Below are 89,657 nucleotides of genomic sequence, written 5' to 3' on the forward strand. Positions count from 1 at the left end.
TATTCATGCCCTATCTTTTAGTTGCTCTTTCTAATCGGTCATTTATAGTTCTTCCAAGACCTGTATCAGGAAATCGTTCCGCAATAATAATATCTAAATTATTTTTATCCAGTCGATGTAAAGCAGCATATAAATTTGCTGCTGCTTCTTTTAAATCTCCCGATTTTGACAGCACTTCCTGATGAATAATTTTTTTATCCCGTATTTCCCGGTTAAATAATAGCAATCCGATTTTTTTGTCAGAGAATGTTTTGATTAGTTCTTGTACATCATTGGTGAGAATTGTAGTTGTAACCGGAGCATAATGTTTTGAAAGCATTCCGGGAGCTTCTGGTTCTGTTTCATTTTTAGTAACAATCTTTACTTTGCCAGCCACAGTTTCTATTTCTTCCACCGAAATGGAACCAAGCCGATACAAGATTACCTCATTATTATTAAAACCAATGATGGTTGATTCTATACCTTTTTTACAAATCCCTCCATCTAAAATAATTTGTAGTTCATCTTTAAAATATCCGGCAACATGTTTAGCACTTGTAGGGCTAATACACCCAAAAGGATTTGCGCTTGGAGCTGCCAGTGGAAAATTAACAGATTCTAAAAGCGATAATGCAACAGGGTGATTCGGAATTCTTACTGCTACTGTACTTTTTCCTGCAGTTACTATATCAGGAACAGAAGGATGTTTATTCAAAACTAATGTTAAAGGACCTGGCCAAAAAGTTTTGGCAAGCTTTAATGCACTTTCTGAAACATCAACAGCAACTTTGTCCAGGTAAGCCAATGATTTTATATGAACTATAAGCGGATTAATTAAAGGCCTTTTTTTTATTTCGTAAATTTTATTAATCGCTTTTTCGCTATAAATATTCCCTGCTAATCCATAAACTGTTTCAGTTGGAATTCCGATAACATCTTCATTATTTAAAAATTCGGATGCTACATCAATGTCAGTAATTATCAATGACATGTTGTTCTTTTAAGGATTACAATAATCACAATACGTAGGGTCTTCGGTAATGTTTTTATGCGGATACATTTCTTCTTTTAGGAATGAACATTTCTGACAGGTATAGATATAGCTGAGGGTTGAACGGGTAGGAGACCCACACAGATTGCATGGCAAGCCGGGTTTGGCTTCGGTTATTCCAAAGCCCGGGGTGCTGCATTGCGGGCAACAGGATTTGATTTTATCAATCAATTTTTGGAGGGCTTTCTCAATTACCAGCATACGGCTTGGGTTATACATTGCCCGCATGTCCGTTTCAACATAAGCAACTCTATACTTTTTTAAAAACTGATTGAAGGTTGTGCTTAGTTGTTCCCAATTAGTAATGCCTTTTATTATTTCTGTAAAATCTTCTTTTGCTTTTCTGACTATTAAACCGTGTGATGGAAACTTAGCCCGTTTAGCAAAATCTTTTAATTGCTTTTCCGTTTTAATTTCTTCACCATTAAAGTTGGTATCGGTGCTTAATTCTCTTGCAATAATTTCTAAATCGTTTTTCTTATCAATGAAAAGTATTATTTCATCATCCGCATAAACAAAGAACATTGCAGGATGCGGACCAAAAGAACCTTCACTGGCAATTGCCATATCGCAATCATATAATTGCATTGCCAGAAGGCATTTATTTCTTGCGGTGGTTACAGGGTCATCCTTTCTTTCAACCTCTCCGGTAAAAGTTCCTAAAATATCAGTGTCAAAATTTTCCGGAACAATGCATTCTACTCCCAACCCTTTTTGTAACAAAGGAGCAATTACCTTTTCTTTTTGGTGTTTAGTTGCAATTAATAGTTTTCTTCCTTTAAACATTTTTTGAAATTTCGATTTCGGCATTGATATTAATTGCCTTGTCTTTTTGTTCGATATATTTTCTTGCTTCATACAAATCTTTTTGCAATTGTTTGATTTTCTTTTCACGCATTTTTATATCTTCTTCACTGCTGTTTTTGCTGATTTTATTTTCGTGAAATTTTATTTTTATGTGAATCATTTGTGTGATAATGTCAATCGCATCTTTTGCGTTGAATTGACCTTGTATGAGTTCTATGTTCATTGTGTTTTGTTTTTTATTGTCCCTGACCCAATGAAAATGCCGGCTTACCATCAAAGGCATACAGGTTTTCAGTTTTAATGGTATCCAGGTTTTCAGTTACAGCATTTGCCAACAATTCAATAATGTCTTTTTTAGTCATGTAGTTACCTTCGGTTGGTTTAAACCGGCAGCGCCAATGGTCTGTGCAAAATGTTTCTTCAAAACCATCGGGCCAAACCTTTATACCTCTGTTTGTTATCATTGAGAGTTTTACTTTATCGGTTTCGAGTTGATGAAGGCTTTTTGCTAATTCATCAGGATTTGTTCCGCTCCAATCTACAAACACATCCACTCCTACTAATTCTTTTTTAGCAGCTTTTTTTCTTTTATATTTTGGTAAGTTTAATGCCGAGTTTTTCGCATACGAAACAGCTTTTAACATGGCAGGTTTATTTCCGAGATTGGCTATTACCGCTTGAGCAAATTCTTTTGTTCCAACTTTTTGCACGCTGAATCCTTCTTTAAAGATATCGTAGGTATGAGTTCCATCTTCAATTGTTTTAAGCCAGGCATTTTGAACCTTTTCTGCAATCTCCGTTTGTCCAATATGGTTGAGCATCATTACTGCTCCTTGCAATAAACCTGATGGGTTAGCTAAATTTTGTCCCGCTCTGCGTGGTGCTGAACCATGTATGGCTTCAAACATGGCACACTTTTCACCAATATTTGCCGAACCTGCCAAACCCACCGAACCTGCAATTTGAGCCGCAACATCAGACAAAATATCGCCATATAAATTAGGCATTACAATTACATCAAATACTTCGGGTGTATCAGCCATTTTTGCTGCACCTATATCTACAATCCAATGCTCATTTTCAATCTCAGGATATTCTTTTGCAATTTCATCAAACACTTTATGAAACAAGCCATCGGTTTGTTTCATGATATTATCTTTGGTAAAGCAGGTTACTTTTTTTCTGTCATACTGTTTAGCATATTCAAAAGCATAACGAACTATTTTTTCGCAGCCCGGACGGCTGATTAATTTCAAGCATTGTACCACTTCATCCGTTTGCTGATGCTCAATTCCGGCATAAAGGTCTTCTTCGTTTTCTCTCACTATCACAATGTCCATGATGGGATGTTTGGTTCTAACAAACGGATGCAAGCTCATACAAGGACGAACATTGGAATAAAGCCCCAAAAATTTTCTGGTTGTTACATTTAAACTCTTATATCCACCTCCTTGAGGTGTTGTAATAGGGGCTTTTAGAAACACCTTATTTCTGCGAATAATGTCCCATGATTCTTTGGCAATGCCTGAGGTATTGCCTGCCAGGTAAACTTTTTCACCCACTTCGATTTCTTCAATGTCAATTTTGGCTCCTGCTGCCAAAATAATTTCAAGAGTGGCGTCCATTATTTCAGGACCTATTCCATCTCCTTTTGCTACGGTTATTTTTGTCATATTGCTTTGGTTTATTTTTTGATGGGGTAAAATTGAGAAAAATAAAACATATATTTCTATTTATTTTTGCAATGATTAACATAAATAATTTTTATGAATTATACCTTAAACCAATTGCAGATTTTTTTAAAGATTACTTAAACTCAAAGCATTACCAAAGCAGCCGAAGAACTCCATTTAACACAACCGGCTGTGTCTATTCAACTCAAAAACTTTCAAGACCAATTTGAAATCCCTTTGACAGAAATTGTTGGAAGAAAAATATTTATTACCCATTTTGGAAAAGAAATTGCGATTACTGCTGAAAACATTTTGAATCAAGTGTATGCCATCAATTACAAAACTTTGGCACACAAAGGACAATTGGCTGGTCGTTTAAAAATTTCGGTTGTTTCAACAGATAAATATGTAATGCCTTGCTTTTTATCCGATTTTTTAAAACAGCATCAGGGAATTATCGAATGGCTTGGATGACAAATGTATAAACACCTCATCATAAAAACTCGGGAAGATAGTGTTTTTTCTATTGCTTTTTTATTGAGCAGAACAGTAACTCTCCTGTTTTCCGCACTTTTTGAAATGATACTCTGAAATCCTTGCTACTATTGAGTTGGGTTTTGAAAATGAGTGTCCTACTGCTATATTTGTAGATGTTTTTAAGAAAAAAGAAAAATAAGTCCGGCAGTATTTCTATACAAATAATTTCTAAGCAAAGAGGGAAGTATAAGGTTGTTAAAACAATTGGCAATAGCGATAATGAACAGCAAATTCAAAAATTGGTTTTTCTTGGAAAGCAGGAAATAGAACGATTAAATGGTCAGTCAAAATTATTTGTTTGAGAAAATGATACAGTCATTGAACAGGTATTTGAAACCATTGGAAGCGCAAGTGACAGAGCCGTTGGGCCAGAAATTATTTTCGGTAAAATATATGAAAGTATTGGCTTTAATAAGATAAAGGAAGATTTATTTAGGCATCTTGTAATTGCGTGGCTGGCTTTTCCTTTAAGTAAATTAAAAACTATTGAATATTTATATCGCTTTCAAAGTGTCATGCTTAATATAGACACCATTTACCGTTTTTTAAACAAGCTCAATAACAATTTAAAAGGACAGGTAGAACAGATAGCTTTTGCTTATACATTAAAAATTTTAGACCAAAAATAAGTATTGCTTTTTATGATATGACAACGCTTTATTTTGAAGCAATTGATGAAGACGATTTGCGAAAAGCCGGGTTTAGCAAAGATGGCAAGCATCAGAATCCGAAATTTTTTTTAGGCTTACTTGTAGGATTGGGCGGTTATGCAATCGGCTATGATATCTTCGAAGGTAATATTTATGAAGGCCATACACTCACCCCTTTTATTGAAAAAATCACCGGTAAATTTAATCTTGGCAAACCGATCATCGTTGCTGATTCCGGATTGTTATCCAAGGACAATATTCTTGCTCTTGAGGAAAAGAATTATGGATATATCATTGGAGCCAGATTAATTAAAAAGTGAGCCTGAAAAAATTAAAAAAAAAATACTTGCGCACAAACTGATAGATGGTGGAATGATGGTAATAAAAAAATCATCTAACACACGCCTGATTGTAACTTATGCTAACAAAAGAGCTGCTAAAGATGAACATAACCGAAAAAGAGGATTACAGCGATTAGAGAAGCAAATAAAATCCGGTAAACTCACCAAATCAAGTATTAATAATAAGGGTTACAAAAAGTATTTAAAATTGGACGGTGAAATCTCAATTGAAATTGATTATGAAAAGTTCAAACAAGACAGTGCCTGGGATGGATTAAAAGGCTATATCACTAACACAAAATTATCGGATAAGGAAGTCGTTGAAAACTATAAAAACTTATGGCATATTGAAAAAGCTTTTCGAATGTCGAAAACCGACTTAAGGATAAGGCCAGTATATCACAGACTGCGCCATCGTATTGAAGCTCACATTTGTATTACTTTTACTGCGTATTGTATTTACAAGAAATTAGAACGGGTTCTTTATAAAGAGAAATCTAGGTTATCTCTAAGAAAGGTAGTTGAATCAACTCATAATATGTATGAAATAACATATACCATCCCTGAATCAAAACATACTAAATCAAAATTGCTAAAAATGAATGATGAACAAGCTGAAGTGTATCAAATTATTGGCAAATTTTTTTAGGGTGTCCCAAAGATGAAAACAGATGTGGTAAAAGAGCTTACAACACTTTTCTTTCTATCAACTCTTCCCAAACATATGGTCTAAATAATCTTCTTTAAACTCTAAAAACGTAGGGCTGCCGTTAATGGTATAATTGGGCGTTTCACAATGCAATAAATCGTGAATTAATTGCTGCATTTCTTTCTGCCCCAGTGCTTTTCCGGCTTTAATGGCCTGTTGGCGACACATACACCGTACTAGTTTTTCGCGTTTACTAAATTTAATATCGCTGCTAAAATGCTTAAACTGTTCAATCAGTAATTCAATGGCTCTTTTTTCATTGCCTTGTAATACATCGGCAGGGGTTCCCTGAATTACAAAAGTGTGGTTACCAAATGCCTCTAATTGAAAGCCTATTTTCGATAATTCGGGTAGTAAATCGGTTAGCAAAGCGGCATCGGCAGCCGATAATTCAACGGTGGAGGGAAATAAACTTTTTTGTGCGGCTACCGGTTTTACGTGTAGTGCGGCCTGATATTTTTCATACAAAATACGTTCATGCGCCAATTGTTGGTGTATGAGTACAAAACCGCTGGTAGTAGGGGCAATAATATAAGTTTGGTGTACTTGCAATAAGGGTGCATCGGGCAGTAAGGTAAATATTGTTTTCTTTTCTGCAGCCGGTTGCCAAAGTGGTGCGTCAATACCCAATATTTCTGATGAATTTGCTGCAGCGGGTTTTTCAAAAAATGAACGCCAGTTTTTTAATTCGGAACTATCATTTTTCTCAATAAAATGTGCCTGATGTTTTTGTGTAAAGGTTTGGTAAAGTTGTGAGGCTTGTGTTTGTTCTTTCTGAGTAGATGTCATAGGTCTACTAACGGCATCCAATTGCTGTATATCGGCATTCAGTGTAAAGTCTAATGACGGCGCAATACTAAACTGTGCCAGTGCATGTTTTACGGCTGCCTGTACAAAAGCATAAATAATTTTTTCGTCTTCAAATTTTATTTCCTGTTTGGTGGGGTGTACATTAATATCTATCTGCGAGGGGTCAACATCTATATACAAAACATAGGTTGGGAAACTGTCTTTTGCTATTAAACTATCAAATGCAGTGGTAACGGCATGGTTCAGGTAGGCGCTTTTAATAAAGCGGTCATTCACAAAAAAATATTGATCGCCTCTTGTTTTTTTTGCAATTTCCGGTTTCCCCACAAAGCCGTATACGTTCATGTAATCTGTTTCTTCTTTTACCGAAACCAATTTGGCATTGTATTGGTTACCCAAAACCTGTACAATTCTTTGTTTCAGCGATCCGGCTTCTAAATGAAAAACTTCCTGGCCATTGTGGCTCAGGCTAAAAAATATTTGCGGAAAAGCCATGGCTACCCTGGTAAATTCATCAATAATATGACGCATTTCAGCGGCATTGCTTTTCAAAAAATTTCTGCGGGCAGGCACATTAAAAAATAAATTCTTCATGCTGATGCTGGTACCCGGCGTACAGGCACAGGGCTCCTGCTGCAATACTTTACTGTTTTCAATCAGCAAATAAGTACCAAAATCATTTTCGGCCTGCCGGGTTTTTATTTCTACCTGAGCCACTGCAGCAATAGAGGCCAAAGCTTCGCCCCTAAAGCCCATGGTTTTAATGCGGAACAAATCATCAATCGCTTTTATTTTACTGGTGGCATGCCGTTCAAAAGCCATACGGGCATCAGTTTCGCTCATGCCACTGCCATTGTCAATTACCTGTATTAAACTTTTACCGGCATCATTTACAATTAATTGAATTTTGGTAGCGCCGGCATCTACCGCATTTTCCAACAATTCTTTTACGGCACTGCCCGGCCGTTGTATTACTTCGCCTGCTGCTATCTGGTTGGCTATATTATCGGGTAATAATTGTATACAATCGCTCACTGCACTGCTTTGTTTAGAAGCTGTAAAAATAAAGTTTATTCGGCTGCCTTGCTGCATCATTCTTGTACCTTTGTACCCCTTTTATGGGTAAACAGGCCATACCATTGACCGGAGCCATGATTTTTAGTGAAAATTAAAACGAATAACACATGCAGGAAACCATGATTTCAAATGCAAATATTGAGAAATTACCCCGTCATTTTTTACCGTCAGATTTTATCGTTACTACCTGGGAAGCATTAGAACCCTATTTTTTGAATTTGAAAGAAAGGCCTATTCATAGCGTGGGCGAGTTAGAAGACTGGTTGCGGGATATGAGTGAACTGGAAGCCATGGTGAGCGAAGATGCCTGCTGGAGGCAGATTAAAATGACCTGCGATACCACCAATCCGGCATTGGAAGAGGCTTATAATTTCTTTGTGATGGAAATTCAGCCTAAAATTCAGCCTTATGCCGATGCATTGAACAAAAAATTAGTGGCATCGCCTTATTTGAAGGAATTAGACCAGCATTTGTATTTTACCTATATCCGTTCTGTTAAAAAAAATATTGAATTGTTTCGCGAAGCCAATATTCCTATTCAGGCTGAATTAGGCGTATTGCAGCAACAATATGGCGTAATAGCCGGGAAAATGACGGTGGAAGTAGAGGGCAGGGAATATACCTTACAACAGGCGGCGCAGTTTTTAGAAAGTAGTGATAGGGCACTGCGCGAATCGGTTTATCGTAAAATGCAGGAAAGGCGTTTGCAGGATAAAGATGCTATGGATGCTTTGTATACCCGGCTTATTCAAAAACGCCATCAGGTGGCATTGAATGCGGGCTTTGCTAATTACCGCGATTATAAATTTGCAGAATTAGGCCGGTTTGATTATACCAAAGAAGATTGCTTTCAGTTTCAGGAAGCCGTTAAACTGCATGTATTACCCATTGTTAATAAAATTTATGAAAAGAAAAGGAAGAAATTAGGATTAGATACTCTGCGCCCCTGGGATACGGAAGCCGAACCGGCGGGAACAAGGCCCTTGCGCCCTTTTAAAACCGGCAAGGAATTGTTGGAAAAATCAGTGGCTTGTTTTCAACAAATGAACCCGTTTTTTGCGGATTGTTTGTTGAAGATGGAGGAACTGCATCATTTTGATTTAGAGAGCAGGAAGGGCAAAGCACCCGGTGGGTATAATTGCCCGTTAGCCGAAAGTGGCGCTCCTTTTATTTTTATGAATGCAGCCGGACAAATGAGTGATGTAACCACCATGGTACACGAAGGCGGACATGCCATTCATTCTTTTTTAGCGCACCATTTACCGCTTTCTGCCTTTAAAGAATACCCGATGGAGATAGCTGAAGTAGCCAGTATGAGTATGGAACTGTTTTCCATGAGCCATTGGGATACTTTCTTTAATAATGCTGCCGATTTAAAAAGAGCCAAAGAACATCAGTTAGAACGTACCATTACCATTTTTCCCTGGATTGCCATTATTGATAAATTTCAGCATTGGGTATATGAACATCCCAACCATACGGTGGCAGAACGTACCGAAAACTGGATGCTTATTTTAAAAGAATTTTCTACCAATACCGTTGATTATACCGGTTTAGATGCCTACCGTGCCATTGGCTGGCAAAGGCAATTGCATTTGTTTGAAGTGCCGTTTTATTATATTGAATATGGCATTGCACAATTGGGTGCTATTGGTTTATGGATGCAATACATTCAAAACCCACAACAAGCTTTACAAAATTATATGTGTGCTTTAAGTTTAGGTGGTACCAAAACCCTGCCCGAACTGTATGCGGCAGCAGGTTTACAATTTAATCTTTCACCGGCACACATTAAAACTTTAATGGAGTTTGTAGATGCTCAAATGGAGGCATTGTAAGCAAAAGCTGTTGCGTTGATTACAAAAATAAAAAAGAGGCAATGCCAAAGCGCTGCCTCTTTTTTGTGTAAATAAATAAACACATAGCCATCCTGGTATGTAAGTTTCTCACCGACTTATGGCATTAGTACGCAGCAGTATTAAAATATTATATATTTTAATACTTTATAAAATATTGACTAATAAAATTTTAGGATTAGGCAGAATAAACGCAAAGGGTTTTTAATTAATTGTAAGGATGAGGAATTTGATTCATTAATCTTACAACTACATCATTAAATAACCACTTGCGCACATTCCTTTTATTAAAACGATACTCATATTCATCAGTATAAGCAAACAGATATTCACTTGAACATTGATGATGTGTTCCCCTCAGCCAATTTTTAAACTGCATAATTTGTTTGTGCAGTTGTTCCATTGCACCTCCTTTCGCCGAATAACTGATTGTAATATTACTCATCTCTTTGCTTAGTTTTTTATATGAATGAAATGCATCTGTTTTTATTTGTGCCGTTTCTGATACATTGTCTTTGATCGCATACTTCAATTCATCAGACTTAAAGCTTTCAATATGCTGCAACGCAAGGTTGCCCGTTCTTCCATCAGGCAATATTTCTACTGCTACAAACATTGCATCTTTTGTTTCCGTACTTCTGCCTTTAGCTGAAGAATAGCCACCAATTAGGCTTTCATCCACTTCAACATCTCCATTGAGTTTATCATCTTTATCCTTCTTCATCACTGCCTGTACTTTTCTTTTAAATAGCCATGCTGTTTTTTGTTGAACACCCACTTCTGTTCCCAACTCAATGGTTGACATCCCCTTCTTCTTTGCCGTCAATCTAAAAACCATGTGAAAAGCCTTCAGTATTGGCATTTTAATTCCATGAAAAACTGTATTGGCAGTAACACTTGCATCATAACTGCAATCTCGGCATCTGCGATAATAATAAGTACGTCCTTTATAGCTTTCTTTACACCCACATCGACTACATTGATAATCCTTCCCCCACTTTATTTTCAACAAATAATTATAGCAATCCTCGTTTGTATTAAATCTTTTTGAAAATTCAATCGCATTGATCCCTTTGAACATAACTAAATATTTTAGACTCCAAATTACTAATATATTTAGTTATTCTCAATTCTTATCCCTTATTTGTGAATGTTCTACCTAATCCTATATTTTTATTTATTTTCGCTTTATCTATTTTAACTCCTGTCTCGTATAGTTTTAAATTCAGCCTGACGACCACGGTAAGACCTGTTTTAGTTGAAGTTTGCCAGATAAGTTTTTGAACTGTTGCATAATCGCTCAAAACAGCACCCTGCATGGCTTTGTGTACCTGACTAAACAGCCTGTGCTCAATGGGATTCCATTTAGAACAGTAAGGTGGGTAGTGGCATACAATGACCGACAAACCTGTTTCTGCCACAAAATCCATAAACTTATATTTGAATATATGGTGTCGGTAAGAATTGGCCTCTCCTGCATCGCACAACAGCAATATGTTTTTGGCATCGGGATAATCATGGATACCATATTCATACCACCACCAACGCAAATTGTCCATCACAAAATCAGCCGTTTCACTGCTGCTCCCAATACTGACATATCCTTTATTGGCCTGCAAATCATAGATGCCATGGGGTATTACTTTGCCCTCACCCAAATGCTCGTAATCATGGTCATGCACCTTCACGGCTTTGGTGCAATAACATTTGCCATATCCCTGTAAAGGATGCCCAGGCGTTCCTTCTTCTTGCAGTCAATGCTCAATACGGGGCTTTCCAAACTCATTACCACTATCAAAGAACAAATAATCCTAAACTGCTCATCCCTACGCCCGTAATCGCCTGTGGCCAACTGTTTGGACTGTTTGCGATATCCATATCCCAAGTCTTTGAGCAAGCGCTTCACCAGGCCGTGGCTGACCCTGATTTGATATTCTTCATAGAACAACTCTGCCAGTTGCCACGGCTTCACGCTCACCCAATATACGTTCTCCTCCGTGGGGCTTCCCGCCTTATGCTTTTCTATTAAAACTGTCAGCAGTTCAATGATTTCAGGATATTTTACCGTTTTTTTTCGCCCACCCCCTTGCCCGGCGCTGCCTTCCCGGGCTTGTCGGGCCATCTGTTATTTCACCGGTCAGTTCCCGCCGCCCCAGTAATATGGTATTTCTGTCCACCCCCAGCACCTTACTGATATAGCTTGTTCCTCTTCTGCCCAGTTTTAATGATTCTAAACCTGCCTATTGCCTGCGGTCTTTTTCTGACAAACGGCTGTAATGCAATTGCATCAACTGTTTAGTCTTTTCTGAAATTTCTTGTATCAAATTTCATGGATTTAGTTACCCAAATATATTATTTATTCTGATGAAGTTATTTTGTTTGTTTTACTTACCACCCAAACTCCGGTTGAAAAATAGTTTGTGAAGAAAACTCTTTTGTGTTAGTGACCGGCTTCATATAACCAAGGCCCAGCACCACATATTTGTTTAGCCTAAGCTTAACTCCGGCAACAGGATTGAGCATTGTCGTTCCATCGGACATGCGGGTTCCTAACATTTCTGCTACCAAAAATATTTTTTGAGTGACTTTAAAAACCACTGCAACGCTTCCATCCAACATATCCACCCGGGGATTATAATGGAGCACCTGATTGAATGATACCCTGGAACTGCTCAGTGCAGACGAAAAACCTACCAGCGTATTTATTCGCCTGACACCTTTGTTTGTAGGAACTTCAAATTCGATAAGGGTGGAAATGCCATTCATGCCGTTTTTACTTCTGAGCACAGCAAACTGAAACATGATTTCTGTAGAGGGGTTCATTAAAAAGCGATCATTCCTTATGTGTAAGCCCACAATTCTTGAAAGACCGGTTTCGAAGTGAAAAGCAAAATCGCCTTTTGTAGCGCCATCTGTTTGTTTTGTAAGCAATGCTGCCGTACGCAGGCTATAGGTGCCCACCGCCTCCGGCATACCCATGTGTGTAAAAAACGGATGGGGCAATTCTTCATCCATCTTAGTGGTTGTAGGCATTGTAGTGGTGTGGGTGATGGCCGAATCCATTTTCATGGGCATTTGCTGTGCAAAAAGAGACAGGCTGCCAAATAAAATTGCAAAGCAAACAGTTAAGAAAAATTTCTTTGTTATACGTAACTGATATAGTTCCCGTTTATCTGCTCCGGCAGTTTTGTTTATAGTTTTTTCTTTTAAGCCAATTTGGTTTAATGGATTCAATGCTTTCATACTTTTTTTGAATTTTGAAGATTTTATTTTGAATACTTTGTTTTCTATGCTTAAAAAATCTACTATTCAGGTTGAGGCTTTGATATACTTTAATGCCTCCTGAATATTCAGTTCACGTGTACCGTTGCCTGCCCTCACAAAAAAATGAGTGTTTTGCTGATGCTTTAGAAAAACAGGTTTTTTTGTGCTTTTTACTTTTATCATACATACTTCCTTATCATTACTTACTACAAACGAAACCTGTAGGTTTTTACAGTTCTCTATTCCCAGGCATAAAGAAACGGATTGCATAATGTATTGCTCAAACCCGTCCCTGCCACATTTTTTTAAGGACTTATAATCTTTGTCAAGACCTGTAAGGGAAGCATCATCAGCTACCCCGATCAATAAAGTTCCGTCGGCAGAATTCATAAAAGCTGCTATAGTTTTTAAGCTGGCAAATTCAATTTCTTTGCTTATTTTTTGTAAGCGGTAATCCCAGCGGAAAGAAGATTTAAACTCTATGGTGTCACATTCTCCTTTTATTAATAAATCTGCAATGGCAGGGTCTAAATTATTTTTATTCTTACTTGATTTCAGGCGGAATAATAAATACCCGAGTGTACCGCCTATAAAAAGAAACAAAACGAACAGAGAACCGCTAACAAAATCTATTTTCACTGCCTCACGGTAAAAATTAATTACTACCTGCATAAAAGGAAGTTGATGCTTACCAAAATGATATTCAAACAAGGTCAACAATAACGGGGCAAACACCAGTAGCCCGAAAAGTGATCCGGAAATAATCCATAACCATTGCTTACTGATCTTTACAATTTGCATACAAAAATCTTTCTAATGATGTAATTTATTGTCAGCTTTCTTTTCTGTTTTATGATCCATTCTTTCCATGTTATCCATTTCATTCATCTTTTGCATCATATTCATCAATTGCGGGTTACCTATGATGGTTTTACACATTGAGGCCATCATACTGGAGTCACTTTTACATGTTTCCATCATATCAGACAACATACATTGCGTCAGGCCTGGATTATCTTTCATGATTTTTATTATTGTTATGTGGTTTTCCAGCATCTTCTTTGCTATCTTTTCATTTTCCAGAATCAACATCTGGCCAATTTTATTATTCATCATTATTCTCATCACTTCTTTCGACATATTACTATTATTAGCAATTGTGTCCATAATTTCCTTTCTTGTATCCGATTTTGAAAGAACTTGTTTTATATCTGTACTGGTTTGGCAGGAGGCGAACAGAGTAATTAAAGCAATAACCAATGTAACTTTTTGTAGTACTTTCATGATCTAAATTTTTTGTTTAAGATAATAAATGATTTGTGTGTTAGTTTATGTACGCATTTATATACCGTTACCTCTCCTAAATCCCTGCCCGTCTGGCCAGGCGGCCTTCTTCACCGGAGAAGGGCAGTGATAAGGCATCATATATCTTTTATCTTTACGAATAATCAATTTAAATCTCCTGCGCAAAGTCCGAAGAGAAATAGAATCTCTTTATATCTTCTTCTCTGTTACAGTTGATTTAGCCTGTTTGCTTTGCCCCATCCTTTTCAAGAATTTTTTTCTTCTCCTGATATTCTTCGTTTGTAATTTGGCCTGAAGCAAATCGCTTTTGCAAAATGTCAAGAGGAGAATCTTTCTTCTTTCGCTGACCGGGAATATCATAAGGCGTAGCGAAAATCCAAAAAAGCAGTATTATCCAAATGAACCACCATATAAGGTGCATTCCCCAGAAGTGATAACCATCGTAAAACATAGTTTTTGATTTTAATTGTTAGAAAATATTATTTAAAATTTAATGTTGTCTGTCATAAGTTTAAAATTATTTACAACAATCTTTTTTTCTTATAAAAATTGCTTTAAAAAGCCTGATTAATATTTTTTTTATTTTATCCATTCACATTTTTTATCTTATTACGTCAATGCTATCTTTTGTATTTGCCACCCAATCAGTAATTAACTTTTTATTCTCTGGACTAAGTTTTGCATCTGTGTGTATAAAAGTATAGGATGGCAAAGGCATTGTACCATCTTTAACTCTCTTTCTAACTGACCTTAATTTATTGGCTTGTTTTCTTTTAGAATAAGTTCCAAACTCACTAAAATTCAGATTCTCTTTTCCGTTCTTTATATGCCTGGCCAACACCCATCCAAAGGGTTGTATGTTTACATACCAGGGATAACGGGTATTGTTGCTATGGCAATCATAACAGGAATTTTTTAAAACATCCAATACCTTATCAGGGATGTTTATTGTTTTTGTAATATCTGTTGGCAGCGCCTGCCCGCTGGTATTGCGGGCAGGCCGTATAAATTGTATTGCTATAAATACAATTAATATTATCAACAGAATTTTTTTGAACAGCTTCATAAATTTTCATTTAATTGGCAATACGCAATGTGCAATATGCAATAATAAACAAGCTGCCAATTGTTGATTGTTAGTTGCCCGTGGCCCATTGCCTATTGAATAATTGCCCACCTGCCTGCCGGCAGGCAGGTTGCCTATTGTTTAATTTCTTCTTTTACTTCACCACAGGTTGGCATTTTTTTACCGAGGTATGGGTTTTTAATATCTTTGGTTTCACTAAGCCATGTTGCTCCTTTTTTATTATTGTACATAGGGCAATAATCATTATACAATGTCTGTGTGGTACCAAATGCTTTTACCATATCATACATGTCTTTACTAAGCATATCAAAATGTTCCCGCTGATGCGCAATATCACCGGCATTCTTACCTATATGTTCCGCCATTTCTTTTGCATCGTCAGATATATCGTTCCATATTTTCTTTTTATCTGCAGACAAATTTGTTTTGTCCATTTTGCCCATTGATTCCACAAAAGCATTGCCTGCGGTTGCGGCATCATTTCCGTTATCATTGGCTAATGCATTTTTTATTTGCAGGTATTGGCTTACCATTTCCTGCATTGACCCGGCAACATTTGTATTTGTATTATTTGATGTTGCTGCTGAAGAATTATTAACCTGGTTTGTATCATTGCTCTTTATACTTTTATCTGAGGTATTATCGCTCCCGCTGTTACAGGATGCTGCTGTGATGGCTATTAATGCCATACTAATAATTATATTTTTCATTTATAAATTGTTTTATGTTAAAAATAGAGATGACCTCACTCAACCCTCTCCTTTGGAGAGGGGCGAGGAATTACTTTAATGTTTCAACAACCTTGCCGCATGTGGGCATGGCGCTTCCGAAATAAGGATTTTTAATTGCAGTCTCATTACTTAACCAATATGCTTTTTTCATAGGGCAATAGGTATAATAAACGGGCTGGTCTGTAAGCTTTACGGCTTTGGCTACGGCAAACATGTTGGTTGATAAATTGGCAAAATGCATCCGCTGGTCTTTTAAATCTTTGGCTGCTGAAATAGCTGTTGCATTTTTCAGCAAAGTATTGATGTTGCCTTCGGATATTATTTTGTAATCAATACCATTGGCGGTTTTTACAAAATCTTCTGCCTTTATGGAAGCATTGCCGGCGTTACCTGCTACCAAAGCATTTTTAATATCGTAGTATGAATGGAGAAGCTGTGATAGCTGAGTTTGTTGTGTACTGGTCTGTGCTAAAGTTTTTTGTGCAAATACAGTTGCGAAAATTGCAACTATAAAAAATATCTTTTTCATTTCTAAATTGATTTAATGTTTAACAAAATAATTACAGGTTCCGAAAGTTCGGAACATAAATAATTAAACATCAAATTATATCTGGAAACTCTGAATTGCTATACGAATGTCTGGTATGGGAGGATGATAACTTCGGACAAAGTATTTGATACTTGTATTAATATAAGAAGTATATGAAACATCAATACCATACCGGGAAGAAACGAATGCTGTAAGAAATATTGGAGAAATAGTTTTTAAAGGTTGGGGAACAGACTTATCAATCTGCGTAAATTTCATTACCTGGTCATTACAGCAATTATCTTTTCCGTTATTTGAAGTGTGATGGTCATTGTCATTGTGATGAATGTGCTTTTTACCGTCAGCGTGGACGTGCATAGTCGCTTCCATAGCGGCTTCATCATGATGATGCGAAGCATTAAATCCCATGTCTATACCAACAGCGCAGGCAAAACCAATAACTGTATTCAGGGAGAATACAATTATTAAAAAGGCAGCTTTTAACTGTATGGAACTGTTTATTTTCATTATTACAAATGCAAATGTAAATCTATTCTTATTGAAAATTAAATCATTCAGGTATTATACCAAAGTTAAAATCATAATCACAACACTGTTTAATTTAGGTGTGTTCTATCTTTCAATTAAACTAATTCAGCCTTATACCCTGCCTTCTCTACAGCCTTAATTACCTCGCTTTCATCAATATTACCGGTTGTAACAGTAAGTATTTTTTTAGGATTTTGTGTATCAACTTTCCAGTTTTTTTCTCCCACTGCTTCATTTAATGCAGGCGTTACTTTAGCTACACAGGAGCCGCACATAATATTTGTTTTCAATTCTATAGTTTTCATTTTCTTATTTTATTTATGGCTGTAAAATTACTTCAATGCCATACATAATTTGTTATACAATTATGGATTTGATTTATATAATTTATAGAAAAGGGTTATTGAATTTAGCAAGAGTAGATTGAGTAAATTTATAAATGCTAATTTTTATTATAGTAACGTTCAGGCACAAGTCAGGAGACCTGCGCCAGAGTTGATTTTCCAAAGGCGTTTACTTTTTTTAGTATAAAGTTCATTGCACATTTTTACACTGTGCAGAGTATAACAAAAACAGTACATTTGTTTCCTAAAAATCTCAACGCATGAAACAACGGTTGATAAAGACCTGTATTTGTGTATGCCTGGCGGCGGCCGCACATGCACAGGAAAGGATTTCTGCAGACCTCTATCTTAATCAAACCAGGTCTATCCTGATGTCTGTAAAATCAGGTGAATACAGCTGGTTCTGGAATGTGGTTAAAGACACTTTTATGAATTGCGTAAATAAGGACTTCTGGCAAACGATCAATCCTCAAAGTGAAACTCAACGGAAACCTGCAGTGTTTTCTCCGGATTTTAATTACCTGGTGATGAATTCGCCGGGGTATACCTACTGGAAAAGGATGAACGATAATGGCCGTACCAAAAAAATCACCTATGAGTGGGAAACCTATGTGGCCAACACACCGGTAACCAAAGGATATAATGTACCCCAGTACAGTAATACCAATCTCTCAGCCCGATATTTTGAAACCAATTATTCGCTTGCCATCACTTCAAATGGCAAGCTGCTTACCGGCAATGTTCGTTTTAAAGGAGATAAGCCGGTAAAGATAACCGGTATTTCGCTGGCAGATGGTTTGTTGGGTACTGTTGAGAAGCAAATCTTATCCAACAACGAAGTTATCTATGATGATAACAAAAACTTCACCTCAGCACTCTATGTCAATGATGGTATCCAATGTTATCTGAACAGCAGCTGTGATAAACTGGTTTGTTACAAGCGGTATTATGATTTCAAAAAAGAAGATAAGTTTGCTGTTGGATATAGCGAAAAAGGTACGGCTTAATATTTATGTTATAGATGCTATGGGAAGACGCATTCAAACAATCAGCAACAATAAATATTATCCCGAAGGCCTCTCCAACGAAAAGATTGACGTCCAAAACCTTCCCGGTGGCATTTATAATATTGTGATTGAGAACAGAAATAGCCGCATCGTAAAAAAGCTGATGGTGCAGCGGTAAACGGCCAGACTCTATTCGCAGAAAAACCTCTGAATTTTTTTTTAATGGTATAGTAGAACGACAAACCAACAACTGCCCGGGTAGCACAGGTTTTGTTTTTGTTATAAAGTATGTCAATCAAAGCAATAATGAAGATAGTTTATCTACGTTGACATTGCCAACGCAATTTAAGTTACCCGGCACCAAAATAAAATTTCAAATGCGCTATTTGAATGGTAAAGATGAAGCAATGTTTTGCAATGCTATGGTAATACCACCAACTCAGAAAGTTATTTACAACGTAAAATTACCATAATATAAAAAAAACGTTATTATGCCTCATCACCATAGTATTAGTATTTCTGTTTGCCAAAAAAGGACAAAGTCAATACCAATTAATATTTCAGTAACATTATTGTGAAATAACATAACAAAATATGAAATATTTTTTAATCATAATTATTTTTCCGGTACTCATCATTGCTTGTAGAAAAAATAAAATTCATTACAATATCACATGTAACAATCCGACAAATGATATAAACATTTCAAGGGAATTAATCATTGGCAAGTGGACATGGGTATCAGAACTTTATAGAGAACAATTAACAGGGCAATATATTTTAAAAACTCCTGCCACAGAAGGGTATACAAAGCAACGAACATTTGAAAAAAACCTTACTGGGGATTTTTTTAAAAATAATGTATCTGTAGGTTTATATCGCTATGAAATTGTCACAGAGAATACAATAACAAATTTCCCTGATGATACAACTAATGTCTTGGTGTTTAAGGATTATACGGCCAGCCAAAGAAGCAACTATGTTCACTATAAGATTTGTAATGATACATTAACATTAAACTTTCAAATCAGGTCAGATCTCGCTGGACAGGAAAAATGGGCTAAAAACTAATTTGTATGAAAAAAACAAAACTAATTATTGCGTTATTACTTTTTACCGTAACGACAGCAACCTTGCGAGGGCACACTTCAATATTTGGAGGAGACAAAAGACATAATACAACGGAAATGAAAATTAAAAAACATCAATTGCTAAGAGAACATGGCCTGCCTATCATGCAATGAATCTCTGATTTATGTTGTCATTCATTTATGCAGACCCGGGAATCTTCATATTGTATCTAAAATATTCACATGAAACAATCAAAAACTATGTTACTAATTTTTCCTGCACTGATGCTTCTTTTTGCCAGTTGCCATAAAGACACTATTAAACCAAATAAAGAAGCAACAGAATATTTTCCAAATACCGTTGGCAATTATTGGGAATATGAAGTCTATGATTCCAGCCAGATTAGAGACCATCCTAATTTCCCAAGACAATACAATGTCAAGATAAGAATAACTGGCATTACTAAACTCGTTGACAACAAAGATGCCACGGTTTGGAATTATGAATATCCATGGGGTAATGAAATAAACTACTATAGAATTGAAAATGATACTATTAAAGTTTATGACACAGTCCGTGCAGGAGGAGTAGCATACATACCATTCCCCAATATAGTATTTATTCAGCCATTTTTTAATGGACAAGAATGGAAGAGTAATGCGTTATGGACTGACAGTTTCTATGTAAAAAAAGATACCATAGAGCCTTTTAAAAATGTGTTTCAGATACGCAGGAAATATATAGGACAACAAACTTATTATCACACCATTTATTGGTTTTCTCCCCAGGTGGGTTTTGTAAAAATATACAGAGATGAAATTAATATGGGGATCCGAACCAGTGAAATATGGACTCTTAAATCTTATCAATTAAAATAATTTTTATGGGAAAAAGACTGCTTATGCTCGCGGCAATGCTGTTTGCTATGATGAACCTATACGCTCAAAACAACAAATATGATAGTTTTGCTGTACCTATTAGGGTAAAACCTGGTGCTCAATTATCAAAGCCGATCAGCTCCGGCATTTCAACAAACAGGCTTGTTACTTGTGAAAGACCTGATGTGCAAATTTTTCCTTCTAACATTCCACAGTCGGAAGTTCATATCAGTATAAATAAAGTGAACAATCAAAACTTGTTGGTTAGTTCAAACACATTTCCAATAGGGAATTCCTTTCAGGGCGCATATTGGAGCAATAATAGCGGCGGCACTTGGCAGGGAGCGGATATTTTACCCAATAACGCCTTTGGCAGAGGAGATCCTTCAACTGCCTATGATGCGCAAGGACGAGGTTATATTGCTACAATGGCGCCCAATGCAACTGACAATCCTAATGGTTATTTTATTCAGCGAACGGATAATAACGGCTTAACATGGCAGCCGCAGGTAAATGCAACGGGTGTAATTGCAGGTTTTGATAAAGAGATGATAGCTGCAGATGATGTGCCAACCAGCCCCTTTGCAAATAATTTATATTGTGCATGGACGGTTTTTGGAGCAACCACAACCGTTCAGTTTAACAGAAGCATAAATGCAGGTAATAACTTTACAAATCCTATTATTTTAAGAAATAGTTGGGGACAGGGTACAAATGTACAAACGGGGCCAAATGGAGAAGCATATGTTTGCTGGGCAGATTATACAAATGGTCAACTACCTGCTCAGGGATTAGGATTTACCCGTTCGCTGGACGGCGGAATAAATTTCAATGTTGCCAATATTGCTTTTAATTATGCGGGCATCAGGGTGGGCAACGGGGGAAATCCTGATTTCAACAACACCCGTATCAATGATTTTCCTGCAATGGCAGTTGATAAAAGCAATGGACCAAGAAGAGGAAGAATTTATGTTGTGTACGCAGAGAGGGAAGGCGGTAATGGACGAAGTATTATTCGAATAAGATGGTCAGACAACCGGGGCGATACATGGTCAGCCGCCACAACAGTTAGCATTCCAACAGCCAGGCAAAGCTGGATGCCATGGGTTAGTGTAGATGATACAAACGGAAATGTATTTGTAACTTATTTCTGTATGGAAAATCCAAACAACTTCAATACTAATACTTTTGTTGCCGCATCTGTTAATGGGTTTACTACTTTTCAAAACAGGGTTGTCAGTGACGTTGCTCATGTAACTGCACAAATACCTCAATTTTTTGGTGGATATGCCGGGGATTTGCGGCCTGGATGGATAACAGAAATGGCGTATGGCAAAATTATGTTTCAGAAGTAAGAGCGGCGGATATTGAACTTACCGGCAATAGCTCATTATGTGGGGCATCTAATACCTATACACTCATCGGAGTACCTGCTGGTTCGGCAATAAACTGGACATCACCAACTCCTTCTGGAATAGTAAATATTTCAACTAATGGGAATACCGCAACTCTAACACAAAATGGAGGTGCAAGTGGCGTAGTTACATTAAGTGCCGAAGTTATCGATGGAGGCTGTTCTTATGGATTATTTTCAATTCAAATAACTGTAGGCACACCTAAGCCGGGTCCCGTTAGCTGGACATGGAATGCCCCACCAAACAGAGTGATGCTTGATGTGGATGATGTTCCCGGGGCAACTTCTTATCAATGGTATTTGGATGGTGTTTTAAAAGGAATAACCGCAGCATCATATTATCATTTGCCAATGAAAGGCAATGTGAGTTGTGGTAATTTTTATTATTTTGGAGTTCGGGCAGTGAGTAGTTGCGGTACTTCACCTGAATCATACGTTGGAGCAGACATGCCACCTTGCGGCTTTGCTTACAAAGTATTTCCCAATCCAGGTCCAGGCAATATTCAAATAAAACCCAATGAAGATGAAACGGCAACATCAAATAATAAGAAAACAGCAGAAATTCAGGAAGTAGAGTTGTATGATAAAATGGGCGTTATCAGGCATAAACAAAAATTTGCCAAAGGGCAGACGACGGTAAACATTTCTGTTGGAACATTGCGCAATGATGTTTATATCCTGCGCATATTTGACGGAGAAACATGGCAATCATGTAAAATTATTATTCAACATTAAAATCACTTGCTGATTTTTAATGCTTCAATTGCAAATTCACAAGATAGCATTTGCATCAGAAATTAATTTGCCGTTAATTCAGCAAAATAATCCTGCCCGTTTTCAAAGAATTATGGCATTAGTACACAGTAGCAATAAAATATAACATATTTTAATACTTTATAAAATATTGACTAATAAAATTTTAAGTTTTTTTAAGTAGTAATAACCCCGTAAAATAACGGTATTTTAAAAAATAATTAAAAAAATTATAAATATATTGTATAAATTATTTAATATTGTGGAGTAACCGGATTGTTTTGCCAATTTACAGACAGGCATGTTGAAGGCAACTCTGATTGAAAACAGCCTGACAGCGGATGACAGTAAAAGCTAAAATAGCGGTTATGAAAAATAGTATGCTAACTAAAAATAGTATGCAATGAAAAAAATAAATTTAATTATTTTTTTCATACATACAATAATTGTAGTGGCGGGTTAAGTGGTCAATTGAATAGTAGTGCTTCTAATAAACATTTGTGCTGATTGACAGGTTCGTGCTTCTAAGTTCACCACTACGCCAATGCGGAGCCGTTGTAGGCAACCCTGAATTGGCAGTTTATGGACTCAACCTATATTTATATGACAAAAACCAATGCTTCGTTTACAGCACATTTGCAGGGAACACGATACCAACGCTTCAAAACTTACTTTGCAAAGGAATTGTAAACGACAAATGCACAATCAAGTTGACGTATGAGCATCTGCCATTGTTCAAAAAATAAGCAGTACAAAATAATTGAACATATTCAGTAGCTACGAATTGCGGGACATTAATCCTTAATTGACCCAAAATAAAAACAAAAAAGGACGTTGGTAGTTAACGTTACTACTTCGGGTTTAGACATTTACAGCCGAGTGCAAAACACAAATTGAAAACCGAGCCTTTCTGACAATCTCGAAAAAGCAGACGTTCAAAAATCAAGGACGAGAAGTTGGTTATATTATTAACAGTTAGAATTTTTTGCAAAAATGAAAAAGTTAGCAAGAAAAGAAATGCAAAACACCCAGGGTGGTTTTGTATGCCTGTTAGTTGGGATTGGAATTGGCCTTTTAACAGGCCCATGGGGTGGAATGGCAGCTGGCATGACATGTAATTTGCTTCTAATCCCCAAGAAAGCCTATTAAGTTTTCTTGTTGGTGGGGGTCCAACCCCACCATTTTTACTTTTTACATACTACATACTAATATGCTAAAATCGTTTAAAAGCTATTTAATAATACGTTTAAAGTCCTTTTATAGAGAATTAGGTCCTTATGCTTATTTTAAAATTGCTATTAGCGTAATTCTTATTTCATTGTTATTAAAAATTATTACATCAAATAGTTATTTTGGCCTGGAGTTTATTGCACTAATCAGTTTTTTACTAATAATAAACAACGATAAAAGACAAGACTGGCAACTCTTAAATTTTCTTTGGCTTAAAAAAATTCATAAAATACTTTTCGTAGAATATATGTTAATAATATTTCCTATAATAATATATTTAATTGTCTATCATCAGTATTACCTGCTTATCCTTTTATTTTGCTCAACCATTATTGCTTCGCAAAGATCTAAGGAAGAAATAACTACTTATGCAAATACATTTGATAACCTTTTGACCCCTCAAAAAGGAGATTTGCATTTAATATCAGGCCTCAGATTATATGAAAAAAAAATTATAGCCATTTTCTTATTTTATAGTCTTGCATTTTTCGTGTGGCTAATTAATCCACTTTTTGAAATACAATTTGTAGCTAGTATATATATTATAGCTCAATCAATAATATTTAGCTACATAATTTCTAAAGCTGAACCCCCATTTATTTATTTATTAAAAAAAGGAGAAGTATTTAGTGTTAAAAAGTTTTTTAAATTATTAGTATTAATAATTAAGCATTTTTTTGTTTTATTACTTCCACTGCTACTTACCTTAATTATTGGGAGAGTGGTCAGGGATTATAACATATCCTATATAGTATACGTTTCAATGCTTACCGTAATTTGTTTGATCAATCTTGTTCTGGTTTATTTAAATAAAAAGTTCACCCTCATTTATAAAAAAATTATTATTTCAGTTAACATTGGACTACTAACTATTTCAATAGTGAATCCTTTTTTTGTAATCCTTTACTTAATACTATTATTCTATTTATTCTTTGATTTTAAATTTACGAATGAACCTTTATGATAGAAATTAAGGCATTATATAAAAAATTTGGCAAGAATGTAATTTTTGAAAATCTACACCTGGTTTTAAATTTAGGAAAGATATATGGATTAGTAGGCAAAAATGGAATAGGTAAAACAACTCTTTTCAATTGCATGGCTGGTTTTGAAAAATACGAAGGAAATATAGTCATTAGCGAAGTAAATAAAGATAAGATTTCGTTTATGGGAGTTGATTTATATTCTTATCCAAGAATAAGGGGAATAGAATTTCTCATATCAGCATTAGAAATAAGAAATATTTCAACAACCAAAAATACCATCGAAAATATTTTTTTCTTACCATTAAATGAATATGCTGAAAATTATTCTACTGGCATGAAAAAGAAACTTTACCTGCAAATTATTCTTTTAATTGCTGATCAAATTATTTTGCTGGACGAGCCATTCGAAGGGCTTGATGCAGACTCTATTGATATATTAGTTGAAGCACTAAAAAAGATAAAAGAGAATAAACATATTATAATCTCTTCGCATCGATTGGATACACTAAATAAAATCAGCGATTCTATTATTAAGATTGAATCAAAGAATACAGTAAAAATACTTTAAAAATATTTGTAATGATCAAATTTGAAAAAACAGATTTCCAATTTAATAGTTATTATATAATGCTGATCTTCCTTATACTTTACTTGGTTTTAGCCTGGTTAATGTATTCAAGCATTATGACCGATTCTATATTTTATCAGACCTATGGCACACAAATTTCTTTTGACAGAATCGAAGAAATAATTTCCGCCAATAAAATAATTTCATGGATTTCCTATATTTTCATTGCAGTTTTTTTAATACTTAGGCTTCTAACAACCGCGGCAATTATTTATTTTGCAACATACCTATCTGATTTAAAAATTTCTTATAATCAATTGCTGAACATTATTTTAATTTCAGAAGTCGTTTTGTTATTAAGTGCCATAACGAAGTATGTTGGGTTGCTCACCTGGCACAATTATTCTACGATTTCCGATATTCAGAGTTTCATGCCTTTATCAGCCTTAAGTTTTGTAAAAAATCCTACTGAACTACCAGTTTTTATAAAATACACTTTGCAGTTGTTTAATTTATTTGAAATAACTTATTGGTTTATTATCTCATTTTTCTTAACAATTGTCACAAAAATAAAATTTCAAAAAAGTGTCTCATTAGTTTTCTCTTCCTATGTCATCAGTTTAATATTTTGGATAATATTAATTTCTTTTCTATCAACAACAATAATTAAAACATAACGAATGAAATGGAGCTTAAAAAACATTATCATTTTTATAATGATAGATCTTATTGTACTTTTTGGAATCATTATGTATTACACTACCTCTTATGACAATTCAAAAAAGGTAAGTCTGCAAAAAAGACCATCAATAATTTTTAATGATATCTCTTTTACAAAATCAATTAATCTTGATACTTCCACTAATACCCTCTTAATATTTGTAACACCATCATGTGATAATTGCATGCATGTACTTGAAGAAGTAAGCAATAACAAAATGAATTATTCGGGTATGAATATCGTTTTTATCATCCCTGGTAATATAAATGAAAGTCAATCTATAAAGTTAAATTATCCGGAAATTGTTAGGCTAAACAGCTATTTTGTTTCTGATAGTAACATGGTAATTAAGGAACGTTTTGAAGTCAAATCATACCCAACAACTTTCTTTTATAAGCATAACAAGCTTATAATTAAAATTAACGGAGAATTCAAATCAGGTTATTTAGATAAATATTTAAATTAAAATGAGAGTTGATAATTTTTTACAGCAATCAAATCAATTTGATTGCGGGCCGGTATGCCTTTATAACATATTGCTATATCATAATACCCAGGTTTCATTAGAAGAAGTTCGGGAAAAGTGCGGAACTACAAGCAAAGGAACTAATTTACTAGCTATGCATGATGCGGCTATTAGTTTTGGTTTAACTGCAGAGGGCGCAGAAGCCTCAGAAGTTGAAAATTTATATACTATAAACCTTCCCTGTATCTTACATGTGATTATTCAAGACAAACTCTTACATTTTGTTATTCTTTGCGAAATTGAAGGGAAAGAAACCGGAACAGTAAAATTTAAGGTATTTGATCCTGCTAAAGGTATTTCGATCCTTTCAAAAGAAGACCTATTGAAAATATGGCCTAACAAAAGGCTACTATTAATACAAGGTAAAAAACAGGATTATACTTCGACACATTTTTTACCTGAAAAAAAAGAATATTTAAACTTATGGCAACTCCTAAAAGAGTATAGGAGTATTTCTCTCCTAACTTCATTTTTAGGTATTGTGATAGCAACTTTAGGATTAAGCATCGCCATTTTTACACAGAGCCTGGTTGAAAATATTTTACCTTCCAAAAATGAAAGACTTTTATTACTATCAACATCATTTTTTCTTTTTGTTTTGATATTTAAAGTTTTAATTTCATTGTTAAAAAATTATTTACACATTAAAATATCAAAACAGGTAAATTCAAAGATAAGCAGTACTGTTTTTGAAAAAGTAGTCAATCAAAAGAAGTTTTTTTATGATAGCCGGCAAATAGGTGACGTTCTGTTGTATTTAAAAGATATTTCAATTATTGAAAATTCATTGATTGCACTTTTGAGTGAACCAATTATAAACTTATTTATAGTAATAATTTCAATGCTATTTTTATTTTTTCAGAATATTTATTTAGGGATTTCTTCCATGGTTGGTTTAACCTTAATGATAATTCTGGGAATAAGCATTAGAAAATTTATTGTATCATCCAATAAATCCCTGTTAATGCTTTATGGTAATTTAGAAAGCGAATATCTCTCAATTATCGAAAACATAGCATCAGTAAAAATATTTCTGAAAAACCATATATTTTCAAACAGCTTAAAAAATATCTTTTCACTTTATAACAATAAAACAAATGAAATTAATAAAACTAAAGTTAAGTTTCAATTGTTAATTGAGTTAATATCTACACTCTCAATTTTCATTATTTTTCTCATTGGTAGCTACACGATTTTTATAAATGAAAATTTACCAACCCAATTAATTTCAATTTCACAAATTAGCTATATCTTCATTCAAGCAAGTATAAGCCTTTCTTTATCATTTATTACTTTCTATGAATTTAAAGTATCAAAAAATCGTCTTGATAGCTTCTTTGAATTAAATGTTGAACCCCATGTTGACTCAATTTATCCTGATGAGGTGCAACTAATTTCTTTAAGCAATATAAATTTTAAATTTCCCGGAAGTGACTCATTATTTACAAATTTTTCTTTTACATCAGAAGTCGGAAAGTTTACTGTACTACAAGGTGATAATGGAACAGGGAAATCAACATTACTTCAATTATTAGGCGGTTTATACATGCCGGCATCTGGCACAATTAGAATAAACGGAGATATAGATTTTTTTGAGTTAAAACAAAAAAATACCTATGTTAAAATTGGTTATATGCCCCAGGAAATAAGGCTTTTTGATGCTACAATAATAGAAAATATTCTTTTCGAAAGGTTTTTAATTGATGATGTTGATATAAAAAATGATTTTCAGGAAAAAACGAATTTGGTAATGAAATTATTGCAAAGTTATAATCTTGATAAATATTTCGACACTTTCCCTAATGGATTGCTTACAGTCATTGGTGAAGGAGGTATAAATGTTTCAGGAGGGCAAAAGCAAATGATTGGATTTACCAGGGCAATTATTAATAAACCCAGTATTATTTTACTTGATGAACCAATAAGTTCTATGGATGAATTGTCTGCAAGTTTGCTCTGCGATGCAATAAAAATTATTAAAGCACATTCGATTGTTATTGCCGCAATACATAACGGAAGCTTATTAGCACTAGCAGATAAAATTGTGACATTACAAAAACCCGAGTTATTTTTTTGATATCATTATAAAAAAAAATAAAAATAACCTCGACCGTTATCAAAAAATAATGGCATTAGTACACAGTAGCATTAAAATATTAAATATTTTAATGCTTTATAAAATATTGACTAATAAAATTTTAAGTTTTTTTAAGTAGTAATAACTCCATAAAATAACGATATTTTAAAAAATAATTAAAAAGGTTATAAATATATTGTATAAATTATTTAATATTGTGGGAGGAATATGTAATTGATTGGCCGATTTTAATTATAAACTTGTTGAAAGCAACTTCGATTGAACACATCAAAATATTTAGAAGTGACAAAACAGACATAATGTAACGGAAATAAAAATTAAAAACCATGAATTATTGAGCGTATAAAGCCCCGCTTTGTACAACCTAAATACCAATTAATATTTCAGTAACATTATTGTGAAATAACATAACAAAATATGAAATATTTTTTAATCATAATCATTTTTCCGGTACTCATCATTGCTTGTAGAAAAAATAAAATTCATTACAATATCACATGTAACAATCCGACAAATGATATAAACATTTCAAGGGAATTAATCATTGGCAAGTGGACATGGGTATCAGAACTTTATAGAGAACAATTAACAGGGCAATTAATTTTAAAAACACCACAGTCTGAAGGATATACACGACAGATGTTTGCGAGTAATTCAGTTCTTGAATATTTCAAGAACTATACTTTTAAACAGAAGTATAGTTATGAATTTACTATTGAAAGAGCAATAACAAACTATCCTGATGATACGACAAATGTTTTGGTTTTTAAAGATTACAATACCGGCCAAAGAAGCAACTATGTTCACTATAAGATTTGTAATGATACATTAACATTAAACTTTCAGATATTATCAAGCTTTAAGGGTATAGAAAAATGGGCCAAAAACAAATAATATGAATTTTTTTAAACTTATAGGAGTATTTCTCCTTTTTAGTATGTTAGGCTTTAATGCATATAGCCAGACAACTTGTGCATCAGAAATTAATTTGCCGTTAATTCAGCAAAATAATCCTGCCCGTTACCAAAGAATAATGGCATTAGAACAGCATACTCAGAATTATATCAATTCTGTAAATAACGGCACTAACAATGCAAGATTAATCCAACCAAATTCTACGATTATAATTCCAGTAGTGGTGCACATACTTCACAGAGGGGAGCAGGTAGGAACGGGAAGAAATATTAGTGATGCGCAAATTCTATCTCAGATTGATGTCTTGAATGAGGATTTCCGAAGGCTAAATGCGGACAGAATTAATACTCCTTCAGCTTTTCAGCCAGTTGCCGGCGACCCAAATTTTGAATTTCGATTGGCTTGCATTGACCCTAATGGTAACCCCACAAATGGAATAACAAGAACATTTGCAGGCGTTAATCAATTTCAGCCGCTGAGTAGTTTAAATACAGATGATGGTAGTATAAATGAACTGGCTGCAAGAATTAAGTTTACAGCACAAGGTGGCAGAGATGCCTGGCCTACTGATAGATATCTCAATATTTGGGTTTGTGATATGGGAGGCGGTTTAATTGGCTATGGGCAATTCCCATTTGACTATTCTGTAAAGCCGAATACCGACGGAGTGGTTATGCTCTTTAATGCCTTTGGAAGAGTTGGAACTTTGCAGGCTGGTTTAAACCAAGGCAGGGTATGTGTTCATGAAATAGGACATTGGCTGAATCTTAGGCATATTTGGGGTGATGCTTACTGTGGAAACGACTTTGTAGATGATACACCTCCACAAGCAGCACCCAATAGAGGATGTCCGGGATTTCCAAATGTAACTTGCAATAATGGCCCCAATGGTGATATGTTTATGAACTATATGGACTATACTAATAATGGATGCCAGAATATTTATACAAGGGGGCAAAGTTTACGAGCAAGAGCGGTTTTTGCACAAGGTGGGCCGAGAGCGGCATTTATCAATAACTACTTTAGAATTAATGAAAATAGTGCTAACGTGGCTTGTGTAAACAACACTATCACCATAGCAGCTATCAATCCTCTTTGTTTACCCATAACCTGGAGTATTTCCGGGGCGGCAATAATTATATCTGGGCAAGGAACAAATATGGTAACACTTCAAGGTCAATATGCTGGCACTGCCATAGTAACAGCAACTGCCGGTGGATATACCGACTCTAAAACAATAACGGTTGGCGCTCCCAATGTAAATTTCAATGTTGTTCCTTATTATTCCGGACAAACTTATTGTGCCCGTTCCGATGGTAATTTATTTAGAATTGACCCCGTAAATATTCCTGATGTTCCTTTCTATCAATGGGGATATATTACCAACCCCAATGGATCTGCCAATACAATTGTAGTAAATGAATTCGGCTCTGAGCAACAGGATTTTACCTTCACTGAAACCGGCGATATAGAAATTTTTGCCCGGCCAGGAAATGCCTGTGGTTTAGGGGGCATACAAATATTGCCAATAAGAATTACAATTTGTGGCGGATTTGAAAATTTTGCTTCTTTGAGTCCTAATCCAACCAATGGTGATATCAATATTAGTACAAAGAATAAAGCGAACTCCATAAAAGCAATTCGAATAATAGACAAATCAGGTAATTTGAAAAGAGTGTTCAGGAACACAGTTAATGGTCATTCACAAAAAATAAATATTTCAGATTTACGAGCTGATATTTACTTTATACAGGTATTTGACGGTATAAAATGGTGGAGCAAAAAAATTATTAAAAATTGATAAGCCATTCTGAAAAAACTATTTTAAGCGCAAAATGCCGGCTTTAATAAATGCATAAACTTCAAAACACAGCAATCTGATACCAAGAAAAAAAGGGTTGCAATATTTTTTGTGGATACCTCTTTCAGTGAAAAGAAAAAGAGCTCACTGGTACCTTCGCTTTACCAAAAAAGTTGGAGTTAAATTAACCAATATTGTCAGTAACTGGCTCACAGCTTTAGTTTTGGCAGAACAATAAAATTAGGCAGCGGCATTTGCTGAATCAACCATTTAAATACTCGGGCAGAAGTTCAGGCTCCACATTTCCCAAATCTCAAATTCATTGCAATATTGAATTACAGGAATATCTGTTGATAAATGAGCAGCCATCGTAATAAAATAAGTGTATTGTTACAAGTACACTTACTGCTCGCCAGATGGCTGATCTTTACTGTCCCTTCCGCTGGGTGCATTGGGTTTACTAACGGGCCTGCTTTGCTGTTGTGGCCGGTTACGGTTATCAGGCCGGTTTGAATTGTTTCGGTTTCTGTTATCGTTGTTATTCAGGGGGTGCTGCTCTTTGTTGCGGCTATCGCGGCGTTGCTCGGGTTTATTGCGCTTGTTGTTTTTTTCTAAACTCTTCAGAGTAATTTGTCCTACCACATCTACAAACTGTGGTTCAATTAATTTGGGTTTACCGCTCACCACATCTACCGGTTCCAAGTCATCCGGACGCATGTTTTGGGCATTCATCCGTTTAATTTCTTTCACCCGTTCAATGGTTAACGGATAGTGCTTGCTGCCACCCTCCATCAGGTACCACATCAAATTTTTAAAAATATCTTTCTTAATTAAGAAAGCATTGCCTTTGGTGGTTTGCAACATATCGGCATTGTCGGGAAAATGTTGTAAGGCATCTAAATAGGTATCTAACTCATAATTCAAACAACATTTTAAACGGCCGCATTGCCCGCTTAATTTGGTTTGATTAATGGATAGGTTTTGGTAACGTGCTGCCGTAGTGTTTACACTTTTAAAATCCTGTAACCAGGTGCTGCAACACAGTTCGCGGCCGCAACTGCCAATGCCGCCTACTTTGGCTGCTTCCTGCCTTATGCCAATCTGCCGCATTTCAACCTTTAGCTTAAATTCAGCGGCAAATAATTTAATCAATTCTCTAAAGTCAACCCTGTCTTCAGCGGTATAATAAAAAGTAGCTTTTTTGCCATCGGCCTGGATTTCCACTTCACTCAACTTCATTTGTAAATTCAACTGGCGGGCCAATTCACGGCTGCGTGCCTGCACACCGGGTTCACGGTCTTTGCTAATGAAAAAGCTTTCCAAATCGCGGTCGGTACTGCGGCGTAATATTTTTTTCATTTCAGGGTTAAATTCATCCACCCCTTTTTTCTTCATTTGCAAGCGCACCAATTCGCCGGTAAGGCTCACTTCCCCTACATCAAAACCCGAAACACCTTCTAAAGTAACATAATCACCTTTTTCAAAATATTGTAAGGTGGTATTTCTAAAAAATTCTTTTCTACTGCCTTGTTTAAAACTCACCTCTGCTACTTTACAATTGCTTTCGGGGTCGGTAAGGGGTAAATTGCACAGCCAGTCGTGTACATTCAACCGGTTACAACCGCCGGTACTGCATCCGCCATTGCTTTTGCATCCGCCCGGTTTTTTGGTGCCGCATGATCCACATCCCATTGTATCTAAAGTTTAATGGTTCAATTAAATTGTAAATGCCAATGTAGAAAGTAGCGATAGTAGGGTATGTTGCGGGCAGTAGTACCTTGTTCGGCGCCTGTTGTGTCACTCCCTTCAACGTTCAGAACAGAAGTGAGCTATGGCCTTCCATAACATAGTGTATGCTTTTGAAAAATATATGGATACATCAATTGCATCAGGTACATATTCCGTTTTAGCCCTGTACATCCTGTAACAGATTATTGGGGCACAACCCTTCACTCCATTTTCTACAAATTCAAAAATAGGGAATTTATTGCCAATAGTGTTTAAACATGTAGGGTTACTTTGTTTTGTATAATGTATTGCAGTTTTATGGTGAGGGCCATGAACAACATTTTGGCATTGGCATTGCGCTCAATATAATAAATAGCATTGTCTAACTCCTCTACAATAGCCTGTTGTTGGGTAACGGAGGCAATTTTATTGAGGCGCTGGGCAAAATCGCTTTCAGCGGGCAGGCAGTTAGCCGATTCAATGCCTAATAGCCGAATATGCAGACTTTGTTCTAATAAATGAATGAAATAGCGTAAAAATTGCTTTTGTTTTTCCCTGCCTGCTTTTGCCATCTCATCAATAAACTTCAGTTGTGCGGCCGGTCCGGCCTTTAGGGTAGCATTTAACCATTCCCGCAACAGGCTTTGCCAGTCGGAGGAGGTATCCTGTATCATTTGCAGTGCTTCCCGGTAATTGCCCCCACAAACCCCGGCAATTTGTGCAGCAGTATGCGCTGGCAGATGTGCTCTTTCTATTAAAGCAGTTTCAATATCCTGCTTTTCTATCATGGGCACTCGTATTACCTGGCAACGGCTTACTAAGGTGGGTAAAACTCCTTCTTCTTGTTCTGCTACTAATATAAACAGGGTATTGGGAGGGGGTTCCTCAATCAGTTTTAGCAGTTTATTGCCTTCTTTGCCCAAATATTCGGGCATCCATAGTATCAAAATTTTATATGCGCTTTCAAAACTTTTTAAGTTTAGCTTGCGCATAATATCGTTACACTCTTCTGCAGTAATATTGCCCTGTTTATTCTCCGCCCCAATAAATTGCAGCCAGTCGTACACATTGCCGTAAGGGTATTGCTGTATAAATTCTTTCCATTCCTTAAAATAATCGGTACTTACGGGTTTATCGCCACTTTTTTTGGGAATAACGGGATAGGAAAAGTGTAAATCGGGATGCATGAATTGAAGTGCCCGGGCAAAATTGGGCATTTGGCTAATGGTTTCCGGACTAATAAAATCTATTTTGTTATTAGCGGATGTTTCCTCTCCAAAAAGTGCAGGAGCCGGAGGGGAAGTATGTTTACCCGGTTGGCAAACCATCCATTGGGCAAAAGCAATAGCCAGCGGTAAGGCGCCACTGCCTTCTTTCCCTATCAACAATAAAGCATGTCCCAGGCGGTTTTGCTGTACCATGGCTACTAATTGCTGTTTCAATGCGGCTTGTCCAATTACTTCTTTCAATTCCATGATGGGTACAAAATAAAAGGAAGATGTGATATAAACATCTTCCTTCTCAAAAAATCTTTATGCACCTATTTAATTCAGGTACTTCAAAATTTCGGGACTATCGGGTGTAACGGTGCTGGGGAAATAAGCCAATAATTTACCATGTTCATCAATTAAAAACTTATTGAAGTTCCAGGTAATGGTGGCATCCAATACGCCGTTTTCAGATTTATTGCACAACCATTTGTACACAGGCGAAATATTGGGGCCTTTTACATCAATTTTTTCAGCTAATGGAAAAGTAACGCCGTAATTTTTTTTGCAGAATTGAACAATTTCAGTACTGCTGCCGGGTTCCTGGCCGCCAAACTGATTGCAGGGGAAGCCTACAATCACTAATTTATCCTTGTATTTTTCGTACAATTTTTCCAATGCCTCATATTGTGGGGTAAATCCACATTTAGAGGCGGTGTTTACCACTAAAATTTTTTTACCTTCATATTTGGCAAACTCAATGGTACCTGCATTAATGGAAGGCACTTTAAATTGATAAATGGTGTTGCTGCTTTTCATGGTAGTAAATGAGGTTAATGCAACGATGGTTACAATGGTTAAGAAATACTTCATGTGCTTTATTTTTTTGGTGTGATGGTAATATGCGGTTTTAATATTTGAAGGTAGTAACAAATGATGGGGAATAAAGTTTAATTTTTGAATAAAGGCCATTAAATTGTATAAGCCACCGTAGCAATGTGAACGGAGGCAACCGGAACCGCTAATAATGCAGTGGTGCAGGCCTCTAATGTAGCGCCGGTGGTAATTACATCATCTACTAATAAAACATGTTGGTGTTGTAATAGTTGCGGAAATAATACGGTAAATGCATCTTCCATATTTTCCCATCGCGCTGCTCTGTTTTTTTTGGTTTGTGTTTGGGTATACCGGGCTCTGGAAAGTGCATGGCATACTAATGGTTTATTTATAACAGTACTAATGCCCTGCGCAATACAGGCAGCCTGGTTGTAGCCCCTTAATTGTTCTTTTTTGGGATGCAGGGGTAAAGGAACAATTATATCGATAGGCTTAAAACGATTACCGGCAGCTATTTGATGGCCTACCTGCTGCCCCAACCAAATGCCCATTTTTTGGTGGCCATTGTATTTTAATTGAAACAATAAGTGCTGTAACAGCGAGTGCTTGGTAAAATAAAAGGCGGCAGCACCGGCAGCAATGGGTACCCTGCCATAAAAAGACTGTTCCACCGGATTATCGGCTGTGGTAAAAAATCCGGTAGCAGGTAATTGCATACAACACCGGGTGCAAAGCATTGCATGAGTAGGCAATATATCGGTACCACAACCTTCACAAAGGTGTGGAAAGAAAAGCCGGGAAAAATGTTGCCAATAATTTTTCAGGGATACCATCATGCTTTAAAAATAAAAACAAAACACATACAATGTATCATGTATTTATTTTTTTTCAACAGTGCCTGGTAAATTTTATTTTTTCTATTTAAAACAAACGTTGGTACAGTTCCTGTACTTCGCCCAGGGCAATAATTTCAATGCGGTATTTTGCCGGTTGAATCCCTTTTTTATTATAGCGGGATACAAATATTTTTTCAAATCCTAATTTTTCAGCTTCGGCAATACGTTGTTCAATTCTGTTCACGGCCCTTATTTCGCCATTTAAACCCACTTCGCCGGCAAAGCAAATATGCGGTGGTAAGGCTATATCTTCATAAGAAGAAAGTAATGCCGCCATTATGGCTAAATCAATAGATGGATCTTCTATTTTTAAACCGCCGGCAATATTAATAAACACATCTTTAGTACCCAATAAAAAGCCACCTCGTTTTTCTAATACGGCTAACAGCAGTTGCAATCTTCTTAAATCAAATCCGCTAACGGTTCTTTGCGGGGTACCGTATACACTTTGTGTAACGAGTGCCTGCACTTCAATTAATAAAGGCCTAATACCTTCCACAGTAGCAGCAATGGCGCTGCCGCTTAATTCATTTTCGCGTTGGGTTAATAAAATTTCAGAAGGGTTGGTTACTTCTTTCATGCCTTCGCCGGTCATTTCATAAATACCTAATTCGGCGGTACTGCCAAATCTGTTTTTAAGGGTACGTAAAATGCGGTAGGTATAGTGTCTGTCGCCTTCAAATTGTAACACGGTATCCACCATGTGTTCTAAAATTTTAGGCCCGGCAATGGTGCCATCTTTGGTAATATGGCCAATTAAAAAAACGGGTGTATTGGTTTCTTTGGCAAAGCGTTGAAATTCAGCTGCACATTCGCGTATTTGCGAAATGCTGCCGGCTCCGGAATCAATTAAATTAGATTGTAATGTTTGAATAGAGTCAACAATTACTAATTGAGGTTGTAATTTTTTTATTTCGTTGAAGATGGATTGTGTAGTAGTTTCTGTTAATAAATAAAAGGAAGGATGCTTTGCCTGAATTCTGTTGGCACGCATTTTAATTTGTTGTTCACTTTCTTCGCCACTAATATACAGTACGGTTAATGATTGTAATGCCAAACCAATTTGCAAAAATAAAGTGCTTTTACCAATACCCGGTTCGCCTGCCACTAACACAATACTTCCGGCCACAATACCGCCACCCAGTACGCGATTCAGTTCAGCATCCGGGGTAATCATTCTTTGTGTTTCGTTATGGGTAACTGCTTCTAACGCTATGGCCTTGTTGTTCTTTTGTAGCATGCCATAGTTGTTCCGGCTTTGTTCTTTGTTATTGCCTTTATCAATTACTTCTTCAATAAAAGTATTCCATGTATGGCATGCCGGGCATTTGCCCAACCACTTTGCACTTTCATAACCACAGTTGCTGCAAAAGAAAGCAGTTTTAATTTTACTCATAGCCTCAAAGTTACAAGGCAATTACCGAATATATATTTTGTGAACAGTAGGTATGTATTAATTTTTGATATTGTATATACATAAACAGATGTATCAAAATGGCAGGATAGGCTGCATGTATCTATGCATCATAGAATCATGCAAAAGGAAACCCGAGAAAAACAAAGAACGTATATCAACACAACTCAATGGGTTTTTCATTAAAAGTACATATAAATTTTCCGATAGCGGGGATAGCTGTATGTGTTAGGTGTAGGGTATTATTCACGCAAAAGGGCCAGCTGATAAGCCGACCCCTTTACTTACTAACCCATTAAATTCCACCACTAAATTACAATAATGAGGCAGATGGCAAAATATTTTTTGATGAAATGGGGTAAAAAATACCCACATCCGAATCAACTTACTCAAAGTAGCCTAAATGGCATAGATTTGAAAAATAATATGACAATATGACTTTTTAAGGATAAAATTAAAATAACTTAAATGTTAAAAAAATATTATTTATAACTATATAAATAACAGTGCAATTACACGCAAAAAAAAATGATAATTAATTTTTTTAAAAAATTGTTAAATATTTTTTGTTTTCTAAACAGCTAAATCTTAATTTGAGTGGTCATATAACGTGATAAACGGATTAATTCACCAAAACTACCGCAACATGAGAAAAAAACTATTGATGGTTTTTTCTGCCCTCTTGCTACTTTTTGCAGGTGTACATGCCCAAACAGTAACAATTTCGGGTAAAGTAACAGACGATAAAGGCAAGCCGATAGATGGTGCCTCTATTGTAGACAAAAAAACAAAGCAAGGTACCTCTACCGATGCTGATGGAAAATTTAAACTAAACCTTAAAGAAGGTTCAGTTATTCAAATTTCAAGTGTGGGTTTTGCCAAACGCGAAATGACCGTTCGGGCCAATGAAAATTTAAACATTACATTGGTTCCTGAGAATGAAGATTTAAGCGAAGTGGTAGTAACTGCCTTAGGTATTAAAAGAGAAAAGAAAGCGCTGGGTTATGCGGTTTCTACTGTGGGCAGTAAAGATTTAGAAGCAAGGCCCGAGGGGGATATCGCCAGGGTGTTAAACGGAAAGGCACCTGGTGTAAGTTAAGTATAGTCAGTACCAGTGGCTTAAGTGGTAGTGGAACAAACATTAATATACGTGGTATTAGTACTATTACCGGCAACTCACAGCCTTTATGGGTAGTTGATGGAGTACCATTTGATGGAGGCACCAATAATCAATCTACTAATTTCACCTATGGTAACCAAACCTCCAGCAGGTTTTTAGATTTAGATCCCAATAACATTGCCAGCATTAGCATATTGAAAGGGTTAAGTGCTACTACGTTATATGGTTCTGCCGGTAGAAATGGTGTAATATTAGTAACTACAAAAAATGGTTCAACCGGCACAGTTCATAAAAAACAGGAAGTTACAGTTTCGCAATCTTTTTTTCAAACCAAAGCTGTATTACCAGATTATAATACGCAATATGGCGGTGGTTTTGATTTAAGTTTAGGTATTGCATTCTTTAGTAATTGGGGGGCTAAATTTACCAATCCACCTGCTGTTGTAAAGCATCCTTATGACAGAGCCGCCCTTGCAAATGTATTTCCTCAATTTGCAGGTGCACCTTATTTATACAAATTTTACAATAGTGTGCACAATTTCTTTCAAACAGGAAATACAAGTACCACCTCAATTAATGTTTCAGGCACTTCCGGTAAATTAAACTATAATATGAACTATGGTTATACTGGTGATGCCGGATATATTCCAATGAATAGTATGTTTAAAAATACGTTTGGTGTGGGGGGTAGTGCAAAATTGACAAATAATTTAACCATTAGTGGTACTTTGAATTATGTGTCTGATGATGTGAAATCACCGCCCACCAGTAATAGTTATGGTAACAACCCTGCCAATACATCTATTTTCGGTAACGTAATGTATACCCCTACGGCTGTAGATTTAATGGGATTACCTTACGAAAATCCTTTTGACCACTCTTCTGTATATTATAGGGGAAGTAATGATATTCAAAACCCCAGATGGACTTTATACAATTCATTTACAGATGACAAAGTGAGCCGTGTATTTGGCCAAATGCGTATTGGGTTGGATTTGGCGAAGGGTATTAATTTATCTTATCATGTTGGTATAGATAATTATACCGAATCTCAAATGTATGCGCAAAACAAAGGGGGTATTTTTACCCCAACCGGTATACTACGCACCTCTACTGCATTGAATACAATTATGGATCATACTGTATTGTTGAATTTTAACAGAAACCTCAACAGCAACTTCAACTTAAACTTAGATGCGGGTTTCAATGCCAGAAAGTATAATTTTTCGCAGACCGGGATGACGAGCACACAGCAACTGGTTTATGGATTAATGAACCACGGCAACTTTATTACTCATGATATCAATAGTGAAGCAGGTGCTCCTTTAAACTATAATACAGAAAAACTATTGATGGGTGCTTTTGCACAAGGGCAGTTAGGATATAAAGATTATGCATTTTTAAACTTTGGAGGCAGGAACGACTGGGCCTCTACTGTTGAAAAAAGCAATCGTAGTTTATTTTATCCAAATGTGGGTGTATCTTTTATCCCTACCAGCGTAATCAATTGGCTGCAAGGCAATAAGCAAATTAATTATTTAAAGTTTAGGTTAGGTTATTCAACCAGTGCTAATTTCCCTGATCCGTATAGCACCAGACCTTCTTTAAATATTGGTACACGTTCATTTATTACAGGGGGTGGAACTGCAATTAATGTGAATTCATTACAAACGCAATTGCCCAATCCGGATTTAAAACCTGAGTTATTAAAAGAAGCAGAGGCCGGTATTGAGGGCAGATTTATTGATAACCGACTAACATTAGACCTCTCATTTTATAGAAGAGTAGCTAATAATCAAATCTTAAATAGATTTTTAGACCCTTCAACCGGTTATACGTTCCAACAAATTAATGCAGGTACTGTAACCAATAAGGGAATAGAAATGGCTTTGGGTTATGATGTTATTAGAGGTAAAAAATGGAAATGGCACTTAGATGGTTTGTGGTCATTGAACAGAAGCAATGTGAGTGATTTGCCCAGCTATATCACCAGAATCAATACTTCCGGTTATTCAAACCAGGGAACATTTGCCATAAACGGGCAACCTTTAGGGGTTATTATGGGATCATACATACAAAGGGATCCCAAAACAAAACAGCGTTTAGTTGGTGTTGATGGAAACTATGTTGCTGCAAATGATATTGGTATTATAGGCGATCCGAACCCTAAATACAAATTAACCGGTATCAGTGAATTAAGTTATAAAGCGTTTTCATTTAGAATGCAATGGGATTATACTGCAGGAGGTGATTTATACTCTGGTACTTCAGGTGCCTTGTTAGGACGCGGTGTAACAAAAGATACACAGTTTGATAGAGCAGCCCCATATATTCTACCGGGTGTTTTAGCAAATGGTCAGCCAAATAATATACAGATATCAGCTACACAGGCATTTTTTAGTAATAGCATTACCGGTGGCGCTCCTGATGAAACTGCTATTTATGATGCAACCTGTATCAGGTTAAGAGAAGCTTCTCTATCCTACCAACTTCCTGCAAAATTGTTAACGAACTTACCTTTTGGTAGCATTTCAGTTTCACTTTCCGGAAGTAATCTTTGGTATTATGCACCTAATTTCCCTAAGTATATTCATTTTGATCCGGATGTGAATGGTTTGGGAGTAGGTAATGGAAGAGGAATGGAATTTTTAACTGGTCCTTCCGCACGTCGTTACGGAGCCAGTATTAGGGTAACATTCTAATTTTTAAATTAAAACTGCGTAAAATGACTTATAAAAAATTATTTATTGGATTGGGGATTTTTCTTACCCTTGTATCCTGTAACAAACAGCTGGATTATAATTTAAATAATCCAAACTATCCGGGCCTATCTACGGCCGATGTAGACTTGTACTTAAATCAGGTAGAAATAAGTTTTAATAACTTTTGGACTACTGCTTCTGATTATGGTGCACAATTAAGCAGACAACAAAACTGGGGTGGGCCTTTGTATAAAAACGCCTATCAACCTGCCAGTTTTGATGGTATGTGGACAACCGCCTATTCCAGTATGCTGGTGAATGCTACCGCCATGCTGCCTTTGGCCATTCAACAAAAAAAATACATCCATTCCGGTATTGCCAGAACACTAATGGCATTTACTTATGGCACTTTGGTAGATGATTTTGGAGATGTGCCTTATTCACAAGCAGTATTAGGTGCTGCCAATACCAATCCTAAAGTAGATGGCGGTGCAGCTATTTATACTGCCGTACAATCGCTTTTGGATAGTGCAATCGCTGATTTTCAAAAAACAGCAACAGCAAAACCTGCCAGCGATTTATTTTATAATGGCAGTGCTGTAAAATGGTTAACATTAGCCAAAACATTGAAGCTAAAGTTCTATATGCAGGCTCGCTTGGTAGATAATACTGTTGGGCCTAAAATTCAGGCTTTGTTAACTGAAAATAATTTAATTAATACCCCGGCACAGGATTTTGTTTTTAAATACGGAACAAATTTAACCGCTCCGGATAGTAGGCATGAACATTATGGTATAGATTATGTAAATAGTGGAGGTGTAGGTGAGTATTTAAGTAATTACTTTATTTGGGCAGTAACTGCTGAAAAATATAATGGTATTGTTAATATTGCCAATAATGCAAGCAGTAATGCAGATCCCAGAGCCAGGTATTATTTTTATCGTCAGGTAACCAATTATAGCTGGGCCAATCAACAAACCGCCCCATGTTTTGGCAATTCTTTGTATGGTAATTCTAATTTTCCTGCATGGTATCCAAGTGTGCCTGATCAAACACCCTATTGCGTAGTTGGTAAAGGTTATTTAGGACGTGACCATGGTGATAACAGCGGAGCCCCTCCAGATGGAAGTTTTAGAACTGCCTGGGGTATTTATCCTGCGGGTGGACAGTTTGATTATGATCAATCTCAATCAGTTTCATTAGGTATGGGTGCCGGGGGTGCTGGAATCAATCCAATATGGCTTTCTTCTTACACTGCTTTTTTAGAAGCTGAGGCTGCTTTATCACTCGGTATTACCACACAGGGCTCTGCCAGATCTTTATTACAAAGTGGTGTAACTGCCTCTATTAATAAAGTGATTAATTTTCCTGCATCTATTGGTTTTACAGGTGTTCCTGCAGCTCAAGTTCCAACTACTTCACAAATTAATAATTACATTAATTTAGTGTTGAATAACTATGATGCTGCACCAAATGCAGATGCACAAATGAATATAGTGATGAATGAATACTATATTGCTTTGTGGGGTAATGGTGTTGAGGCTTATAACAACTTAAGAAGAACAGGTAAACCCTCTAATGTGCAATTGGCTGTAACTACACCTTCTCCAGGTTTCTTTATGCGTTCGTTCTTTTATCCTTCTGTTTTTGTAAACAGAAACTCAAATGCGCCGGCACAAAAAACACCTGGCGATGCAGCAAACAAAGTATTTTGGGATAATAACCCCGATAACTTTATTAAATAAATGATTAAATTTATGAACATGAAGAAGCTAATATATATTTTATCGGTTGTCTGTTTAATAACAGTAACCAACTCCTGTAAAAAAACGGGGGGAGATATTAATCCTTTAAGCAGTTATAAAAATTTTGGGGTAGGGTCTTATTTAGTGTTAGATAGTACCATTAACCAAAATCTGAACTATGCATCTTTATCTAATTCTACAGTTGGAGTTATTGTTCACCAATACCCCAATGGCGAAGCAATTACCAGTATTACTGTTTTTGCTGTTGCAGGAACATCTTATGATACTACCCAATGGAAGAAGGTAAAGACCCTTAGTTATACAAGTCCTCAAACTACCATTACAGTAACAGGTGCAGAACTGGCAGCTGCTATGGGTGGTGCATCCGCCATTCAGCCCGGTGCCAATTACACTTTCTATAATCGAATTACTACCAAAAGTGGTAAAACCTATGATGTAAATAATACGGGCAATAACAGTGGTAGTGGATTGGTAACTGGTTTCTATTATCATAGTGCTTTCTCTTTCAGTGCTTATGTGGTTTGTCCGTTTGTGGCACCTATTGCCGGTACTTATAAAGTAATAAGAGATGATTGGGCAGATTGGAATCCGGGTGCCTTGGTGCAGGTAACAGATGGCCCAGGGCCTAACCAAGTAAATATAAGTAAGGTATATCCTAACCCAGCTTATGGAACAGTAGTAAGCCCATTAATTGTATATGTAGACCCCGCTTCAGGAACTGCCTCGGTTCCAAAAACAAATTTTGGAAATTATGGCGGCGGTTATAATATGACTGCTGTTGGTACCGGTGCAAAAACTTCTACTGGAAATATAGCCGGATATGTATTTTCCTGTACAGGTTATATTACTTTAACCATGGAATTAAAAGCAGACGGTCCCGGTGGAAACGGATATGATAATGGCCCTACCAAACTTATTCTCCAAAAACAGTAAAAAATATTTAAATATTTGTTTTTTTCTCTCGTGTTTTAATTTTCTATTCAATTCCGGGCGGTATTCTTACCGCCTGTTTTTTGTGGGCACATCAACATAAACACTTTTTATTAAACCATTCTTACTTTTTATCAGCCGTTCTTAATTTTTAAGCTTCACAATTTTATTTTTTTTAAAGATTTTTCTGTAGTTTGCTTCACTGGCAAGTATTTACGTTTAACTAAAACAACATTTATGAGAAAAAAGCTGTTGCTCATTATGAGTGCTGTATTGTTGCTTATGCTGCACGTACAGGCCCAAACCACCGTAACCGTAATCGGTACTATTACCGACCAACAAGATGGGAAACCACTTTCGGGTGTTACTATTAAAGCAAAAGGTACCAATGAGGCTACCACCACCAATGCAGAAGGAAATTTCAAAATTGTAGTACCCCAATCGGTTACTACCTTAGAAATTAGTTATGTAGGCTATCGCGATATGGCTGTTCGTTTAACCGGTCAACCACTTACCATTAAAATGGCGGAGGCAGATAAAAGCCTCAACGAAATAGTGGTGGTTGGATATGGTACCAAAATTAAAAAAGATGTATTAGGGGCTGTTTCAACAGTAACAGCTAAAGAAATAGCCAATACTCCCGCTACCAGTTTTGAAAGTGCCATGCAGGGCAGGGCTGCCGGCGTATTGGTATCACAACAAAACGGCAAATTAGGACAGGCCATTAATATTAAAATCAGAGGTGCATCTTCTGTGTCAGCAGGTAATGAGCCGCTGTATGTGGTAGATGGCATTCCGATTACTACCGATAACCTTTCCAGTACTACCGCTGCTACCAATGCATTGGCAGATTTAAATATGAATGATATTGAATCCATTCAAATTTTAAAAGATGCTTCTTCTACAGCTATTTATGGTGCCAGTGCTTCTAATGGTGTTGTGCTAATTACCACTAAAAAAGGGAAAGCCGGTACCTCCCGAATTGATTTTAATTATTATACCGGAACCCAAAAGCCAACAGGTAAACGCGAATTTCTTAATTCAAAACAATATGTAGATTATTTTACCCAGGCAGCATTAGGTGCCGCTAATCAGGATTATCTGGCCGGTTATTATTCTACACTTCAGGCGGCTCAACAGGATTATTTAAATTTTGTCAATAGCCGGTTTACCCGCTACTCTGCCGGTAATAATGACTGGCAAACTGCTAAAGTAAATACCAACTGGCAGGATCAGGCTTTTCAAAATGCGCCCATTTCTGAATATGACCTGAATATTTCCGGTGGCGATGCAAAAACAAAATTTTATGTATCAGGTCAGTATTTGGACCAAACCGGTATATTGGTGCGCAACAGTTATAAAAGATATTCCGGCAGGGCCAATTTGGAACATAAAGTAAAAGACTGGTTAACTGCAGGTGTAAATTTGGCTTTTGCCCGTTCTATGAACAGCAGGGTATCGAATGATAATGCTTTTTCTACCCCTTTACAGATTGTAGCTTTATCACCCATTACACCATTAATTGACCCCCGTACCGGTTTAATTAGTGGTGCTTTAGACCCCAATAGCGGAGCCCCCAATACCAATTATCCGGTATATTACAACCCATTGTTAAGTGTTATTGATGGTTTTTATAATACTTTGGTAAACCGAACTGTTGGTACTTTTTATGCTACTGCCAATTTAACAAAGAACTTAAGTTTTCATACCGACTTTGGTATTGACCAATTGAATCAGTTTGAAGAAAGTTATTATGGAAGATTAACTGCCCGAAATAATGGCGTACCCAATGGCAGTGGTTTTTATGGTACTACACAGGTGTTGAATTTAACCACCAACAACTATTTTAATTATAAAGCTAATTTTAAACAGAAGCATGATGTTGATGTAATTTTGGGTACCAGCTACACCGACCGCTCCTTCGATTTCAGCAGCGCTAATGGTGAACAGTTTCCCAGTGATGCCTACAAAAAATTAATCAATGCCGCATCTAAAACCGACGCCAGTTCTTCCTCCACTTCTAGTACCCTGGTTTCTTATTTCTCAAGGATAAACTATAAATTCAATAATAAATATCTGTTATCTGTTACAGGCCGTTATGATGGTTCGTCTCGTTTTGGTGCCAATAACCGGTATGGTTTATTCTTAGGCGCATCTGCAGGATGGGTATTAACGGAAGAAGATTTCTTAAAAGATGTAAGCTGGTTGAGCTTTTTGAAAATTAAAGCCGGTTATGCCGGTAATGGTAACGATCGTATTCCCGATTTTGCTGCAAGAGGTTTGTATTCAGGAAATGCACCTTATGGTGGCCAGCCGGGGCAACATCCTACGCAAATTGCCAATCCCGATCTAAAATGGGAAACTACCTATGGCACTGATATTGGCATTGAAGCCAGTTTGTTCAATAACCGTGTAAGCGTTGAAATTGATTATTACAACCGCGATACCCGCGATTTATTATTGAATCAGGAAATACCCGGCACCAGTGGTTTTGCTACGCAATTAAAAAATATTGGCCGACTGAAAAATAACGGTATAGAATTTACCATTAATACTACCAATATTTCCAATAAAAATTTCAGATGGACAAGCTCTCTGAATTTTGGTGCTAACAAAAACAAAGTAATTAATCTTGGGGGCCAGTTATTGGGTACAGATGTAAATAAAGCAATGGAGGGCCAACCACTGGGCGTATTTGTAGCCAGAGAATTTGCTGGTGCAGATCCTGCTAACGGTGATGCATTATACATTAAAAATACTTTGAAGGCTGATGGCACCAGAGACAGGAGCACTACCAATGATTATAATGCTGCCCAGGATGTAGTGATAGGCAGCCCAATTCCTAAATTCATTTATGGCTTTGGCAACACTTTTACCTTTAAAGGTGTTGATTTAGATATTTTATTGCAAGGAGTGTACGGCAATAATATTTATAATGGTGGCGGGCAATACATGTCAGCCAGTGGTAGTAATGGCTTTGATAACCAAACAATTGACCAATTAGCTGCCTGGAAAAAACCCGGTGATAAAACGATGGTGCCGGAGGCCAGATTATTTTACGCCAATGGTACCAATCCTTCCAGCCGCTATATTTCAGATGGTTCCTATTTAAGAGTGAAAGCGGTGACTTTAGGTTATAATTTACCTGCTAACCTGATTAGAAAAATTAAATTGGAAAGTCTAAGGGTATACCTCCGTGCGCAAAACTTATTTACCATTACCAAATACAAAGGTTGGGATCCGGAAGTTACTGCCGACTTTTTGGCAAGTAACATTACCCAGGGTGTAGATTTTTACTCTGCTCCACAATTAAAAACCATTGTTTTTGGTGTAAATATTGGGTTGTAATATAATGTAAATTTATTTTTAATACGAAATAATTTTTTATGAAACAATATATGTATAAAAGCTTGTTGCTGCTGTTGGTTGTTTATGGAACAGCCTGCAATAAAATGTTGAATACGCAGCCTACACAAAGTATTGATCAAACCGCTGCATTAAATACCAGCAGCGATGTGTTGGTAGCTTTAACAGGCGCTTATGCCGATATGGGCGTGGAGAATGCTTATGGAGGATTAACTTTTGTTGCCCCCGATTTATTAGGCAATTTTGCTGAATTAAACTGGAGTGGAACCTATCAGGGAATGACTCAAATTTATAATAAAACCATTCCTATTGATAATAATTTTACGACTCAAAATTGGTTAACCAGCTATAAAGCTATAAACGATGTAAACAATGTATTGAGTGCATTGAACGTGGTTACAGCCGATAAAAAAGCATCGGTGGAAGGACAGGCTAAATTTATTCGTGGCGCAATGTATTTTGATTTGGTACGCTTGTTTGCCAAAGCATGGAATGATGGTGACCCAACTGTTAATGACGGTGTGCCGCTTGTGTTAACTCCTACCGAAGGAATTACTGATGCGAATAAGGTAAAAAGAAATAAAGTATCTGAAGTATATGCGCAGGTAATTAGTGATTTAACTACTGCAGAATCATTATTGCCGGCTACCAATGGTTTTTATGCCAATAAAGCTGCCGCCAGTGCCATGCTGGCCAGAGTATATTTACAAAAGGGCGATTATGCCAACGCTGCAGCTGCCGCCAACAGAGCCATTACTACGGCCACTGCCAATGGCTTTGCATTAACACCTACTTATGCTGCTGCTTTTCCTGCACCCTACCCTCCGGCCGGTGTAGCCAATACTACTGAAGATTTGTTTGCCATGCAGGTAACTCCCACATCGGGTTATAATACCTTTAATGAGTACTATTCACCATTAAGCAGGGGTGATATTCAAATTAATCAGGCGCATTTAAATTTATATGAACCGGGCGATGCCCGTTTGGGTTTGTTCTATAATTCAGGCGGTTCTATTTATACTGCTAAATTCGATAATTTATATGGCAATGTGCACATTATTCGGTTGGCAGAAATGTATTTAACAAGAGCTGAAGCCAATTTTAGAATGGGAACACAAGTAGGTGATGCACCCGTTAATGACATTAATAAAATAAGACAAAGGGTAAATCTTTTGCCATACACAGCCGTTACTTTAACACTTGCCGCCATTTTAAAAGAAAGAAAATTAGAATTGGCTTTTGAAGGGTTTACATTACATGACATTAAAAGAACGCAGGGTACAGTAGGGCCGTTAAATTTCGATTCACCTAAATTAGTGTTTCCAATACCCAAAAGGGAAATTATTGTGAATCCGAATTTAACACAAAATGCAGGATACTAACGGAGTATCATTGACTTCCTTAACATAAAAAATGCCGCCTCTTTGCAGGGCGGCTTTTTGTTTTCATAGGTTCTTGATATTTTTTATTTAGTCATCATCTCCTTCATCTCTATGACCCCAACCATGGTTATGACCTTCATGTTCATTCCTTTCTCTATTATAATATACTACTCTCCCCCTGTTATAATAATCATCCCTACCCCAGTTATCATAATAATCATATCTACGTCGTGTAGGTACTACAATAACAGCTCTGGGTGCGCAAACTGGATAAGGATCATCATAAACAACAACTGGCCGTGGAGCCGGATAATAAACCGGTGCGCCAATTCCAAGGTTTACATTCACTCTAACTTGTGCTTGTGTATGTTTGGTTAAGCCTAACGCTACAAATAATCCGGCTGCGATGATTAGCTTTTTCATAAAAAATGGTTTAATGGTTTAAAAATCCGGGATAGGGAAAACTCCTGAAAGGGCAACTTATCCAAACCCGTTCTAATTGATATAATGCCAATTGCGTGCCAGAATTTATTTTTTAGTGAAGAATTATTTCCGGCTTCTATTTTACAGGAAGTAATTGGGATGCCTGAAAAGCAGTATTTACAATATTTTCAGGCATAATTGGAAAATATTTTTGAAGATGATTTTATCCATTTGATGCGCAGCTATTAACAAATCATTTATTAAATTGACGTAACCGGACGATCAGGTTTTGCGTAATGAAAGCGTTGTGTAATATTTCCGCAGCAATGGGTGTCTGAACCCAAACAAGCCAATGAACCTGTTTTGTCAATAGCTATCAATCCATCCGCTTCCGGTAAAATATCTTTTAAAAAAATATCGGTTATTTCTCCTATTACCAAAAATGTATGGTTATGTGTAATGGGTATTATCTCTACCAACTGTAAAGCGTATTGAATGTTGCTTTCTGCTACAAATGGTGCTTCAATACCTTCTATCCATTGCATAGTTAGGCCGGTAGCTGTAAATTCATTTACAGCTGCATCATATTTGGCACTGGTTTGATGTGCCTGTGCCACAAATGCTGCCTGGATATGGTTAATGGTATACACTTTCGTGGCTTGTATATTGGCCAGGGTATGTGGCGCGGCACTTATTGGCCGATTGATGTAGCCAATTAATGCAGGATTGGAGCCCAAATGAACAATACTACTAAAAATAGCCAGATTGGGAATGCCATCCGGACTGGTTGTTCCAATTAAAGAGGCCGGTTTAAAACCGGTAATACTCTGAATGAGGTTGGCACGGTAAAATCTTTCCCAACCAGCAATGATTTGTTGATTAAAATGCTGCATATGGTTATAGTAACATATAACCCATAAAATTGTTGTTAATTGGGATTGGTTGATGCAACCTCATAAGTGTGCATAGGTTTAAAACTTAGCCGATCACCTTCTCCTTTTTGGAGCTGGTATTGAATAAACCTTTTTTTACCGGTATAGGAGGCAGTTGAATCATTGGAAGAATACAATGGGAAGTTTCGCATCAACAATCCTTCCATTAATTGAAAATGATCCTGACCTTTATAGCCATCTCTTAGTTTCGGGTCATTTAAAATGTCGGGAAAGCTAACAACGGATACGGATTTGTTTTCATTCGATACCAATGCAATAACGTTACCATACATTTCATTCGGGCCGTTATAAACATTCATCATTAAATCGGGGAATCCGTCATTATTAAAATCATCAATGGCTGCCTGCTTAATCACTCCCTTTACAAAAAACTCAGGGTCTCGGGCATTGGTGAAACCTACTAATTTGATGCTGGCTAAATTATTATCCGGATTTTTGTTATTGCACCGAACTCTGTAACCAATTTTACCAATTAAAACCGTGGTATCAATTTTTGAGGTTTGTGCCAAAATACATACAGGAAAAAAAACTACCATTAATGCTATGCATCTTTTATTCATGCTTTCTGATTTAAATTGTATTAAACATTCCACTTCCATTTCTTCAAAAATGTCAGGAACAGTAAAGATGAATTTTTTTGTTTTGTTGAACGATTAAAATCAGTACAAATTACATATTTCTTCTGTATTGGCCACCCGCCTGATACAGTGCATGTGTTATCTGGCCTAAACTACAATATGGAACTACTTCCATAATAGCCGTAAACAAATTTCCATTTTGTTTGGCAGTTTGCTGCAAATAAGCCAGTTTTTCATTGGCTACTCCGGCATTTCTCTGGTGAAAAGCCTGCAAATTTTGAATTTGTTGTTCCTTCTCTTCTGTTGTTGAACGAATCACTTCACCGGGAATTACAGTTGGACTGCCTTTTTTATTCAGGAATGTATTTACGCCTATAATTGGTAAGTTTCCATTGTGTTTTAAGGTTTCATAATGCAAACTTTCTTCCTGAATTTTATTGCGCTGGTACATTCTTTCCATTGCACCCAAAACGCCACCCCGTTCATTAATTCGGTCAAATTCTGCCAATACGGCTTCTTCCACTATATTGGTTAATGTTTCTATTGCAAAACTACCTTGTATAAAATTTTCAATTTGCGCTGTTCCCAATTCGCGGTTAATAATGAGTTGAATAGCCATGGCTCTGCGTACACTTTCTTCCGTAGGTGTAGTAATGGCTTCATCATAGGCGTTGGTATGCAGCGAATTACAATTGTCGTAAAGAGCATACAATGCCTGTAAGGTGGTTCTGATATCATTAAAATCAATTTCTTGTGCGTGTAAACTTCTTCCCGATGTTTGAATATGGTATTTCAGTTTTTGGGAACGTTCGTTGGCATTGTATTTAAATTTCATGGCTTTGGCCCAAATTCTGCGGGCTACCCTGCCAATAACACTGTATTCGGGGTCCATTCCATTGCTGAAAAAGAATGACAGATTGGGAGCAAAATCATCAATATGCATGCCTCTGCTTAAATAGTATTCTACATAGGTAAATCCATTGGCAAGGGTAAATGCCAATTGAGTAATGGGATTGGCGCCGGCTTCTGCAATATGATAACCACTAATGCTTACACTGTAAAAATTACGTACCTTATTTTCAATAAAATATTCCTGCACATCGCCCATTAGTTTTAGTGCAAATTCAGTTGAAAAGATGCAGGTGTTTTGTGCCTGATCTTCTTTCAAAATATCTGCTTGTACAGTACCCCTTACCTGTGCTAATGCGTTGGCTTTTATTGAAGTATAAATTTCATGTGGTAATACTTCACTACCCTGTAAACCAAGTAACCGCAAGCCGAGTCCGTTATGTCCTTCGGGTAAACGTTCCGGTGCCATGGGATTATAGTAAACCGGGCGCTGCAATTTATTATATTTTTTTGTGGCATATGCTTCTACTTCAGGCCATAAACCATGTTGTTCAATATATTTTTCGCATTGCTGATCAATCGCAGCGCACATAAAAAAAGCCAGTAAAATGGGTGCAGGACCATTAATCGTCATGCTTACAGAAGTTTTTGGATCACATAAATCAAAACCACTGTATAATTTTTTAGCATCATCAACAGTGGCAATATTAACTCCGCTATTGCCAATTTTACCATATATATCCGGTCTTATGGCAGGGTCTTCGCCGTATAAGGTAACACTATCAAATGCGGTTGATAAACGGATAGCGGGTTGCCCTAACGATACATAATGAAATCTTTTATTGGTTCGTTCCGGTCCGCCTTCACCGGCAAACATTCTGGTTGGGTCTTCCCCTGTTCTTTTCAATTCAAATACACCTGCAGTATAAGGAAATCGCCCCGGCAAATTTTCTTGTAATTGCCAATGCAACACATCACCCCAGTCTTTGTATTGTGGCAATATAATTTTATGTATTGCAGTTCCGCTTAATGAGGTAACGGTTAGGGGCTGCTGTATTTTTTTTCCCCGAACTTCATAACTTAAAAATTCTGACTGGTATTGTTTTTTGATTGAAGGCCATTCATCAATGCGTTGTTTACAGTCAGGGTCTAATTGTTGTAAAGTTTGGGTTACAGCATTTTGCAGGTCTGTATTTTCTTTCAACCATTTGTTTTCTAAAACACCCTGTAGCTGATATAGTTTTGATGCAATATTGGATTGTTGTATGACCCATGCATCATATTCTCTGATGCGTTCAACAATTTCTGACAGGTAGCGTATTTTTTTGGGTGGAATAATAGAGGGTTTATTGCTATACAAATGCAGCTCTGTGGCCGGTAGATGTTCAATGGGCCAATGTATATTTAATTTTTCTGCTGTTTTTTGCATCAGTAAATTAAAAAGTGTGTTCATGCCCGGATCGTTAAACTGCGCAGCAATGGTGCCTACAATGGGTAATTCAGCTACACTTGCCTGAAACAATTGGTGGTTGCGTTTGTATTGTTTTTGTACATCGTGCAGCGCATCTAATGCGCCTGCTTTATCAAATTTGTTGATACAGATCAGATCCGCAAAGTCCAGCATGTTTATTTTCTCTAATTGAGAGGCTGCTCCATATTCGGGCGTCATTACATATAAACTGACATCACTGCAATGTAAAATAGAAGCATCGCTTTGACCAACACCTGCGCTTTCCACAATAATACAATCAAAGCCGGCAGCTTTGCAAATGTTAATGGCATCCTGTGCATGTGCACTGATGGCTGCATTGTCTTCTCTGGTTGCTAAACTGCGCATATAGGTTCTTGCCCCAGCTATGGCATTCATTCTGATACGATCGCCCAATAATGCACCACCGGTTTTTTTCTTGGATGGATCAATACTGATTACTGCGATGGTTTTTTGTGGATATTGGAGCAGGTAACGCCTAACCAGCTCATCGGTTACTGAACTTTTGCCTGCACCGCCTGTGCCTGTTATTCCAATAACTGGAATGAAGGCAGGAGCAGTATTGGTTTGTTGTAAATAATCTCTAATTGCTGTGTATGGTTGCTTGTTTTCTGCCATTGTTATGGCTCGTGCTATGGCTATAACATCTTTTTGCTCTCCCAGTGCAAAATGGAGCGGTTTCTTATCAATTTGTTTTAATTGGGGAGATATAACGGTACTGCACTGTTGCAGCACATCTTCAATCATGCCATCCAAACCCATGTGCCTGCCATCATCAGGTGAGTATATTCTGGTGATTCCATATTGATGTAAAATTTCAATTTCCTCCGGCAATATGGTACCGCCGCCACCGCCGAATATTTTAATATGTCCGCAACCATTTTCATCCAATAAATCTTTCATGTACTTAAAAAACTCAACATGCCCACCCTGGTAGGATGTGATGGCGATTCCCTGAACATCTTCCTCAATAGCCGCTTCTACAATTTCCTGAACACTGCGGTTGTGGCCGAGGTGAATAATTTCGGCACCTTTACTTTGTAAAATGCGTCGCATAATATTAATCGCTGCATCGTGTCCGTCAAATAAACTGGCAGCAGTAATCAATCTAATCTTTGAATGGTTCTTTTGTTCCATAGCACATGCATTCTAGTGACCAACAAAATTAGGGTATTGATGTTAACGGTTGTTAGTTTTGTGGATACACAGATTTTATTTTTACATTGTGCCTCAAAAATTAAGGTATGCGATTCAGCAGCTCAGTCATTACAAAAACGCCATTTGAAGTAATACAGTTAAAAGATGAATTAAATGGAACGGTGGTTGAAATTTATAGCATGGGTGCATTAATGAACGGATTCTATGTTTTTGCAAACGGGCATTTACACAATGTGATAGATGGATTTGCTACACCCGAAGCTGCTCTAAAAGAAATAACCTATGGCTTTAAGAGCGCAAAACTGGCGCCCTTTGTATGCCGAATGGCAAACGGACAATTTACAATAGATGGTCATCAATATACCATCGGAAAATTTTATTTAGGCGATCATGCCATTCATGGTTTAGTGTACGATGCTTTATTTGATGTGATGAACATACATGCCGATGAACATGCCTGCTCCGTTGGGCTGCGCTACAGCTATACCGGTTCCGACAAAGGTTATCCCTTCCCATTTGAATTATTGGTGAATTGGAAATTAGAAACCAACAATAAAGTTACCGTAACAACCACAGTACTGCATCACCATGCATCTGCTATTCCTTATAGTGATGGCTGGCATCCTTATTTTACTTTGGGTACCAGTGTAGATGATTGTACACTTCAATTTACCGGTAACCAGCAGGTTGAATTTGATGAACGCTTGTTGCCTACCGGCGTAACCATTGATGACCATCGGTTTGTTAAGGGAACGAATTTGAAAGACATTGATTTAGACAATTGCTTTCTGCTCAATGCATCTGAACCTCCACGTTGCCTGCTCAAAAATAATTTAATGGAACTGTGTATTCAACCCGATACAGCATATCCTTATTTGCAGGTATATATTCCACCACATAGAAACAGCATTGCCATTGAAAATTTAAGCAGTACTCCCGATGCGTTTAATAATGAGATGGGGCTATTGTGGTTAAAACCCAATCAACATCACATTTTTAGTACTTCATATACAGTAAAATCGCTTGAATAATGGATAAAGATCAGGAACGAATTGTCAGCATCTTTAAAAATACATTTAAAGATACACCTGCTTTGTTTTTTTCTCCCGGCAGAATGAATTTAATAGGAGAACATATTGATTATAATGATGGATTTGTTTTGCCGGCTGCAATTGATAAAGGTATCTGGATAGCTATTTCAAAAAACAATACCCACACCATTCGTTGTATTGCGGCCGATATTCAGGAAGAACTTTTTGTAACTACAGATGCAATTCAAAAGCAGGACGGATGGAAAAATTACATACTGGGTGTATTGCATGTATTGCAACAGGAAAATTTTTCAGTTGAGGGATTTGATTGTGTGTTTGGCGGTAATTTGCCGCCGGGTGCAGGCCTTTCTTCTTCGGCTGCCATAGAAGCGGGATTGTTATTTGCATTGAATGAATTGTGCAACTACCGGCTTTCTACCCTGCAGTTGGCTTTGCTGGCACAAAAAGCAGAACATAGTTATCCGGGTGTGCGATGTGGTATCATGGATATGTTTGCGAATTTGTTTGGAAAAGAAGCCAATGCCATATTATTGGATTGTGTTTCCCTTCAATATAAATGGGTGCCTTTTGTTTTGAAAGAATATACTATTGTATTAATTAATTCAAATATACATCATAGTCTTGCTTCCGGCGAATACAACAAGCGAAGAGAGGAGTGTAAAGAGGGATTAAGCATATTGTCTTCTTTGCATAAAGACTATCATTCTTTCCGAAATATTTTACCTGAAATGGTTGAAGCCAACAAATCTGTTTTACCTGAAGTAATTTTTAAACGTTGTTTATTTGTTACACAGGAAATACAAAGGGTACTGCAGGCAGTAGAAAAATTGGAACAACAAAATTTAAAAGCTTTTGGGCAATTATTGTATCAAACCCATGAAGGGTTATGCCATTTATATGAAGTTAGCTGTGCTGAAACCGATTTTTTAGTTGCGGCTACTCGGAATTATCCGGAAGTGATTGGCGCCCGGTTAATGGGTGGCGGATTTGGAGGTTCTGTTCTTTGTATGATGCAGGACGGAGCGGCAGAAGCAATAACCCGGGCAATTTTAGCCGCCTATCAACAGCAATTTAACATCAAAGCAGAGGCCTATTTTGTAAAACCGGCTCCGGGTACGTACCAACAGGTTACAGATGCTGCAATGCAATCATGCTGATTTCAACATGTACATTTTTAGGTAATCCTTTTACAGCAATCGTTTCTCTGGCCGGGTAATCACCGGAAAAATAGCTGCCATATACTTCATTTACGGCCGCAAACAATGCCATATCGCTTAAAAAAATGGTTGTTTTAACAACATGTTCAAAGCTTATTTTGCTGGCTTCTAAAATGGCTTTTATGTTTTGCATCACCTGATGGGTTTCTGCAACAATATCATCTGTAACTAAATTGCCGGTTTGGGGGTTAATTGCAATCTGTCCGCTTAAATAAATGGTTTCTCCGGCTTTAATGGCCTGGTTATAGGGTCCAATGGGTGCCGGTGCTTTATCTGTTTTGATAATTTGCTTCATTGTAAAACTTATTTTACTTTGGCAAGTAACTGTATTTTCTGTTATCAACCAACCTATTTTTGTATTTTAAATAATGGATAATGCATATACTGGTTAAAGCCAATCAGGCGCAACGGGCCGCTTTATTACAGAAAAAAATACCGGCAGGGGTACAAGTTTACTGGTTTGAAGAGAACAACCATCCAATAGCAGATGCTTATTTTGATTTTTTATATGAAACAGAAGGCCCTGCATTTCAGCATATTACCGATAAACCTGTTTTTGTAAATGCAGTTATTCCACTATGGAAAACAATGCCTGTAAACTTTATTCGTTTCAATGCCTGGCCTTTTTTTTGGGAGAGGTCTATTATTGAATTGGTCAATCAGGAAAGCTCCGTTCAACAAACAGCAGAAAAAACGATGCAGCAACTTAATTTTTCATTTATCTGGTGTCCGGATATGCCCGGTATGATTGCTGCCAGAATCATTGCTGCCATTATTAATGAAGCGTATTTTTGTTTGGGAGATGGCGTTAGTACAAAAGATGAAATTGATACAGCCATGCGTTTGGGCACCAATTATATTTTGGGGCCGTTTGAATGGGCTGAAAAAATAGGTGTAAGCAATATTGTGCGCTTATTAGAGGCAATGCAACAACAATCTTCTCAATACCAGGTTGCCCCACTTTTATTGGAATCAATTCATACAACATATTAAAATATACAGTATTGGCAATTATTTTAAATATTGATACCGCTACAGAAACAGCCTCAGTATGTATATGTTATAACACTGAAGTCCTTTCTATCGCATACAGTAATGAACAAAAAAACCATGCAGCATTTGTACAGCCTGCCATTCAACAAATATTGCAAAAAACAAATACCCATATTGCTGCTATTGATGCAGTTGCCGTAACAGGTGGTCCGGGTAGTTATACAGGCTTACGCGTTGGTTTAGCCACAGCTAAAGGAATTTGTTATGCATTACAAAAACCACTTATTATTGAAAATACACTCAGGGTAATGGCTCAGGCGGCTTTGGCAACACTATCGCATTACATACTACAAAATACAAATACCCAGTGGCTGTTATGTCCGATGATAGATGCCCGTAGAATGGAAGTGTTTACTGCGGTTTATCAACCGAATTTAATGTCGGTATCTGAACCTGCAGCACGTATTTTAGAAGAGCACTGCTATAATAACTTGTTAAAAGACCACCATATATTATTTTTTGGCAGTGGCAGCATAAAATGGAAAAAATTAATACAACACCCCAATGCACAGTTTGCCGAAATTAGTCAAAATGCAGGCCATCTCGGTGTTTTAGCCTATCAGGCATGGCGAAATAAACAATGGGTTAACCTGGCTTATGCCACTCCTTTTTACCTGAAAGAATTTTATCATCCAAAAAAAAATTACAAATAATCCTTTTTTGGTATACACCGTATTTAAAAAGTATTTAACTTTAGCCTTATATTGTAATTTTTTAATCCCCAATCACTAAACATGAGTAGTTCACAAAACACACTAACCTTAAGCAATGGCAGGCCCAGTGCAAAGGTTGACTTGATCCAGTCAAAGAAGGCGGCTCTAATTTTAAGAGCGCTGAACCACAAACTTCGCCAGCAAATGCTGAAGTTGTTGGATGAAAACAAAAAAATGACTGTTACTGAGTTGTACGTAAAATTGCGTTTAGAGCAATCTGTTGCCTCTCAGCATCTGGCCATTTTGCGTCGTGCAGAATTAGTAAACACACAACGCAATGGTAAATTCATTTTTTATGCACCCAACTATGCCCGCATTAACGAGGTGATGAAATTTGTTACCGAATTAGTAGGATAAATTTTTTGATTTATCCCATACCCAATTCCACCGGTTTTCATTAATCGGTGGATTTTTTTTGTATTACACACTCGTTGCTTACGGAATAGTTTTATTGATTTTCAATACAAGTATTTCAAATTTTCAATAGTGTTAGTTTCATTGTAAACAAGGACTTACCTTTGTACACTTTTAATCAATTATTGTCCGACAAAACTTAACTAAAAAATCGCTGTAATCCTTTGTTGTATAGGATTACAGGCTAAAAAATGGTTGTTTCAAAATTGGATGGAGTCTCCCATCTTTTGAAATCGGCTGAAATATGGTTCTGTAAAGGGTTTGAACCATTATTTTACAATTTTAGTCGGCCAACAATGACTTTTAATAATAAGATTCATATGAACAAAATGCCCGAAAAGCCACTTGCTTTAACTGTAGCAGAAGTAAAACAATGGCTGATTCAAAATGATGAAATTCGTGTGTTAGATATTCGGCCGGCCCAAAGTTTTGAAGCAGGTTTTATTACCAGTGCCATTACAATTTGTTCGGAAGATAATCTCTCCGAATGTTTAACCGCATTACAGTTGCAAATTAAACCCATTATTTTGGTTACCGATACAGCCACTGAAGAACGCATTCAATTAATGCAGCAACAAGGTTATCAGCAAATTATTGGATATTTAAAAGATGGCATGAATGCCTGGAATACACTGAATGAGCCCATCGACCTGATGATAGCAGTAGAAGCAGATGAATTGGCTATGGATATAAAATTTGATGAGCAATTAATTTTAATAGATACACGTTCTGATGAGGAATTTGAAGCGGAACATTTGAACAATGCTGTCAATATTCCTTTCACCGAACTAAAAGATCCTGCCAGTATGGCTAATTTTGAAGATTTTCAAAATATTTATATTTATGGCGAAAATGGTTACAGGGGTATCACAGCTTGTTCATTAATTAAAAAAGAAGGCATCCATAATTTGCGGCATTTGCAGGGAGGTTGGCCCGAAATTAAGGCAATGGGTGCTGTATTTGAATTGATAAAGCCTTCCAAAAAGGCGAATCATGATCCAAAGGAAAATTAAAGCAGAGGAGCAATAACTTATTTTAGTAAATGTGCATGCTTCTCCTGCTGAAAAGTCCATTTCCAGCGCCGATGGCTCCACAAATAATTAGCCGGCCTTTTTCGCACTTCATCTTCTATAAAGGCAATCATTGCTTTCGTAATGGCTGCTTCCGGTAAATTTTTTGGGGTAGTAGTAAATACGGTGGCTTCTGATTGATAGTAGCCTCTTTTTACCCGGTAAAAATTGCAGAAAACAACAGCAGTATCATTGTAACGGGCACTTAGTTCAGGGCCTTTTACAAAAGGGGCAGGTTTCCCAAAAAAATTAAACCAATAAGTATTATCCGGCTTGCCTGGATTTTGATCACCTACCAAAATTAATGCATATTGTTGTTTTGATTCTTGTGCAAATTCTTTCTTGAAATTAGATGCAGATACCAATTTTGTTCCAAACCTGCTGCGAATGTGCATGAACAGTCGGTTAAAAATTTTATTTTCAATAGGCTTGTATACCACAATAAAGTTGTATAATAAATGTTGTGCATAGGCTACATTTGCCAGTTCCCAGTTAAAGAAATGACCCAGCAAAATTTGTACATTTTTGCCAGTGGCATATAATTCGTTAATAGTATGGTAGTCTGCCTTTACTCTTTTATCCAATTCTTTCCCTGAAATAGAAACTAATTTAATTACTTCGGCAAATGTATCGGTGAATTGCCGGTAAAATTCTTTTGCAATTTTTCTTCGCTCCGCTTCCGATTTTTCAGGGAAGGCTGTCATCAAATTTTCATCCACTACTTTTCTCCGGTAACCAATGACATAATAAATAATTACATAAAAAAAATCACTTATCCAATAAATTGCACGCCATGGTAGCAAGGAGAGCAAATAAAATAATGCGTAAACAATGTAATACATATTTTTTCTGTAATGAATGGTGAAAGGGGCGAGATTTTATTGAATTAGAATAGTGAATAATGTTTATAGTACAATGTTTTGCAGTAAAGCACTCTTTTCCGGATGGTCAGTATTGAAATGAAGCCCCCGACTTTCTTTACGAAACATGGCGCCTTTTACAACAAGATATCCAACGGTAATTACATTTCTTAATTCACATAGTTGTGGTGATACTTTGGCGGTTCTATACAATTGTTCAGTTTCCTCATATAACAAGTCCAATCGTTTCATGGCTCTTTGCAAGCGAATATCTGTTCTTACAATACCCACATAATCACTCATCAGTTGTTCCAGCTCTTTTCTGCTTTGGGTAATTAAAATCATTTCTTTAGGATGGGTTGTTCCTAATGCATTCCAGTCGGGAATATTTTCCTGAAATGCTATATGAACAATTTGTTCAACACTGGCTAAATAACTTCTGTGGGCAAATACCATGGCTTCTAATAAACTGTTGCTGGCTAAACGGTTGGCGCCATGCAAACCAGTACTGGCACATTCACCACAAGCAAACAAGTGTTGAATGGATGACTCGCCCCATTCATTGGTTTTAATACCTCCACAACTGTAATGTGCGGCCGGAGCAACGGGTATCATTTGACGTGATACATCAATACCAATACTCAAGCATTTTTCATAGATGTTTGGAAAGTGATGTTTAAATTTCCCCATATCCATGTGGCGGCAATCTAAATAAACATGCTCTGTACCGTCCTTTTTCATTTCATTATCAATAGCTCTGGCTACTATATCTCTCGGTGCCAGATCTTTTCGTTCATCATATTTTTCCATAAATGCTTCGCCCTGCTTATTTCTTAAAATTCCTCCATCACCCCGAACAGCTTCGGTAATTAAAAAAGATGGAGAAACGCCGGGCTGGTACAATGCCGTAGGATGAAACTGAATAAATTCCATATTTTCAATGCGGCCTTTGGCGCGGTATACCATTGCCACTCCGTCACCGGTTGCAATGGTAGGGTTGGTGGTAGTTCTGTAAACCTGTCCGCAGCCACCGGTAGCCAGTACGGTAATTTTTGCCAGTACTTTTTCTATTTCATTGGTTAATGTATTTAGAACATATACGCCATAGCATTGAATATCCTGTGTTGATTTGGTAACTAAATAACCCAAGTGGTGTTGTGTAATCAAATCTACCACAAACCAATGGTGTATTAATTGTATGTTTTTTGTGGCCTGCACCTCATTTAATAAAGCTCTTTCTAATTCCTGACCTGTAACATCTTTATGGTGTAAAATTCTGTAAGCACTATGTCCGCCTTCTCTTCCCAATGCATATTGGCCGGAAGCATCTTTATCGAACTCTGCACCATATCCAATCAATTCTTGAATTCGGTTCGGGCCTTCCTTTACAACTATTTCTACAATTGCTTTATTGCATAGTCCATCTCCGGCAACCAAAGTATCTTCAATATGTTTTTCATAACTGTCGGTAGTATCATCCCAAACACCAGCAACGCCGCCCTGCGCATATTTGGTATTGGTTTCTTCTGCATTTGTTTTAGTAATAACGGTAATGGTTTTATCTGGAAAATGCTTAGCTACCTTCAACGCATAACTTAATCCGGCTATGCCGGAACCTATCACTAAGAAATCAGTACGCATATGGTTCATGTAATTATCAATAAAGGTATTAATACTAAAAATTATTCAATTTTAATGAACCGGTTCAATCCATACGTTGCTTTCTTTCAGCAAGTCAATGAGTTCATTTAAAGCAATACCACTGTCTATATTTCTTTTTACAATTTCTTTACCTCTGTATAAAGTAATTTTTCCCGGGCCACTTCCAACATAGCCAAAATCGGCATCGGCCATTTCGCCCGGCCCATTTACAATACAACCCATGATAGCTATTTTAACGCCTTTTAAATGGTGTGTTTTTGCCCTTATTTTAGCAGTGGTTTCCTGCAAATCAAACAAGGTTCTGCCGCAACTGGGGCAGGAGATGTATTCTGTTTTAGAAATACGGCAGCGGGTAGCCTGCAAAATTCCAAAAGCGGTATTGTTTAAAAATGCTTCTACTGTGCTGTTTTCCAAATAATTTCTACCGCTGGCTGCGGTGCTTTTTTGCGCCAGATTATTGTAGATTGCTGCATCAATTTCTAAAAATAAGCCATCGCCCATGCCATCTAATAACATGGATCCGGCAACGGTTGCAAAATGTACCAGATGTTCATCAACGGTATGCCATTTGCTTGTGATATTGAAAATTACCGGATTTTGAATATTTCTATTCATCAACTCTATTGCCATTTTTCTCATAGCCGGCATAGTATGGGTGTTTTTTGTTGTTAAACAAATCACCACGGTAGGATCATTGGCAAATTCTGTTAAATATGTATAATCATTCAGCGTGGTATCATCACTATAGCAATCTAATAAAACAAAATTAATAGCCGCATCTTTTTGAATGGCCTGTACATAACCTGAGCCGCTGAAAATAGGATGATATTTGCTTTTATCAGCAGCTAATGCCCAGCTGGCCGGAAAACAAATTACCTGTAAGGTTCCCGGTAATTCAAATGATAGTAATTGATGGCCGGTGAAAATATAATCTGCTGCTGCATCTCCAATATTCCATTTATCTGTTGTTGCATCATAAGCATAACCAATACTACGCAAATGCTGTGGCGTTATGTTATCTATCTTGCTGAAATCGGCTACAACAACAGGCACTTGTGTGCCTCCTGTATTCTGTACCATGAAAGAATCTCTTCTTTTATATTGAAATGGATTATAGGGTATGTTGTTTACAGCAGGAATTTTATTTTGATTGTTTGAGCTTTGTATATAGCGCTTTACCAAATCTTTACAAACAGGTATTTCAAATTCAGGATCTTCAGTTAAAGAAACCCTGATGGTATCGCCAATGCCGTCTTCTAATAATGTACCAATGCCTGCAGCACTTTTCATACGTCCGTCTTCACCATCGCCGGCTTCGGTAACCCCGAGGTGTAAAGGATAACATTCGTTAAATTCTGCCATCATTTGTTGTACCAACAGGCGGTATGCTTGTACCATTACCTGTGGGTTGCTCGATTTCATACTAAGTACAATGTTATGATAATCTAAGCTTCTGGCAATTCTTAAAAATTCCATTGCGCTTTCCACCATGCCATTGGGTGTATCGCCATAGCGGCTCATAATTCTGTCGCTCAATGAACCATGATTGGTGCCAATACGCATGGCAGTGCCATATTCCTTACAAATATTTACCAATGGGGTAAACCGTTCGCGGATTCGTTCTATTTCTTCGGCATATTCCGCATTGGTATATTCAATTTGTTCAAACTTCTTTTTATCAACATAATTACCGGGATTGATGCGTACTTTTTCTACTATTCTGGCTGCTATTTCAGCTGCATTGGGCGTAAAATGAATATCAGCCACCAACGGTGTGTTATATCCTCTTTTGCGTAATTCATTTTTGATGTTCAGCAAATTCTCTGCTTCATTTTTTGAAGGAGCTGTAATACGGATTAATTCTGCACCGGCTTCAATACAACGAATGGCTTGCTCAACTGTGGCAATTGTATCCATGGTATTGGTGGTGGTCATGGTTTGTATGCGAATAGGGTGCCCGTTACCCAACAGCAGGTTGCCAATTTTTACTTCTCGTGTTTTTAAGCGACAGTATTTTGTTAGGTTGTTACAATAAAGTTGCATAACTAATATTTTGAAGCGATTGTAATAAAAACAATTATTTGCGCTAAAAGTTGCTACCAGTCTTTTTCAGTATTAACCGGTTTTATTTTTTGTTTTTCGTATTGTTGTAATTCTTTTTCCTGCTGGCGTAACTGGTTCAATAAATTATCAGCCTGTTGTTTGTTTAATGGGTTTTTAGGCTGTTTTTGCTGATTGTTTTGCTGCTGTTCATTCTTTTTTTGTTCATTCAGCGCCTTTTGCAAATTATTTCGGGCTGAGTCGCTATTAGGGTTTAATAATAAGCTTTCTTTAAATGCTTGTATGGCATCACCTAACTGTTGTTGTTTAATAGCTGCTACGCCTGTATTATAATAAGCCTTTGCTTTTAAGGATGCATTGTTGCTGGTTAATGCCGCTTGCTGAAACTGTTTGGCCGCAGCATCATAATTTTTTTGTTGTTGTAAGGCGTTTGCTTTGTTAAATAGGGCAATACTGTTATTAGGATTGGTGGCTAATATTTTATCATAAAGCGACTGTGCTTCTGAATAGTTGCCGGATTGGTACAATTGATTGGCTTTATATAACAAAGCCTCTTCTGTTTTGTTTTGTGCTGTTGCCTGAAAAAAAAGGAGTAAGCAGGTAAATATGATATAAATTATTTTCATTTTTTGTTTAGATATTTGCCAATTGGTTTGCCTTTTTTGTTTCTTTCTGTTTCTTTTGTACGTTCAATAAAACTTTGTTGCGCTTCTTTTCTGAAATAAATATTTCCAGCAAAAGTAATATAAGTGCTACTGACAAGAATACAGGATAGTACAAAGTATATTGCATATACCCTCCATTGTTGTTCAACGGCTTGGTTTGCATATTGTTTAATTGCATGGCTATTGCATTGGCCACACTGCCGGTATTGTCTAAAAAATAATATTTACCTTCTGTTTGGTTGGCCAGTTCCTGCAATAGTGGGGCATCTAATTTTGAAATAACCGTTTTGCCATTGGCATCTTTTTTATAAGCGCCACTTTCCATAATCGGTGCACCTCCTTCCGTTCCCACGCCAACGGTATATAAAACGGTGCCATGCTCTGCCAATGTTGCGGCAGCATCTTTTGCACCTGCATCTAAATCCTCCCCATCGGTAACCAATACAACGGTTTTATATTTTTTTTCTTCATTATCCAGCGAGGCATCGGCTAATCGAAGTGCCGCACCAATATCGGTTCCCTGAACCGGTGCCAAATCGGGCGATGCGTTGTCAATGAACAATTTCGTGGCCACAGCATCGGGCGTAAGGGGCATTTGCAAATAAGCCTCTCCGGCAAACACTACCAAACCAATACGGTTGTGTTCTATTTCGGGCGTAAGCTGATTTAAAAATGATTTGGCCTTTTCTAAACGGCTGGGTGGCACATCCTGGCTCAGCATACTTTTGCTTATATCCAATACCAGCATCACATCTATACCATTACCCTTACCGTTTTTTTCTGATGTAGGTTTTCTGAGGTTTGCCCAGGAAAATATTAAACAGCCAATGGCTGTAAATACCAGTACAATTTTCAGTCCGTACCTTTTGGGCATATAATTATTGGTGAGTTGTTGCACCAATGTTGCATTGCCCAACATTTTTCTTATATGGCGCTTATGCCTTATAGCAGCAATATATGCTACCGCTAACGGAACAAGCACCCATAGTGCCCATAAATAATTCTGATTACCAAATTGTACCATGTGCTGCAAGCTACAGGTTCCTGTTAAAAAGGAAAAACTAAATTATTGGTTCACCAACACTATTTCTTCCCTTTAAAAAATCCCAATTGGGTTAATATATCATCTACTATTTGCGGGCCGGTGTTTTGTAAGGGTGTATTTGAACTTCCCTCTATATTCAACACAAAAAAATAAGGATGCTTATTTTCTTCCACCCAGCCCAATACCCAGCCAATGCTTTTTTGGTTTGGCATAATGCCTTCGCCATCAATGTAAGATAACTGATAATTGGCATTGCTTCCTTTCAGCATCAACTTTTTGATGAGAATTTGCCAGGTTTTATCAAAGGGCAATTGGCCAAAGTAAAGGCGTTTTACCAGGCCTAATTGTTCATCTGCGGTAATGGTAAGGGTATTATTTAACCAAAAACTATCTATACTGCTGCCTATTCGATGATTCCCATATTGCAGGCTATCTAACCAATACTGCATTTTTTCTTTCCCGGTTCTTCTTGCTATTTCCTGAAAATAGGGGGTGGCAGCTGCCTGAAATGCTTCATCAAAACGCAGGGTTTTATTCCAAGCAGCAGCGCTGTCGCCATTGGCATATTTTCGTGTTTGTCCATCCCAGGGTATAATCATTCTTTCATTGGCAATGGTGCCAATTTGTAAACCTATCAATGCATTTACAATATTAAATGTAGCGGCAGGCTGGTAGGCAGAATCTTTATACCGTTTTAAATGGTACATGGTAAAACTGCCCCTTCCATTGTCTAACAATGCAAAGCTGCCTTGTACACCATGCTGTGTAAAATAAGTTCCCAGCGAAGCATTTTCCTCAATATTATTAGAGCTGCAGGCCGATAAAAATAGTAGCGGTAATAGCACTGCAGCAAGTAGTTTAAGCTGCTTTAACCCATCTGTTTTTTTAAAAAATCTGAGAGAACTTTGCATAAATATTATTTTAACACATTCAATTTTTTGCCTACTTTAATAAAAGCCTGAATGGCATGATCTAAATGATGTTGTTCATGTGCAGCACTCAATTGCACCCTTATTCTGGCCTGCCCTTTGGGAACAACCGGGAAAAAAAAGCCAATTACATAAATGCCTTCCTGTAACAAGGCAGCGGCAAATTCCTGTGCCAGTACTGCATCGTACAACATAATGGGTACAATGGGGTGTTCGCCGGGTTTAATGTCGAAACCTGCTTCCGTCATTTTGGTTCTGAAATAGCGGGTATTGTATTCTAATTTATCGCGCAGTGCAGTGGTTTCTGTTAACATATCTAATACCGCTATGCTGGCCCCAACAATGCTGGGCGCTAAAGTATTGGAGAACAGATAGGGGCGCGACCGTTGCCGCAGCATTTCAATAATTTCTTTTCGGCCACTGGTAAAACCGCCGCTGGCACCGCCTAATGCTTTACCCAAGGTTCCGGTAATAATATCAATTCTGCCCATTACACCGCGGTATTCGTGGGTGCCCCTGCCGGTTTTACCTAAAAATCCGGATGAGTGGCATTCATCAATCATTACAATAGCGTTGTATTGGTCGGCCAGATCGCATATTTTATCCAATTGTGCTATGGTACCATCCATACTAAAACTGCCATCGGTAACTATAATGCGGCTACGATAGCCTGCAGCATTTTGCAGTTGTGTCTCTAAATCGGCCATACTGTTGTGTTCATACCGAAAGCGTTGTGCTTTGCAAAGCCTTATCCCATCAATAATAGAGGCATGGTTCAACGCATCGCTGATAATGGCATCTTCTTCATTGAACAAAGGCTCAAATACGCCACCGTTAGCATCAAAAGCGGCAGCGTATAAAATGGTATCTTCTGTTCCCAGAAATTGGGCAATTTTTGTTTCTAATTCTTTGTGAATATCCTGTGTGCCGCAGATAAACCGCACACTGCTCATCCCATAGCCATGGGTATCAATGGCTTTATGAGCAGCCTCAATTACTTTGGGATGGGCCGATAAACCCAGATAATTGTTGGCGCAAAAATTCAATACTTTTTGGCCGTTAACCATAATTTCTGCGCCTTGTTCGCTGGTAATAATGCGTTCTTTTTTCATTAAACCGGCTTCGGCTATTGTGGCCAGTTCTTTCTGTATCCGTGCAACAAAAGGTTCGTTCATGATGCATTTTTTTAAGGTGACAAAGGTAGGGAAAGCCGTTGGCAAGTATCTGTTTTATATTCCATACCCATATCCCGGCATTCGCACTTTAAATAAAATGTGTTGTTAAAAATGAGGTCGGGTATTGGTTGGTTTGTTCAACTTACAAGAACTGGGAATAAAAAAAGGCAGCTGCTGCTAACCCCCTCAAAAAAATCTGTTTCGTATATAACCGCTGATGTTGAAATGTACAAACCGGAAGATACGATAACAAATATTTTTTTACATTATATGTGAAAAGATTGCAGTTAAATATGGTGCCTGTTTTCGATTGGCTTTCCCTTAATTTAGTGGCTGAATTCAGGATCGAATTCTAAAGGCGATTGGTATGTTTTTGATAATTATTGAACAGACTTAATTTTTCTTTTTGAAAAAAATCAGCGTATACACGGCAGCCTTCATTGTAATTGCGAATATGATTGGCACCGGTGTTTTTACCAGCGTAGGCTTTCAGCTCAATGCCATTCAAAATACCTGGAGTATTTTGAGTTTATGGGCTATTGGTGGTGTACTTTCACTTTTTGGCGCATTTGCTTATGCCGAATTGGGCACCCACTACAAAGAATCGGGTGGCGATTATATTTATTTATCCCGCATATTTCATCCGGTATTGGGTTATCTCTCGGCCTGGGCAGGTTTAACCGTTGGTTTTTCGGCGCCGGTAGCCCTGGCTGCTATGGCATTTACCCAATACCTTTCGCCCGTGCTGGGCTTTGCAGGTAACCAATGGATGGCCGTTGGTATTATTGTGCTAATTGGGCTAATGCATAGTTTTACTATTCGGCATAGCAGCCAACTCCAAAATATCAGTACATTGGTTAAAATAGGTTTTATCTTAATCTTAATCATCATTGGTTTGTTGTATGCCACACCGGCAGCCAATGCCATTCAGTTGAATAACAACTGGCATAAAGAAATACTACAACCCGGATTTGCAGTATCAATGGTATATGTAGCATTTGCCTATACCGGCTGGAATGCTGCTGCGTATGTGGTAGATGAAATTGAAAATCCCGGCATTAGCCTGCCACGTGCCTTAATAGGCAGCACTTTATTTGTTACCGTAGTGTATATTTTATTTCAATATATATTATTGAAACATGCTACCGTATCGGCTTTAAAGGGCAGGGAAGAGGTAACTTTTATTGCCTTTAACAATATTTTGGGTACTACCGGCGGTAAATGGGTGAGTGCCTTTATTGCCATTCAGTTAATAGCTACCATTAGTTCTTATTTATGGGTGGGGCCAAGGGTAACCTGTGCTTTGGCGCAGGAAAATATGCTCTGGCGGCCTTTGGCAACTAAAAATAAAAATGGTATACCGGTGGCTGCTGTTTGGTTGCATGTGGGTATTGCTATTGTACTACTCTTAACCGGTTCGTTTGAAAAAGTATTGCTGTATGCCGGTTTTATTTTGCAGTTAATGGCATCCTTAACAGTAGCTACCAGTTTATTTACTACGCCAAAGCCACACAAAACATTTAAAAGTCCGTTGAAGCCTTTTTTGCAAATTATTTTTTTATTGTTTAATGCTTGGGTACTGGTGTTTACACTAGTAGATAAACCGGTTGAAAGTATGATTGGGATAGGTATATTATTGGCAGGATTGGTATTATATTTTTTCGATGCACCTTATAGCCGGCAACAAAAAGAGGCAACTGAAAATCAATTGCCTCAATAAAATCCAACTGTTTTTTTAATAATTAATCACCTGCTCTTCAATGGTTTCAGGAATGTTGCGCCACTCATATTGCTGATTCCTGAGCTGTGGTTCAAAGCCGGCTTCGCGAATGGCATCCTGAATGGTTTTATAGGTAAAACGATGCGGAGCACCTGCTGCGCTAACTACATTTTCCTCAATCATTATACTGCCAAAATCGTTGGCGCCGCTGTGTAAACATACCTGTGCTGTTTCTTTTCCTACCGTTAACCAACTGGCCTGAATATTCTTGATATTGGGTAGCATGATGCGGCTAATGGCAATCATCCGTATATATTCATCAGCGGTGGTTAAATTGTGTACACCTCTGATGCGGGTTAACAGGGTATCTACATCTTGAAATGTCCAGGGTATAAATGCCAGAAAACCTTTGGCATTGGCGGGTTTCATGGCCTGTACTTCGCGAATGCGGGCAAGGTGTATAAACCGCTCTTCAATGGTTTCTACATGGCCAAACATCATGGTAGCACTGGTGGTAATATTCAGTTCATGAGCTTCATGCATTATGGCCAGCCATTCATCTGCACCACATTTGCCTTTTGATATTAATCTTCTTACCCTGTCAACCAATATCTCAGCACCTGCACCGGGCAAGGAATCCAGTCCCGCTTCTTTCAATGCAGTTAATACTTCACGATGGGTTGATTGTTCTAATTTGGTAATATGGGCAACTTCCGGCGGCCCCAGTGCATGCAGTTTAATGGTGGGAAATTCCTGCTTGATTTGCCGAAAAATATTGGTGTAAAAATCCAAACCCAACTCCGGATGATGGCCGCCCTGTAGCAGCAACTGATCGCCACCGTAACGAATGGTTTCCGTAATTTTTTTCCGATAGGTATCTATATCGGTAATATAGGCTTCCGCATGCCCAGGTATGCGGTAGAAATTACAAAATTTACAATTGGCAATACAAACATTGGTGGTATTTACATTCCGGTCAATTTGCCAACTCACCTTTCCATGCGGTACCTGTTTTTTCCGCAGGGTATCGGCCACCAGCATGAGTTCGGTTAATGGGGCCTGCTCAAACAAAAACATGCCCTCCTCAATGGTTAAAAATTCCAGATTTAATGCTTTCTGATACAAATCATTCAACTGCATAAACAATGTTTAAAGAGTAACAAAGGTAGGGGGCTAAAAGTTGTATTTACAAATGCAGCTTCCAATAAACCCCATTTTCATTTGCTGCCTCCTTTTGGTTGCATGGCACCCATCAACGTTTCGGTTAAAACATGTCTTTGTTTTTCCGTTTAAAAATTCATCACACCTTTCATGTTTTTGTATAAACTAAACTTGTGTAAATTATAAATCTTGCTTATATTGAATAAAATTACCCATACATGCTAAAATTTGAATGGGAATCATTGCATGAAATCAATCCTTGTATTTTGTATCAGTTTATTCAGTATTTCATTAATTGAGGCACAGTCGGTACAAGCTACTAAAACCTTTGCCCAATTGCTCCCAAAACCCATAGCCGGTTTTCAATTTATACAATTGAGTGGAGGCATCATTATTTTAAAAGCGACTTTGGATGATATACCCGATTCACTCAATTTTATTTTAGATACCGGCAGTGGCGGCATATCGCTCGATTCGGCCACGGTAGATGAATTTCATTTGGAAAGGGTGCACACCGACCGCACCATTCGCGGAATTGCCGGCATTAAAACGGTTGATTTTACTTACCATCATCGCCTTTCATTTCCGGGGTTTAACTTAGATAGCCTCGATTTCCACATCAATAATTACGATTTGTTAACCAGCGTTTATGGCGTAAAAATTGATGGCATTATCGGCTATACTTTTTTTAGCAGGTATGTAGTAAGTATTGATTATGATACCCATACAATTGGGGTGTATCCGCCGGGTCCATTTAAATATCCAAAGGGGAGTGGCGGATATATTTTGCATCCCCGGTTTAGTACATTGGTATACCAGCCGGCTATCATTACCGATGCCCGTAAAGTGCTGAGCCGTTTTATTTTTGATACCGGAGCCGGGCTGTATTTTTTAATATCTGATCGTTTTTTGCAGGATAGCAATTTGCTGAAAACCAAACGTAAATTATATCCCACACAAGCCGAGGGTTTGGGCGGAAAAAAGGAAATGCAGTTAACCGTTACAGAAAAAATTAAGATTGGCCCCTATCTGTTCAGAAGGGTGCCTTTACTAATATTTAGAGATGATTACAATATTACCAGTTATCCCTTTTTGGGTGGTATTCTGGGTAATGATTTGATGCGCCGGTTTAATGCAATTTTCAATTATTCTGAAAGAAGTATTTATATTGTTCCCAACCAGCATTACCTCGATCCTTTCGATTATTCTTATACCGGACTGGGTATTTATTGGGTAAATGGTGCCGTAAAAGTAGTGGATGTAATGCCCGGCTCGCCCGGCGACAGGGCAGGCTTTTTACCCGATGATATCATTCTTGCCATGAACAATGTGTTCACTCAAAATATTCAAACCTTTAAAAATATACTGCAAAATGCAGGCTCAAGAATAAAAGTAATTGTGCAACGTAAAGGCCGACTCGAAACTTTAGATTTGAAAATTGTGAATATTCTGCGCCGATAAATCCTGTTTTATCAATTTTTAAATCTGCTGATCCAAAACAGGTGTGCTAACTCTCCTTTTTTGTTGCTATTTTGCACCCTTCACTGAACGATTATGATTGAATTTAACCGATTTGTTTTAGAGAATGGATTAAGGGTACTGGTACATGAAGATACAGCTACACCTATGGCTGTTGTGAATGTGATGTATGATGTGGGTGCCAGAGATGAAAACCCAGCTAAAACAGGCTTTGCCCATTTGTTTGAGCATTTAATGTTTGGCGGCAGCAAACATATTCCCGATTATGATGAGCCCCTGCAAAGAGCCGGAGGCGAAAACAATGCCTATACCACCGACGATTTAACCAACTACTATTGCCAATTGCCGGCCGAAAATATTGAAACCGCCTTTTGGTTAGAGAGCGACCGGATGTTAAGTTTAGCCTTCAGCAAAAAAAGCTTAGAAGTGCAACGGAAAGTAGTGTGTGAAGAGTTTAAAGAACACTATATCAACAAACCTTATGGCGATATGTGGCATAAAATGCGGGCATTGGCTTATCAGGTGCATCCTTACCAGTGGTTAACCATTGGTAAAGAACTGAGCCATATTGAACAGGTGCAGTTAGAAGAAGTAAAAGCATTTTTCTTCAAACATTATCGCCCCGTTAATGCCATATTGGTAGTAGCAGGCAATGTAAAAACCAACAATATCCGCCGTTTGGCCGAAAAATGGTTTGGCGATATACCCATGGCCCAAAAATATGTACGCCATTTACCTGCCGAGCCTTTGCAAACGGCTGCCAGAACAATGGAAGTAACTGCAGATGTGCCTCTGGATGCGTTGATGAAAACCTGGCACATGGATGGACGCTTACAGAAAGGCTACTACGTTGCCGACCTGATTACAGAAATTTTAGGTGGTGGCAGCTCTTCTCGTTTATACCAGGCATTGGTAAAAGAACAGCAATTGTTTTCTGATATTCAATGTTATCAGTTGGGTAGTATTGATCCGGGATTGTTAACCATACAGGGCAAATTGGTAAAAGGGGTTGCCATGCAACAAGCCGAAGCTGCCGTGAATGCGGTAATACAGCAATTGGTGCAAGATCCGGTATCTGAAACTGAATTAATGAAAATTAAAAACCGAACAGAAAGTGTGATTGTGTTTGAAGATATGGCCCTCATGAACCGCGCCAACAGCCTGGCTTATTATGAACTGCTGGGCGATGCCAATCTGATTAACCATGAACTGAACCGTTATCATGCCGTTACTATAGAAGATATCAGGCAAGGTGCACAAACTATTTTTAAACCGGAAAATGTAAATACCCTTTATTATTACAGCAAAGCATTATGATGAACAGAACCCAACAACCGGCCATTACTGAACCTATACACCTGCATTTACATTTACAGCCTGCCAGGCATTTTACACTCGATAACGGTGTACCCGTTTATGCAGTGGAAGCTGGTGCTCAGGAAGTAGTACAGTTAGAATTGGTTTTCCATGCAGGCAACTGGTACGAGCAAAAAAATATACAGGCAGCTACCACTAATTTCTTATTAAAAAATGGCACCCGCACCAAAAATGCATTTGAACTGAATGAACATTTTGAAATGTATGGCGCTTATCTGAACCGGGGCTGCTACCACGAAAGGGCTTCCCTTAGTTTGCACAGTTTAACCAAATACCTGCCACAGTTATTGCCTGCTATGTCAGAAATTTTAAGTGAGTCGGTTTTTCCGGAAGAAGAACTGAACATTTACCGGCAAAATCAAAAACAACGTCTGGCGGTGAATTTGAAGAAGGCAGATTTTGTGGCCAATCGTATGATAGATGCATATTTGTTTGGCGAACAACATCCTTATGGCAAATATAGTAATCCGGCTGATTATGATGCATTAACACGTGAAGATCTCTTGCAGTTTTATGCGCAATATTATTTGAAAGGCAACTGTACCATTTTTATTGCCGGTAAATTACCGGCCAATGTTGAACAGTTGCTCAACCAGTTTTTTGGTCAACTGCCATTGAATGGTACTGCATTGGCGAAGCCTGATTTTTCAATTACACCTTCGGCTCAGAAAAAGTATTCTGTAATGAATGATGCCAATGGAGTGCAGGCTGCCATTCGTTTGGCAAGGCCTTTCCCCAATCGCCATCATCCCGATTTTTTGAAAGCGCAACTGCTGAATGCATTGTTTGGCGGATTTTTTGGATCGAGATTGATGAGCAATATCCGCGAAGACAAAGGCTATACCTACGGCATCCACTCTTATATACAGGCACATCAGCAACAAAGTGCATGGATGGTAACTACCGAAGCGGGAAGAGATGTTAGCCGCGCTACCATTGAAGAAACCTATAAAGAAATGCTGGACCTGCAAAAAGAACCTGTAACGGCAGAAGAATTGAGCCTTATTAAAAATTTTATGATTGGAACCCTGCTGGGTGATGTGGATGGGCCTTTTCATATTATAGAACGTTGGAAAAGCTATATTCTGAATGAGATGCCAGCCGATTATTTTTATACCAGCATTCAAACCATAAAAGATACTACCGGTGAGGAGCTGCAGGTACTGGCAAAAAAATACCTGAATCCGGATGATTTTTACGAACTTGAGGTGATATAAATTAAAATTGTATGGTGTCATTCCTCTCCAAAGTATTATTCACAGCGGTAGCCATACTGCTGGCCACATTCATTTTGAATGGCGTGCATGTGAACAGCACTACTACGGCCATATTGGTGGCGGCTGTGCTGGGTTTATTGAACACATTTGTAAAACCTATCTTAGTACTGTTAACCATTCCATTCACCATCCTTACACTGGGTTTATTTCTGTTGGTTATTAATGTAATAATTATTAAATGGACATCGGCGCTGGTGCCCGGCTTCCGGGTAGATGGCTGGTGGCCTGCCCTTTGGTTCAGTATCATTGTATCGCTCGTATCTTCTTTTATTGAAGGGTTGGTACATGCTCAGAAATAAAAATGTTTTATAAAATTTTATGGGTTCAGCAATTATCTGTAATACATAACGATTATGGATTGGTGTACTTCATGTATTACCATATTCCTGCATTTTTCATTAACTGGTGTATAAATTTCGGAAAAGGTTTTTCTGCCAATTGTGCCAATGCTATGGTTTCATATTGTTGCAAGGCAGGCAGTGCTTTTTTGAATCGAACATGTATCAATCTTCCTGAAATTTGCTGGTGTGTAAGCTGCTGTGTTTCCTTGCCTGAAACCTGCAGTAAAGTATAATCCTTCACCCCCCATTGTTCGTGTAACCATTGCTGCACCTGCTTTTCCGTCCATTCTATTTCTTCTGCACTTTCAACCAAAAACAGTTCATACAAATTTTCCCATATATCTTTCCTGGTTCTTTTGTGTATCCATACCTTTCCATTCTGTTCTAATAAAAAATAATAAAACCTGCGTTTTTTCTTCAGTAATATTTTTTCTTTCACGGGTAATTGGTAAACGGTGCCTTCATGATGTGCTTTACAGATGGGCTGCAACGGGCAGGATCTGCAAAGTGGCAGTATGGGTTTACATACCGTAGCGCCTAAATCCATAATAGCCTGATTAAATAAATCCGGGTGTTGCTTGCACAATACTTCCTGTGCCAGTTGTGTAAATACCTTTTTTCCTTTTGTACTATCGGTAGGGGTATCAATGCCAAATACACGTGCCAACACACGAAAAACATTACCATCTACCACGGCATAAGGCAGTTGAAAGGCAAATGAAGCAATGGCTGCTGCTGTATAAGGCCCAATTCCCTTCATACCCAGCAGGGCAGTATAATCGGCAGGAAATTGTCCACCGTATTCTTGTAATACGAATCGTGCAGTACGCAATAAATTTTTGCAGCGGCTGTAATAGCCCAGTCCTTCCCATAATTTAAAAACAGCTTCATCTGTTGCATGGGCTAGATCGGGCAGGCTAGGGTACTGCTTTAAAAAGCGTTCATAGTAAGCCCACCCTTGTTCTACACGGGTTTGTTGCAGTATAATTTCGCTCAGCCATATTTTGTAGGGGTCTTTCTCCCCCTTCCAGGGCATGATGCGTTCATTGTGGTGCCGGTGCCAGTGCAAAAGCAAGGGTGTTAATTTTTGTTGCCGCATAGGGGGCAAAGTTGTAATAAAATTGGCACAATACATGAAACTGTTGAGCGGTTAAGGTATAATTCAATCAAAGAATATCTGGCACAATATTATGTAAATCATGCACTTATAAATAAATTTGCAGTCAGTCACTAATATGTATTATTTTTTTTATTTTCTTGTAATACTCAAAATTTGTTCTAATTTTAAAAACTATTCAACTGAAAAGCTTTTTTATGAGAAAATCAGATCTCATTACCATCATTTCCGAAAAAACAGGTATACCAAAAGTGGATGTACTGGTAACGCTTGAAACCATGTTAGGCGAAATAAAAGGCAATCTGGCTGCCGGTCGTAACATTTATATCAGGGGTTTCGGCAGTTTTGTTACCAAAAAAAGGGCGGCTAAATTAGGCCGTAATATCAAGTACAATACCACGGTGCAAATACCCGAACATTTTGTTCCCGCCTTTAAGCCTGCAAAAGAATTTATGGAAGAAGTGCGGAACAAGCGCAAGTCGGAATAACTTTGCGCAAAATTGAAATAGTGAAAAGAAGTCAAATTTTACTGGTTGCCGGTGCCGTTGTGGCGGTAGTGTTGTTATTTGTATTTGGAAAAGTGAGTGCCCCCAAATCCTCCGGAGCCGCAGCGTCAATGGAGCAACAGGCAGGTGCACCACCCGCAGTTCAGTTCAAAGATATTTTACAAAAAGCCCGCCAGCAGCTCAACCCCGAACAAAATCAAAGAATCATTGCTCTTGAAAATGCCATAACCCGTGGCGATGTAAAAGACCAGCAATTGCACGTTTACCACCAGTTGGCAAAGTTCTGGAAAGACTCTGCCCACGTTTTTGAACCCTATGCTTATTATACCGCACAGGCAGCTAAGTTGGAGAATTCGGAAAAAAGTCTCACATTTGCCGCCCAACTGTTTGTAGATAACCTGCTGACAGAGAATAATCCGGCTATGCAACACTGGCTGGCAGAAAATGCAAAAGATCTTTTAGATAGGGCACTTGTCATCAATCCCAACAACGATTCCAGTAAAATAGGGCTGGGGGCTTGTTATATGTTCGGCAATATTTCTGATAATCCCATGCAGGGTATCCTGCCGGTTCGTGAAATAGCGCAGAAAGACTCCAATAACCTCTATGCACAAATGGTATTGGGGTTAGGAGGTAAAAAAAGTGGTCAGTTAGACAAGGCAATTGAACGTTTTCAGTTCATTGTGCGGAAAGATCCGCATAATCTGGAAGCCATTTTTCAGTTAGCCGAAACCTATGATATGCAGGGCGATAAAGCCCATGCCATTCAATGGTATGAAACTGCCAAACGAATGATTAACAATGATGCCATCAAAAAAGAAATCGATAAGCGTATCAATGAACTAAAATAAATTAATTAACTAAAAAAACCTGATAGCGTATGCCTTGTGGTAAGAAAAGAAAACGTCATAAAATTGCTACTCACAAACGTAAAAAACGTTTAAGAAAAAACCGTCATAAGAAAAAGAATAAATAATTTCTTAACAGGTTTTCATTTTATAGAGTAAAGGTCTCCGTATCCTTTATACAAGAGGCCTTACTTCTGTTTCACTGTAATGTATTTGCCGCTCTCCTTTCCGCTGCAACTTTACCTTTCCCACATTTAAGGGTAAATACATGAAGTGTACACTGCGTGCTCATGCTTATAAACGGGGTGCGTCATTATGTATATTAAAGTTGCCAAATTTGTGAACAAAGAACTGATTATTAGCGTTTCCCCCAGTGGGGTTGAGATTGCTTTACTGGAAGATAAAAAACTGGTAGAACTGCACAATGAAAAAGCAGATGCCAATTTTGCCGTGGGCGATTTGTATTTGGGAAAAGTAAAAAAACTGATTCCCGGATTGAATGCTGCATTTATTGATGTAGGATTTGAAAAGGATGCTTTTTTGCATTATACCGATTTATCGCCCTATGCCCGCTCTCTCCTGAAATTTACCCAAATGGCCATGCACGATAAGGGCGAAAAGCCATTCGATTTCAGCACCTTTAACATTGAACCCGAAATTGTAAAAACCGGTAAAATCAATGAAGTGCTCAATGGCAAACCCAATATTCTGGTGCAGATTTTAAAAGAGCCCATTGCAGCCAAAGGCCCACGCCTCAGTTGCGAATTAAGCCTACCCGGCCGGTTTGTAGTATTAACCCCCTTCAATGAAATTGTTGCTGTATCTAAAAAAATTCATTCGGCAGAAGAAAGAAAACGCCTGCATAAAATTGTAGAAGCCATTCGCCCCAAAAACTTTGGGGTTATTGTTCGTACTGCTGCTGAAGGTAAAAGTACTGCTGAACTGCATCAGGATTTAATTGCACTCAACGAAACCTGGAAGCAAATTCAACACAACCTGAAAGGTGCAGTGGCACCGGCTAAAATACTGAGCGAGCAGGATAAAACAACCAGCATGCTGCGCGATTTGCTGACAGTAGATTTTAACCGGGTGGTGATTAATGATAAAAATATTTACAACGATACTAAGGCCTATATTCAAAAAATTGCACCTGATAAGGCCGATATTGTTACCTATTACAATGGCCCCTTACCCATATTTGATCAATATGGGGTAACCAAACAGGTAAAAGGCTCTTTTGGTAAAACGGTGAACCTGCCCAGCGGTGCCTATTTAATTATTGAACATACCGAGGCCCTGCATGTGATTGATGTAAACAGTGGGTATAAAAGTGTTAGCAATAACCAGGAAGAGAATGCCCTGCAAACCAATTTGGAAGCAGCAGAAGAAATTGCGCGGCAGTTACGCTTACGCGATATTGGCGGCATTATTGTGATTGATTTTATTGATATGAAATTGCCCGATAACAAACGGAAATTGCAGGAAGCGATGGAAGCATACATGCAAACCGATCGGGCTAAACATGCCGTATTGCCTATTTCCAAATTCGGGTTAATGCAAATAACCCGCCAGCGGATGCGTCCGGAGGTAAACATCAATACTTCTGAAATTTGTCCGGCCTGTGGCGGCACTGGTATGGTAACGCCTTCTATATTGCTGGAAGATGAAATAGAAAAGCGACTGCATTATCTGGTAACCCATGGTCATAAACAAATTGACTTATATGTGCATCCCATTGTATATGCATTCTTAACCAAAGGTTGGTTCAAGTCCATTGTAAAAAAATGGAAGAAGAAATTCAAAATTGCCCTGAAAGTCATGTCCAATAACAATTACAGTTTTATAGAATACCATTTTTTCGATGAGAATGAAGAAGAAATTAAATTCTAATCCATACAGAAAAGGCTATCATCGGGTAGCCTTTTTTTATTCCGGTATCCAATGAATGTTTGGAGAGTTTATTTAAGCAATTTCTGATACGTTTATTTTCTTCTGAGATAACCTCTTTTTCTATCGTTAACGACTGCACGTTATAATGGGGATGTTTGACGATTGCAGCATCCGGTTCTGTAAAATCCACTCTTTTTCATTTCTTTTACTTAATTTAACGCCTTGCCAAATACACTTCTATGCAACAACAGCGCTATTATTCCTTAGATGTGTTTCGCGGGGCTACCGTAGCACTCATGATTTTAGTGAATAACCCGGGCTCTTGGGAACATATTTATACCCCATTGGAACATGCACCCTGGCATGGCTGCACACCCACCGATCTGGTATTCCCTTTTTTCCTCTTTGCGGTGGGCAATGCTTTTTCTTTTGTGATGCCTCGTTTTGAACAGAATGGCAACAGCTACTTCCTGAAAAAAGTATTTAAGCGCTCCATCCTTATTTTTCTCATCGGCTTGTTCCTGAACTGGACCCCATTTGTGCAATGGAGCAATGGTCATATCGTGTTCAAAGGTTTTGAGCATGTGCGTATTATGGGAGTTTTGCAACGCATTGCCCTCAGCTACTTTTTTGCAGCTCTGATTATTTATTATGCTAAGGCCCGTGGCGCTTTTGTGATTGGCTGTATTATTTTATTGTTGTATTGGGTATTCACCCTGCTGGCGGGTGAGCCCGGCGATCCTTATAGTCTGCAGGGCTTTTGGGGCACTTCATTCGATATTCATGTATTCGGACTGAACCATGTGTATAAAGGCGAGGGGGTGCCTTTCGATCCGGAGGGACTGTCGAGTACGCCCGGTGCTGTGGTGCAGGTAATTATTGGTTATTTAACCGGGCAATACATACAACAAAAAGGAAAAACCTATGATATGCTGGCAAACCTCTTGGTGCTGGCACTCGTATTAATGGCTGCCGGTTATGCATGGGATATGGTATTCCCCATCAATAAGAAAATATGGAGCAGTAGTTATGTGGTATACACCAGTGGACTGGCCATTGCTACTTTGGGCATCCTGATTTATGCCATTGAATTTAAGGAGGTACGTGGAGCCTGGAGCAGCTTTTTCGATGTGTTTGGTAAAAATCCTTTGTTCATTTTTGTGCTCAGTGGGTTCCTGCCCCGGGTATTGGGTTTGATCCGCATTCCCCATGGCATGAATGAAGAAGGATTGCCGGTATATCTTTCTCCTTTGGGCTGGTTTTATGAACAGGTATGTAAACCCATCAGTACTGATGAACACATTGGATCTTTACTCTATGCACTCATTTTAATTGCCTTCTACTGGCTGATTGTGTATGGCATGGATAAAAAGAAAATCTACATCAAGGTATAGCCGTTAGTGTCTGGTATTTGGCTTATATATCAATCATAAATAGAATTCATTCAATATGAAATTTACAAAATCCTAACACATGCCCAATGCGTAGTTATATTCCAAACTTATTAGTAGACATCCCGCTAACCAATCGGAAAAGCATAGAAGCTGCTACTGTGTTTGTTGAGTTATGTGTGACACCCATCGATGAATTTTACGAAAATTAATGCCATATTTGGCACCCAATGGAAGATATCTGCAATCGCCTGTTAAGTACTCGGCTATAATAGCCTCTTGATTGAACTCTTTTTCTTGCATAATTTGTCCAAATTTAAGTAACAAATAATCGTCAAAACGACAACTCCATAATCAATAAACACTCAGATAATTTACCGGTTTCGTTCAACAGGCGGCTTCATTGTTGGCGCTGCGCACACAACGAAGCCTTAGTTGTTACCAGCAGTTTTTATCCATTATCAGTTCGAGCATATAAGTCAAGTTTTCTTGTATAAATTGGGAATTTCGATTCATATACATCGGTGTATTCAATTTTAATTGTTAATTGTCTAAGCACTCCACGCATTTCTTCTCTAAATTTTCTTTGTGTGTCTTTAAATACGTCATTTTTTATCTCAATTACTTTGATAACTTTTCCAGCCTGCATTGGAATATCTCTGTCACGTGTTAGATAGTTTTGATAAGAAATTCCTTCTGGAAGGTCAGGCATCCAACTATAAACATTTTGTTTTTTCTCGTAGTCGTTTTTTTCAACAGTTATTTTTTTAATAATTGCAGAACCTACTCCTTCATTTACTAATTCGATTAAAATACAGTTTGAATAGTCAAATGGATTTACGTTTATTATTGGCTTTAATGAATTTCTATTGTGTTTCCTTGTTTGGAAAATTGTCACAATTGTCAAAATGAAGGATAGCCAAGCAACAATCAGGGATGAAAATGCTATTTTATCAGCATTTGTCATTTCAGTTACATGTTGTTTTGTATTTAGTGTCAGGTCTGTTTTAACAGTTGTTTTAATTGGTAACTTACTGCTGTCAGCTTGTGCAAAAGACAAAATGCTTGATAATAAAAATATTAGTGTTAGTGTCCTTCTCATTTTTTCTTTTTGTCGTTTATGTGGTCGTCTAAAATTACTGCCAACGTTAATGCATTTGTGTTGTGGCGGAATTTGAAATTATATTGTTCAAATAAAATTACAAAAGTTGATTAAAGAATTGATGATGAGTTTTAGTTTGTCGTCCGCCGACATAAAGCAAATGCTTTGTTAGCGGTAATTTTTCTTTGGTCTTAATTTTTTATTAGTCACTTTTTTTTGTCTGTCACTTTCTGAAGATTTAAGTAATTGCTTGTTTCTATATTCTTCTATGTATTTGATAAATTTTTTTTGCTGAGTTTCACTTTTTAAAAATCTCTGAAACTCTTTGTCATTAATTTCAATTATTAAAGGGTCATTAAGAATTGTCTTTAATATTTGTTTTAACTTGTCGTAAGAAAAATTTCCAATCAGTCCGCTTATTACCGCAAGTCCAACAAAAGAGAAAATGTTATGAAGTTCTTTTAGATAAAATGCTCTTTTGATATTTGGATTATGTCGTGACTCATACTCGCTTCTTTTTCGATACTGAAAACCAATACTAACAATGTTATGTGCTTTTTTTAAGTCACGATTATATTTTATGATAGAATAAGTTATTGAACAATCATTACAATGTAATTTTCTGTCAACTTTTGTGACATTTCTACTTAAACATTTAGTACATAAATACATGGTCATTAAATTACCGCTAACTCATAAATATACGAATCTTTACAAGTTACTTGTCGTCTGGTTAAAAAATATTGTTACCCTCATTATCAAAACGTTATAAAGCTTTTGCGAAATACATATGCATTATTAAACGCTTTCGTAAAGCCAACTACCTGTTTTTTTTCAAATATTTTTAAAACATTTATACACCATATTTGGTACCTAAACAGAGAAAACGGTAATTCAGAGTACTAAATAATTGGCAATGATAAACTATACTTTATTGTGCTTCTATTACATAGTTTTCCTAAATTTAAATGGAGGAAAATGATAACATGATTTAGGTCAAGACATTTTCCTGTTTATAAAGTAAATCCATTTTTTTAAAATATTTAAATGACAAATTAATAATATATAGCATATCAGAAACATATCTTTTACAGCATAGTAAAGTATAATCTTTTTGCCAATTTGTTTCATTTGGTAATGATTCTAAACTAAATTTTATTCCTTCAATTAATAAATAATTTCTATAATGATTTAAATAATTTTCTAATTCTTTATTATTTATACCTTCAAAGTAAGTAAGTTTTAAAAATGATTCCATTTTTTTTGGCAATAAAGATTTAAAAAATATAATATTATATTCTATTTGCAAATTTTGGACTTCAAAATTTACTGATTCTAATTTTTCAAGTTTTGTCATAAATAATAAATTTAAAATTTATATAGTCATTAATAGTTATAATTATCTCAATAATTTGTATGAGTTTATTACCATTTCCCTTTACAGTCCGGTTACTAATATAAAATAATTTGTAAATAATAAAAAAATTATTTTAAAAAAAATCCCGGGTAGAAACCCGGGACGTGAAAAAAACATTAAGAATATATATAATGCTACAAATTAATAATTTAATTTTAACTATCCCTCATTTACTGATAATTTTTCACTGCTGGAAAGAAAATACTTTTTAACCGATGCCGGGGCGGCGGTATGGTAAAAATTACATGCAGTGTACAGGCGGGCTTTGGCAATTTCAACAATACTGTAAGCATTACCCTGGTTGCCACCCATTACATGGTAGGTGTTTTCACTTTCGGCAATGTACATGCCTACATGGGCGCCGCCTTCGCGTTTAAAAATGAGTATATCGCCGAGCTGCGGGCAAATGCACATACACATTAATGCCACCGGATTGAAACAAATTAACAGTAACTATGCTGCTAAGTTGCAGCGAGGGTGGTGGCGGGAAAAGGACAAAGGGGAGAGGAGTTTATCTTTACATTAATGGCAGGTACTCTTTGTTTAGGGTAGATTTATTTGCGAACAATTGATGAATCTTCTATACTTTTTCTTGATTTCTTAATTTATTATTATTTTTAATTGCAAAAAACGAAATCATACTAATATAACCGATGTGAAATCCAATTATTGATAAAATAGCTTGATGTTGAGTCTCAGTTAAGTTAAAGAAACTTAGAACAGATGGAACATAAAATGATATACCTACTAGAGCGCAAGAAATTCCCATCAGCTTAAAAAGATCCGTTTCTTTTTCTTTTTCTGTTTCTTGTTTTTTCGAGAAAAAAGCAGATAAATAATTAAAAAAGAAATTTAATATGGAAACAGGTACTCCAATGCAAATTGATAGTATGATTGTTTCGATTAAATCATTTGCTTTGTAAATATCATTAGCAAATTGGAATATGAACCAATAAGGAGCTAAAAAAACACCAAAAATGATTAGTCCTATAATTGTTCCTTGATTAAATGAAAGACTTTTTAAAAATTCAAACATTTTTAGTAATTGTTTAATTAAATGTTTTCTAAAGTATTCCTCTTTTTTACTGTATAAGATTTAGATTTTACGGCAGTTGCTTTGCCTTATGCGACCTGAAAATGTTTGTGAATGTTGAGCGTTGGCATTTCTGACTATTTATGCATTCTCAATTATTTTTATTTCTTCTTCGGTCAAGCCGTAAAGCTGGTAAACCACCACCCCGTAGCAAGCCGGTAAGTTTTGTTTAATTCAGAGGCAACGCTTTTTAAAATTGCTTCTTGAAATTTCAACTCGATGAAAGTTTTTAAAATCACTAAATCTTTTACCCACTTTTCAACCATTTCTTTGTCAATCTTTGTCATTACATCTTTGAAGTTCTCAACCATTTCAAAAACTTTTGTCGCTGCTTGCGACAACGCTTCAGGGTGTTTATTCAAATACCATTCTTCCCACTCCTTTAATTTGCTTCCAGGGAATTCCTGAATCAAATCACTCATTTGCCCTACAACAGATGGTCGTGTTCCCTGTGCGTTTTGATTTGCAAGATTTAAAATCTGTGTAGCGTATTTCGGAAAGTTGGTTGCTTCTGCATCAAGCAGTGAAAGGATTTCGTTATTTGAAATTTTTATTGTCTTCATTAATAAAATGTGCTTGATTGAATAATTGTTGAAATTTGTCTTTGTATTTAAACTCTGTTTTACTATCAACCTGAACCAACCCGTTTTTGATTAGGTGAGCATTAATGAAAGTTTTGTTTTCAAGATAGAGATAGCAAAGGAGATTATTCTCCTTATCGTGCTTCACTTCATCATAACGGATAAAAACTCTTTTGCCTTTTGTTTTTTCTTTCAAAAAATTTGTTGCGTCACCATTAATAATTGGGTCTTCCTTGATTCCGATAAGTTTTATCGTGAGGTCATTATTGAGACGAACTTTTTCTGGGCTGATAATTTCTTTTACTGTGTAAAATTCTTCTCGTTGAGTTGAGCTGTTTTTGTCAATTCGGCTTCCGAATTGTAATTTTTTTATATCAATTTTCTTATCAAGGGTGTGGGGGTCTTTGAAGATGTAAGGCAATTTTTGAATTTCTTTTTCAAAGTCAGTCTCAATCCCTTTTTGTTTAATGAAATTATATGTTGTTCCGCTCAAATCCTTTTGATGAGTTTCTAACTAACTTTTCTTTAATGAAAGGAATAAATTCTGGATTGATTTCGTAACCAATTGAATTTCTGTCAAGATTTTTTGCAGCTAAAGCAGTAGTGCCACTACCAGCAAAGGGGTCAAGAACTGTTTCACCAACAAAAGAAAACATTTTGATTAAGCGTTTGGGCAATTCTTCGGGGAACATTGCGATGTGGTTATTTTGTCTTGCTCCTGCAAAATTCCAATGTCCTGCAAAGTAAGTGTTCCATTCTTCGGCGGTCATTTTAGAAAGTTCCTTTTGTTCTTTTGTTGGTTTGGGTGCGTCCCCCAATTTTTTGAAAACGAGAATAAACTCATAATCCAATTTCAAAATTCCGTTCCTCGGATATGGGTAAGAACCCATTTGAACACCACCGCCTGTTGTATTGGATGTTGTAACTTTTTGCCAAATGATTGCTCCCATATAATCAAACCCAATGTTTTCGCAGAATTTGATTATTTCTTCACGAATCGGGATGACTTTATAGCGTCCATAATAAACAGCTCTAGCGAACTGGTCGCCAATATTTACACACAACCTGCACCCATTATGAAGAGTACGGTAGCACTCTTTCCAAACCAAATTCAGATTGTTGATGTAGTTTTCATAACTGTCGTGAAACCCAATTTGATTATCTGTCCCGTAGTCTTTAAGTTGCCAATAGGGCGGCGAGGTAATAGCTAAATGAACAGAATTGTCTGGCAGTTCGGTCATTTGTCGGCTGTCGCCATTTACAATTTTATGATGAGTCTTCAATTGCTAAAATATTTGGGCAAATCTAAGTAAAAAGTCAGACCAATGAGCAGGGAAATGTCCACAAAAAGCTATGCCGAAAAAGACTGGCATTTGCATCGAACTTGTCGAACACCTGTCGAACAAATTCTCCCAAATCCCCATCATTCCTGCGTTTTTTTAAAAATACCTTAATTTTTATCTAAAACACACACCAATCATCCATAATTTTTTTCAATACAACCCTGCCATGCTTATCTTAGATGCTCTTTTTTTAGCATACTGTATTATTCATTCACATTAAAAACAGGCACATGAAGAAATGGACATCTTTATTTGTATTACTAGCCATCATCACCGGCTCGTATGCACAAACTACCGGCAACTACAACCAACACGAGGCCTTTGCCCCTATGTTTTATCCAGCCTTCGGCGATAAAGTAAGAGCGGCAGATGGTACCCCCGGCCCGGAATACTGGCAAAACCGCGCCGATTATAACATCAATGCCAGCATCGATACCCTTGCACAAAGCATTAAAGGTGCTGTGCTCATTTCTTACACCAACAATAGCCCGCAAAACTTGTTGTTTTTATGGTTGCAATTAGATCAGAACATCTACAGCCTATCTTCACGTGGGGTAGCTACTACTGCGGTAAGCGGTGGTCGCTGGGCCAACCGCAATAATTTTAATGGTGGTTACAATATTGAATCGGTTGAAGTAATAACCGATGGTAAAACCGAAAAAGCCAACTACCTCATTAATGATACCCGTATGCAGATTAAACTGACCAAATTGTTGAAAGCACAAGGCGGAAAAATTCAGATAAAAATTAATTACAGCTTTAAAATTCCCGAATATGGTACCGACCGTATGGGTAGGCTCAATACCAAAAATGGCTGGATTTATGAAATAGCACAATGGTACCCCCGTATGTGTGTGTACGATAATGTATATGGATGGAATACATTGCCTTATTTAGGCCAGGGTGAGTTTTATTTGGAATATGGCAATATTGAATACCATGTTACTGTACCTGGCAATTTCATTGTAGTAGGTTCGGGAGAGTTAATGAACCCACAGGAGGTGTTAACTACTGCTGAATTAAAACGCTGGAAAGAAGCGGCACAAAGTGATAAAACGGTTATGTTGCGTTCTGCTGCCGAAGTAACCGACCCGGCCAGCCGTCCGTTTAAGAAAATGCTTACCTGGAAGTTTAAATGCCTGAATACGCGTGATGTGGCCTGGGCTGCCTCCAGATCCTTTATTTGGGATGCTGCCCGCATTAACCTGCCCAGTGGCAAAAAATCGCTGGCCATGAGTGTATATCCGGTTGAAAGTAATGGCGATAGTAGCTGGAAACGCTCTACCGAATTTGTAAAAGGCGCTATTGAATATTATTCAAAATATTTATTTGAATTTACATACCCTACTGCTACCAACGTAGCCGGTATTGTGGGTGGAATGGAATATCCGGGCATAGTATTTTGTGGTTATCGTGCTACAGGCCCCAGTTTATGGAATGTTACCTCACATGAATTTGGTCACAACTGGTTCCCGATGATTGTAGGAAGTAATGAACGTAAATTTCCCTGGATGGATGAGGGCTTTAATACCTTCATCAATACCATGGCCGATGCGCATTTTAATAACGGCGAATTTTTAAATCACAGAATGGATAACCTTCACATGGCTGCCCGTTATGTGTTTAGAGATAGTACCGAAAGTATTTTTACTATTCCCGATGTGGTACAACCCCAAAACCTGGGTATTTATGCTTATTATAAACCGGGTATGGGTTTAAAATTGCTGCGGGAAGAAATTTTAGGCCCCGGCCGTTTTGATAGTGCCTTTAGTTATTATGTACACCAATGGGCATTTAAACATCCTACACCCTGGGATTTTTTCCATTGCATTGAAAACTATACCGGCGAAACTTTAGATTGGTTTTGGCGGGGTTGGTTTATGCATAGCTGGCGTATTGACCAGGCGGTGAAAGGCGTTGCATATAACGATAATAACCCCGCTGATGGCAGTATTATTACCATTGAAAATTTAGGTCAGTTGCCCATGCCGGTTACTGTGGCAATTACAGAAGCCAATGGTAAAACCGGTACCGTTCATTTGCCAGTTGAAATTTGGCAGCATGGTGCTACCTGGAAATTCAGATACCCATCTACCGATAAAATTACCAAAGTGGTGATTGATCCGGAGTATAAAATACCCGATTTTAATAGCGCCAACAATACCTGGCAGGCAGAATAATGATTCCAAAATATTAGGTTCTAACATTCCGGATGGTTAGCATTGAATTGCACCACCCGGAATTTTTTTTGTGCAAAACTTCCGATAAATGAATTGCTTTAAGTTTAGGTTTGTTTACTGCGATAAATTTATAGCAGATAGTCCTGAATAAAGTTAAACAGTAGGATAGGGCTTATAAGCATTATCACTTTAAATTTATGCTTTAAACCCATTTCCTATTCACCAAAATCAAGCAAACCGAAGGCTTGTGTTATAGGGAGTTGTTAGGTCAATAAACTGAAAATTGAGCTGTGATACTTGTTTTAATAGATTATATATTTTCAAACTTTCAGTATCCGAGGATAAATAAAATTGAATCGACTTTTCGCAGTCAGCTTGAGCAAAAAGTTTAGTATCATTTGTAATTATGTAATTAATTCAAGTTTCCTATTTTAAACGATTGCTTTTACTTGAAAAGCTAAAACGAATAGTAATATTTTAAGTAAGAATCCATCTTTAGTGACTGCGTGAATAGAATGGGGTGTCATTTCTACAATTTCACTAATAGTGGTTTCTATACGTTTTCTCATTGCATTTTTAATAAAAGCATGATAAGGTTTATCTGGTTTTTTACTGTTTGATTTTCTGCATATTTTTAACTCTATCAGCTCAGTTTCTTTATATAATTCTTCTAATTCATATGCTGTATAGGCACTGTCTCCAAATAAAGAGCTCTCTGGCGGCAGATCCATAAACATTTTCTGCAAGGCTTCTACATCATGTTCGCTACCAGGTGAAAAACAAATTTCAACCGGTATACCATTTTTGGTTGTAATCAACTGTACCTTTACCCCATAAAAATATTCCCTTTTA

Annotated in this window: 87 protein-coding genes (1 of these 87 only partly in view); 40 read left to right on the forward strand and 47 right to left on the reverse strand. The window is 37.3% G+C overall.

Annotation, left to right across the window (positions count from 1 at the left end; all coding sequences use genetic code 11):
• The 5 genes in view from EO766_RS08920 to EO766_RS08940 are tightly spaced (at most 13 nt apart) and all read right to left on the reverse strand, a layout consistent with a single transcriptional unit that may run on beyond the window.
• Positions 1–7, reverse strand: partial view of a dihydroorotase gene (locus EO766_RS08920; RefSeq protein ID WP_287100909.1) — the start only. It extends 1,346 nt beyond the left edge of the window; the window shows 7 of its 1,353 coding nt (coding positions 1–7); it begins with the start codon at positions 5–7; the stop codon falls past the left edge of the window.
• Positions 8–10: 3 nt separating this feature from the next.
• The gene (locus EO766_RS08925) at positions 11–970 is read right to left on the reverse strand and encodes an L-threonylcarbamoyladenylate synthase (protein WP_218331703.1); all 960 of its coding nucleotides are present in this window, start codon (positions 968–970) and stop codon (positions 11–13) included.
• 9 nt (positions 971–979) lie between these two features.
• Complete coding sequence (locus EO766_RS08930; protein ID WP_287100910.1) at positions 980–1,840, reverse strand: DUF6671 family protein; 861 nt, start codon at positions 1,838–1,840, stop codon at positions 980–982.
• The gene (locus EO766_RS08935) at positions 1,809–2,060 is read right to left on the reverse strand and encodes a hypothetical protein (protein ID WP_218331694.1); all 252 of its coding nucleotides are present in this window, start codon (positions 2,058–2,060) and stop codon (positions 1,809–1,811) included. The genes EO766_RS08930 and EO766_RS08935 overlap by 32 nt, the downstream gene beginning before the upstream one ends.
• A 13-nt stretch (positions 2,061–2,073) precedes the next feature.
• Positions 2,074–3,510, reverse strand: a complete 1,437-nt coding sequence (locus EO766_RS08940; protein WP_074420219.1) for an NADP-dependent isocitrate dehydrogenase — start codon at positions 3,508–3,510, stop codon at positions 2,074–2,076.
• A gap of 150 nt (positions 3,511–3,660) precedes the next feature.
• Between EO766_RS08940 and EO766_RS08945 the strand changes: the two genes are divergently transcribed.
• The 3 genes from EO766_RS08945 (at position 3,661) to EO766_RS08955 (ending at position 5,687) form a co-directional block, all read left to right on the forward strand.
• Positions 3,661–3,984: a LysR family transcriptional regulator gene (locus tag EO766_RS08945; protein WP_218331729.1), complete on the forward strand. Its 324-nt coding sequence runs from the start codon at positions 3,661–3,663 to the stop codon at positions 3,982–3,984.
• 667 nt (positions 3,985–4,651) lie between these two features.
• On the forward strand, positions 4,652–5,017 hold the full coding sequence (locus EO766_RS08950) for an IS1634 family transposase (RefSeq protein ID WP_449555712.1): 366 nt from the start codon (positions 4,652–4,654) through the stop codon (positions 5,015–5,017).
• A 52-nt stretch (positions 5,018–5,069) separates the two neighbouring features.
• On the forward strand, positions 5,070–5,687 hold the full coding sequence (locus EO766_RS08955) for an IS1634 family transposase (protein ID WP_074420220.1): 618 nt from the start codon (positions 5,070–5,072) through the stop codon (positions 5,685–5,687).
• A 57-nt stretch (positions 5,688–5,744) separates the two neighbouring features.
• On the opposite strand, the gene mutL is transcribed toward EO766_RS08955, so the two are convergent.
• The gene (gene mutL / locus EO766_RS08960; protein WP_287100911.1) at positions 5,745–7,652 is read right to left on the reverse strand and encodes a DNA mismatch repair endonuclease MutL; all 1,908 of its coding nucleotides are present in this window, start codon (positions 7,650–7,652) and stop codon (positions 5,745–5,747) included.
• Positions 7,653–7,741: 89 nt separating this feature from the next.
• Between mutL and EO766_RS08965 the strand changes: the two genes are divergently transcribed.
• A complete protein-coding gene (locus EO766_RS08965; protein WP_287100912.1) occupies positions 7,742–9,472 on the forward strand; it encodes a M3 family oligoendopeptidase in 1,731 nt (576 codons plus the stop codon).
• A 226-nt stretch (positions 9,473–9,698) separates the two neighbouring features.
• Here the strand turns inward: EO766_RS08965 and EO766_RS08970 are convergent, their stop codons facing one another.
• The 12 genes from EO766_RS08970 to EO766_RS09025 all read right to left on the reverse strand — a co-directional run bounded on the left by EO766_RS08970 (position 9,699) and on the right by EO766_RS09025 (position 17,260).
• Positions 9,699–10,571 (reverse strand): IS1595 family transposase, encoded by an 873-nt coding sequence (locus tag EO766_RS08970; protein ID WP_074417523.1) that lies wholly within the window; start codon positions 10,569–10,571, stop codon positions 9,699–9,701.
• Positions 10,572–10,623: 52 nt separating this feature from the next.
• Positions 10,624–11,172, reverse strand: a complete 549-nt coding sequence (locus tag EO766_RS08975) for an ISAzo13 family transposase (protein ID WP_176712964.1) — start codon at positions 11,170–11,172, stop codon at positions 10,624–10,626.
• A gap of 2 nt (positions 11,173–11,174) precedes the next feature.
• Positions 11,175–11,612: an ISAzo13-like element transposase-related protein gene (locus tag EO766_RS08980; RefSeq protein WP_074417525.1), complete on the reverse strand. Its 438-nt coding sequence runs from the start codon at positions 11,610–11,612 to the stop codon at positions 11,175–11,177.
• Positions 11,613–11,878: 266 nt separating this feature from the next.
• A complete protein-coding gene (locus EO766_RS08985; protein WP_074417526.1) occupies positions 11,879–12,733 on the reverse strand; it encodes a hypothetical protein in 855 nt (284 codons plus the stop codon).
• Positions 12,734–12,799: 66 nt separating this feature from the next.
• The gene (locus EO766_RS08990; RefSeq protein WP_074417527.1) at positions 12,800–13,555 is read right to left on the reverse strand and encodes an AlbA family DNA-binding domain-containing protein; all 756 of its coding nucleotides are present in this window, start codon (positions 13,553–13,555) and stop codon (positions 12,800–12,802) included.
• Between the two features lie 12 nt (positions 13,556–13,567).
• Positions 13,568–14,038, reverse strand: a complete 471-nt coding sequence (locus tag EO766_RS08995; protein ID WP_074417528.1) for a hypothetical protein — start codon at positions 14,036–14,038, stop codon at positions 13,568–13,570.
• A 238-nt stretch (positions 14,039–14,276) separates the two neighbouring features.
• A complete protein-coding gene (locus EO766_RS09000; RefSeq protein ID WP_074417529.1) occupies positions 14,277–14,510 on the reverse strand; it encodes an SHOCT domain-containing protein in 234 nt (77 codons plus the stop codon).
• A 150-nt stretch (positions 14,511–14,660) separates the two neighbouring features.
• Positions 14,661–15,125, reverse strand: coding sequence for a heme-binding domain-containing protein (locus tag EO766_RS09005; protein ID WP_074417530.1), 465 nt, complete (start codon positions 15,123–15,125; stop codon positions 14,661–14,663).
• 134 nt (positions 15,126–15,259) lie between these two features.
• On the reverse strand, positions 15,260–15,856 hold the full coding sequence (locus tag EO766_RS09010; protein WP_074417531.1) for a DUF3347 domain-containing protein: 597 nt from the start codon (positions 15,854–15,856) through the stop codon (positions 15,260–15,262).
• A 70-nt stretch (positions 15,857–15,926) separates the two neighbouring features.
• A complete protein-coding gene (locus tag EO766_RS09015; RefSeq protein WP_074417532.1) occupies positions 15,927–16,406 on the reverse strand; it encodes a DUF3347 domain-containing protein in 480 nt (159 codons plus the stop codon).
• Between the two features lie 75 nt (positions 16,407–16,481).
• On the reverse strand, positions 16,482–16,934 hold the full coding sequence (locus EO766_RS09020) for a hypothetical protein (protein ID WP_074417533.1): 453 nt from the start codon (positions 16,932–16,934) through the stop codon (positions 16,482–16,484).
• Positions 16,935–17,050: 116 nt separating this feature from the next.
• Positions 17,051–17,260 carry a heavy-metal-associated domain-containing protein gene (locus tag EO766_RS09025; RefSeq protein WP_074417534.1) on the reverse strand — a complete coding sequence of 70 codons (210 nt, stop codon included), beginning with the start codon at positions 17,258–17,260 and terminating at the stop codon, positions 17,051–17,053.
• 299 nt (positions 17,261–17,559) lie between these two features.
• Here EO766_RS09025 and EO766_RS09030 point away from each other — a divergent pair, with 299 nt between their 5' ends.
• From EO766_RS09030 to EO766_RS09095, 14 genes are all read left to right on the forward strand, one after another.
• Positions 17,560–18,306: a hypothetical protein gene (locus tag EO766_RS09030; RefSeq protein WP_074417535.1), complete on the forward strand. Its 747-nt coding sequence runs from the start codon at positions 17,560–17,562 to the stop codon at positions 18,304–18,306.
• Between the two features lie 19 nt (positions 18,307–18,325).
• Positions 18,326–18,484 (forward strand): T9SS type A sorting domain-containing protein, encoded by a 159-nt coding sequence (locus EO766_RS09035; RefSeq protein WP_287100915.1) that lies wholly within the window; start codon positions 18,326–18,328, stop codon positions 18,482–18,484.
• A 416-nt stretch (positions 18,485–18,900) separates the two neighbouring features.
• Positions 18,901–19,377, forward strand: a complete 477-nt coding sequence (locus EO766_RS09040) for a hypothetical protein (protein ID WP_074417537.1) — start codon at positions 18,901–18,903, stop codon at positions 19,375–19,377.
• A 5-nt stretch (positions 19,378–19,382) separates the two neighbouring features.
• Positions 19,383–19,550 carry a hypothetical protein gene (locus tag EO766_RS09045; RefSeq protein ID WP_176712966.1) on the forward strand — a complete coding sequence of 56 codons (168 nt, stop codon included), beginning with the start codon at positions 19,383–19,385 and terminating at the stop codon, positions 19,548–19,550.
• 69 nt (positions 19,551–19,619) lie between these two features.
• Positions 19,620–20,255 (forward strand): hypothetical protein, encoded by a 636-nt coding sequence (locus EO766_RS09050; protein ID WP_074417538.1) that lies wholly within the window; start codon positions 19,620–19,622, stop codon positions 20,253–20,255.
• Between the two features lie 5 nt (positions 20,256–20,260).
• On the forward strand, positions 20,261–21,610 hold the full coding sequence (locus tag EO766_RS09055; RefSeq protein WP_141676721.1) for a hypothetical protein: 1,350 nt from the start codon (positions 20,261–20,263) through the stop codon (positions 21,608–21,610).
• The gene (locus tag EO766_RS09060) at positions 21,565–22,404 is read left to right on the forward strand and encodes a T9SS type A sorting domain-containing protein (protein ID WP_074417540.1); all 840 of its coding nucleotides are present in this window, start codon (positions 21,565–21,567) and stop codon (positions 22,402–22,404) included. Before EO766_RS09055 ends, EO766_RS09060 begins: the two co-directional genes overlap by 46 nt.
• Before the next feature lie 1,228 nt (positions 22,405–23,632).
• Entirely contained in the window at positions 23,633–24,616 is a 984-nt protein-coding gene (locus EO766_RS09065; RefSeq protein ID WP_074420502.1) for a hypothetical protein, read from the forward strand.
• Positions 24,613–25,206 carry an ATP-binding cassette domain-containing protein gene (locus EO766_RS09070; protein ID WP_074418356.1) on the forward strand — a complete coding sequence of 198 codons (594 nt, stop codon included), beginning with the start codon at positions 24,613–24,615 and terminating at the stop codon, positions 25,204–25,206. The genes EO766_RS09065 and EO766_RS09070 overlap by 4 nt, the downstream gene beginning before the upstream one ends.
• Positions 25,207–25,322: 116 nt before the next feature.
• Positions 25,323–25,883: a hypothetical protein gene (locus EO766_RS09075; protein WP_074418355.1), complete on the forward strand. Its 561-nt coding sequence runs from the start codon at positions 25,323–25,325 to the stop codon at positions 25,881–25,883.
• Positions 25,884–25,886: 3 nt separating this feature from the next.
• Entirely contained in the window at positions 25,887–26,393 is a 507-nt protein-coding gene (locus EO766_RS09080) for a TlpA family protein disulfide reductase (RefSeq protein WP_074420505.1), read from the forward strand.
• Position 26,394: 1 nt separating this feature from the next.
• On the forward strand, positions 26,395–28,530 hold the full coding sequence (locus EO766_RS09085) for a peptidase domain-containing ABC transporter (protein ID WP_074418353.1): 2,136 nt from the start codon (positions 26,395–26,397) through the stop codon (positions 28,528–28,530).
• 438 nt (positions 28,531–28,968) lie between these two features.
• Positions 28,969–29,445: a hypothetical protein gene (locus EO766_RS09090; RefSeq protein ID WP_074418352.1), complete on the forward strand. Its 477-nt coding sequence runs from the start codon at positions 28,969–28,971 to the stop codon at positions 29,443–29,445.
• Between the two features lies 1 nt (position 29,446).
• A complete protein-coding gene (locus EO766_RS09095) occupies positions 29,447–31,267 on the forward strand; it encodes a M43 family zinc metalloprotease (RefSeq protein WP_141676795.1) in 1,821 nt (606 codons plus the stop codon).
• A 402-nt stretch (positions 31,268–31,669) separates the two neighbouring features.
• Here the strand turns inward: EO766_RS09095 and EO766_RS09100 are convergent, their stop codons facing one another.
• From EO766_RS09100 to radA, 5 genes are all read right to left on the reverse strand, one after another.
• Complete coding sequence (locus EO766_RS09100; RefSeq protein WP_081301319.1) at positions 31,670–32,959, reverse strand: PSP1 domain-containing protein; 1,290 nt, start codon at positions 32,957–32,959, stop codon at positions 31,670–31,672.
• Between the two features lie 308 nt (positions 32,960–33,267).
• Positions 33,268–34,470, reverse strand: coding sequence for a DNA polymerase III subunit (locus tag EO766_RS09105; RefSeq protein ID WP_074418350.1), 1,203 nt, complete (start codon positions 34,468–34,470; stop codon positions 33,268–33,270).
• A gap of 69 nt (positions 34,471–34,539) precedes the next feature.
• Positions 34,540–35,076, reverse strand: coding sequence for a glutathione peroxidase (locus EO766_RS09110; RefSeq protein WP_074420335.1), 537 nt, complete (start codon positions 35,074–35,076; stop codon positions 34,540–34,542).
• A 98-nt stretch (positions 35,077–35,174) separates the two neighbouring features.
• Positions 35,175–35,756 (reverse strand): ComF family protein, encoded by a 582-nt coding sequence (locus tag EO766_RS09115; RefSeq protein WP_176713009.1) that lies wholly within the window; start codon positions 35,754–35,756, stop codon positions 35,175–35,177.
• 205 nt (positions 35,757–35,961) lie between these two features.
• Entirely contained in the window at positions 35,962–37,332 is a 1,371-nt protein-coding gene (gene radA, locus EO766_RS09120) for a DNA repair protein RadA (protein ID WP_074418348.1), read from the reverse strand.
• 664 nt (positions 37,333–37,996) lie between these two features.
• Here radA and EO766_RS09125 point away from each other — a divergent pair.
• From EO766_RS09125 to EO766_RS09150, 6 genes are all read left to right on the forward strand, one after another.
• The gene (locus EO766_RS09125; RefSeq protein ID WP_143439433.1) at positions 37,997–38,449 is read left to right on the forward strand and encodes a carboxypeptidase-like regulatory domain-containing protein; all 453 of its coding nucleotides are present in this window, start codon (positions 37,997–37,999) and stop codon (positions 38,447–38,449) included.
• A gap of 2 nt (positions 38,450–38,451) precedes the next feature.
• Positions 38,452–41,172, forward strand: a complete 2,721-nt coding sequence (locus tag EO766_RS09130) for a SusC/RagA family TonB-linked outer membrane protein (RefSeq protein WP_081300500.1) — start codon at positions 38,452–38,454, stop codon at positions 41,170–41,172.
• A gap of 23 nt (positions 41,173–41,195) precedes the next feature.
• Complete coding sequence (locus EO766_RS09135; protein ID WP_074418333.1) at positions 41,196–42,917, forward strand: SusD/RagB family nutrient-binding outer membrane lipoprotein; 1,722 nt, start codon at positions 41,196–41,198, stop codon at positions 42,915–42,917.
• A gap of 18 nt (positions 42,918–42,935) precedes the next feature.
• Positions 42,936–43,871 (forward strand): hypothetical protein, encoded by a 936-nt coding sequence (locus EO766_RS09140; protein ID WP_141676791.1) that lies wholly within the window; start codon positions 42,936–42,938, stop codon positions 43,869–43,871.
• A gap of 234 nt (positions 43,872–44,105) precedes the next feature.
• Entirely contained in the window at positions 44,106–47,216 is a 3,111-nt protein-coding gene (locus EO766_RS09145) for a SusC/RagA family TonB-linked outer membrane protein (protein ID WP_218330998.1), read from the forward strand.
• Between the two features lie 38 nt (positions 47,217–47,254).
• Positions 47,255–48,616 (forward strand): RagB/SusD family nutrient uptake outer membrane protein, encoded by a 1,362-nt coding sequence (locus EO766_RS09150; protein ID WP_074418336.1) that lies wholly within the window; start codon positions 47,255–47,257, stop codon positions 48,614–48,616.
• An 87-nt stretch (positions 48,617–48,703) separates the two neighbouring features.
• On the opposite strand, the gene EO766_RS09155 is transcribed toward EO766_RS09150, so the two are convergent.
• The 4 genes from EO766_RS09155 to EO766_RS09170 all read right to left on the reverse strand — a co-directional run bounded on the left by EO766_RS09155 (position 48,704) and on the right by EO766_RS09170 (position 54,045).
• Positions 48,704–49,039: a hypothetical protein gene (locus EO766_RS09155; protein WP_074418337.1), complete on the reverse strand. Its 336-nt coding sequence runs from the start codon at positions 49,037–49,039 to the stop codon at positions 48,704–48,706.
• A 260-nt stretch (positions 49,040–49,299) separates the two neighbouring features.
• Positions 49,300–49,932, reverse strand: a complete 633-nt coding sequence (locus EO766_RS09160; protein ID WP_074418338.1) for a flavin reductase family protein — start codon at positions 49,930–49,932, stop codon at positions 49,300–49,302.
• A gap of 35 nt (positions 49,933–49,967) precedes the next feature.
• Entirely contained in the window at positions 49,968–50,552 is a 585-nt protein-coding gene (locus EO766_RS09165; RefSeq protein WP_141676792.1) for a hypothetical protein, read from the reverse strand.
• A 109-nt stretch (positions 50,553–50,661) separates the two neighbouring features.
• Positions 50,662–54,045 (reverse strand): methylmalonyl-CoA mutase family protein, encoded by a 3,384-nt coding sequence (locus tag EO766_RS09170; protein ID WP_287100917.1) that lies wholly within the window; start codon positions 54,043–54,045, stop codon positions 50,662–50,664.
• Positions 54,046–54,152: 107 nt separating this feature from the next.
• Between EO766_RS09170 and EO766_RS09175 the strand changes: the two genes are divergently transcribed.
• Positions 54,153–55,097 (forward strand): aldose 1-epimerase, encoded by a 945-nt coding sequence (locus EO766_RS09175; protein WP_218330992.1) that lies wholly within the window; start codon positions 54,153–54,155, stop codon positions 55,095–55,097.
• Complete coding sequence (gene galK, locus EO766_RS09180) at positions 55,097–56,275, forward strand: galactokinase (RefSeq protein WP_287100918.1); 1,179 nt, start codon at positions 55,097–55,099, stop codon at positions 56,273–56,275. Before EO766_RS09175 ends, galK begins: the two co-directional genes overlap by 1 nt.
• On the opposite strand, the gene EO766_RS09185 is transcribed toward galK, so the two are convergent.
• Positions 56,247–56,630: a RidA family protein gene (locus EO766_RS09185; RefSeq protein ID WP_218330990.1), complete on the reverse strand. Its 384-nt coding sequence runs from the start codon at positions 56,628–56,630 to the stop codon at positions 56,247–56,249. The two genes, galK and EO766_RS09185, sit on opposite strands and share 29 nt — an antisense overlap.
• A gap of 80 nt (positions 56,631–56,710) precedes the next feature.
• On the opposite strand from EO766_RS09185, the gene EO766_RS09190 reads away from it, so the two are divergent.
• From EO766_RS09190 to EO766_RS09205, 4 genes are all read left to right on the forward strand, one after another.
• A complete protein-coding gene (locus EO766_RS09190; protein WP_218330989.1) occupies positions 56,711–57,328 on the forward strand; it encodes a 3-hydroxyacyl-CoA dehydrogenase family protein in 618 nt (205 codons plus the stop codon).
• 11 nt (positions 57,329–57,339) lie between these two features.
• Positions 57,340–58,041: a tRNA (adenosine(37)-N6)-threonylcarbamoyltransferase complex dimerization subunit type 1 TsaB gene (tsaB, locus tag EO766_RS09195; RefSeq protein WP_074421326.1), complete on the forward strand. Its 702-nt coding sequence runs from the start codon at positions 57,340–57,342 to the stop codon at positions 58,039–58,041.
• Between the two features lie 81 nt (positions 58,042–58,122).
• On the forward strand, positions 58,123–58,458 hold the full coding sequence (locus EO766_RS09200; protein WP_068242201.1) for an ArsR/SmtB family transcription factor: 336 nt from the start codon (positions 58,123–58,125) through the stop codon (positions 58,456–58,458).
• A 377-nt stretch (positions 58,459–58,835) separates the two neighbouring features.
• Positions 58,836–59,528 carry a rhodanese-like domain-containing protein gene (locus tag EO766_RS09205; protein ID WP_179855957.1) on the forward strand — a complete coding sequence of 231 codons (693 nt, stop codon included), beginning with the start codon at positions 58,836–58,838 and terminating at the stop codon, positions 59,526–59,528.
• A 17-nt stretch (positions 59,529–59,545) separates the two neighbouring features.
• On the opposite strand, the gene EO766_RS09210 is transcribed toward EO766_RS09205, so the two are convergent.
• From EO766_RS09210 to kbl, 7 genes are read right to left on the reverse strand one after another with little or no spacing between them, the layout of a single operon-like run.
• Positions 59,546–60,445 (reverse strand): lysophospholipid acyltransferase family protein, encoded by a 900-nt coding sequence (locus EO766_RS09210; protein WP_287100933.1) that lies wholly within the window; start codon positions 60,443–60,445, stop codon positions 59,546–59,548.
• Positions 60,446–60,490: 45 nt separating this feature from the next.
• On the reverse strand, positions 60,491–62,086 hold the full coding sequence (nadB, locus tag EO766_RS09215) for an L-aspartate oxidase (RefSeq protein WP_074421207.1): 1,596 nt from the start codon (positions 62,084–62,086) through the stop codon (positions 60,491–60,493).
• 51 nt (positions 62,087–62,137) lie between these two features.
• A complete protein-coding gene (ispG, locus tag EO766_RS09220; protein ID WP_074421202.1) occupies positions 62,138–64,150 on the reverse strand; it encodes a (E)-4-hydroxy-3-methylbut-2-enyl-diphosphate synthase in 2,013 nt (670 codons plus the stop codon).
• Between the two features lie 53 nt (positions 64,151–64,203).
• Entirely contained in the window at positions 64,204–64,794 is a 591-nt protein-coding gene (locus tag EO766_RS09225; RefSeq protein ID WP_074421203.1) for a tetratricopeptide repeat protein, read from the reverse strand.
• Between the two features lie 7 nt (positions 64,795–64,801).
• Positions 64,802–65,857, reverse strand: coding sequence for a vWA domain-containing protein (locus EO766_RS09230; protein WP_074421204.1), 1,056 nt, complete (start codon positions 65,855–65,857; stop codon positions 64,802–64,804).
• Between the two features lie 59 nt (positions 65,858–65,916).
• Positions 65,917–66,789 carry a penicillin-binding transpeptidase domain-containing protein gene (locus EO766_RS09235; RefSeq protein ID WP_081301430.1) on the reverse strand — a complete coding sequence of 291 codons (873 nt, stop codon included), beginning with the start codon at positions 66,787–66,789 and terminating at the stop codon, positions 65,917–65,919.
• A 5-nt stretch (positions 66,790–66,794) separates the two neighbouring features.
• A complete protein-coding gene (gene kbl / locus EO766_RS09240) occupies positions 66,795–67,982 on the reverse strand; it encodes a glycine C-acetyltransferase (protein WP_074421205.1) in 1,188 nt (395 codons plus the stop codon).
• Between the two features lie 406 nt (positions 67,983–68,388).
• On the opposite strand from kbl, the gene EO766_RS09245 reads away from it, so the two are divergent.
• On the forward strand, positions 68,389–69,702 hold the full coding sequence (locus tag EO766_RS09245) for an APC family permease (RefSeq protein WP_287100923.1): 1,314 nt from the start codon (positions 68,389–68,391) through the stop codon (positions 69,700–69,702).
• Between the two features lie 15 nt (positions 69,703–69,717).
• Here the strand turns inward: EO766_RS09245 and mqnC are convergent, their stop codons facing one another.
• Positions 69,718–70,842 (reverse strand): cyclic dehypoxanthinyl futalosine synthase, encoded by a 1,125-nt coding sequence (gene mqnC, locus EO766_RS09250; RefSeq protein ID WP_074421133.1) that lies wholly within the window; start codon positions 70,840–70,842, stop codon positions 69,718–69,720.
• A 267-nt stretch (positions 70,843–71,109) separates the two neighbouring features.
• Here mqnC and EO766_RS09255 point away from each other — a divergent pair, with 267 nt between their 5' ends.
• The 4 genes from EO766_RS09255 to EO766_RS09270 all read left to right on the forward strand — a co-directional run bounded on the left by EO766_RS09255 (position 71,110) and on the right by EO766_RS09270 (position 75,295).
• Positions 71,110–72,324, forward strand: a complete 1,215-nt coding sequence (locus tag EO766_RS09255) for an aspartyl protease family protein (protein ID WP_074421134.1) — start codon at positions 71,110–71,112, stop codon at positions 72,322–72,324.
• Between the two features lie 93 nt (positions 72,325–72,417).
• Complete coding sequence (locus EO766_RS09260; RefSeq protein ID WP_074421135.1) at positions 72,418–73,659, forward strand: M16 family metallopeptidase; 1,242 nt, start codon at positions 72,418–72,420, stop codon at positions 73,657–73,659.
• Positions 73,656–74,936, forward strand: a complete 1,281-nt coding sequence (locus tag EO766_RS09265) for a M16 family metallopeptidase (protein ID WP_074421136.1) — start codon at positions 73,656–73,658, stop codon at positions 74,934–74,936. The genes EO766_RS09260 and EO766_RS09265 overlap by 4 nt, the downstream gene beginning before the upstream one ends.
• Before the next feature lie 11 nt (positions 74,937–74,947).
• A complete protein-coding gene (locus tag EO766_RS09270) occupies positions 74,948–75,295 on the forward strand; it encodes a phage holin family protein (protein WP_074421137.1) in 348 nt (115 codons plus the stop codon).
• Positions 75,296–75,371: 76 nt separating this feature from the next.
• On the opposite strand, the gene mutY is transcribed toward EO766_RS09270, so the two are convergent.
• Positions 75,372–76,436 carry an A/G-specific adenine glycosylase gene (gene mutY, locus EO766_RS09275; protein WP_287100926.1) on the reverse strand — a complete coding sequence of 355 codons (1,065 nt, stop codon included), beginning with the start codon at positions 76,434–76,436 and terminating at the stop codon, positions 75,372–75,374.
• 215 nt (positions 76,437–76,651) lie between these two features.
• Here mutY and EO766_RS09280 point away from each other — a divergent pair, with 215 nt between their 5' ends.
• The 4 genes from EO766_RS09280 to EO766_RS09295 all read left to right on the forward strand — a co-directional run bounded on the left by EO766_RS09280 (position 76,652) and on the right by EO766_RS09295 (position 81,092).
• Positions 76,652–76,942, forward strand: a complete 291-nt coding sequence (locus tag EO766_RS09280; RefSeq protein WP_074421138.1) for an HU family DNA-binding protein — start codon at positions 76,652–76,654, stop codon at positions 76,940–76,942.
• Positions 76,943–76,962: 20 nt separating this feature from the next.
• Positions 76,963–77,811, forward strand: a complete 849-nt coding sequence (locus tag EO766_RS09285) for a tetratricopeptide repeat protein (protein ID WP_253810173.1) — start codon at positions 76,963–76,965, stop codon at positions 77,809–77,811.
• A 312-nt stretch (positions 77,812–78,123) separates the two neighbouring features.
• Positions 78,124–79,698, forward strand: a complete 1,575-nt coding sequence (locus EO766_RS09290) for an Rne/Rng family ribonuclease (protein WP_228733165.1) — start codon at positions 78,124–78,126, stop codon at positions 79,696–79,698.
• A 239-nt stretch (positions 79,699–79,937) separates the two neighbouring features.
• Positions 79,938–81,092, forward strand: a complete 1,155-nt coding sequence (locus EO766_RS09295; RefSeq protein ID WP_074421139.1) for an acyltransferase family protein — start codon at positions 79,938–79,940, stop codon at positions 81,090–81,092.
• Between the two features lie 153 nt (positions 81,093–81,245).
• On the opposite strand, the gene EO766_RS09300 is transcribed toward EO766_RS09295, so the two are convergent.
• The 9 genes from EO766_RS09300 to EO766_RS09340 form a co-directional block, all read right to left on the reverse strand.
• Positions 81,246–81,392: a hypothetical protein gene (locus tag EO766_RS09300; protein ID WP_287100927.1), complete on the reverse strand. Its 147-nt coding sequence runs from the start codon at positions 81,390–81,392 to the stop codon at positions 81,246–81,248.
• A gap of 148 nt (positions 81,393–81,540) precedes the next feature.
• On the reverse strand, positions 81,541–82,191 hold the full coding sequence (locus EO766_RS09305; RefSeq protein WP_074421140.1) for a hypothetical protein: 651 nt from the start codon (positions 82,189–82,191) through the stop codon (positions 81,541–81,543).
• Between the two features lie 168 nt (positions 82,192–82,359).
• Positions 82,360–82,863, reverse strand: a complete 504-nt coding sequence (locus EO766_RS09310) for a hypothetical protein (RefSeq protein WP_179855946.1) — start codon at positions 82,861–82,863, stop codon at positions 82,360–82,362.
• A gap of 319 nt (positions 82,864–83,182) precedes the next feature.
• On the reverse strand, positions 83,183–83,548 hold the full coding sequence (locus EO766_RS09315; protein WP_287100929.1) for a hypothetical protein: 366 nt from the start codon (positions 83,546–83,548) through the stop codon (positions 83,183–83,185).
• 219 nt (positions 83,549–83,767) lie between these two features.
• The gene (locus EO766_RS09320) at positions 83,768–84,022 is read right to left on the reverse strand and encodes a C40 family peptidase (protein ID WP_074421253.1); all 255 of its coding nucleotides are present in this window, start codon (positions 84,020–84,022) and stop codon (positions 83,768–83,770) included.
• Between the two features lie 166 nt (positions 84,023–84,188).
• A complete protein-coding gene (locus EO766_RS09325; RefSeq protein ID WP_074421252.1) occupies positions 84,189–84,644 on the reverse strand; it encodes a hypothetical protein in 456 nt (151 codons plus the stop codon).
• A 173-nt stretch (positions 84,645–84,817) separates the two neighbouring features.
• Entirely contained in the window at positions 84,818–85,264 is a 447-nt protein-coding gene (locus EO766_RS09330; RefSeq protein ID WP_074421251.1) for an MjaI family restriction endonuclease, read from the reverse strand.
• On the reverse strand, positions 85,239–85,775 hold the full coding sequence (locus tag EO766_RS09335) for a thermonuclease family protein (protein WP_218836966.1): 537 nt from the start codon (positions 85,773–85,775) through the stop codon (positions 85,239–85,241). The genes EO766_RS09330 and EO766_RS09335 overlap by 26 nt, the downstream gene beginning before the upstream one ends.
• On the reverse strand, positions 85,756–86,523 hold the full coding sequence (locus EO766_RS09340) for a DNA-methyltransferase (protein WP_287100931.1): 768 nt from the start codon (positions 86,521–86,523) through the stop codon (positions 85,756–85,758). Before EO766_RS09340 ends, EO766_RS09335 begins: the two co-directional genes overlap by 20 nt.
• Before the next feature lie 332 nt (positions 86,524–86,855).
• Here EO766_RS09340 and EO766_RS09345 point away from each other — a divergent pair, with 332 nt between their 5' ends.
• Positions 86,856–88,805, forward strand: coding sequence for a M1 family metallopeptidase (locus EO766_RS09345; RefSeq protein ID WP_074421250.1), 1,950 nt, complete (start codon positions 86,856–86,858; stop codon positions 88,803–88,805).
• Positions 88,806–89,236: 431 nt separating this feature from the next.
• On the opposite strand, the gene EO766_RS09350 is transcribed toward EO766_RS09345, so the two are convergent.
• The coding region (locus EO766_RS09350; RefSeq protein WP_287100932.1) for a transposase at positions 89,237–89,657 on the reverse strand (421 nt) is incomplete at its 5' end.

Origin of the sequence: Hydrotalea sp. AMD (assembly GCF_004100315.1) — a bacterium.
Lineage (GTDB): Bacteria > Bacteroidota > Bacteroidia > Chitinophagales > Chitinophagaceae > Hydrotalea > Hydrotalea flava.

Excerpts from the sequence above, each read along its gene's own strand:
- EO766_RS09025 (WP_074417534.1), bottom strand. The coding sequence starts at position 17,260 with ATGAAAACTATAGAATTGAAAACAAATATTATGTGCGGCTCCTGTGTA.
- EO766_RS09310 (WP_179855946.1), bottom strand. The coding sequence starts at position 82,863 with ATGTATTTATGTACTAAATGTTTAAGTAGAAATGTCACAAAAGTTGAC.
- EO766_RS09080 (WP_074420505.1), top strand. The coding sequence starts at position 25,887 with ATGAAATGGAGCTTAAAAAACATTATCATTTTTATAATGATAGATCTT.
- EO766_RS08970 (WP_074417523.1), bottom strand. The coding sequence starts at position 10,571 with ATGTTCAAAGGGATCAATGCGATTGAATTTTCAAAAAGATTTAATACA.
- galK (WP_287100918.1), top strand. The coding sequence starts at position 55,097 with ATGGATAAAGATCAGGAACGAATTGTCAGCATCTTTAAAAATACATTT.
- EO766_RS09270 (WP_074421137.1), top strand. The coding sequence starts at position 74,948 with ATGGTGTCATTCCTCTCCAAAGTATTATTCACAGCGGTAGCCATACTG.
- EO766_RS08995 (WP_074417528.1), bottom strand. The coding sequence starts at position 14,038 with ATGAAAGTACTACAAAAAGTTACATTGGTTATTGCTTTAATTACTCTG.
- EO766_RS08940 (WP_074420219.1), bottom strand. The coding sequence starts at position 3,510 with ATGACAAAAATAACCGTAGCAAAAGGAGATGGAATAGGTCCTGAAATA.
- mutL (WP_287100911.1), bottom strand. The coding sequence starts at position 7,652 with ATGATGCAGCAAGGCAGCCGAATAAACTTTATTTTTACAGCTTCTAAA.
- EO766_RS09190 (WP_218330989.1), top strand. The coding sequence starts at position 56,711 with ATGCATATACTGGTTAAAGCCAATCAGGCGCAACGGGCCGCTTTATTA.
- EO766_RS08980 (WP_074417525.1), bottom strand. The coding sequence starts at position 11,612 with ATGGCCCGACAAGCCCGGGAAGGCAGCGCCGGGCAAGGGGGTGGGCGA.
- EO766_RS09045 (WP_176712966.1), top strand. The coding sequence starts at position 19,383 with ATGAAAAAAACAAAACTAATTATTGCGTTATTACTTTTTACCGTAACG.
- EO766_RS09050 (WP_074417538.1), top strand. The coding sequence starts at position 19,620 with ATGAAACAATCAAAAACTATGTTACTAATTTTTCCTGCACTGATGCTT.
- EO766_RS09320 (WP_074421253.1), bottom strand. The coding sequence starts at position 84,022 with ATGTGCATTTGCCCGCAGCTCGGCGATATACTCATTTTTAAACGCGAA.
- EO766_RS09030 (WP_074417535.1), top strand. The coding sequence starts at position 17,560 with ATGAAACAACGGTTGATAAAGACCTGTATTTGTGTATGCCTGGCGGCG.
- EO766_RS09295 (WP_074421139.1), top strand. The coding sequence starts at position 79,938 with ATGCAACAACAGCGCTATTATTCCTTAGATGTGTTTCGCGGGGCTACC.
- EO766_RS08990 (WP_074417527.1), bottom strand. The coding sequence starts at position 13,555 with ATGCAAATTGTAAAGATCAGTAAGCAATGGTTATGGATTATTTCCGGA.
- EO766_RS09065 (WP_074420502.1), top strand. The coding sequence starts at position 23,633 with ATGCTAAAATCGTTTAAAAGCTATTTAATAATACGTTTAAAGTCCTTT.
- EO766_RS09185 (WP_218330990.1), bottom strand. The coding sequence starts at position 56,630 with ATGAAGCAAATTATCAAAACAGATAAAGCACCGGCACCCATTGGACCC.
- EO766_RS09160 (WP_074418338.1), bottom strand. The coding sequence starts at position 49,932 with ATGCAGCATTTTAATCAACAAATCATTGCTGGTTGGGAAAGATTTTAC.
- EO766_RS09165 (WP_141676792.1), bottom strand. The coding sequence starts at position 50,552 with ATGAATAAAAGATGCATAGCATTAATGGTAGTTTTTTTTCCTGTATGT.
- EO766_RS09205 (WP_179855957.1), top strand. The coding sequence starts at position 58,836 with ATGAACAAAATGCCCGAAAAGCCACTTGCTTTAACTGTAGCAGAAGTA.
- EO766_RS09055 (WP_141676721.1), top strand. The coding sequence starts at position 20,261 with ATGGGAAAAAGACTGCTTATGCTCGCGGCAATGCTGTTTGCTATGATG.
- EO766_RS08965 (WP_287100912.1), top strand. The coding sequence starts at position 7,742 with ATGCAGGAAACCATGATTTCAAATGCAAATATTGAGAAATTACCCCGT.
- EO766_RS09040 (WP_074417537.1), top strand. The coding sequence starts at position 18,901 with ATGAAATATTTTTTAATCATAATTATTTTTCCGGTACTCATCATTGCT.
- EO766_RS09145 (WP_218330998.1), top strand. The coding sequence starts at position 44,106 with ATGAGAAAAAAGCTGTTGCTCATTATGAGTGCTGTATTGTTGCTTATG.
- EO766_RS08955 (WP_074420220.1), top strand. The coding sequence starts at position 5,070 with ATGATGGTAATAAAAAAATCATCTAACACACGCCTGATTGTAACTTAT.
- EO766_RS09280 (WP_074421138.1), top strand. The coding sequence starts at position 76,652 with ATGAGAAAATCAGATCTCATTACCATCATTTCCGAAAAAACAGGTATA.
- EO766_RS08935 (WP_218331694.1), bottom strand. The coding sequence starts at position 2,060 with ATGAACATAGAACTCATACAAGGTCAATTCAACGCAAAAGATGCGATT.
- mqnC (WP_074421133.1), bottom strand. The coding sequence starts at position 70,842 with ATGCAGTTGAATGATTTGTATCAGAAAGCATTAAATCTGGAATTTTTA.
- EO766_RS09170 (WP_287100917.1), bottom strand. The coding sequence starts at position 54,045 with ATGGAACAAAAGAACCATTCAAAGATTAGATTGATTACTGCTGCCAGT.
- EO766_RS08985 (WP_074417526.1), bottom strand. The coding sequence starts at position 12,733 with ATGAAAGCATTGAATCCATTAAACCAAATTGGCTTAAAAGAAAAAACT.
- EO766_RS09230 (WP_074421204.1), bottom strand. The coding sequence starts at position 65,857 with ATGGTACAATTTGGTAATCAGAATTATTTATGGGCACTATGGGTGCTT.
- EO766_RS09020 (WP_074417533.1), bottom strand. The coding sequence starts at position 16,934 with ATGAAAATAAACAGTTCCATACAGTTAAAAGCTGCCTTTTTAATAATT.
- EO766_RS09075 (WP_074418355.1), top strand. The coding sequence starts at position 25,323 with ATGACCGATTCTATATTTTATCAGACCTATGGCACACAAATTTCTTTT.
- EO766_RS09035 (WP_287100915.1), top strand. The coding sequence starts at position 18,326 with ATGGGAAGACGCATTCAAACAATCAGCAACAATAAATATTATCCCGAA.
- mutY (WP_287100926.1), bottom strand. The coding sequence starts at position 76,436 with ATGCGGCAACAAAAATTAACACCCTTGCTTTTGCACTGGCACCGGCAC.
- EO766_RS08930 (WP_287100910.1), bottom strand. The coding sequence starts at position 1,840 with ATGCCGAAATCGAAATTTCAAAAAATGTTTAAAGGAAGAAAACTATTA.
- EO766_RS09315 (WP_287100929.1), bottom strand. The coding sequence starts at position 83,548 with ATGACAAAACTTGAAAAATTAGAATCAGTAAATTTTGAAGTCCAAAAT.
- EO766_RS09085 (WP_074418353.1), top strand. The coding sequence starts at position 26,395 with ATGAGAGTTGATAATTTTTTACAGCAATCAAATCAATTTGATTGCGGG.
- EO766_RS09135 (WP_074418333.1), top strand. The coding sequence starts at position 41,196 with ATGACTTATAAAAAATTATTTATTGGATTGGGGATTTTTCTTACCCTT.
- EO766_RS09330 (WP_074421251.1), bottom strand. The coding sequence starts at position 85,264 with ATGAAGACAATAAAAATTTCAAATAACGAAATCCTTTCACTGCTTGAT.
- EO766_RS09125 (WP_143439433.1), top strand. The coding sequence starts at position 37,997 with ATGAGAAAAAAACTATTGATGGTTTTTTCTGCCCTCTTGCTACTTTTT.
- EO766_RS09105 (WP_074418350.1), bottom strand. The coding sequence starts at position 34,470 with ATGGAATTGAAAGAAGTAATTGGACAAGCCGCATTGAAACAGCAATTA.
- nadB (WP_074421207.1), bottom strand. The coding sequence starts at position 62,086 with ATGCGTACTGATTTCTTAGTGATAGGTTCCGGCATAGCCGGATTAAGT.
- EO766_RS09015 (WP_074417532.1), bottom strand. The coding sequence starts at position 16,406 with ATGAAAAAGATATTTTTTATAGTTGCAATTTTCGCAACTGTATTTGCA.
- EO766_RS09095 (WP_141676795.1), top strand. The coding sequence starts at position 29,447 with ATGAATTTTTTTAAACTTATAGGAGTATTTCTCCTTTTTAGTATGTTA.
- EO766_RS08925 (WP_218331703.1), bottom strand. The coding sequence starts at position 970 with ATGTCATTGATAATTACTGACATTGATGTAGCATCCGAATTTTTAAAT.
- EO766_RS09110 (WP_074420335.1), bottom strand. The coding sequence starts at position 35,076 with ATGAAGTATTTCTTAACCATTGTAACCATCGTTGCATTAACCTCATTT.
- EO766_RS09200 (WP_068242201.1), top strand. The coding sequence starts at position 58,123 with ATGAGTAGTTCACAAAACACACTAACCTTAAGCAATGGCAGGCCCAGT.
- EO766_RS09070 (WP_074418356.1), top strand. The coding sequence starts at position 24,613 with ATGATAGAAATTAAGGCATTATATAAAAAATTTGGCAAGAATGTAATT.
- EO766_RS09155 (WP_074418337.1), bottom strand. The coding sequence starts at position 49,039 with ATGAAAAAGCTAATCATCGCAGCCGGATTATTTGTAGCGTTAGGCTTA.
- EO766_RS09140 (WP_141676791.1), top strand. The coding sequence starts at position 42,936 with ATGAAGAAGCTAATATATATTTTATCGGTTGTCTGTTTAATAACAGTA.
- EO766_RS09340 (WP_287100931.1), bottom strand. The coding sequence starts at position 86,523 with ATGACCGAACTGCCAGACAATTCTGTTCATTTAGCTATTACCTCGCCG.
- EO766_RS09005 (WP_074417530.1), bottom strand. The coding sequence starts at position 15,125 with ATGAAGCTGTTCAAAAAAATTCTGTTGATAATATTAATTGTATTTATA.
- EO766_RS09225 (WP_074421203.1), bottom strand. The coding sequence starts at position 64,794 with ATGAAAATAATTTATATCATATTTACCTGCTTACTCCTTTTTTTTCAG.
- EO766_RS09175 (WP_218330992.1), top strand. The coding sequence starts at position 54,153 with ATGCGATTCAGCAGCTCAGTCATTACAAAAACGCCATTTGAAGTAATA.
- EO766_RS09300 (WP_287100927.1), bottom strand. The coding sequence starts at position 81,392 with ATGCAAGAAAAAGAGTTCAATCAAGAGGCTATTATAGCCGAGTACTTA.
- kbl (WP_074421205.1), bottom strand. The coding sequence starts at position 67,982 with ATGAACGAACCTTTTGTTGCACGGATACAGAAAGAACTGGCCACAATA.
- ispG (WP_074421202.1), bottom strand. The coding sequence starts at position 64,150 with ATGCAACTTTATTGTAACAACCTAACAAAATACTGTCGCTTAAAAACA.
- EO766_RS09255 (WP_074421134.1), top strand. The coding sequence starts at position 71,110 with ATGAAATCAATCCTTGTATTTTGTATCAGTTTATTCAGTATTTCATTA.
- EO766_RS09000 (WP_074417529.1), bottom strand. The coding sequence starts at position 14,510 with ATGTTTTACGATGGTTATCACTTCTGGGGAATGCACCTTATATGGTGG.
- EO766_RS09010 (WP_074417531.1), bottom strand. The coding sequence starts at position 15,856 with ATGAAAAATATAATTATTAGTATGGCATTAATAGCCATCACAGCAGCA.
- EO766_RS09325 (WP_074421252.1), bottom strand. The coding sequence starts at position 84,644 with ATGTTTGAATTTTTAAAAAGTCTTTCATTTAATCAAGGAACAATTATA.
- EO766_RS09265 (WP_074421136.1), top strand. The coding sequence starts at position 73,656 with ATGATGAACAGAACCCAACAACCGGCCATTACTGAACCTATACACCTG.
- EO766_RS09290 (WP_228733165.1), top strand. The coding sequence starts at position 78,124 with ATGTATATTAAAGTTGCCAAATTTGTGAACAAAGAACTGATTATTAGC.
- EO766_RS09060 (WP_074417540.1), top strand. The coding sequence starts at position 21,565 with ATGGATAACAGAAATGGCGTATGGCAAAATTATGTTTCAGAAGTAAGA.
- radA (WP_074418348.1), bottom strand. The coding sequence starts at position 37,332 with ATGAGTAAAATTAAAACTGCTTTCTTTTGCAGCAACTGTGGTTATGAA.
- EO766_RS09260 (WP_074421135.1), top strand. The coding sequence starts at position 72,418 with ATGATTGAATTTAACCGATTTGTTTTAGAGAATGGATTAAGGGTACTG.
- EO766_RS09305 (WP_074421140.1), bottom strand. The coding sequence starts at position 82,191 with ATGAGAAGGACACTAACACTAATATTTTTATTATCAAGCATTTTGTCT.
- EO766_RS09100 (WP_081301319.1), bottom strand. The coding sequence starts at position 32,959 with ATGGGATGTGGATCATGCGGCACCAAAAAACCGGGCGGATGCAAAAGC.
- EO766_RS09115 (WP_176713009.1), bottom strand. The coding sequence starts at position 35,756 with ATGCAATTACCTGCTACCGGATTTTTTACCACAGCCGATAATCCGGTG.
- EO766_RS09090 (WP_074418352.1), top strand. The coding sequence starts at position 28,969 with ATGAAATATTTTTTAATCATAATCATTTTTCCGGTACTCATCATTGCT.
- EO766_RS09150 (WP_074418336.1), top strand. The coding sequence starts at position 47,255 with ATGAAACAATATATGTATAAAAGCTTGTTGCTGCTGTTGGTTGTTTAT.
- EO766_RS09235 (WP_081301430.1), bottom strand. The coding sequence starts at position 66,789 with ATGCAAAGTTCTCTCAGATTTTTTAAAAAAACAGATGGGTTAAAGCAG.
- EO766_RS09345 (WP_074421250.1), top strand. The coding sequence starts at position 86,856 with ATGAAGAAATGGACATCTTTATTTGTATTACTAGCCATCATCACCGGC.